63 protein-coding genes and 4 pseudogenes are annotated in these 108,005 nt (G+C 73.1%); 27 read left to right on the forward strand and 40 right to left on the reverse strand.

What is annotated here, in order from left to right:
- A pseudogene (locus B207_RS42850) lies at positions 1-566 on the reverse strand (RNA-guided endonuclease InsQ/TnpB family protein); the annotation flags it as partial.
- Between the two features lie 128 nt (positions 567-694).
- On the opposite strand from B207_RS42850, the gene B207_RS0114200 reads away from it, so the two are divergent.
- The 4 genes from B207_RS0114200 (at position 695) to B207_RS0114215 (ending at position 3,266) form a co-directional block, all read left to right on the forward strand.
- Positions 695-946, forward strand: coding sequence for a hypothetical protein (locus tag B207_RS0114200; RefSeq protein WP_018637213.1), 252 nt, complete (start codon positions 695-697; stop codon positions 944-946).
- 131 nt (positions 947-1,077) lie between these two features.
- Positions 1,078-1,632, forward strand: a complete 555-nt coding sequence (locus B207_RS0114205; RefSeq protein ID WP_018637214.1) for a Uma2 family endonuclease — start codon at positions 1,078-1,080, stop codon at positions 1,630-1,632.
- A gap of 80 nt (positions 1,633-1,712) precedes the next feature.
- The gene (locus B207_RS0114210) at positions 1,713-2,621 is read left to right on the forward strand and encodes a carbon-nitrogen family hydrolase (protein WP_018637215.1); all 909 of its coding nucleotides are present in this window, start codon (positions 1,713-1,715) and stop codon (positions 2,619-2,621) included.
- A 102-nt stretch (positions 2,622-2,723) separates the two neighbouring features.
- Positions 2,724-3,266, forward strand: a complete 543-nt coding sequence (locus B207_RS0114215; protein ID WP_018637216.1) for a hypothetical protein — start codon at positions 2,724-2,726, stop codon at positions 3,264-3,266.
- Between the two features lie 127 nt (positions 3,267-3,393).
- Here B207_RS0114215 and B207_RS0114220 read toward each other — a convergent pair whose 3' ends face one another.
- Positions 3,394-4,284: an SDR family oxidoreductase gene (locus B207_RS0114220; RefSeq protein ID WP_018637217.1), complete on the reverse strand. Its 891-nt coding sequence runs from the start codon at positions 4,282-4,284 to the stop codon at positions 3,394-3,396.
- A 109-nt stretch (positions 4,285-4,393) separates the two neighbouring features.
- On the opposite strand from B207_RS0114220, the gene B207_RS0114225 reads away from it, so the two are divergent.
- Entirely contained in the window at positions 4,394-4,804 is a 411-nt protein-coding gene (locus B207_RS0114225; protein WP_018637218.1) for a winged helix-turn-helix transcriptional regulator, read from the forward strand.
- Positions 4,805-4,812: 8 nt separating this feature from the next.
- Here the strand turns inward: B207_RS0114225 and B207_RS0114230 are convergent, their stop codons facing one another.
- Positions 4,813-5,298: a hypothetical protein gene (locus tag B207_RS0114230; RefSeq protein ID WP_018637219.1), complete on the reverse strand. Its 486-nt coding sequence runs from the start codon at positions 5,296-5,298 to the stop codon at positions 4,813-4,815.
- On the reverse strand, positions 5,295-5,435 hold the full coding sequence (locus tag B207_RS39740) for a hypothetical protein (RefSeq protein ID WP_018637220.1): 141 nt from the start codon (positions 5,433-5,435) through the stop codon (positions 5,295-5,297). The genes B207_RS0114230 and B207_RS39740 overlap by 4 nt, the downstream gene beginning before the upstream one ends.
- Before the next feature lie 103 nt (positions 5,436-5,538).
- On the opposite strand from B207_RS39740, the gene B207_RS33895 reads away from it, so the two are divergent.
- The 3 genes from B207_RS33895 (at position 5,539) to B207_RS33905 (ending at position 9,467) form a co-directional block, all read left to right on the forward strand.
- Entirely contained in the window at positions 5,539-6,570 is a 1,032-nt protein-coding gene (locus tag B207_RS33895; protein WP_018637221.1) for a GlxA family transcriptional regulator, read from the forward strand.
- Positions 6,571-6,640: 70 nt separating this feature from the next.
- Positions 6,641-8,620, forward strand: a complete 1,980-nt coding sequence (locus B207_RS36920; protein WP_051102529.1) for an Hsp70 family protein — start codon at positions 6,641-6,643, stop codon at positions 8,618-8,620.
- Positions 8,621-8,723: 103 nt separating this feature from the next.
- Positions 8,724-9,467: a sigma-70 family RNA polymerase sigma factor gene (locus tag B207_RS33905; protein ID WP_018637222.1), complete on the forward strand. Its 744-nt coding sequence runs from the start codon at positions 8,724-8,726 to the stop codon at positions 9,465-9,467.
- On the opposite strand, the gene B207_RS0114255 is transcribed toward B207_RS33905, so the two are convergent.
- The 10 genes from B207_RS0114255 to eccD all read right to left on the reverse strand — a co-directional run bounded on the left by B207_RS0114255 (position 9,460) and on the right by eccD (position 40,114).
- On the reverse strand, positions 9,460-9,699 hold the full coding sequence (locus B207_RS0114255; RefSeq protein ID WP_154675344.1) for a hypothetical protein: 240 nt from the start codon (positions 9,697-9,699) through the stop codon (positions 9,460-9,462). The two genes, B207_RS33905 and B207_RS0114255, sit on opposite strands and share 8 nt — an antisense overlap.
- Positions 9,700-10,274: 575 nt before the next feature.
- Positions 10,275-32,432, reverse strand: coding sequence for a hypothetical protein (locus B207_RS0114260; RefSeq protein WP_026311050.1), 22,158 nt, complete (start codon positions 32,430-32,432; stop codon positions 10,275-10,277).
- Positions 32,433-32,515: 83 nt separating this feature from the next.
- The gene (locus B207_RS0114265) at positions 32,516-32,860 is read right to left on the reverse strand and encodes a hypothetical protein (protein WP_018637224.1); all 345 of its coding nucleotides are present in this window, start codon (positions 32,858-32,860) and stop codon (positions 32,516-32,518) included.
- Positions 32,857-33,309, reverse strand: a complete 453-nt coding sequence (locus tag B207_RS0114270; protein ID WP_018637225.1) for a YbaB/EbfC family nucleoid-associated protein — start codon at positions 33,307-33,309, stop codon at positions 32,857-32,859. Before B207_RS0114270 ends, B207_RS0114265 begins: the two co-directional genes overlap by 4 nt.
- A 45-nt stretch (positions 33,310-33,354) precedes the next feature.
- Positions 33,355-35,835 (reverse strand): hypothetical protein, encoded by a 2,481-nt coding sequence (locus tag B207_RS39745; RefSeq protein WP_026311051.1) that lies wholly within the window; start codon positions 35,833-35,835, stop codon positions 33,355-33,357.
- Positions 35,836-35,837: 2 nt separating this feature from the next.
- Positions 35,838-36,266 (reverse strand): hypothetical protein, encoded by a 429-nt coding sequence (locus tag B207_RS39750; protein ID WP_154675345.1) that lies wholly within the window; start codon positions 36,264-36,266, stop codon positions 35,838-35,840.
- Between the two features lie 205 nt (positions 36,267-36,471).
- On the reverse strand, positions 36,472-36,774 hold the full coding sequence (locus B207_RS0114285; RefSeq protein ID WP_018637227.1) for a hypothetical protein: 303 nt from the start codon (positions 36,772-36,774) through the stop codon (positions 36,472-36,474).
- 7 nt (positions 36,775-36,781) lie between these two features.
- The gene (locus B207_RS0114290) at positions 36,782-37,141 is read right to left on the reverse strand and encodes a WXG100 family type VII secretion target (protein WP_018637228.1); all 360 of its coding nucleotides are present in this window, start codon (positions 37,139-37,141) and stop codon (positions 36,782-36,784) included.
- A gap of 77 nt (positions 37,142-37,218) precedes the next feature.
- Positions 37,219-38,691, reverse strand: coding sequence for a type VII secretion protein EccB (eccB, locus tag B207_RS33915; RefSeq protein ID WP_018637229.1), 1,473 nt, complete (start codon positions 38,689-38,691; stop codon positions 37,219-37,221).
- A gap of 1 nt (position 38,692) precedes the next feature.
- Complete coding sequence (gene eccD, locus B207_RS0114300) at positions 38,693-40,114, reverse strand: type VII secretion integral membrane protein EccD (RefSeq protein ID WP_018637230.1); 1,422 nt, start codon at positions 40,112-40,114, stop codon at positions 38,693-38,695.
- Positions 40,115-40,212: 98 nt separating this feature from the next.
- Here eccD and B207_RS0114305 point away from each other — a divergent pair, with 98 nt between their 5' ends.
- The 3 genes from B207_RS0114305 to B207_RS0114320 all read left to right on the forward strand — a co-directional run bounded on the left by B207_RS0114305 (position 40,213) and on the right by B207_RS0114320 (position 47,775).
- Entirely contained in the window at positions 40,213-44,175 is a 3,963-nt protein-coding gene (locus B207_RS0114305; RefSeq protein ID WP_018637231.1) for a type VII secretion protein EccC, read from the forward strand.
- A 169-nt stretch (positions 44,176-44,344) separates the two neighbouring features.
- Entirely contained in the window at positions 44,345-45,682 is a 1,338-nt protein-coding gene (locus tag B207_RS33920; protein ID WP_018637232.1) for a hypothetical protein, read from the forward strand.
- Positions 45,683-46,119: 437 nt separating this feature from the next.
- Positions 46,120-47,775: a hypothetical protein gene (locus B207_RS0114320; RefSeq protein ID WP_154675347.1), complete on the forward strand. Its 1,656-nt coding sequence runs from the start codon at positions 46,120-46,122 to the stop codon at positions 47,773-47,775.
- A gap of 109 nt (positions 47,776-47,884) precedes the next feature.
- On the opposite strand, the pseudogene B207_RS33925 reads toward B207_RS0114320, so the two are convergent.
- Positions 47,885-49,081, reverse strand: a pseudogene (locus B207_RS33925) (RNA-guided endonuclease InsQ/TnpB family protein).
- A 253-nt stretch (positions 49,082-49,334) separates the two neighbouring features.
- Here B207_RS33925 and B207_RS0114330 point away from each other — a divergent pair.
- From B207_RS0114330 to B207_RS42575, 3 genes are all read left to right on the forward strand, one after another.
- Positions 49,335-52,877: a right-handed parallel beta-helix repeat-containing protein gene (locus tag B207_RS0114330; RefSeq protein ID WP_018637234.1), complete on the forward strand. Its 3,543-nt coding sequence runs from the start codon at positions 49,335-49,337 to the stop codon at positions 52,875-52,877.
- Between the two features lie 25 nt (positions 52,878-52,902).
- Entirely contained in the window at positions 52,903-56,466 is a 3,564-nt protein-coding gene (locus tag B207_RS33930) for a DUF4132 domain-containing protein (RefSeq protein WP_154675348.1), read from the forward strand.
- A gap of 146 nt (positions 56,467-56,612) precedes the next feature.
- A complete protein-coding gene (locus B207_RS42575) occupies positions 56,613-57,758 on the forward strand; it encodes a sensor histidine kinase (RefSeq protein WP_326828410.1) in 1,146 nt (381 codons plus the stop codon).
- Positions 57,759-59,093: 1,335 nt separating this feature from the next.
- Here B207_RS42575 and B207_RS0114355 read toward each other — a convergent pair.
- Together B207_RS0114355 and B207_RS0114360 are read right to left on the reverse strand one after the other, a co-directional pair.
- Positions 59,094-59,750: a response regulator transcription factor gene (locus B207_RS0114355; RefSeq protein ID WP_018637239.1), complete on the reverse strand. Its 657-nt coding sequence runs from the start codon at positions 59,748-59,750 to the stop codon at positions 59,094-59,096.
- Entirely contained in the window at positions 59,741-60,772 is a 1,032-nt protein-coding gene (locus B207_RS0114360; protein WP_154675349.1) for a hypothetical protein, read from the reverse strand. The genes B207_RS0114355 and B207_RS0114360 overlap by 10 nt, the downstream gene beginning before the upstream one ends.
- Positions 60,773-61,127: 355 nt before the next feature.
- Here B207_RS0114360 and B207_RS36935 point away from each other — a divergent pair, with 355 nt between their 5' ends.
- A complete protein-coding gene (locus B207_RS36935; RefSeq protein ID WP_195905293.1) occupies positions 61,128-62,039 on the forward strand; it encodes an RICIN domain-containing protein in 912 nt (303 codons plus the stop codon).
- Between the two features lie 5 nt (positions 62,040-62,044).
- On the opposite strand, the gene B207_RS0114370 is transcribed toward B207_RS36935, so the two are convergent.
- Positions 62,045-62,908 carry an alpha/beta fold hydrolase gene (locus tag B207_RS0114370; RefSeq protein WP_026311054.1) on the reverse strand — a complete coding sequence of 288 codons (864 nt, stop codon included), beginning with the start codon at positions 62,906-62,908 and terminating at the stop codon, positions 62,045-62,047.
- Between the two features lie 99 nt (positions 62,909-63,007).
- Between B207_RS0114370 and B207_RS0114375 the strand changes: the two genes are divergently transcribed.
- Complete coding sequence (locus B207_RS0114375) at positions 63,008-64,498, forward strand: CoA-acylating methylmalonate-semialdehyde dehydrogenase (protein WP_018637242.1); 1,491 nt, start codon at positions 63,008-63,010, stop codon at positions 64,496-64,498.
- Between the two features lie 644 nt (positions 64,499-65,142).
- Here B207_RS0114375 and B207_RS0114380 read toward each other — a convergent pair.
- From B207_RS0114380 to B207_RS0114420, 9 genes are all read right to left on the reverse strand, one after another.
- Positions 65,143-66,297 (reverse strand): thiolase family protein, encoded by a 1,155-nt coding sequence (locus B207_RS0114380; RefSeq protein WP_026311055.1) that lies wholly within the window; start codon positions 66,295-66,297, stop codon positions 65,143-65,145.
- Positions 66,298-66,499: 202 nt separating this feature from the next.
- A complete protein-coding gene (locus B207_RS0114385) occupies positions 66,500-67,246 on the reverse strand; it encodes an EthD domain-containing protein (RefSeq protein ID WP_035740706.1) in 747 nt (248 codons plus the stop codon).
- Positions 67,243-71,115, reverse strand: coding sequence for an indolepyruvate ferredoxin oxidoreductase family protein (locus B207_RS0114390; RefSeq protein ID WP_018637245.1), 3,873 nt, complete (start codon positions 71,113-71,115; stop codon positions 67,243-67,245). The genes B207_RS0114385 and B207_RS0114390 overlap by 4 nt, the downstream gene beginning before the upstream one ends.
- The gene (locus B207_RS0114395; RefSeq protein WP_018637246.1) at positions 71,112-72,362 is read right to left on the reverse strand and encodes an amidohydrolase family protein; all 1,251 of its coding nucleotides are present in this window, start codon (positions 72,360-72,362) and stop codon (positions 71,112-71,114) included. Before B207_RS0114395 ends, B207_RS0114390 begins: the two co-directional genes overlap by 4 nt.
- Before the next feature lie 53 nt (positions 72,363-72,415).
- The gene (locus tag B207_RS0114400; RefSeq protein ID WP_018637247.1) at positions 72,416-73,492 is read right to left on the reverse strand and encodes a zinc-binding dehydrogenase; all 1,077 of its coding nucleotides are present in this window, start codon (positions 73,490-73,492) and stop codon (positions 72,416-72,418) included.
- Positions 73,489-73,986, reverse strand: a complete 498-nt coding sequence (locus B207_RS0114405) for a nuclear transport factor 2 family protein (RefSeq protein WP_018637248.1) — start codon at positions 73,984-73,986, stop codon at positions 73,489-73,491. Before B207_RS0114405 ends, B207_RS0114400 begins: the two co-directional genes overlap by 4 nt.
- Positions 73,983-75,260 (reverse strand): aromatic ring-hydroxylating oxygenase subunit alpha, encoded by a 1,278-nt coding sequence (locus B207_RS0114410; RefSeq protein WP_018637249.1) that lies wholly within the window; start codon positions 75,258-75,260, stop codon positions 73,983-73,985. Before B207_RS0114410 ends, B207_RS0114405 begins: the two co-directional genes overlap by 4 nt.
- Before the next feature lie 20 nt (positions 75,261-75,280).
- Positions 75,281-76,489, reverse strand: a complete 1,209-nt coding sequence (locus B207_RS0114415; RefSeq protein ID WP_026311057.1) for an amidohydrolase family protein — start codon at positions 76,487-76,489, stop codon at positions 75,281-75,283.
- A gap of 199 nt (positions 76,490-76,688) precedes the next feature.
- Positions 76,689-78,392 (reverse strand): N-acyl-D-amino-acid deacylase family protein, encoded by a 1,704-nt coding sequence (locus B207_RS0114420; RefSeq protein ID WP_018637251.1) that lies wholly within the window; start codon positions 78,390-78,392, stop codon positions 76,689-76,691.
- A 510-nt stretch (positions 78,393-78,902) separates the two neighbouring features.
- On the opposite strand from B207_RS0114420, the gene B207_RS0114425 reads away from it, so the two are divergent.
- Positions 78,903-79,577, forward strand: a complete 675-nt coding sequence (locus tag B207_RS0114425; RefSeq protein WP_018637252.1) for a TetR/AcrR family transcriptional regulator — start codon at positions 78,903-78,905, stop codon at positions 79,575-79,577.
- 54 nt (positions 79,578-79,631) lie between these two features.
- Here B207_RS0114425 and B207_RS0114430 read toward each other — a convergent pair whose 3' ends face one another.
- The 3 genes from B207_RS0114430 to B207_RS0114440 all read right to left on the reverse strand — a co-directional run bounded on the left by B207_RS0114430 (position 79,632) and on the right by B207_RS0114440 (position 82,278).
- The gene (locus B207_RS0114430; RefSeq protein WP_018637253.1) at positions 79,632-80,519 is read right to left on the reverse strand and encodes an SDR family NAD(P)-dependent oxidoreductase; all 888 of its coding nucleotides are present in this window, start codon (positions 80,517-80,519) and stop codon (positions 79,632-79,634) included.
- Positions 80,520-80,611: 92 nt separating this feature from the next.
- Positions 80,612-81,799, reverse strand: coding sequence for a thiolase family protein (locus B207_RS0114435; RefSeq protein ID WP_018637254.1), 1,188 nt, complete (start codon positions 81,797-81,799; stop codon positions 80,612-80,614).
- Positions 81,799-82,278 (reverse strand): Zn-ribbon domain-containing OB-fold protein, encoded by a 480-nt coding sequence (locus tag B207_RS0114440; protein ID WP_084692147.1) that lies wholly within the window; start codon positions 82,276-82,278, stop codon positions 81,799-81,801. Before B207_RS0114440 ends, B207_RS0114435 begins: the two co-directional genes overlap by 1 nt.
- 254 nt (positions 82,279-82,532) lie before the next feature.
- Between B207_RS0114440 and B207_RS33940 the strand changes: the two genes are divergently transcribed.
- Both B207_RS33940 and B207_RS0114450 read left to right on the forward strand, forming a co-directional pair.
- On the forward strand, positions 82,533-83,567 hold the full coding sequence (locus B207_RS33940) for an LLM class flavin-dependent oxidoreductase (RefSeq protein ID WP_018637256.1): 1,035 nt from the start codon (positions 82,533-82,535) through the stop codon (positions 83,565-83,567).
- The gene (locus B207_RS0114450; protein ID WP_018637257.1) at positions 83,564-85,963 is read left to right on the forward strand and encodes a CaiB/BaiF CoA-transferase family protein; all 2,400 of its coding nucleotides are present in this window, start codon (positions 83,564-83,566) and stop codon (positions 85,961-85,963) included. Before B207_RS33940 ends, B207_RS0114450 begins: the two co-directional genes overlap by 4 nt.
- A gap of 54 nt (positions 85,964-86,017) precedes the next feature.
- Here B207_RS0114450 and B207_RS0114455 read toward each other — a convergent pair whose 3' ends face one another.
- The 3 genes from B207_RS0114455 to B207_RS0114465 all read right to left on the reverse strand — a co-directional run bounded on the left by B207_RS0114455 (position 86,018) and on the right by B207_RS0114465 (position 90,846).
- The gene (locus tag B207_RS0114455) at positions 86,018-87,496 is read right to left on the reverse strand and encodes a carboxylesterase/lipase family protein (RefSeq protein ID WP_018637258.1); all 1,479 of its coding nucleotides are present in this window, start codon (positions 87,494-87,496) and stop codon (positions 86,018-86,020) included.
- Between the two features lie 112 nt (positions 87,497-87,608).
- On the reverse strand, positions 87,609-88,811 hold the full coding sequence (locus B207_RS0114460) for an amidohydrolase family protein (protein ID WP_018637259.1): 1,203 nt from the start codon (positions 88,809-88,811) through the stop codon (positions 87,609-87,611).
- Positions 88,812-89,205: 394 nt separating this feature from the next.
- Entirely contained in the window at positions 89,206-90,846 is a 1,641-nt protein-coding gene (locus B207_RS0114465) for an N-acyl-D-amino-acid deacylase family protein (protein ID WP_018637260.1), read from the reverse strand.
- 429 nt (positions 90,847-91,275) lie between these two features.
- Between B207_RS0114465 and B207_RS0114470 the strand changes: the two genes are divergently transcribed.
- The 5 genes from B207_RS0114470 to B207_RS0114490 all read left to right on the forward strand — a co-directional run bounded on the left by B207_RS0114470 (position 91,276) and on the right by B207_RS0114490 (position 97,227).
- On the forward strand, positions 91,276-92,091 hold the full coding sequence (locus tag B207_RS0114470; protein WP_018637261.1) for an SDR family NAD(P)-dependent oxidoreductase: 816 nt from the start codon (positions 91,276-91,278) through the stop codon (positions 92,089-92,091).
- Between the two features lie 228 nt (positions 92,092-92,319).
- Positions 92,320-93,798, forward strand: coding sequence for an aldehyde dehydrogenase (locus tag B207_RS0114475; RefSeq protein WP_018637262.1), 1,479 nt, complete (start codon positions 92,320-92,322; stop codon positions 93,796-93,798).
- A 171-nt stretch (positions 93,799-93,969) separates the two neighbouring features.
- Complete coding sequence (locus B207_RS0114480; RefSeq protein ID WP_018637263.1) at positions 93,970-94,302, forward strand: DUF4286 family protein; 333 nt, start codon at positions 93,970-93,972, stop codon at positions 94,300-94,302.
- Between the two features lie 20 nt (positions 94,303-94,322).
- On the forward strand, positions 94,323-95,834 hold the full coding sequence (locus B207_RS0114485; protein ID WP_018637264.1) for an aldehyde dehydrogenase family protein: 1,512 nt from the start codon (positions 94,323-94,325) through the stop codon (positions 95,832-95,834).
- A 175-nt stretch (positions 95,835-96,009) separates the two neighbouring features.
- On the forward strand, positions 96,010-97,227 hold the full coding sequence (locus B207_RS0114490) for a cytochrome P450 (protein ID WP_018637265.1): 1,218 nt from the start codon (positions 96,010-96,012) through the stop codon (positions 97,225-97,227).
- A gap of 33 nt (positions 97,228-97,260) precedes the next feature.
- Here B207_RS0114490 and B207_RS42855 read toward each other — a convergent pair.
- A pseudogene (locus tag B207_RS42855) lies at positions 97,261-97,521 on the reverse strand (helix-turn-helix domain-containing protein); the annotation flags it as partial.
- Between the two features lie 441 nt (positions 97,522-97,962).
- Here B207_RS42855 and B207_RS0114495 point away from each other — a divergent pair.
- Together B207_RS0114495 and B207_RS0114500 are read left to right on the forward strand one after the other, a co-directional pair.
- Positions 97,963-98,814: an alpha/beta hydrolase gene (locus B207_RS0114495; protein ID WP_035740683.1), complete on the forward strand. Its 852-nt coding sequence runs from the start codon at positions 97,963-97,965 to the stop codon at positions 98,812-98,814.
- Between the two features lie 387 nt (positions 98,815-99,201).
- Entirely contained in the window at positions 99,202-101,127 is a 1,926-nt protein-coding gene (locus B207_RS0114500) for a metallophosphoesterase family protein (RefSeq protein WP_018637267.1), read from the forward strand.
- Positions 101,128-101,297: 170 nt separating this feature from the next.
- Here the strand turns inward: B207_RS0114500 and B207_RS0114505 are convergent, their stop codons facing one another.
- Positions 101,298-102,113 (reverse strand): enoyl-CoA hydratase, encoded by an 816-nt coding sequence (locus tag B207_RS0114505; protein ID WP_018637268.1) that lies wholly within the window; start codon positions 102,111-102,113, stop codon positions 101,298-101,300.
- Between the two features lie 61 nt (positions 102,114-102,174).
- On the opposite strand from B207_RS0114505, the gene B207_RS0114510 reads away from it, so the two are divergent.
- Positions 102,175-103,182 carry a TIGR03617 family F420-dependent LLM class oxidoreductase gene (locus B207_RS0114510; RefSeq protein WP_018637269.1) on the forward strand — a complete coding sequence of 336 codons (1,008 nt, stop codon included), beginning with the start codon at positions 102,175-102,177 and terminating at the stop codon, positions 103,180-103,182.
- A gap of 1,010 nt (positions 103,183-104,192) precedes the next feature.
- Here the strand turns inward: B207_RS0114510 and B207_RS33945 are convergent.
- From B207_RS33945 to B207_RS0114535, 5 genes and pseudogenes are all read right to left on the reverse strand, one after another.
- Positions 104,193-104,948 (reverse strand): annotated as a pseudogene (locus B207_RS33945) (AMP-binding protein); the annotation flags it as partial.
- Positions 104,941-106,083, reverse strand: a complete 1,143-nt coding sequence (locus B207_RS0114520; RefSeq protein WP_051102533.1) for a hypothetical protein — start codon at positions 106,081-106,083, stop codon at positions 104,941-104,943. The pseudogene B207_RS33945 and the gene B207_RS0114520, both read right to left, overlap by 8 nt.
- A 501-nt stretch (positions 106,084-106,584) precedes the next feature.
- Positions 106,585-106,782 carry a hypothetical protein gene (locus B207_RS39755; RefSeq protein WP_018637272.1) on the reverse strand — a complete coding sequence of 66 codons (198 nt, stop codon included), beginning with the start codon at positions 106,780-106,782 and terminating at the stop codon, positions 106,585-106,587.
- A gap of 186 nt (positions 106,783-106,968) precedes the next feature.
- A complete protein-coding gene (locus B207_RS0114530; protein ID WP_018637273.1) occupies positions 106,969-107,316 on the reverse strand; it encodes a HepT-like ribonuclease domain-containing protein in 348 nt (115 codons plus the stop codon).
- Positions 107,306-107,608, reverse strand: a complete 303-nt coding sequence (locus B207_RS0114535) for a nucleotidyltransferase family protein (RefSeq protein WP_035740686.1) — start codon at positions 107,606-107,608, stop codon at positions 107,306-107,308. Before B207_RS0114535 ends, B207_RS0114530 begins: the two co-directional genes overlap by 11 nt.
- Positions 107,609-108,005 lie beyond the last annotated feature (397 nt).

The raw sequence follows: 108,005 nt of genomic DNA on the forward strand, positions 1-108,005 counted from the left end.
GACGTGATCCCCGCGTCGATCCCGACCCGCCTCGACGACACCGGCAGGCCGGTGACGGTCTCCTCGACCAGGATCGAGACGTGGTACTGGCCGCGGGCGTTGCGCGACACCGTCACCTGCGACGGCACGGCCCCCTCCGGCAGGGGACGCGACCAGACGATGTCCAACGGCTGGTCCTGCTTAGCCAGCCTTATCCGCCCGTCGCGGAAGGTGAAGCAGTTACGAAAATAGGTCGCCGCGTCGAGCGTCCTGCCTTTCTTCTTGAACGACGGGAAACCGGCCCGTTTCTCCCAGAAGTTCACGAACGCCCTCTGCAGATGCCGCAACGCCGCCTACAACGGGCCCTTCGACGGCTCGGCGAGCCACGCCGTCCCGGGATCGCGTTTCCACCCGGTGAGCATCCTGTCCGTCTCGGCATGGGTGATCCGACGCCGTTCCCCCACCCACGCCCGGCGCCGTTCGGACAACGCCCGGTTGTACACGTAGCGCACACAACCAAACGTTTTCGCTAACTGTTCCACCTGATGGGGGGTCGGGTAGAACCGGTACCGGTACGCCCGCTTCACCACCCGACTCCCCACGACCGGCAGAATACACCTATCCACCGCCACCCTGATATCGGAGTTGACGCGCTATCCCCGCTCTGAAGGACGGGGCCTGCGCGCTACATTTCACGGTCAATCTGTCCCTGACGGTGCTGACAGCGCTCAAGGGAAAGCCCTGGCTGGCGCTGTTCAGCGTGTTCGCGACCGTCATCGGAGTCTGGGGCGTGACGCGGCTCGCCGCCCCGCGCAGCCCGTGGGCCCGGCGCACCTATGACGAGCGGAAGCTGGCCCGTGCCGGAGAACGGGCCGCCCGCTGGAGCCGGCGGCGCGACCGCGTGTTCACCCTCATCGCCGGAGCCGACAGCCCGGACCCGCCCGACTCTCGGGACTCCCCCACCTAGGCGCGCGCAGGCCTGCGGAGGCACATCGGGGCACGCCTGAGGCGGCCGCCGGGCGGGCCCGGGCGCGTTACCCTGGCTAGGACGGCTGACGCTGGCCGGGCCGCGGAAGGAGGCGCGTCATCACCACGGAGATGATCGCTCCCGCCTGGATGCACCAGCAGATCACGGCGCAGCAGTACGACTCCTGGTCCGACGAGCAGTGCGCGGGCATCGAGATCGTCGACGGGATGGTCGTCGTGAGCCCGAGCGCGTCGAAGCGTCACAACCGGCTGGTCAAGTTTCTCGCGGTCGCCCTGGAGGCCGCCGCCGGGCCGGGCTGGAACGCCGACTTCGACTTCGACGTCCGCCTGCAGGACGTCCCGCTGACGAACCGCCGCCCCGACGTGGTCGTCTACCGCGCCGACACCATCGACGTCACGCCGACCCGCCCCGAGCACATCCTGCTCGTCGCCGAGGTCGTCTCCCCCGGTTCGGAGACGACGGACCGCATCGTCAAGGCCGAGCAGTACGCGAAGGTCGGCATCTCCTACTACTGGCGGGTCGAGCAGCCCCCCGCCGGCGTCCCGGTCGTCCACACCCACGTGCTCGATCCGGCCACCAGGGCCTACCACCACGGTGAGGTCTTCACCGGTCTCGTCGACACGGTCGCCCCCTTCCCGGTCAGGATCGACCTCACCCGGCTGTAGCGAACCGACGCCGGGCCCGCGTTCCCGGTGGAACAAGGCCGGCGGAACAGAGATGCCGCCCTGGGCGGAGTGAGGCGCTGATGACGACCACACCGCAGGCACCTGTCCACGACCCCACCGCCCCGGTGCGGGTGACTCTGCTGCAGCTCGCCTGCCCCGACGACGAGGACCACGACAGCAGGGTGGCCCGGGTCCTCGACCAGCTGCGCGCGCTCGACCGGCGGGAGACGGACCTCGTCGTCCTGCCCGAGCTGTGGGCCACCGGCTACTTCAACTTCGACCGGTACGAGGAGCAGGCGCAGCCGCTGGACGGCCCGATGATCGGCGCGCTGCGCGAGGTGGCCGCCGAGCGCGGGCTGCACCTCGTCGCCGGCAGCTTCGTCGAACGCACGCCCGACGGCGCGCTGTGCAACACCACCGCCCTGCTGGGCCCCGACGGCGCGGTCCTCGGCACCTACCGGAAGATCCACCTGTTCGGCTACGAGTCGGCGGAGGCGAAGCTGCTGACCGCCGGCGACGAGGTCCGCGTCGTGCCCACCGGGCTCGGCACCACCGGGCTCGGCGCCGTAGGCCTCGCCACCTGTTACGACCTGCGGTTCCCCGAGCTGTTCCGGCTCCTGGTCGACGGCGGCGCCCAGCTGGTCGTCGTGGTCTCCGCGTGGCCGCTGGCGCGGCTGGAGCACTGGGAGCTGCTGGTGCGGGCGCGGGCGGTGGAGAACCAGGTCTTTCTCGTCGCCTGCAACGTCGCGGGCAGCCAGGCTGGCACCGCCATGGCGGGCACGAGCATCGTGGTCGGCCCGTGGGGCGAGGTCCTCACCCGGGGCGGCACCGAGCCCGCGGTCCTGCGGGCCGCGCTCGACCCCGCCCGGCTGTCCGCCGTACGTGCCGAGTTCCCGGTGCTCACCCACCGCCGGCTCGGCACCGTCCCGGAACGCGAGGCAGACAGCATTGACCGCACTTCCCGAGGCGGCCTCCCGCCTGGGCCCTGAGATTCTCCCACCGGCCGGCGCATCAGCGACGAGCTCGCCGCCGAGGGCGTCGCACCGCGCCCGGCCGCGGCACCGGCTGGTCGCTGGCCGAGGCCAGCGACCATGGCCTCCATCGGAGAGCGGGATCTGGCCTCGATCTTCAGTGGCGCCGTGCTGAAGACCGAGATCGACTTCGACGCCGTCCTCGTGAAGGCGGACGGCGGAAGCTGGACTGTCTCGAGCTCACCTGGCAGTTCGCGCCGGGCGCCGGCCCTCCACAGAAGTCGTGTGAAACTGTCTCCCACAGCAGCGGGAGATGAGACGAAAGATGTCATGCGCGCAGAATCGCGGCACCGGCGGAGGGGACAGGGCCTGCTGCCGTGGGCGGTCATCGCCTTCCTGGCGACCGGATGCGCGTTGACCTCGGCGGAGGAGCAGGGCGCCCTCGTGGGAGAAGTCTCAAGCCTCTCCGAGGAGCGCCTCTGCGTCGCCGCCGAGGAAGCGGCCGGCGACTGCTACGCGGCCGACCTGGTCGTTCTGAGGTCGCTGAGTGTCGGAGACTGCGTGGCCGTCGGCTGGGTCGAGCCCGCGGGCGTTGATCCCGGGACCGGAAGGGAGCTTGACGTCAGGAAGCTGGCGAGGGAGGCGGGGGAACGGTGCGGCTAACCGGGCTGCCCACGGGGCGCCCACTCGGTGTCCGGCCGCCGCGGCTGCCGAGCTTCGATACTCGGAGATCGCAGGGTGCTCGCCGAGGAGTGGTCGCGTGCCGCCCCGACCGACCAGCCCGGCCCGGTTACCGGGCCGATACTCCTGCCGCACCGGGCGCGCTGGCGGCGGCCACCGCGACGGCGTCCGACAGTGAGGTGGTTGGACGGCCGGTGAGCCGGCTCAGGTCACCGGTGTCGATCAGGAGTCGTCCCGCGGCGATCGCCCGGTCCGTGTCGGCGAGGACATGCGCGACCGGCCCGGGCAGACCCGCGCCGGTCAGGACCGCCTCCAGCTCGGGCTGGGTGACGTCGCGGTACCCGACCGGCTGCCCGGTGTGCTTCGTGATCTGCTCGGCCAGCTCCGACAGGGTGAAGGAGGTGTCGCCACCCAGCTCGTACACGGCGCCCTCGTGCCCGTCACTGCTCAGGACGGCGGCGGCCGCCTCGGCGTAGTCGGACCGGGCGGCCCCGCTGACACGGCCCTCGCCGGCGGATCCCACGACCGCGCCCACCTGGAGGTAGACCGGGAGCTGCTGGGTGTAGTTCTCGAAGTACCAGCCGTTGCGCAGAAAGGTGAACGGGACGTCGAGCGCCCGGATGCCCGCTTCGGTCGCCCGGTGGTCCTCGGCGAGCAGCAGGTCGGTGGTGTCGGCGTAGGGAGCGCTGGTGTAGGCGACGAGCGACGCACCGGCGTCACGCGCTGCCCGGGCCGCGCCGACGTGCTGCTCGACCCGACGGCCGAAGTCCGTCCCCGACACGATCAGCGCCTTCTCGGCTCCGGTGAACGCGGCCGCGAGCGAGTCCGGGTCGTCGAAGTCCAACCGGCGGACGTCGACACCCCGCTCGGCCAGCGACGACAGGGCGCCCACGTCGCGGGTGCCCGCGACGATCCGCCCCGCGGGGACGCCGCGGGCCAGCAGGTTCTCGACGACGAGCCGGCCGAGGTGACCGCCGGCTCCGGTGACGACGATGGACATGGGTCCTCCGATGACAGGTGTGGTGAACAGCGCTGTCGGCGCCTGTCAGGACCTTCTCGCTAACACTTTCCTACGCCTAGTACCCACCTTCAGGTAAGGTACTGTCTCCATGGTTAGTGACCAGGGTGACGCCCAGCCCCTCGACCAGATCACCGAGCTGCGAGCCCTCTTCGCGGGCGGTTTCTTCCCCCGCGACTGCCCGACCCGCACGGTCCTCGACCACGTCACGAGCCGGTGGGGCATCCTCGTCCTGCTGACGCTGGCCGGGCGGACCCTGCGCTGGGGCGAGCTGCGCAGGGCCGTCGAGGGCGTGAGCGAGAAGATGCTCGCGCAGACGCTGCGGACCCTCGAGAAGGACGGGCTCGTGCACCGCGCGGCGTTCCCGGTCATCCCGCCGCACGTGGAGTACAGCCTGACCGGCCTCGGGGGCGATCTGGTCACCCACCTGAGTCCTCTGGTGGCCTGGATCGCCCGGCACGCCGACGACATCGTCACCCGCCCGGCGCCGTCCGCAGCTTGAACTGAGGCTCAGGCTCCGGTGGTCGAGCCGGGGCGCACGATCATCAGCACCGTCACGGTGGCCCACAGCAGGTTGAACACACCAGTGGTCATGGCCAGCCGCGCGGGCAGCTTCCCGTCCAGCGGTTCGGCCCTGGTCGCCGCAGTGAGGATGTCGTCCTGGCGGGGCAGGATCACGACGGCGAGCAGGACCGCGGCCACCGCGGTGAGCACCGCGGAGACGATCAGCCAGGCGTCACCGAGTATCCCGAGGCTGGCTCCGGTCGCCACGCCGAAGGCCGGCACCGCGAGGCCGATCGCCGCGTAGACCCGGCAGACGCGGTGCAGGGTGCGCAGCACGGTGACGTCGGGCGCCTCCCCGGGCGCGGCCAACGCCGGCGCCGGCGCGGCGAGCACCCGCCGGGTCACGGCGGGGAACATGCTCGCCGCCACGGTGACCGGGCCGATCGCCAGGATGACGGCAAGCACGTGAGCCGAAAGCAGCACCTTCGTCACGGTGCACACACCCGGGGGTGGCGGGCCGCGTGGAGGGCGGCGAGCACGTCGCGGGAGGCAGGGCCGTCCCAGGGGTTGAACGGGTTGAACGGGTCAGACCCGTCGGATCCGTGGAACAGCACGATGTGTGCGGGCATGGCCGCGACGCTAATCAGCGGGAGCGGCGTCCAGGAGTGGCTGGATCGCCAGGTTCCCACGGGTTCCGGCCAACCATCCGGCGCCGGTTCCTAGGCTCGTGCCATGCACACCGTGGCCGTTCTCGCGCTGGACAGGGTCGTCGCGTTCGACCTCGCCACCCCGATCGAGGTGTTCGGCCGCACCCGGCTGCCTGATGGCAGCGCGCCGTACCGCGTGCGGGTGTGCGGCGCCACCCCGACCGTGGAGACAGCCGCGTTCGCCCTCACGCCGCACTGGGATCTGGCCGCGCTGGCGGCGGCGGACACGATCATCCTGCCCGGTCGGGAGGCTCCCCTGCCCACGCCCGGGGCGGTGCTCGACGCGCTGCGCCGCGCCGCGGCCGCCGGCACCCGCATCGCCACGATCTGCTCCGGCGCGTTCATCCTGGCCGAGACCGGGCTGCTGGACGGGCTGCGGGCGACCACGCACTGGCTGGCCGCGGAGGCGCTCGCCGCCCTCCATCCCGCGGTCAAGGTGGATCCGGATGTCCTGTACGTGGACAACGGTCAGTTCCTCACGTCCGCGGGTGCCTCCGCGGGGCTGGACCTGTGCCTGCACATGATCCGCAACGACCATGGTTCCGCGGTGGCCGCGAGCGCCGCGCGGCTGTCGGTGATGGCGCTGGAACGCGAGGGCGGGCAGGCCCAGTTCATCGCGCACGACCGGGCGCCCACCCCCCGCGGGTCGGAGCTGGAGCCGCTGCTGCGGTGGCTGGACGAGAACTGCGCGAACGACCTGACCCTGCGGGACATCGCCGCGCGCGCCGGCATGAGCGTCCGCACGCTGAACCGGCGCTTCCGCGAGCAGGCCGGGACGACCCCGCTGCAGTGGCTGCTGCGGGCCCGTATCCGCCGGGCCCAGCACCTGCTGGAGGCCACCGGGCATCCGGTGGACCGCATCGCCGCGCAGGTCGGGTTCGGCTCACCCACCGCCTTCCGCGAGCGGTTCCGGCGGGTGGTCGGAACCACGCCGCGGTCCTACCGCAACAGCTTCGCCAGCCCCGCGACCCACGGCAGGACCGCAGGACCGCAGGACGACCTGAGCCAGGCCGGTTGGACACACTTTGTCGACGATGCGCGGGTCGGCAGGTTCTGAGTGTTCTGCCGCTGGTTTCTCCGCATTAGGCCGAGAGCGGTAGCCTCGGATCGCCCTAGTGTCGTGGAGGATGCATGCAGTCACGGACCGCGCTCCCCCGGAGCCGGACGCGGTGATCTACGGGCTGGGTGTCGATCTCGGGACGACGTTCACCGCGGTGGCGACCGGCCGCCCCGGCCGCCCCGGTCGCCTGGAGATGGTGAGCCTCGGCAGCCGGAGCACCGCCGTCCCCTCCGTGGCGTTCGCGACCGCCGAGGGGCAGCTGCTGACCGGTGACGCGGCGGAGCGCCGGGCCGGCCAGGAGCCGGAGCGGGCCGCGCGTGAGTTCAAGCGCCGACTCGGCGACCCGACCCCGATGCTGCTGGGCGGCACGCCGTTCTCACCGGCCGCGCTCCTCGCGGCGGCACTGCGCGACGCGGTCGCCGCAGCCGTCCGGCTGGAGGGTGCGCCGCCAGCGCGCGTCGTGCTGAGCCGGCCCGCGGTGTGGGGCCCATACCGCCTGGAGCAGTTCGAGCAGGTGCCCCAGCTGGCCGGGCTGACCGAGGTGGCGCTCGTCACCGAGCCGGTGGCCGCCGCGACCGCCTACGCCGAGCGGCGGAACCTGTCCGACGGGGACGTCCTCGCCGTCTACGACCTCGGCGGCGGCACCTTCGACAGCGCGATCCTCCTGCGGGAGGGCGGCGGGCTGCGGCTGCTCGGCACCCCGGAGGGTGTCGAGTGGCTGGGCGGCGTGGACTTCGACGAGGCGGTGCTGCGGCACGTCGACGAGGAGCTGGGCGGCGCGGTCACCGCCGCCGACCCCGACACGGACGCGCTGGCGCTCACCCGCCTGCGGCACGAGTGCGTGCTGGCGAAGGAGGCCCTCACCTTCGACGAGGAGACGGCCATCCCCGTGTTCCTCAGTGGCGTCCGCCGGCAGGTGCCGCTCACCCGGGCCCGGTTCGAGGAGCTGGCCGCGCCGGCGGTCACGGCGACGGTCGAGGGGCTGCGGCGGGCACTGGAGTCCGCCGACGTGACGCCCGGCGATCTCACCGCGGTGCTGCTGGCCGGCGGCTCGTCGCAGATCCCGCTGGTCGCCCGCACCGTCGAGAAGGAGTTCGGCCGCCCCGTCCTGATCGACATCCACCCCAAGCATGTGGTGGCCCTGGGAGCCGCGCAGATCGCCGCCTCGCTGCTCCCCCCGGCCGAAGCACCGTGGGACGCCGCACCCCCGGCACCCCCGGCACCCGCGGCACCGGTCGCCCCCGCGGAACCGGTCGCACCCGCGCAGCCGGTCGCACCCGCGGAACCGATCGCACCCGCGCAGCCGCCTGCCGGGCCCGGCAGCACCGCCACCGTCCCATACCCGGCTGGAACGGAGGCGCAGCGGCCCGCCGCCGATCCGGACGCACCACCGTCCCAGCCGGGCACGCCTCCTTGGCCGGGAGCGCCGACTCAGGAGGGAGCGTCGCCTCAGCCGGGTGCGACGTCCGAGTCGGAGACACCGCCCGCTGCCGGCAGCGACGTCCAACCGGACACCGACAACAGCCGGCGACCGACGGACGGCCCCGCCACCTCCCCGGCGGACGGCAGCTGGGCTCCCCCGTCAGCGGGCAGCCCGGCGGAGACAGCCACGCGGACCGCCGCCGAGGACGGGACCGAGGCTCCCCCTGCCGGAAGCTCGCCGGCCGGAAGCTCGCCCGCCGGCCGGAAGGCCCCTGGCCCGTCCCAGGGCAACGACTCGCCCCCCGCCGGAGAGACACCGAAGCCCCCCTCCCCCGCACGCGGGCATCGACGGCTGACCGGAGGGCGCTCGACGGGCGCCGCACGGCGGCCACCCGAGGACGCCCGTCCGCCTGGCATCAGCCGCCGCGAGGTGATGATCGCGCTGGCGATCGCCGTCGTCGTCCTCGCCCTCGCCACCGTCGTCGGCACCGTGTACGGCTACGCCACCCGGACCAAGGCCCCGGAAAGCGACTCCGCACCTCCACCACGGGCCACGACAACCGCGATCATGGCCGCTACCTCGCCGCTGGACGTCGGTCTGCCGCCGGTAGGGGTTCGCTGGTAGGGGTTCGCTGGTAGGGAGGTCCCTACCGGGGCCGTGGGGACCGCCCCGCAGGTCGGGGGCGCGCTCCCTGGGACGACGGGCGCCGTTCCGAAATCGTCGAAGCATGTCGACGATCGCGGTACACGGCAGCGCGGCACGGCCCGTCGAGCACTATTTCGACCAGGTCGTGCAGGAGCACCGGCCGGCACTTCTCGCCTATGTCACCCGCCTCTGCGACGGCGACCGCGGGCGGGCCGAGGACGTCGTCCAGGAGACGTTCCTGCGGGCCTGGAACCACCTCGACCGCCTGGTGCCCGAGAAGGGCTCGGTGAACGGGTGGCTGCGCCGGGTCGCCCACAACATCGTCGTCGACGGCCACCGCATGCGCCGCGCCCGGCCGATCGAACTCGAACTGACGCCGGAGCACGCCGACACGGCCACCCAGCCCGACCTCAGCGAGTCGCTGCTCGACACGATGATGCTCGCCACGCTGCTGGAGCGGATCGGTAAGGCGCACCGCGCCGCCCTCGTCGAGACCTACCTGCTGGGCCGCACCACCGGTCAGGCCGCCGCCATCCTGGGTGTGCCGGCGGGCACCGTGAAGAGCCGGGCCCACCACGGCCTGCGCGCGCTGCGGGCCGAGGCCTGCCGCCTCGGTCTGCACAGCTGCAGCCCGCTCGACAGCTGCCACCCGCTCGACAGCCGCAGCCCGCTCGGTGCCGGTTCCCGGACGACCTGTTCCGTCTCGCCCTCCGGCAGCCGCCACGCCGCCTCGGCCGCCGCGCGGCCGGCCGGCCCGGCCGCCTCATCTCGAGGCCGGGCCAGGGCCCACCACGGACGTCGATGCCAGGCTGATCGCCTCACGTAGCGAGAGCGGGAGCCGGGTAGGCGGTGTCGGTGAGGCTGTCCCTCAGGAGCGCGGCGAGGATCCGGTGCGCGGCGACCTCGTCGAGCCGGCCGGGCATCCCGCCGCGCGCCGCGTGGTCGAGCAGGTCCGGGTCGGCGGCGGCCCGGCGCGCGACGTCCACCGCGACCGGCGGGGCCGGCGGGCCGGCGGGATCGAAGCGCGGCCGCCGCAACCGCCGCCGCATCGCTGCCACCGGCCACCGGGCCCGCATCGCTGCCGGTCAGGTCGAGCGGCAGGCAGCTCCAGCGATCTTCCGCGCAGGAGAAGCGCCAGGGCACGGGTCCCCGTTCGTCGCGTGGAAGCATCGCCACCATGGCGCTGAGATCGGCGTCGGCCCCGCGAAGGCCCCCGCGGACCGTCGACGCGAGCTCCGCGGGAATCGGCTCACCCGCCGCGACCAGTGCCACGGCGACCGCGCGCGCCATCTCCGCACACCGCCCGTCAGCCAGCCAGCGGCGGGCACGGCTGAGCAGGGGATCCGGCAGCACCCCGGCCAGGGCGAGCAGAGCTCGATGCCAGACCTCCGTGCTTTCGGACCCCTCCGACTCGCTGGTGTCCCCCGAAGTGGGCGCAGTCCCCTGCGGGATGACACTCATCCGGTTCCTTCCGCCGACCGGCCCGAGCCCCGGCGGACGCGGGCTGTCCGCCGGGGCCGGAGAGCGGCGGACGCCGCCCCACTGCCCAGGGACACGTACGGAACGTCCCGACCGGTTCACCGTCCGCGTCCCGGGGTCATCCGGCGTGGTCGCCGGGGTCTGCGGCGCGTGCTCAGAAGCGGGCGGGTGACGCGGCGGTTGGCGGCGGCTGCACGTTCTGCTGCGGGAGCAGGTTCAACGCGCGCAGGGTCAGGTAGGTGCCCAGGGCTCGTTCAAACCCTCGTTCGATGAACGAAATGATGATGTCGGAGAGCCCACCTCGGTGGAAGACCCGCCCGGAGCCGGCCGAGTGCAGCAGGGTCCGCGCCAGGCCGAACGCGAGGGCCACTCCGACGGCCCCGGCGCCGCCCCAGGCGCCGGCACGTGCCGCTCTGGCGCCGGAGAGCGGGATGAAGTCCTTGGGCAGGCCGAACGCGGCGGCATTCACCGTCGTGGCGACGAAGGCGGCGACGAATCCCATGAGAAGGGTCGTCTGGAGGTAGTCGTAGCCGATCGTCCGCCACCGGGGCGGGTTCTCCGTGCCGGCCCACTCGTTGTCCCAGTGCTTGTCCTGGTTGTACGGGTTGCGGTTGTAGTCCTTCCCGCCGTCGACATTGGCGAGGCCGTCCTTGAAGCCCTTGAGCCCACCGCCCTGCCAGTCGTGGTAGGCGCTGTTCGCGGTCTTCAGGAAGCTGCCGATCGCCGCCCCGACCAGCGCTCGCAGGTAGTCGGGCTCGGTGAGCTTTCCCCGGTTGAACATGGCGGCCACCATCACCTGCGCGGCGAAGTCGATGACGAGTTCCTGGGCGAAGTCCAGCGACGCCTTCTGCGCGATCTTCCGGACGGAGCCGACGAACTCGCCGACGAGCCCGTCGACCGCCTTGTACTGGAGCCGGTTCGTCTCCCGCCACATGCGGTTCTTGCCGCGGAGCTCGCTCATCCGGCCGCGGTACTCGAACTCGCGGCCGACCAGGGTGAAGTTCGAGTGCTGGATGGACCAGCGGTTCAGCGGGCTGCGTTCCCACACGGTTCCGGACAGGGAGCGGTAACGCAGCAGCCGGCCGTCGACGTCGGTCTCCCGCCACTGCTTGTGGAAACTCTCGGACTCGCGGAAGACCCCGTCGCCCAGGTCCCTGCGCTGACGGAAGACGGCTCCGTAGTCGAACTCCTTCCAGGTGCCCCAGCCGACCGGCCGGTCCGGCGGACGCGGCGGGTCGTACTGACGCACGCGGCCGTGGGCAAGCTCGCGCAGGATGTTCCCGTCCCCGTCCCGGTCCTCCCAGCGTTGCGGGCGGACGCCTCGCGGCACGGTGGGCAGCCACTGTGCGTCCGGATGCAGCCAGAAGCGCCGGGCAGCGGAGCCCGGTACCGGAGAGCCCTCGGTGTCGCGGATCTCGGAGTGCCACGTCCCGTCGGACATCCGCTGCGCCGCGAGAGAACGGCCCTTGTCCAGCGACCGGAAGTCACGGATCCGCTCGACCGACCCGTCGTCCCCGGTCCGCAGATCGTGGAAGGAGTCGTCCCAGGCACCGGTCCAACGCTCGTTGCGCCCGCTGATCCGCGTGCCGCTCCCGCCGATGCTGTCGGTCCAGGACCACTCGCCGGTCTGTGGATCGCCGTGGGCCGAGACCTCGATCATGCCCGGCTGCACCGGGTTCGGCGCGGCGGGTGCCCACAGATCCGCGCGGCCGACGATCTGCCCCATGGTGTTGCGGGTGACGATCCTGATCACCCGCGGGTCGTACGGTTGCTCCGGTTCCGGCCGCGCATGGGGACGGTGCACGGTGATGACGTTCCCCTGCCGGTCGGCCCACCGGACAATCCTGAAGCCCCGCGGGACATATATCCTGTTCTCCCCGATGTCGGAAACCGTGTCGACTATCCTGTTCTCCCCGATGTCGGAAACCGTGTCGACTATCCTGTTCTCCCCGATGTCGGAAACCGTGTCGACCCAGCGTTTCCCATCCGCGGCAAAGGTCCGCCGACCGGACCGGACCATCAATTTTTCCTTGTCCAGCTCGCGCCAGTCGAGGGTGCGCGCCCCCGGATTCGGTTCAGCGCCTTCGAGTGCGGCCCATCCACGGTCCGCCGCTCGGCCGATCTCGACGGTGTTGCCGTTTTCCAGCCTGATCATGCCGCGAACGAACAGGCCGCCACGGGTGAAGTCGGAGAAGGCACCGTCCGGGGTCACTGTTCGCACCCCGGTAGACACCTCGACACCATCGGCACCGGTCTCGGTCCATTTGAAGACCTGGAAGCGCGAGTCTCCCATAATCCATCCAGGATTGGGGAAGTCAACCGCTCCGAGGGAGCTCTCGAACAGCCAGCTGAACGGCCACAACCCGAACAGCCGCGCCGCTGTCCTGTCAAAAAAACCGGGAATGCTCTCCGGGGTTTTCCACAGCACGTCCGGGGGGCGTTGCTCGGCCCACCGCCTGGTCTTCAGCCGGTGCCCGTCCTCGATAACCTCGAGGCTGCCGACGTCCTTGAGCTGGGGCGAGAACTTCTGGTAGTTCTCGTCGAGGCGGTAGCCGCCGGACTCCTCGTCCAGGACGATCCTGTTCTCCTGGTAGTGCAGCGCCCTGGAGAGCAAGTTGAGTGCCGAGCTGTACCGGTGCGGCACCAGCCGGTCGCCGTCCGGGGTGACGAGGACGTCCTCCCAGTTCCGGTTCCACGTCTTCTCACGGACCCCTTCGTGCGTGAGAGTGCCGTGCCGGTTGAACCGGTACCAGCGCCAGGACTCGTCCGCGAGACGATCGGCGCGGATCAGGCCGCCGTCCGCTGTCTGCCGGTACTCCCGCACCTTGCCGAAGAGGCCCTGTTCGTCCCACCACAGCCTGCCCTCGGCCAGGTCGGAGTAGACCCGCGCACCTTCGCGAGCATGCCTGCCGAGGAGGCCGCCACCGTGCCCGTCCCACTCGATCCAGTGCCGTCTCCCATCGGCCCGCTGGAAGGTCTCGACGGTCCTGACCGGGTAGGTCCGGCTGTTCAACGGCTCGCGCGAGTAGACCGCGGCGCCGGCAGCGCCGAAAAGCCGTAGCGTGCCGTCCCACTCGACCACCACGATGCCCCTTCCGCCGTACCTCCGCAACGGTGCGTCCGGTGCCGCCGCGGGCGCGGCCTCAGGCTGCCCGCCCCCCGGGCCGGGGCCGACAGCCACCCGGACCCACGTGTCCGCCTCGTAGTCGACGACATACGCGTCGCCGAGCGGGGCGGAGTCGCGGGGTCCACCATCGACGATTCGAATTGACTCGGACCAGAGATCACCGGCGTGATCGATGATCTGGAAGTCTCCCCGGTGACCGCTGAAGCCCGTATCGGTGATCCGGAAGCCGACGCCCGGCTCCCGGGACACCTGCACGTTCGGGACTTCCTCCAGATTGCCCGCGATCCAGTGAGTCAGGATGAGAACGTCGTTGCCGTCGTCGTCCCTACGGACGAAGAGGCTCCTCCGGAGATTTCTGCCGGCCAGGTCCAGCAGGAAGATGTTCTCCTCCTGGAGAACGCCGTCGGCGGTGAATCGGTGCAGGCTCCCGTCCGGGCTGGTCAGACTTAGACTTTCGCCGTCAGTGACCTGCATATCCCATCTACGGTCGGGGCCGCCGAGGTCGGTGTGAAAGCCTCCGCGGGTGACGTGGTCGACCACCAGGTACCCGAAGTCATCACCATGTGCGTCCTGCGTGCCGAGTCGTTCGGCGATAAGCGCTCCGGAGTCGTCGAAGTCGCGCCAGGACCGGTCCAGCGGATCGGTGATCCGGTGACCGCCCTCCAACCGCCGGTAGGCGAACTCTTCGACGATGCCGTCCCTGGTCAGGATGGCCGTGCTGGCCGGTAGGTCGATCTCCAGGAATCCGGCGGGGGCACCGCCGCGGGTGTCGACGTCGAGACGCAGTCCGATCAGATCACCGCCCACGTCGAACCGGCGCCATGATCCGTCCAGCCGATCGGTGATCTGGTGACCCCCACCCTCCAACGGCCGGTAGGCGAACTCTTCGACGATGCCGTCCCTGGTCAGGATGGCCGTGCTGGCCGGTAGGTCGATCTCCAGGAATCCGGCGGGGGCACCGCCGCGGGTGTCGACGTCGAGACGCAGTCCGATCAGATCACCGCCCACGTCGAACCGGCGCCATGATCCGTCCAGCCGATCGGTGATCTGGTGACCCCCACCCTCCAACGGCCGGTAGGCGAACTCCTCGACGATGCCGTCCGGCCGGGTGAGGGTCGCCGTCCCGGCGGACACGTCGATCTCCAGGGCACCGAGCCGCACACCGTGCGGCCCCCGCACGGGCAGGCCTTCCTCGGTCTGATCTCCGGCGGTGACCGGGCCGGCCGCGCCGGGCTCGCGGGTGTCCGTCGGCCGGGCGCCGCCGGGCAGGCGCGGGCGTTCCAGCAGAGACAGCCGCAGCGCATTCTGATCCGCTGCCCGCAGCGCCTCGGCATCGAGACCGAGCCGGTCGAGGCCGTCCTGCGCCTCCCGCAGCCGGGCCGCCGCACCGTCCAGATCGAGACCGGCCTGGAGCTGGGCGGGCGTGGCGGGCGCCTTGCCCCCGCCGGCACCGGTCGCGGACGTTCCTTCTCCCCGGTCGCCCCGCGAGTCGGGATGCAGCTGGTGGTAGCGCGCCTGCGCCAGGGAGAAGTCCCGCTCGGCCACCCGGTAGGCGAGCCAGGCCGCGTCCGCGGCGGCGCCCGCGTTCAGGCCGACGAACAGCCCGTCGTCGTCGATCAGTGACGGGACCGCGGCGCCGCTCTCCTCCGTCCCGTCCGGGCGGATGACCACGAGGTCGTCGCGCGGGGCGGGGAGCGGGCCGCGCCCGCCGCTCGCGCTGTTGTTCACCGGGGACGGTTCGACGCCGCGGCCGACCTGGATCACCGGCGCGCCGAACTCTGTAGCGAGCCGGCGTACGTCGTCCTGGAAGACCGCGTACCGTCCCTCGTCGGCCGGTGGTTGCGACCACAGCACCACCGTCGCGATCTCGTCCGGCCTCTCCGCCTCGGACCGCTCGACGACCTCCGCCGGATCGAACGGGCGGGTGCCGCCGTCGCCGAGCCCCACCCCGAGCCGCCCGTCGTCGAGCACGGCGAGTTCGAGGCCGAGCGCGGACGACTCCGGGGCGTAGGGGCGGAAGAACGCCTCGGGACGGCCTCCCCGCCGCCGCACCACCTCGGCGGACGGTGCCCCGAGGCCGCCCGGCCCCGCGCGCAGCCACATCACCTCACCCGGCGGCCACAGCCGCCCGGCCGCGTCCGTGCCCAGGGGTGGCTGCCGTCCCTCGGGCCCGGCGACCAGCTCCCAGCGGCCGGCGTCCCCGAAGGCACCGCGCAGCGCCGGATGGTCGGAGAGATCCACCTCGGTGGTGCCCGGCTCCGGCGCGAACACGGACATGTCCCCGTCGGCGCTGCCCGCCTCCGCCCACGCCCGCGCCTCCAGGACCGGGTCCCACTCCAGCGAGGAGTCACCGAACAGGAACCGGCGGGGGATCACCGCGATCGGCTGCCGGTTCCAGCCGTGGGCGCGCAGGAAGGCGGGCATCCGCTCCGGCGGCAGCACGTGCGGCGGCCCGTCCGGCCGGTCGACGACGAACTCCACGCCACCGTGGTCGTCGCCCCGCACCAGCAGGCCACCGACCTCGAAGACGTCATCCCTCCGGCGGCCGTCGCCCGCCCACTCGGAGCGCATGCGGTCAGGCTGCCGGCGGTCGACGGCATACAGACCCGAGCCGGTGACGAGGACGTCGGCCGCGGACGGAGCCGGCGTGATGGCGTCCGCGTCTAGGTCCATGAGGTCCGAGATGTCCGGGGACTCATAGGCGGGCTCCGGAGACAGCGGGGACGGTGTCCCGGCCGCCGGCCACGGCCACGTCCCCGCGGAGACACCGTCCAGGACGTCTCCGTCGATGTCCATGGCGTCCGGCGAGGACTCCGCGGACAGCGAGGTCGGTGTTCCGGCCGGGCCGCCCGCCGGCCACGTCCCCGCGGAGATACCGCTCAGGATGTCGAAGGCCCGCGACACGGTCTCGTCCGTCTCGTCGGCGGGCGGCCGCGGTTCGCCGGGAAGCGGCGCGGGGAACGGGGTTCCCCGGGGCCAGTGACCGAGGCCGCGCGACGGCCACAGCGCGAGGTGGCGGCCGACCACCGACTCCGGTCCGGCGTCGTGGACGGCGACGGTCGGGTCGCCGAGGCGGCCACTCGCGCTGACACTGTCCGACCCCAGCCAGAGCAGATGCAGCCTGAGTGCGTCGGCGATCGCCGCCCGGTCCGCCGTCAGCCGGTCGACGCCGGTGATGTCGAGCCCCGCCGGGGCGCGAGGGCCATCCAGAAAGAACCGCACCGCCGCGGCCACCGGGCCCGGCGCCTGGACCAGCAGCCCGTAGAGGTCCGCGGGGGCGGACCCGGGATGCTGCAGTGCCGCGCTGTGCAGCACCGCCGTGACCAGACCGTCCCCGTCGTAGGGAACCCACTGCGGGACAGGCATCACCCGCGCAGGACCGACGGGCCACGCGTCGATGACGCCGCCCGGGCCGGGATAGCGCGGCGCTGCGGGGCCGGCCGCGACCGCCAGGTAGGTCGGGGGCGGCGTAACGGGCTGGTCCGGGTAGGTGAACACCAGCTCGGCGGCGGCCGGACGCTCGGCCGGTTCCCGGCCCGAGGGCCCCAGTGCGCTGCCCGGCGCGAAGCGGGTCGCGAGCGGGTCGGTGTGCCGGCGGACATGGGCGACGGGGCGCCGCCACCTGTTGGCCAGTTCGGCGACGTGCGCGGTGAACACCGCGTGGGCGTCCGCGTCCGCGGGGGGTACCGACCACAGCACCACCTCCGTGATCGTCCCCCGGGCGCGGCGGTGGGCGGCCGTCACGATCTCGTCGAGCGGGGCCTCCACGACCGTTCCGTCGCCCAGCGTGACTCCAAGCCGGCCGCCGGCGCGAACAGGAAGATCGAGCGCGAACACTCCCGCGCCGCTCGGGTAGCCGAGATCGTCGCTGGTGTACCGCGTCCAGTGTCGCGCCGCCATCGCGCCGGTGGGCGCGGCGAGGCCGTTGTCCGCCATCCGCAGCCAGGCGGCCTCCCGGGGCGGCCTCAGTCCTCCGACCGGGTCCGTCACCAGCGGGACGGCGAGCCTCCCGGGCGCGAACACCACCTTCCATCGCCCGGGGGCCGACCCGCCGTCGCCGGTCTCCACCCGGAGGGTCAGGGAGTCGACCTCGTGCGGCGAGCCGCCGTCGGCGGCCGGCGCGAACACGAACGCACCGGCCGCCGCGCCCACCTCCGCCCAGGCGCGCAGCTCCAGGTTCCGGTCCCGCACCTGGGCGGACTGGCCGAGCGGAGTCACCGCGAGCGGCACCTCGTGGTCCCGCCAGCCGTGTCGGTACAGCAGATCCGGCATCCGGTCGGGGGGGATGGTCCGGGTCGTGCCGTCGAAGGCGCTCACCTCGAACGCGGGCCTGCCGCCCTGGTCGGTCCGGACCCGCGCTCCCCGCACCTCGAACACATCGTCACGCCGGACCGGCTGCCGGTGGCCGGGAGCGAACAACCCGGGTGCCTGGGCAGCGAAGGTAGACGGGTCGGTGAAGGTGACCCGCCCGGGCTGTTCGATCACGGCGTCGCCCGGCCGGGGCCGCACCGCCCCCTGGGCGTCGGAGACCCACCTGCTCAGACCCAGATCCGCCAGCGGCCCGAGCGCGCTCCAGCGGCCCGGCCGACCGGCCCTGTCACGTGCCCGGACCTGCCCGTCGGAGAGGACCCCGCCGTCCCCGCCGACGGCGACCTCGCTGCCCGCCGCGAGAACGATCACCTCGACCCCGAGCCCGCGGGCGAGATCCGCCACCGTGGACCGTGAACGGCCTGGTCCGTCCGGCGTCCAGATCCTGACGTCCTGGCCCGGCCGCCAGCCGTGCGCGGAGAGGAACGCCTCGAGGTCCCTCTGGTCGGCAGGCGGCCGGGCCGAGGCCTGGCCCGAACTCCAGTCGGCTGGACTCCTGTCGGCTGGACTCCTGTCCGCCGCGGGCCCGGCCTCCGGGCTCACGACGCCCAGACCCCCCTGGCTTCGCGGCAGAAGCACGTCGAACAGCCCGGTGTCAACCGCGGCGAGCTGGTGGAACGCCGGCCGCCAGCGCAGGAACTCGGGCAGCGTCACGGACGCCAGACCGCTGTGCCATCGCACCGGCGCACCGCCCCGGGCCGACACGAGCGTGCCGTCGGGCGCAGGGGCCAGCCACCTCGGCGCGACGACGGCACCACGCGGGATCCCCGCCGACAGCCCACCCGCCTGAGCGCGCGGAGCCACCACCTCCCAGGTGACGCCGCTGTCCGAGACGACCCGGAGACGACCGTCCGTCATCTCCTGGCGGCCGTTCCTCGCCGGCAGCCAGATCTCGGTGCCGAGGTGCTCGGCGAAGGCCCGCGCCTGCGCGCGCAGCGCGTCCCACCGCGTCCCGGCCTCCGCAGGCGATCCGGGCTGAGGCGGCGCCCAGAGCTGGACCGGACCGCCCTGCCAGCCGGCCGCACGCAGCAGCTGCGCGAACGCGTCGTCCGACAGCGGGGCCGGGCCCGCGGCTTCGGCGGGACCGGCTGCGGCCAGCTCCCCGCCGGCAAGGCGCGGCCAGAGCACAGTGGTCACATTCGGGACCGGGTCCAGCTGGCCGGCGATCTCGGCGAGCTCGCCGGCGAAGACCACGCCGTGCCCGGGCGGCAGGCCGGGCGCAGAAGGCAGGCCGGGAACGGAAGGCAGGCCGGCAGCGGGGCCGGGAGCGGGAGCCGGGCCGGGAACGGAAGGCAGGCGCGGCGACGGGCCGGAGGCCCGCGGCAGGTAGGGATCCCGGGGCGCCTCGGTTCGCCCGGGTGCACTGTCGGGTTCCGGCAGGGCAGCCGTGGCCGGCTGGCCGCCGACGAAGACCGGGTCCCCGCGCAGCGCCAGCCGGACGTCCCGCAGCGCGTCGCGGGTCCACCGCAGCGCCTCGGCCTCCTCCGGCAGCAGCTCGGCCCGCGCGAACGGGAGCGACCGGACCAGCGCGGTCGTCTCCTCGACGAACCGCGCGACCCGCTCCTCGTAGCCACCCGCCCGCGGGTCACCCGGAAGGAACCCGACGAGCGGGAACGTGACCACGTCCACGGTCCAGGTACCTGACAGCGCGGTCCCGGGCCGTGCCGCCTGACCGCCGGGGTGGCGCCTGTCCGCGTCCGCGGCCAGCGCGAGGACGATCTGGCGGGCCACGTCGTGGGGCGTCGCGGCGAGGGAGACGGCTGCGCCGTCCGAGAGGACGACCAGCCCCAGCCGGCCGTCCGGATGGCTCTCGACGACCACCGGCAGCCGGAAACGCGCGGCTGCCGCCTCGATCCGGCGGCGGGTGGCTTCGTCCACCACCAGGGAGGCCAGGTTCAGCCCTCCGCGTACGGCGGAGCCGGCCAGCACCTCCGGCACCCGCCACGCGCCGTCTCCGCCGGTGGACTCGGCCGCCAGTGTGGTGGCGAGCACCGGCACATCCGGCAGCTCGGCGCCCACCCGGACCGCGTAGTGAACCCCGTGGTACGGACCACCGTCGGCGTCCGACCGGGTCAGTACCAGCCGTACGTCCCCGAATGTCTCGCCCGAGCCGGCCCACAGGAAGTCGAGCATCGCCGCCAGCTGCTCGGCGGGCAGCGCGACCGGCCGGGCAGCCGGCCGATACCCGACCGCGCCGGCGGGGCCGCCCTCCACCAGCACCGTGAACTGACCCGGCCGCCGCGGCGGTGACACCTCGGCGTGCCCCCCGGTCAGGTCGATCCCGTAGAGCCCCTCGCCGTCGACCAGCGGCCAGATCCGCAGGTCGGAGATCCTGGTGCCGGACGTGTACCAGCCGGCCGGATCCGCCTCCCGCGGGGCCACCGCGGCCGGCTCCGGCGGGTGGAGGGCGGGGGGACCGCCCTCGGCCGACCAGTGGCCGGCAATCGTCACCAGGTCGCGGTGCATCTCCTGGACGAACCACTCCAGGCGCCTGCCGTACTCGGCGGGTGGCGGCGTGCCCCCCTCGGGCACCGACGGTCGTACCACGATGAGCCACGGCGGGGTGGCCAGCGGGTCCCGCGCCCGTTCGGTCATCCCGCGCGCGATCGACCAGGCGACCACGTAGGGAGTCGCCGGACGGGGGCCGTCCGACGTGGTGAGCCCCAGCCTGCCGTCGGGATAGCTCTCGACGACCACCGGGAACCCGCCGCCGGCCAGCACCGCCTGGGCCCGCCCGGCCGCGGAGGCGTCCCACCTGTCGGCTCCGGCCAGGTCAAGACCGGGGCCACCCGAGGAGGTCAGGGACGCCGGTAGATCCCGCCGCAGAACGCGGGGCGCCGGCCGCCAGCTGGCGGTCGCCGACCCGTCGTCCGCACGTGCCCACACCGGTGTGAACACCGGGAGCGGCAGAACGTCGCTGACCAGCGACGCGTGCTCGATCCCCCGGTAGGGCGGCCGTGGCGGACCGTCCGGGTCCACGACCAGGACGATGGCAATGGCGTCACTGTCACCCCACTGCTGCTCCACCAGCCTGGCGAGCAGCTCGGGGGCGAGGGGAACCTGCTGGAATACGCCCTGCTCGTCAGGGCGATAGCCGACGACGCCCTCAGGCCCACCATCGGCCAGCACCACGAACCAGCGGCCGTCCCGGGGGGGCGCGGGCATCCGCTCCTCCTCCGAGTCGCCCGTCCGCAGGTCGATCCCGTACCGCCCCCGGCCGTCGGCCAACACGGCCACCCGCAGGTCGCGGATCTCCACCCCGTCCGTGTACGACGTCGAAAGATCCAGTTCGGCGAACGCGGAACTGTCATCCGCCGCCCGCCCGGTCACGCTGTCCTCGACGAGCCCGGCTCCGGGCGGAAGACCCCACCGCAGGCCCACCGGACCAGGCGCGCCGGGCGCGGGAGCGGGCTGCGCGGATGCGGGCTGCGCGGATGCGGGCTGCGCGGATGCGGGCTGCCCCGCGGGGCGGCTCTGAGCGGGCGGCATCGTCCGGAACCAGCGGTCGGTCTCCTCGACGAACCGCGCGAGCCGGACCGCGTAGTCGGCCGACCGCGGCCCGTGGTCGGCGAACTCCTCCGGCCCGACCACGACCAGCCACGGCTGCGTGGCGGCCGGGTCCACCCCCCGGCTCGCCAGCTGGAGGGAGATCTGTCGAGCGATGCCGTGGGGAGTCGACGCGACGGTGACGTCACCCGCCTCCAGGCCCAGCCTGCCGTCCGGGAGGCTACCGACGATCACCGGGAAGCCGCCCGCGGCCAGGACCGCCCACCGATGGTCGTCCGTGGCGCCGTCGGGTGCGCCAGCCGCGGCCAGGTTGATCCCCCCGTCTCCGGGCAGGGTGCTCACCTGGATGTCGTTCACGGTGCCCGCCGTGCGCACCTCTCCGCCGAGCTCGGCGGCCAGCCGCTCCTCGTAGGTGAGGCCACGCCGGCCCTCCTCCGTCACAAGTTCCGGATGGGCGATCAGCCGGACCGGCAGTCCTGCCGCGGCCGGCCGGGCACGGACCAGCGCGGCGAGCTGCTCGGGCGGGACGAAGACCGGAGTGCTCAGGCGCCCGCCCGAGGGGGTCGCCAGCCGGCCTCCCACCCAGCCGCCGAGGACGCCGTCCCAGCTGGCGCGCGCCGCGACGACGTACTCGCCCGGGATCCTCGGGGGCGGCGTCTCACCTCCCCCGGTCAGGTCGACGCCGTACTCCCCGGTGCCGTCCCGCAGCTCCCGGACGTCCAGGCCGGCAGGGCTCATCCCGGCCGCGTACCACTCCGACGGGTCGTGGCCGGGCAGCTCGAAGGGATGGCCGGCCGGTACCAGCTGCCTGGTCAGGCTGTCCCCGACGAACCCCACCGGCCCGCCGACCCGTCCGCCGGCGGGACCGCGGACCAGAACCCACTCACTGGCGACGAAACCTCCGAGATCATGGTCGAACAGGACCCCGCGGGCGACGAACACCGGCTGGTTCTCGTTGAGCTCCGCGATCCGGGCGGCAAGCCCCAGGAACGCGGCCGCGGGCTCCCCGCCGCTCGCCGCGAACAGCCGGACCGGTGTGGCCGGCCGTCCCTCCGTCCGTGCCGCGCGCAGCCAGGACACCACCTGCTCCGCGCTCAACGGCACCAGCCGGTCCGGGCGCCAGGACGGTGCCCCGTCCACGGCGTGCACGCCCACCAGGGGAAGGCCGCTCGGATCACGCGCCAGGGACGTCGCCATCCACTCGTCGACGGTCACCGGGGGCTGACCGCCGGCGTACCTCCCGAACAGCAGCGACCCGTACGAGTAGACCCCCACTCCCAGGCCCTCGGGATCGAGGTCGGGGTTGTCCCACCGCTGGACGAGCTGGCCGTCGCGCGCGATCTGGTACCCTGGCGGCCGCCCGCCCCGGCGCGCGGCGCTCTCGGTGGATGCCCCGGCCGGGTACGCGACGAGCAGATCCTCCGCGCGGGCCGGGGCCGTCCTGGGCGGGCCGCCCGTCCCGTCGTCGGACATGAGCGGGACCGCGCCTCGGCGCAGGTACATCACCGGCCGCCCGAGCACGTCGGCCAGCCGCTGGACGTCCTGCCGGAAGACGTCGTACGCGGACTCGTCCGCCGGCGGCCGCGACCAGAGCACCACCGTCCCGACCGCGTCCCGCGTGCCGAGATCCTCCCCCTCGACGACCTCCGCGACGGCGTCCCGCTCGGTGGTCTCCGCGGCGCCATCCAGGAAGTCCCGCACCCGCCGCGCCTCGATCTCCCGCGCGATCTCCGACCGGCGCGCGGCCTCGCGGATCCGGGCCGCCACCTCCTCCAGATCCGCGCGCCGCTCGCTCCCGTCCCCCAGCCCGACAGCCAGTTCCCCGGCGGGGAGAACGGAAAGTTCCAGAGAGAAGGCCCCCGCCCCCGCCGGGTGGCCGGGATCGAAGGCTGTCAGCAGGCCGCCCCGGCCGGTGACGAGCCTCGCGGACGGGGCCGCGAGCCCGCCGCCCGCCGCCTCCAGCCAGGCCGGGCGGTCCGACCGCCACAGCCGGCCGGCGAGGTCGGTGGCCAGCGGAACCATCGGCTCCCCCGGCACGGTGTGCACCGTCTCCCACCGGCTGGGACGGCCGCCCGGTCCCGTCACGGTCGGCACACCGCGCAGGTCCACCGCCGCGGTGTCGGTGGATGGCAGGAACACCGGCACCCCCAGGGCCGCGCCCACCGCCCGCCACGCCGCACGCTCGAGGGGCCAGTCGACCGCCTCCCCGGGAAAAGCCGCGGTCGACAGGGCACGAGGTGTCACCGCGAGGGCCCGGCGCTGCCAGGAACCCCCGACCCGCAGGCGTTCCGCCATCTGGTCGACGGAGAGTTCGCTCAAGGCACCATCGAGCAGGTCCACGACGAACTGCGGGGAGCCGGCGCCGGTGCGCCGGACCCGCACACCCACCATCTCGTAGACCTCGGGCTGGGTCTGGCGCCGGGTCAACAGGCCCGCCACCCCGGCGGCGTACCGCCGAGGATCCACCGCGTGCGTTCCCCAGCCGAACCTGGCGAACGCCGAGTCCGGCCGGAGCACGGACGCGCCGTCGACCGACATCCACCTGCTGGAGCCCGCGGCCGTCAGCGCGTCCCAGCGGCCGGCCCCGCCCTGCACGCCGACTGCCGTCACCCGGCCCTGGAACACCGGGCCGCCCGCGGTGGCGACGCTGCCCACCGCCGGCACCAGGATCTCGACGCCGGTGAGGCGGGAGTACTGGGTCAGGTGCCCGCGCCAGGGAGCAAGAACGTGCCCGTTCCCGAGGATCCGGATGTCCCGGATGTCCCGGCCCCCCCGGTAGCCGAGCCAGGTGAGGAACTCGGTGAAGCCCTCGACGAACTGGTCCGGGGGCACCTCGTCGGCCGGGATCGCGAAGATTCCGCCGGCGGGCCATGCGACATCGACGAACTCGCGGCCGGCGGCGACGGACGCCGGTGACGGAGCCGGCGGGGGGAGGACGGGCACCGTGGGCGGCGCGGCTGACGCCGCGGCTCCCTCGTTCCGGGATGTCTGCCCCGGCCCGGTCGACGGCGCGGGGCCGGCGGCCGGCGGCAGCGGCGGGGCCGGCGGTCGAGGTCGAGGTGGAGAGACGTCCTCCCACGTGCCCGGGCTGCCGTCGGCGAGGTGGACGGTTGGCCGGCCGCTCAGGGAGACGTCGTCGGCCCGCGCCTCCGGCAGGAACACCGCCACCCCCAGGATGCTGCTCACCTCCCGCCACGCCGCCACCTCGGTGTCCCGGTCCCACACCGGCGGCCGACCGGTCCGGCCGTAGAACCGACGGGGGATCACGACGATCGGCCGGTGCTGCCAGGCGGGCAGTGCCCGCAGCTGGCCGGCGAGCTGCGCCGGCGAGAAGGACGCCGCCGTCCCGTCGAGCCGATCGGACCGGAACTCCACGCGGCCGTCGGGAGCCCGAGCGGTCAGCAGGCCACCCGCTTCGAAGAAGGTCGGCTGCGGCGCGCCCCGCCGCTGCAACTCGACCACGCCGCGGACGTACCCGGCGGAGGAGAATCCCCACATTCCCGACGGCAGGACGGCCACCGTGTTCTGCTGCCGGGGCCGCACCACGCCGCCTTCCGGCTGCCATCTGCTGTGCTGGGCGGCCAACGGCCCGAGCACCGTCCAGTCGCCGCCATCCCCGTTGCGGGCAATGGCGCGGACCTCACCCGCAGGCGTCGCGGCATCGCCGCCGCCAGCTCTGAGGAACGGAACCGAGCTGCCCGCCGCCGGGATCACGATCTCTATGCTGAAGCGCTCGGCGAACTGGGTCAGGAGCGGTCGCCACTCGGCTATCCGGTCGCCGTCGAAGTGGATCCTGATGTCCTGGCCCTGTTGGTACCCGAATCCGTTCAGGATACGCTCGAACTTACCGACGAAACCCTGCACCGTCCCGGCGTTCGGCGGACGGGAGAAGATTCCCTGGACCGACGGCGCGACCTCGAAGAAGCCGGTGTCGGCCGCTGCCAGCCGACGCAGCCGCGGTCGCAGGTTCAGGTACGACTGCAGGTCGGTTTCCAGCACACCACCGCGCCACCGGACAGGGCGGTACTGGTCGGCAACCGCCAGCGCCCCGTCGTCGTTCTCGTCGAGCCAGTGCGGCGTAACGACGGTGCCCGCCGGTGGCGGGAGGCTCACCGGTGGTCTGACGACCTCCCAGAGTCGGCCGCCGGCGGGTCGGGACGCTCCCGCGCCGGGCGTCACCCGCAGCCGGCCGTCGCCCGTGACGTCCTGGCGAGCTCCCCGGGCGGGGAACCAGATCTCCGTCCCGAGCTCCGCCGCCATGGGCCGCAGCTGGTTCGCCAGCGCCTCCCACCGCCGGGCCTCCGAAGGACGGCCCTGCGCAGGCGCCCACACCACGAGCGGCCCACCTCGCCAGCCCCTCGCTGCCACCCGCTCGGTCAGCTCCTGGGCCGTCGGCGCGCGCGGCCCGCCGTCCTCACCCGGCACAGCACCCGGCACAGCCAGCTCACCGCTGTCCAGCCGCGGCAGGAACACCCCGGTCACCCCCGCCGGCAGGCGCACCCGGTCGGCCACCGCCTCCAGGTCGGCAGCCGGTTCGTTCCGCGCCTGGGAGGAGGATCCGCCGGCGGGTTGCTCGTCGGGTCGCGTGCCGCCCGGCAGCCCGGGCACGCGTCCGGTCAGCAGCAGGTGGGCGGTGCGCTCGACCAGCTGGCTGATCGTCCGCTGGGAGCCGCCGGGGGCCACGGCCTGGCCTTCGATCTCCTCCCGGATCCGCGCGTCGCCGAAGCCGGTGAACAGGTCCGGGTCCCCGAAATGCCGGAAATGGTTGCGCACATCCTGCAGCACCCCACGCCAGTCGGCGTCCGACAGCGAGCGGAGCCGCTCAGGCAGCACGGACGGCCCCGCGGCCAGCGACGCAGGCGCCTCGGCCGGCGACGCGACCGAAGGCCGGTCGAGACCGCCGGGCGGGCCGCCGCGCCGGGGCAGTCCCAACGTGCCCTGCGCATCGCGCGGCAGGACAACCGTGGTCACGTCCGGCGACGCCGAGCCGGAACCGTCCGCCTCCGTGGGTGGGTTACCGGCGTCCGGCTGGGGCGTCTCCGGGGCAGGCGGAGGAGCATCGCGGGTGAACTCCGCGTAGGCCGGCGGGTCCTGCCCCAGGGCATCGGCCGACACGGCCGCCGACGAGGTCACCGCGGGTGCGGGTTCCGGTGCGGGTTCCGGTTCCGCGTACGCCGGCGGAGCCTGCCCCAGGACGTCGGCCGACCCCACCGGCAGCATGGTGATCAGGGTGAGGGTCTCCTCGGCGAAACGCCGTTTGCGCGTCGCGTACGTTCCTGCCAGGGCGCCAGGCGCGGCCGCCCATCCGGGGACGATCAGTTCCACCGGGGTGACGGCCGGGTCGAGGCCGTGTGCCGCCATCGCCGCGGCGATCAGCCGGGCGAGGGCGTGCGGCGAGGTCGGCCGCGGACCGGTGGCCGTCGCCAGCGTCAGCCGGCCGTCCTGGTCGCTCCCGACGAGCACCGGGTATCTCCCCGCCCCCACCGCCTGGCGGACCTGCTCGCTGGTGTCGGGCTCCCACGCGGTCCCCTGTGTCAGGTCCAGCCCGGCGCCGAGCCCCTCGGGCAGTGTCCGCGCCCGGATCGCGGGTGCCTCCCGCCAGGTGACGGACGCCGCGTGCGGCTCGGGGTCGCTCGTGGCGAACACCGGCTGCCCGAGCTCGGCGCCGAGCAGCGCCGGATAGCCGGGGTCGAACAGGGCGCTGCCGGCCGGGCGCGTCAGCCCGCCCACGGCCAGATGGACCGGGTCGATCGCACCCACACCCACACCCGCAGCCGCGCCCGCTGGCCGGTGGGCGGCGATCACGGCCGCGAGCTGCTCGGCCGGGATCCGGATCGGCAGGCCACCACGGTGCCCGGAGACGACTCCGAGACCGCCGTCGGCCACCACCAGGAACGCACCCGGCCGCCGCAGGGGCACCGTCTCCCGTTCGGAGGGTGGCCGCAGGTCAAGGCCGTAGACGCCGTCGCCGTCGGCGAGCGGCCGCACCGACAGCTCGGAGACCTGTGCCCCCCGCACATACCATTCCCAGGCACTCGTCTCCGCCGGCTCGAACGGATGTCCCGTCGGCACCAGCTGCCCGGTCGCGCTGTCCCGCGTGTACTCCCCCGGCCGCCGCACAGCCGATGGGAGGAGGTGGGGAAGCCACCGCGCCGCGACGAAATCCGCGAGAACCGGATCGAACCGGGCGCCACGGCCGAGGAAGACCGGCTGCTCCTCGTAGCCCCGCGACATCCACAGGGCGAACGTGTCGAGGGTGTTCTCTTCCGCCGGCTCCGCCGACGCGACCAGCCGGACCGGCGTGGCAGGCGCACGCCGGGTCCGCAGCGGTCTCAGCACCTCGTCCGCGGTGAGCGGCACGAGCCGGTCCGGACGCCACGACGGATATCCCCGCACGGTGTGCACGGCCACCAGCGGAAGACGGCCGGGCCCGGCGCGCATCGTCCGCATGACACTGTCCAGGTGGGAAGGCAGCGTGCTTTCGCCCTGGTCACGTGCCCCGAACAGCAGGAGCCCGTCCCCGTAGACCCCCAGCTCGGGGCCGAGGTCGCGCCGGCGGACGAGCGCACCACCCGGACCGATCCTCACCACGAGCGGCGGGGGATCGTCCGCCGTGCGGTCGGGATAGGCGAAAGCGAGGCCTGCCCGGGGCCCGGGCAGCGGCCCCAGCCCCGGTGACGAATCGCTGTCGTGGACCGGAGACATACCGGCACCCCGGATGAGGTGGATCACCGGTGTGTCGAACTCGGTGGCCAGGGCGCCGACGTCGTTCAGGAACCTGCCGTACTCCGCCGCGCCCGCGGGCGGCTGCGCCCAGAGCACGACCAGCTCGACACCGCGCGACGCGAGGAGCCGAGCCGCGCCGGCGACCTCCGCCGGGTCGAACGTTCGCGCGTCTCCGTTCCCGAGCCCCACCCCCAGGCGCCCGTCCGCCAGCACCGGAAGCTCGACTCCGAGGACACCTCCCAGGTAGGGGCGGGAGTAGGGCGACAGACTGCCGCCCCGGGCACGGACCAGCTCCGGGGTCGGAGCGCCGAGGCCGGTCGGGTTCGTCGACACCCAGGCGACGGCGCCCGCCGGCCAGCGCCGGCCCGCCGCGTCGGTGACCGGCGGAACCGGACCACCCGCCGGACCACCCGCCGGGTCGGCCGCGAAGCGGGCGTCGAACCGGCGGGGAGCCGAGCTCCCGCCAGCGGCGGCCCGCGCACCGCGGGCCCGCGCCAACCCGCCCCGCGGGCCCCGCCCGGCCTGGTCCAGCTGCCCCCCCGAGCCCCGCCCGCCCAGGTCCAGCCGCCCGAGCGGGCCCGTCACCTGCCAGGAGCCCACGGTGCCGTCCGGGCCGACCGGCCGCGGCTCACCGCTCCACGCCACGCCGCCGTCCGCCTCGACCGCGACAGTGTCCTCGGCCGGTACGACGATCTCGATGTTCTCTGCGCGGGCGAGGCGGTCCAGGAGCGGCTGCCAGTCGCCGATCCCGTGCCGCGTCCAGATCCGCAGGTCCTGGCCTGGCCGGTAGCCCACCCCCCGCAGCACCCGCCGGACGGCCTCCACCGAATCCGGCCGCATCCCGCCGAAGGGACCGTCGCCCGCGCTGTCGACGATCTCGAAGAAGCCGGTGCGCGCCTCGCCCGGGCGGGAGGGGTGGGACCGCAGGTCGAGGTACTCCGGCAGCGTCATCCACGCGGCACCGCCCTGCCAGCGGACCGGCCGGCGGCCGGCGGCCGGCGCCAACACGCCCTCGGCGGCCGACTCAAGCCAGACCGGTGGACGGACGGCCCCGCCGGGAACCGGGCCCGGCAACGCGTGTGCGCCGAGAACGCGCCACCCCCGGCCGGCGCTGACCCGCATGCTGCCCGAGGCGAACTGCTGGCCGCTGCCGTGCTCCGGCAGCCAGATCTCGGTGTTCAGCGCCTCCCCGAAGATCTGCATCTGGGCCGCCAGCAGTGGCCAGCCCTGGCCGGGCCCCGACACGGGCGGGGCCCAGAGCTGGACCGGGCCGCCCCGCCAGCCCGCCTCCGCCAGCAGCTCCCGGAACACCGCGACCGACAGTCGGTCGGGCGCCCCGTCGACGGTGCCGCGCCGGGGCAGGCCCAGCTCGCCGCGGGCGTTGCGCGGCAGCACGACCGTGACCACACCAGGCGGCGAGACAACGGTGCCGGCGACCACGGCCGACTCCGGCGCCCCGGGGGCATGGACGACCCCACGCCGCGGATCCGCCTCGACGGTGTACCTGCCCCGCCACGCGCCGGCCGGCCCGGCCCCGACCGATCCGCCCGCGACGGCGCTCCCGCCGCCGGCCTCGCCCGCGCTGTCGGCCGTGGTCAGCCGGCCGGAGATCTGCCGGGGGTTCCGCGACGCCGGCCGCGCCGAGGCGCGGACCTCGATCTCCACGACCTCCACCGGCAGACCGACCTGGCTCCAGCCACGGCCGAGGAACGACCGCAGCTGAGACCGGACCAGATCGGCCAGCTCCGTCGCCGCGCTGTCCGGACCGGACTGGAACCACCCGCCGCCCTGGGCGATCTCCAGGATCACCCGCACCGGAGAACGACCGTCACGGAGGCGCGCCACCACCTCGTGGTGGACCTGGTCGGCGAACCGACCCAGCAGCAGGAACTCCGGATCCCGTCCGCCGAACGACCGCCTGCCCTCCGGCACGACCATCGTGAACCTGACGGCGTCAAGCCCGCCACGCGAAACGGACGGACCGGTCCGCACTGCGGAGGACGGTTCGCCCGTCGGTTCGTTCTGCCCCTGCGTGGATGATCCACCGGCGGGTTGCTCGCCGGGCCGCGCCCCGCCCGGCAGCCCCGGGGGGCGCCCGGTCGCGAGCACCCAGGCGGTCCGCTCGACGAGATGCCGTTCCGTCCTCTTGGCGCCGCCCGGCGCCGCGACCTGGCGCTGGTACTCCGCCCGGATCTGGTCGTCGGTGAAGCGGCCGAACAGATCCGGGTCCCCGAAGTGGTTCCGCACCGACCTCACGAGGTTGATCCAGTAGGCAGCGGTCGTCGGCTCCCCGCGGCCCGGCGCGTCGCCGCGCAGCATCGCCGTCATCTCAGGGGCGAGATCCTCGGGTGGGCGCGGCTCCAGTACCTCACCCTCCCTGGGGGCCATCGCCAGGACAGCGGTCCCGTCAGGTTCCGCGGCGGACGCTCCCAACGACGCCGGTGCCTCGATCGCCGGCGTGGCCCACTGCCCGAGCGGCTGCGGGCCGCTGGCGGACGGGCCGCTGGGAGCCGACGCCGCGGGGAGCGACGCCGCAGGTAGCGATGTCACGGGAGGCAACGTCACGGGAGGGGACGTCACGGGAGGGGACGCCGCTGGAAGCGAGGCCTGAAGACCCGCCGCCTGGGGAAGTGCGGGTGCGGAGGCGGTGAGCGGAACAACCGGTGCCAGCACGGGCGGGACGGGCGGGACGGGCGGGGTCGGCGTGGGCTGGCCTGCCAGCGGCGACGGTGTGGGCGTGGCGGCGGATGCATCCGGGATCACGCCGTCCGGGCCGGCCGACTCGTTGACCGCCAGACTGCCCGCCGGGTCGACGGTGCCCGGGTGTCCCGGATCCGGGCCGGCCGGATCACCCGGGAGAACCAGCCCGTCCCCACCGGCGCCAGCCACCGTGCCGGTCGGGGTTGAAGGCTCGATGGCGGCCCGGCCCTCGGGTGATGGTGCCCATCCCGTACCTGGGTCGGGTGGGTCCGGCGGGTCACTGGGCGGGCCGGAGGGCAGGTCGCCGGCGGGCGGACCGGAAAGGGTGTTCGGATCGGGGGGCGGCACGCCGGCTCCCGCGTCCGGGTCCCCGGACGGCGGAAGTGGGGCAGGCGAACCCGGGTTGTCCGGGACCGGCCCCGGGCTGCCGTCGCGCCCGGTGTCGGGAACCACCGCGACGAGACCTGCCCCGTCGGGTGGGGACGCGTCGCCGCGGACGCCGCTTCCCGCCTCCGGCCCGCCGACGGCAGGCCGGTCACCATCCGGCAGGACGGACGGATCACCCGTCCCGCCTTTCAGCTCCGCGTTCCCGCCCGTCCCGGCCGGGAGCACCGCGGGATCCGGAACCTCGTCGCCGAACAGGCCGGTCACGCTCCGCGCAGCGGGATCCGACGTCACCGACCGCCCGTCGGGCTCCCCGATACTCGACGCATTCGCATCCGACGGAATCAACCCGTTCGGATCTGGAACCCCCGCTCGCTCCGGGCCCGGGGCTGGACCCGAAGCTGTTCCCGCAGATGGACCCGCAGATGGACCCGGGTCCGGGCCCACGGCTGGGCCCGGACCCGGATTGACGCCCAGCCCCGTACCGACACCGACACCGGCGCCGAGGCCCGTGCCGACGCCCGTGCCGAGGCCCGTGCCGACGCCCAGGCCGGCTCCTCCCGCCGATGTGGGGTCCGCGGTGTTCGGGTTGACGTTCGGTCCGCCGAGCAGACCGCGCCCGGCCCGACCAGCCCGGTTGCCGAGGAACTCCCCGGCGGCCTCGGCGACGGCCGACCACACGGCGGACACGTTGACCTGCCACTTGCCGTCCACCAGGCCGGAACCGAGGAACTCGGCGCTGGTCTCCTGAATGATCGACCACAGGCTGGCGTTGGTCAGGCCGGCCGCGAAGTTGTCGACGCCGCCGGCTACCCCCACTTTCTTGAGAAAATCGTCGAACGCTGTGGTCGCCTTCGACATGAACGGCAGGCTGACGAGCGTGGTCGCCGTTCCGACCAGCGCATGCAGGGTCATGCGGCCGAGTTCCTTGGTGTCCACCCCCTTCCGCCTGCCATCCACGATCTGGTCGATCATGGCGATGAGGGAGGAACCCGGCATGAAGAGCATCTGCATCAGCAGAACGCGGAGCTCCACCCGCGACGCGAGAAAGATCAGGACAGTGCGGAGGTACCACCGGTAGTACTCCGCGAGGGCGATCGCGATTCCGATGCCGAAGAATCCCTCGGCCAGTGCCTCCAGGATCTGGGCCATCATGAAGGCGAACATCGTGATGCCCTGCGTGCGCATGTAGTCCATTTCCAGCGCCGTGCTGTCCAGCCCTTTCGCGCCGGACTTGAGCAGGAGCCCGCCCTGCGGCAGCAGATGCGGGGGGTCGATGACGAACCTGGAGGTCTGGTCCACGAACTTCCGCCCCGGGCTGCCGCCGACGGACGCCTGCACCGAGCGGACGAGCTCCCTCAGGTCCTGGGAGAGACCGTTGATGACCTGGTCACCGTAGGCATCGAGAATCGAGGCCAGCGCCCACATCATCCTCGTGTCGGCCTGGGGCAGCCGCATGCCGGTGAACGCGAGCACCGCGTTGTCCAACGAATCGGCCACCCGCTGCCCCTCCCTCCGTCACCCGTGGGCACCGCCTCCCCGGGGCGCGGCCCAGCCTGACCAACGCCCCGGGTAGTGGGACCTCAGCCGCGGGACCCGCCGCCGGACCCGCCCCAGCTGCCGCCGAGCGCCGTCGCGTCGCCCTCGGTCTGCTCACCGATGGCACGCACGACCTGCAGCCGGTCGCCCTGAAGACCGACCGCCTCGCCGAGCGCACCGAAGATCTTCTCGAACGAGTCGATCAGCCTTTTGAAGGTCTTCCCCGCGGTTTCCGACATCTCGTCCTCCACACCCGCGGCGAACGGGTGCTCGGCGAGCGTCTCCGTGAGCTTCAGTCCGAAGAGGACGAGGGCGCTCTGGAAGGAGAACAGCGCCGGTACCTTCTCCCCGATCGCGTCGCCGTCGTGCCACAGCGGCTCGCCGCTCACGTCCAGTTTCCCTTCCTGTCGGGAACACCCGGCCCGTCCGGCCGGCCTGCGGCGTCCGGAACGTTCCTCGTGAACATGTCGAAGAGTTCCGACATGAACTCGTCGGCGGTCTCGGGCCGCGGGAGGTCACGCCCGACGACCGGCACGTCGCTCAGGAGGTCCCGGACCATGGCCACCGCCCGGTCCCGCGCCTTCTGACGGGCCCGCTCGATGGTCTTCACCAGAATGTCGGCGAGTTCGGCCGGCGGCAGATCCCGGTACCCGTCACCACGGAAAGAGATATTCTTGAGGGTGCCGTGACCGCCCACTGTGACGGTCACCATCTTGTTCTTGTCGCTGGCGCGCGAGGTGACATCGTCACCTTCCCGCATCATGCGCTGCGCGACCTCGCCGGTGCGGGCCAGGCTGGTGAGCGCGGTCTCCATCATGTCGTCGTCGATCTGACTCATCGGGTCTTCTCCTGTGTCGTCCGGATCGCAGGCCGGCCGGGCTGGTCAGCGCCGACGGACCCGGCCGCCCCGGCCGGGTGCCGGGGTGGGCAGAGCCGGGTCGCGGTACGGGGAGTCGTCCTGCGTCGGGGTGTCCTCGCGGCCGACGACGGCCGGGCCGCACACGGGATCGGTGCCCCAGACCTCCTCGTCCTCGGTCAGCCAGGTGTTGCGCTGGCGTTCCCGTGACTGGCCCCCGCCCCCCATCGGTGCCCCGCCGCCCATGCCCATCGGCATGGGCATGAATGGCATCCCGCCCGCCTGGCCGGCGGCCGCGGCGCCGGTTCCGCCCGCGGCCGGTCCCGTGCCCACACCGGGGATGATGAGGCCCTCCGTGCCGGGCAGGTTGACGCCGGCCGTGCCGAACCCACCGCCGGCGCTGCCGACGGACCGGGCCATCGGCTGGCGGATGTCCCCGACCGCCGTCCCCGAGCCTGCGCCGCCGGGCGACACCGGAGTCACGTCCAGACCGTCGATCCTGGTGGGGAACTGCGTGCTCGGCGTGGGTCCGGGCAGCCCGCCCAGGCCTCCGCCACCGAACCGCGGAACCTCCGGTCCTCCGCCCAGCCCTGAGGTGCCCGGGGGGAGCAGGCCCGCGTCACGAAGGGCCTCCAGATCCGCGCCGCCGAGCGGGAGGCCGTCCAGCAGGCCGGCCCGTTGCAGGGTCCCGAGCTGCTCGGGGGTGAGGTCGCCGAGATTGCGCAGGCCGTCGGTGTCGAAGCCAGCCTCGCGCAGCGCCTCGGCCTGGGCGGGGGTCAGCGGGTGGGAGTCGAGCAGCCCCGCGTCCGCCAGCTCGCCGAGCTGGGCCGGGGTCAGGTCACCCAGACTGCTCGGCCTCCCCAGGGACCCACCGCCCAGGCCACCGAAACCAGTGCCAGTTCCCGACTGGCCGCCGGTGCCGCCGCCGAGGCCGCCAAGCCCACCGACGCCACCGCCGCCGAGGACGGGCCCGAGAGCACCACCGACACCACCGCCCCCGAGACCACCCTCCAGACCCCCGAGGCCGCCGCCACCCCCGAGACCACCCTCCAGACCACCGAGGCCACCACCACCCCCGAGACCACCAAGGCCACCACCCGCGCCGAGGCCGCCGAGGCTTCCGAAGCCATCCCCCAGGTTGTCGTTCAGACCGCCGAGACCCTTGCCGATCCCGCTTGCGAGGTCGCCCAGCCCCAAACCCATGTTCTCATTGAGGCCCTTGAAACCGGCACCCATGTTCTCGTTCAGATCCTCGAGGAAGTCGCCGAGGTCACCGGAGCCCGGTGCACCGCTTCCCGGCGGGCCGGCCGGCCGGCTGGGGGGCATCGCCGGCAGCCTGATGAGGGACGCCGTCCGGGCGAACTCGGCCCGCATTTTCTTCGCTTTTTCCAATGTCGGCGCGAAGCTGTTCTGCACCCGGTTCGCCCAGTTCGTCCGGACAGCCTGGTCGATGGCCACCCACGACGGCTCGCGCAGCACCGGAAAATCTCCGACGACACCGCTCCACTCCGGGAAGCGGATGTACATCTCGCCCCAGATATCATCAAAGCCAACATTGCCCTCGTGCAGACCCCGCGCGCCGCGGATGTGTTTGGCCTCCCACAGGCCACCGGAGGCGTTCCGGTTGGTGGGGTCGTAGGTGTCGAACACATTGGCACCGTTGAACATCGCGGCGAGCAGGAGGTAGGGCTGGACCCAGACCCCTTTCGGCTCGCCGGCCGGCAGCGGCCGCGCGTCGACCTGCTCGCCCTGCCAGTAGCGGAGGTCGAGGTCGAGCTGGGTCAGGAACGCCCGTGCGGAGGCGAGCGAGTCCTGGAGCGGAAGCTCCCACTTCTTGATCTCACGCGCCAGGTCGACAACGCCACGGCGGGCCTCCCACACCCGGTTCCGGAAGGCCTGCGCGGCGGAACCGGAGAACTCCACCGACTTCGTATCGATGCCGGTGATGTCGACGCTCAGGCCGTCATAGACGGTCTGAGCGAAAGCGGCGATACCCTGGAGCGCGAGGCTGACGCCCTCCAGGGTCCGCACGTCGAACACGGATTCCGGACCACCACCGGCCAGCGCCTGCAGCATGACCCGGAGGTTCTCCCAGGCGCTGCCGATCTTCTGGAGCGGGTTGGTTCCGTCGGCCTGCGGCGGGTTCGATGAACTCCCTGTGGACCCGCCGTCCTTCGCGCCGAACCACACCCGGACCCATTCGATGTTCGAGGACCAGTCATTGGTCATCCACCGCCAGAAGACGATCGAGTTCTCGATGAGGGCCGGCTTGCTGCTGCCGCTGACCTTGTATTCCTCGTCGTGTGGCTCGGCGATCAGCCAGGGCGGACCCGCCGACCGGATGGTGTCCGGGCGCAGCTGAGTGTCGAGAACGCCACCCGGGCCCGCCTGCTGGCCCCCACCGCCGGGCGTAGCCGCGCCCTGGCCGCCCGTGCTTCCCGCACCGAGGGTGTGACCGAAGACCTCCCTGACGACGTCCTCGATCTTCCCCTCGTCACCGACCGCCATCGTCAGGCGCCCGTTCCCGCTCCGGGCGGTGTGCCCGCGCCGGAACCACCTCCCGGAGCGGGAAGGCCGCCACCGCCCGCACCACCGCCGACGCCACCGCCCCCGCCGCCGGAGCCGCCGCCGGAGCCGCCGCCTGTGGGGAAGTACGAGCCGAACTCGCTGGCGGTCATGGCGTTCCGCTCCTCCACCGAGTCCGTCTCCTCGAGGAGGTACTGCGTGCCCCAGGTGATGCCATACGCACCGGAATGGACGACACCCATCCGTTCGACGATCTTCTGCCGGGTGGTGTCCAGCGCCTTCAGGAGGGCCACGCCCTGCACGAAACCGCCACTGCCGATCTTCAGCGGGAAGGGCTCACCCAGGGAGAGGAAGGCCCGCTCGTGGGGATCCCACTGGTAGCCGACCGACCGGGTGTCGATCTCGGCCACCATATCGCCGTACTTTTTGTTCCAGGCTGTGAGCCTCTGGTCGCTGAATTCCAGCTGCATGTCGGCGCCTACCGTCTGTTTCGGTCACTGGGCGAGAGAGTTGCCCGGTCGGGCCCGCGGTCGGGAGGGGTGCGCGGGCCCGCCGGGCGGTCCGTGCACGGCGGCGGAACAGCCGTGCGAGAAGCAGCCGTATACGGTCGGCCGGCTGTCAGATGGAGATGCCGTCGCCGAAGGCGACAGCTCCCTTGAGGTCACCGAGCAGGTAGTTGTCGTGGATCCAGCCCAGGCGTTTCGTGCCGTCGGCGATCGAGGCGCTCATCTGCGCCTGGCCCTCGTTCCAGAGGCTCTGCGCCTGCAGGTAGACCTCCGGTGCCTTTCCTTCGTTGGCGGTCAGGAAGGTGGCGATCTTCACCTCCAGGTCGTCCAGCGAGGCCATCAGCAGGGTGTGGACCTTGGCGAGCTCGTCGGCGGTGTCGAGAGCACCGTTCGGGTTGAAGTTGTACGTGGCCATGACCGCGTCACCGACCCGTGGTGAACGTGGTCGCGCCGACCCTCGGCTGGCCGGCCACCGGCGGGAGAGCCCAGCCGGAGCCGGCCTGCAGCGCCTCGTCGTCGGCGATGTCAGTGATCTTGGCGTATTCGGCCATCGACGCGTTGAGCATGTTGAGCCCCTGCTGCACCTTGGTGAAACCGTCCATCCAGTTCCGCATGGCATTGCGGTACTCGTTCGCCGCCACACCGCCCCAGTGGATGCCGATCTCGACCTCCGCGGTGGCGACCGTCTGGGCGATGACGGCACACTCGTCCTGGCATTTGTCGAACGCGACGATCATCGCGTTGGTGGTTACCTCGTCTTTGACGAGAATGGGCACCGCCATGCGTCAGCCTCCTGTTTCCGTCCGGTGGTCTCCGGCACCGTTCTGCGCCGGGGAGGAAGGTGAGTGCCCGGGGAACATCACCGCGCCTGGATCAGGCCGAGTGTGGGTCCCCTGGGCAGGAGCAGCGGCAGCTGGCGGGGGACGGCCACCGCCTGCTCGATCCGGTAGCCGAGTGCCTCGACGGCGTCGGGGGCGAGCGGGAAGGCCGTCCCACTGCCGTCGATCAGCAGGCTCTGCTGGTCCTCGGCGGGCACGTCCGCGTCGGGGACGAGCAGAGCACCCCGCCCGGCGCGTACCTGGACGGCGGCCGGCACCCGGCCGGCACCGGCACCGGCACCGTCCGGGCCCGCCGCGCCGGCTGCCGCGGGCGGCGGCGCCAGTACGAGGTCCAGCACGGTGTCGTCCGTGGCGGCGGACGGCGGGAGACCGCCGGCGCCCGCCTCCGGCGTCTCGCCCCCGCCGGAGCCCCGCGCGGGTGCCGCACCGGCCCCGGTGCCCGCGCGGGGCTCCGGCGGGACGGCCCGCACACCGGGGGACTCGGCGCACGCCGCCTCGCCGGCGAGCGGCTCGACGAGGGCGGGCGGACGCGCCGGCAGCAGACGCTGTGCCTCGGGCAGCTCGACGAGCGGGACGGACACCAGGTCCGCGGCCGTGGCGGGTCGGGTGGCGGAGCTGCCCGCCTCCGCCTGGGCGAGCCGGAGCTGGATGGTGGTGAGCGGCGCGAGGCCGTCCGCGAGCAGGATGTAGTACGCCGTGCTCTCCTCGGAGCCGAAGATCGAGAAGATCTCGCCGACGGGGACCTCGCGGCCGCCGACGACGCGACCGGGCGATCCTCGCCCCTCGACCGCGACCGGCGCGAGGTCGGGCCCGGCCGCGAGCAGCTCCAGCCAGGCCGCGGGCACCTCGATCGGAGTGGCGGCGCCGTAGCCCAGCACGTCGGCGACCCACGGGCGGGTCATGGCCAGCCGCTGGCCGCGCCACAGCAGGTACTCCCGGCCTTCGGAGGAGACGAACAGGCTCTCGTCGGGCCCGATCCCGGCCGGCGCCCGCGGGCCGCCGATGTCGACGACGATCGGAGCACCCGTGCCGTCGCCGGCGCAGGCCCGCCACACGCCCGTGTTCAGCGCGTCGGCCGGGGGGAGCACCTCCGGGCCGTCCGGTATCCCGATCGGAGCCCCGCGGGGCACGCCGGCCAGCCGGGACCCGGCCACGACCACGGGGCTGACGGCCCCGTCGACGAACAGGCGCGCCGACGCGGCGTTGCGCACCGGACGCAGCACACCGCCGACGAACAGGTACTGGGCTCCGCTCGATTTGTCGACGACGAGGGAGCCGGGCTCTCGCCAGGCCGTCGACCCGCCGGGAGACAGGTACGCCCAGCCGGCCACGCCGGCGAGCATCAGGGCGGCCAGCACGAGGCCGCCGAGCAGACCGCGGGTGTCACGCCGGGTCGGCGACTCGAGCGCGTCGGGATCGGCGCGGACGAGCGCGCTGGTGAGACGGGCCGTCAGGCAGCTCTGCGCGTCGACCTGGTCACGGCGGGACTGCATGTCAGGTCACCACCGAGCGCACCAGCGTGATGCCGCCGAGGATGGACACGACCAGCGGCACGGCCAGCACCAGGGCGCCGGTGTGCGCCCAGTCGCCGAGCCGGCCCCAGATCGGCGTGAGCCGGCGCCGGCCGAGAACGTGGGTGACGCCGGCACAGACCAGGGCCAGGGCCAGCGTCAGCCAGAGGGCCACCTGGTCACCGGTCCGTCCCGGCCCCAGCGCCAGCGAGGCGAGCACGGCGAGCAGCCCGGCCCCGGCCGGGACTCCCAGCGCCACCCGGTGCCAGACGCTGATCATCGGGCGCAGGACCAGCAGCTGCGCGAGCGCGGCGAGGACGACGAGCGTGGCCGGCACCCAGCCGGGTGAGAACGCGAGCCGGACCAGCGCGGCGCCCGACAGCGCCCCGCAGGCCGCGTGCAGGGCGGTCATGTACCGGTCGGCCAGCGCGGTGCGGGCCAGCACCTCCTCGCCGGGCTCCGGGTCCAGGTCGTCCTGCAGCTCGTCCGGCTCGACGGGCAGCGGTGGCAGCTCCATCCCGGCGAGCTTGAACCCGGCCATCGGCACCATCGGCCGCGCCGCGGCGGCGACGACCAGCCACAGCGCCGCCGAGCGGGTCCACGACAGGTCCACCGCCGATCTGAGCCAGCCGGCCAGGACCGCGGCGAGGGCCAGGAGGAACACCGCGACGCCGACCTGCAGCAGGGCTTCCAGCCCGGAGGCCGCGATCAGCAGGCACAGTGCGACGAGGCCGCCGACGAGCGCGGCGGTCATGACCGTGCCCGCCGTCGACGGGGGGTCGACACGTGGCCCGGCGTCGGCCAGGGCCAGGACGGCCGCCTCGACCGCGGCGGCGACGGCCGCGCAGCCGACGATGGCGGCCATCGCCCCGTCCCGCAGCACCCGGCCGGCCACCACCGTCCCGGCGAAGAGCACCGCGGCCACGACCGCCAGAGCGGCGCTCCGGCCCGCGCCCGCGACGCCGACCCCCGCGGGCCCGCCGAGCAGCGGGACGGCGAGCACCGTCGCCAGCAGTGTGGCGAGGGTCGCCAGCGAGGCGACCCTGGTGGCACCGGGCCGCCACCGGCCGGAACGGGTGCGCATCCCGGTGGCGACACCGTCGATCAGGTCGTCGAAGTCGAGCGGCGGCAGCTGGTCGGAGCGGGGCCGGAGGAACACCATGTCGCCGTCGAGCAGGCCGAGGTCGGAGACGGTGAGGTCATCGTCGAGCGGGGCCTCGCCGAGCCGCTGGACGACCCAGCCGCTGTGTTCCAGCCCGCGGTCGGCCAGGTCCTCGCCGAGGCTGCGCAGCAGCGCCGGCGCCAGGTCGGAGAGCGGGATGTGCGCGGGCACGGACAGGTCGACCTGGCTGGTCGGGCCGACGACGAGGAGGCGGCACACCTCCGTCGTGCTGGTCTGTCCCATGCTCTCCGCACGGCCACCGCGGCGAGGCCGGTTCAAATATGTGATGCGCATCACTCACACGGCAGCGCCGTGAGACGTGGGGCAGCCGTGTAGGAGGTATGTCCACGGTTGCCTTCCGCCGGCCCACCCGCCGCACCGGGCCGGAGATGCCGCACGGGGAGATCGCGCTCCAGGAGCCGCCGGCCGTTCCGGAGGTGCAGACCGGCGGCATGCGCATGCTCATCATGATCGTTCCGATGGCGCTGATGTCGGGCGCCATGATGTTCATGTTCATGGGCCGGGCGCTGTCGGGCCCCATGGGCATGGCGATGATGGGCGTGATGGTCCTCGGCATGGCCGGCATGGGGGCCGGCCAGTTCGTGATGCAGTCCGGCGACCGCCGGCAGAAGATCGGCGGCGAGCGCCGGGACTACCTGCGCTACCTCTCCCGGACCCGGCGGCAGGTCCGCGGCCACGCGGAGAAGCAGCGCCAGGCGCTCGCCTGGCGCCACCCGGAGCCGGAGTCGCTGTGGTCGGTGGCGATGACCAGCCGGCTGTGGGAACGCCGGCCGGCGCACCCCGACTTCTGCGAGGTGCGCCTCGGCACCGGCGACCAGCGCCTCGCCGTCGCGATCGCGCCGTTGCAGACCAGCCCGGTGGAGGATCTCGAACCGGTGGCGGCGAAGGCGCTGCGCCGGTTCACCCGGGCGTACACGATGGTGCCGCGCCAACCGGTCGCCCTCTACATCCGCGGCTTCGCGCGGATCCGGATGGACGGGGAGCGCGCGGCCGCCCTCGGTCTCGCCCGCGCCGTGCTCGCCCAGCTCGCCGCCTTCCACGCCCCCGACGAGCTGCAGATCGCCGTCTCCGCCTCGGCGGAGCACACCGACGAGTGGAGCTGGGTCAAATGGCTCCCGCACGCCCAGCACCCGTCCGACCACGACGCCGCCGGCCCGGTCAGGCTGTTCGGCACCTCGCTGGAGGACGTCGAGCGTCTCCTCGGCCAGCCCTTCGGTGAACGGGACCGCTACGACGCGGGCGCCACGCCGTCGTCGACGGAGCCGTTCGTGGTCGTGGTCAGCGACGGGGGACGGATCTCACCCGGCTCCCGGTTCCTCGTCTCCGGCTACCGCAACGCGATCCTGGTGGACTTCGACGGACTGCCCCCCGGTGACAACAGCCGCCGTCTGCTCCACCTGGACGTCACCGCCGAGGACGTCCACACCGTCGAACGCGACCGGGTGGGCCGCGAGGTGCGCCGGCGGCTCGCGGCGCCGGACCGCCTCTCCCGCACCAGGATGACGACGCTCGCCCGGCTGATGGCCCGGCACGGCGCGGGCGAGAACGCCGAGCCGACCAGCGACGGGCTGACCCGCGACCTCGACCTGCCGGATCTGCTCGGTCTCGGCGACCTGGAGCGGTTCGACCCCAAGACCCGCTGGCGGGCCGCCCAGGGCGCCGCCCGCCTGCGGGTGCCGATCGGAGTGGCGGCCGACGGCTCCCCGATCGAGCTGGACATCAAGGAGTCCGCCGAGAACGGCATGGGGCCGCACGGGATGCTGATCGGCGCCACCGGCTCGGGCAAGAGCGAGCTGCTGCGCACCCTCGTGCTCGCGCTGGCCGTCACCCACTCGTCCGAGACGCTGAACTTCGTGCTCGTCGACTTCAAGGGCGGCGCGACCTTCGCCGGGCTGGACCGGCTGCCGCACGTGTCGGCGACCATCACCAACCTGGCGGACGAGGCCGCGATGGTCGACCGGATGCGGGCCGCGGTGCACGGCGAGCTCGTCCGCCGGCAGGAGCTGCTGCGCGCCGCCGGCAACTTCAGCTCGGTGCGCGACTACGAGCAGGCCCGTGCCCAGGGCCGGCCGCTGGCGCCACTGGCGACGCTGTTCGTCGTCATCGACGAGTTCAGCGAGCTGATCGCGGCGCACCCGGACTTCGTCGAGCTCTTCGTCATGATCGGCCGGCTCGGGCGGTCGCTGGCCGTCCACCTGCTGCTCGCCTCGCAGCGGCTGGAGGAGGGCCGGATCCACCAGGTCGAAGGCCACCTCTCCTACCGCGTGGTGCTGCGGACGTTCTCGGCGATGGAGTCGCGGGCGGTGGTCGGCGTGCCCGACGCCTACGAGCTGCCGCCCGCCCCGGGCAACGGCTACCTGCGCTCCGACGTCGCGACGATCACCCGGTTCAAGGCCGCCTACGTCTCGGGCCCCTACCGGCTGCGCTCCACCCGTGTCCGCCAGGACGTCATCGAGAGCCAGGTGCTGCGCTACGACACCCGGCACGCGCCGGTCGTCGTCCGCGAGTCGACGCCCGACGAGCCCGAGCCGGCCGCCGGCGCCAGCACGGTGATGGAGGTGCTGGTCGACCGGCTGGTCGGCCAGGGCCCGCCGGCGCACCCGGTGTGGCTGCCGCCGCTGGAACAGCCGCCGACGCTGGACCAGGTGCTCCCCCCGCTGCTGCCCGACCCCGAGCACGGACTGCGACCGGTCGCCACTACCGAACGGCTGAAGGTACCCATCGGGATGATCGACAAGCCGTTCGAGCAGATCCGGGACCTGCTGGTGATCGACCTCGGCGGGGTCGGCGGGCATCTCGGCATCGCGGGCGGCCCGCAGAGCGGCAAGAGCACCCTGCTGCGGTCGCTGGTCTGCTGCCTGGCGCTCACCCACTCCCCCGCCGAGGTCCAGTTCTTCTGCCTGGACTTCGGCGGGGGCGCCCTCGCCGGCCTCGCCGACCTGCCGCACGTCGGCAGCGTCACCGGCCGGCACGACCCCGACCGGGTCAACCGGACGGTGGCCGAGGCCGTCGCCGTGCTCACCGACCGGGAACGCCGGTTCGCCGCGCTCGGCATCTCCGGCATGCCCGCCTACCGGGAGGCGGTGGCCGCCGGCCGGGTGCCCGAGGAGGAGTTCGGCGACCTGTTCCTCGTCGTCGACGGCTGGTTCACCCTGCGGCAGGAGTTCGAGCAGGCGGAGGAGGCCGTCCGCGACCTCGCCGGCCGCGGGCTGAACTACGGCGTGCACCTCGTGCTCACGGCGGGCCGCTGGTCGGAGGTCCACCACGGGATGCGGGACAAGATCGGTTCCCGGCTGGAGCTGCGGCTCGGCGACCCGGTCGAGTCGGGCATCGACCTGCGGGCCGCCGCCGCGGTCCCTCGCGCACCGGGGCACGGGCTCACCGACCGCAAGCTGCACTTCCTCGCCGCCCTGCCGCGGATCGACGGCTCCGCCACGGTGGACGACCTGGCCCACGGCACCCGCAACCTGGTCTCCGCCGTCGAGGACTCCTGGCCCGGGCCGCGGGCCCGCGGGGTCCGCACGCTGCCGGCCCGCCTGCCGGTGGCGCAGCTGCCCGACCCGCAGGGGGCGCGGGTCGCGTTGGGCGTCGACGAGAGCCGCCTCGAACCCGTCTGGCACGACTTCGACGCGAACCCGCACCTCACCGCGCTCGGCGACAACGAGAGCGGCAAGTCGAACCTGCTGCGCCTGATCGCGCGGGCGATCACCGAGGCCTACACCCCCGCCGAGGCCAGGATCATGGCGGTCGACTACCGCCGCCGGATCTTCGACGACATCCCGGACGACTACCGGCTCGGCTACTCCGTCTCCCCGGACAGCACCACCGCGACGGTCAGGGACGCCGTCGCCGGGCTCACCCCGCGCATGCCCGGCCCGGACGTCTCCCCCGAGCAGCTGCGGCGCCGCGACTGGTGGAGCGGACCGCGGCTGTTCCTGCTCATCGACGACTACGACCTGCTGGCCGGACCGGAGAACCCGCTGGCCAGCCTGGTGCGGCTGCTGCCGCAGGGCGGCGACATCGGGCTGCACGTCGTCCTGACCCGGGCGGCCGCCGGCCTGATGCGCATGTCGATGGACCCGGTGCTGCGCCGCCTGCAGGAACTCAACACTCCCGACATCGCCTTCTCCTGCCCGCGCTCGGAGGGCCCCCTGCTCGGCGGCACCAGACCGCGGAGCCTGCCGGCGGGCCGGGCACTCGTCTGCACCCGGCGCGGCAGCCAGCTGATCCAGACCGGCTTCGTCCCCGCCGCCGACGCGGACGTCTCCCCGGCCTCCGGCTGACGCCGCCCTCGCCCGTGGCGGCTCGGTGCGCGCCCGGGGTGAACCGTTCGCCGGCAGGGCCCGTGTTCACAGGCAGAGGGATCCGACCCGCACCGGGCCCGTGACGGTCCGCCGTCAGGGGCCCGGTACGCGGAGCGGCACCCCGACCGGTCCAGCGGAGGAGCGCAGCGTGAGGGACGCCGACACCGAGCCCGCATCCGCCGGGGCTGATCCTGTCGAGCCGAAGCCGGTCGAACCGAAGCCGGTCGAACCGGAGCCGGTCGACGCCGGGCTCGTGGAGGGCTGGCACCGGGCGCTGCTCGCACTGGCCGGCGTCCTGCCGGACGAACTGGTCACCCGGGCGCGCGGCTGGCTGGCCGAGGGACGTCTCCTCGACCTCACCCGCGCGGTCACGTTCGCCCTCGTCGCCGGCCGGTTCGCCGCGCCCGGCGAGGTGGTGGAGCTGCTCGGTCGGGAGTCCGGCGCCGCGGGCGCGGACAACGCGCTGCTCGGCCTGCTCGGCCTGCTGGAAACCGCGCCGGCGGACCCCGCCGCGGCGACACCCTGGCGGTTCTGTGCCACTGAGCCGGGCCCGGCCGCACCGTGGGCTTTCCTGCCGCTGGACCTGACCGCCGGGCAGCGGATGCCCCTCGGACGATCCGGGGCGATCGACCGCGCGATGATCGAGGCGGTTCGCGCCGAGCCGGGCGCCGCCGGGCTCTGGCGGGCCTGGCGCCTGGCAGCCGCGGACTCCCCCTGGCCACGGCCACGCCGGGTGTTCGTCGTGACCGCCCGGCCCGCGGACGAACCGAGCCCGCCCCGCCACGGCGGCGAACCCGCACGGCCCGTGGGCGGGCTCGCCGCCGTGGCGGGGCGGCTGCAGGCCGCGCTGGCAGCCGTCGGCGAGCCCGACCCGCAGGTCGAGGTCTGCCCAGCCGGCGGCGAGGCGCCCGCCTACCAGGTGCTCGCCCGCACCGGCGGCGCTCTGCTGTGGGCCCGCGAACCCGCGGTGCCGATCTCGGTGGCCCGGGTGTTCGACGAGGTCGACCCGCAGGGCGGACCCCGCTTCGCCGTGGACCGCCCCCGGGTCGACGGCGCCGACCGGGCACGGATCGCCGCCTACCTGGACGCCGGTGTACCGGTGCTCGGGACGTCCGCCACCATGATCGATGTCGTCGAGCCGGCGCGCGGCGTGGTGGTACCGCTGACGTTCCGGACCGACGGCAGCTGGGTGTGGACGGACACGGTCAGCTACTACCTGACGACCTACGGCCTCACCCCCGATCCGGATCTGCTCCGGCACGCCCTGCGGCCCGGCCCGCCCGATCCCGTCGACGAGGTCGCCCTGCACCGGGTGCTCGCCGACCTCCTCCGGCCGGAGGAGCCCCCGGCCGCGGACGCGCCTCCCGCGCCGGCCGACCCGGTCTGGTACGTGCCGGGGATGAGCGGCGGCGCCGGTGCCGACACGGCCACCGGGCTCGGAACGGCCACCGGAGTCGGAGCGGTCGCCGAGGTCCGCCGCGCATGAGCCGGGCGACCATCATGGCCCCTCCGCCCTCGGTGACTGCGTCGGCGCCGGCGCCGACGCTGGCGCTGGCGCAGTCGTCGCCACCACCGCCATCGCGACCGCCATCGCCATCGCCATCGCCATCGCCACAGCGACCGTCATCGCCGCGGTTCCCGAGACGGCCGCCGCAGCCGGCGCCCCCGGCCACACCGACAGCGCCTGCGCTCGCCGGCCGCGTCGGCTGGCGGGCCGACGGACGGCCCGTTCCCATCGCCGCACCCCCACCACCGCCCGCGTCTCCCTCCGAGCGTGTTCCGGCGCCGCCGCGCGGGCGCTCCCGGCCGGAGCCGGCCGCCGTACCTGCCAGGAGGGCCGCGGAGGTCGCAGACCCGCTGGTCAGACGGTTCGTCGACGACAGCCTGGCGACCGCGGCCGGCCGCTTCTTCCGGGTGGGCTGGGTGGAGCCCCGACGGCTCCCGGCAGCGCCGGCGGACGTCTTCGTCGTGCATCTCGAGGCGGGCGCCACCACGTTCCGGCTCCTCGGCCATGCGGTGCCGGTCTCGTTCCTGGCCAGCGTGATCCGGGCGTGCCCCGAATGGCACGGGCGGCCGGTCGTCCTGGTCCCGCATCCGCTGCCGGACTTCGGTCCGTTCGCGAAGCTGGTCGACGCGCTCGTGGCCCGGCTGGGGGTTCCGGTGCACGCGGCGGACGCGGGCGTCTGGCAGCTTCCCGGCGCGATGATCACGGGCGGGACGATCCGGCGCTGGCCCGTTCGCGCGCAGGGCCTGGCCGGCGCGCCCGCCGCGGCGGGCGAACCGACGTCCGTGGGGTCCTGGCTGCCCGCGGGTGCCGAGATCGCGGCCTGCGACCGGCCCAGGCCCGCGCACCTGCCGGAACCGCTGTGTCTGCCGGAACCGCTGTGTCTACCGGAACCGCTGTGTCTGCCGGAACCGCTGCGGCTGCCCACCCCCGTCCCGACCCGGTTGCCCGCACCGGCGGCCGGGCTGGTTCCCGGCGCGGATCTGCTGCCACCGGCAGTGCGGCGCGAGCCGCCCGCCCTCGCCGCCTGGGCTCCCCTACCCTCCCGGACCGACCCGGCGCATCCCACTGAGGGTCCGATCGCCGGGCCTGGCACGCTGACCGGCCCGGACACAGCCGAGCTGACCAGCCCGGCCACCGAGCGGCCCGCCGGCGGCCCGGCTGCCGGCGACCCCACTGCCAGACGATCATGGTGGCAGGTGCACCCGCGGGCGGCGGTCGAGGACCGCGAGCCGCTGCGTGCCCTGCTCGGCTGGCAGTTCGAGGCGCATGCCCGCGCCGTCTCCAGCACCCTCGCCCTGCAGCCGGGTCTGCGCCTCGGGGTCACCGCCGACGACCCGCTGGCCAGCCTGGTCGCCCTGCGCGGCTACCTCTCCGGTGGGGAGCCGCCCACGACCGCTGCGCTGATCGACGCCGCGCTGCGTGACAGCGCCGAACCGAAGGCCGTGCCGAAGGGCGAACCAGGCGGCACCGCGATGCTGGCGCTGATGGCCCGCTGCGCCTGCGCCGGCCTGGGCAGGCTCCCGGCCGCCGTGGGCCCGGTGTTCAGGCCCGCGGCGATCGACCCCGCCGTGCTGGCGTCTTACCAGCCCGGCCGCCAGATCACCGAGCCCGGCTTCCTGGTGGTCTCCACCGCACCGTGGCGGGTGCCGACGCAGACCGCCGAGTACGTGATCTGGGCGTCGACGGCCCGCCGCACCGACGCCCTGAACGCGGAGCGGGCACCGGGCGCGGCCCATCCGCCGGGGCGGGCGCTCTTCCCGGCCGGGACCCGGTTCGTCGTCCTCGCCGTCGACAGCGCAACGAGCACCGCCGGTGCCGACAGTGGCGCCGCGCCGGTGCGGGTGCTGCTGCGTGAGGTGGTCAACGGGCGTACCGACGCCGCGACCGAGCAGCGCGTGCTGGGACGGCTGCGGGAGGCCCTCACAGGCCGCCCCGGCGAGGCGCTGAAGGCCTCCCACGCGGACACGCCGCAGCACCTGGGGCTGGCTGTCGGGCTGGACGACGAGAACCGCCCCTACGCGCTCGACGGCGGCCGACCCGTCGACGACCGGGAACTGGCCGAGACGTCGTGACCGGACCGCGAACCGGTCTGGCACGGGAGCCGTGGGCGCGGGTGTCGGTGTCACCAGGAGGTGGAGACGTTGACGTCCTCCCCCGCGTGAACGCGGGAGATTCCAACTCCTACACGCCCACCGAAGAAGGGGGTGCGGAAGGTTGAGGTTCGCGGTTCACCGGCACGGCCAACACCGTGCCTCCCCGCGCAGTCACGGCCCGTCCGGCCGCGATGTTCACCGCTGCGTTGAGGTCGGCGTTGGCTGCGTGTCCGCAGGCGACGCACCGGAACACCGCTTGGCTCTCGCGGTTTCCCGATGCCGTGTGCCAGCAGGTCGAGCAACGCTGAGAGGTGTGGGCGGCGGGGATCTTCTCGACCCGGCCGGGGGCCTTGTGTTCCAGCCGCTGGACCAGCAGCCTTCAGCCGGCTCCGAGGATGCCCCGGTTCAGCCCGGCTTTCTGCCGCACCTGCCGGCCGGGCGCCTCGACGGTGCCGCGGGCGGAGCGGGTCATGCCCCGGATGTTCAGGTCCTCGACCCGGATCAGGTCGAACCGGCGGGCGAGATCGGTGCTGGTCTTCTCGACCCAGTCCTTCCGCCGGTCGGCCTCCCGGGCCTTCAGCCGGGCGATCTGGCCCCTGAGCCGGTCGCGCCGGTGCGACCCGCGCTTCGCCTTCGCCTGGCGCCGCTGCAGCCGCCGCAGCCGCTCGGCTTCTTTCGACCGCAGACCGGGGCAGACCAGCAACGCGCCGGTGGACAGCGCGGCCGAGACGGCAACACCCCGATCCACCCCCACCACCCCACCCGTGCCCGGGGCCTCGATCGGTTCGGGTACCACGGCGAAAGAGATATGCCAGCGGCCCGTCCGATCCCGGGTGACCCGGTACGACTTCGCCGCCGCCGGAACCGGGCGGCTGCGACGGAACCTGACCCAGCCCACCTTCGGGACCAGCACCGACGACCATCTCCGGCTCTCGACGCGGACCCGCCCGGCGGCCTGGCCCACGATCCGGAACCCCTCATGCACCCCCTGGCGGCGGAACCCGGGCCGCCGGTGGGTGCCGGCGAAGAAGTTCCGCCACGCCTGATCCAGATCACGCAAAGCCTGCTGTTGCACGGTCTGCGCCCCGGCCGCCAGCCAGCCGAACGTGCGCCGGGCCTCGGTCAACTGCCGTGCCTGCTCGTGGTAGCCGGGTGTAGGCCCACGCCCGGCCCGGTACGCGGCCCGCTGCTCCTGCCCCAGGTTCCACACGAACCGGGCATACCCACACTGGGCAAGCAGGGCCTCGGCCTGCGTCGCGTCGGGAGACAACCGGAAACGGGACACCCGACCAGCCTAGATCGCCACCAGGCCGACACTGGTGAACCTTCCGTAGCCGGACGACCCGTCCACCCACGTCACGGAGGCCGCGACCCGCGATGAACGATCGAGACAAGCCGAGATCCCGTGGCTGGTCAAGCGCGCCTTGGCCTCGACGAACGGCGGTCCGCCTGACGGCGAATCGCCTACCCCTGACCCGCTCCGCGGGAAACCGGATTCCTCTCCGACCTGAAGGCCGGCGTCTCCTCCGGAGGCAGAGATGACCGGAGCGGTCCGCACCGTGTCCGAAGCCGATCTCGGCGGGGTGAGCGGGATCGGGCGGGCGCTCGCGGAGGCGGCCCCCGGGGACACCGTCGCCGTGCGGCCGGGCGTCTACCGCGAGTGGTTCGTGTTCGACCGGGACGTCGTCGTGGTCGCCGAGGACGGGCCGGGCAGCGTCGTCATCGAGGTGCCGCCGGACGCAGCGCTGCTGTTCGCCCGGGGCCAGGTCCGGCTGCGGGATCTGGTGGTCCGCGGCGGGGGCGGCGACGTCCCGCTGCTCCAGGTCGCCGGCGGGCGGGTGCGGCTGGACAACTGCGACCTCCACGCCTCGGGGACGACCGCCCTGCACCTTCGCGGCGGGCGGACCTGGATCCACGGCGGGCGGATCACCGGCACGGGCGGCACGGGCGGCACGGGCGGCACCGGCATCGTGGTCGAGGCCGGCACCGCGGAGATCGTCGGGGTGGCCGTGGTGGACGTCCCCGGCTGCGGCCTGCTGATAGCGGGCGAGGCGGCACCGGTCGTGCGCGACTGCACGTTCACCGGCACCGCGGACGTCGCCGTGCTCGCCACCGGCACAGGTGCCCCGCGGCTGGAGGACTGCCGGATCAGCGCCGGCGACGGCGTCGGTGTCGTGGTGCGCGAACAGAGCCGGCTGACGATGGCCGGCACCCGCGTGGAAGGTGGACGCGCCGGGCTGTTCGTCTCCGACCGGGCCCGTCCGGAGCTCACCGGCTGCACGTTCCAGGGCGCCCGGGGGCACGCGGTCATCACCCGGGACAGCGCGGCGCCGAGCCTCACCGAGTGCCTCGTCGAGCGCCCGGCCGGGCACGGCCTGCACGCCTCGGGCCGCTCCGCCGCCGAGCTGCGGAACTGCGTCGTGCGCGGTGGTGGCGCGGCCGGGGTGGTGACGGTCGAGCAGGCCGCCCCGGTCCTCGTCGGCGGCGAGATCTCCGGCTGCGAGCAGGCGGGCGTCCTCGCCACCGCCGACTCGACGCCGCGCCTGGACGGGGTGCGGGTGAACGGCAGCCCGGTCGGCGTGACGATCGAGGGGAACGCCGCTCCCACCCTGCGCGACCTGGGCGTCGAGCGCGTCGACCACGCGCTGCACGCCGGCGGCGGTGCCGGCCTGCTGGAGGACAGCCACCTCGACGGTGCCCGGCGCACCGGCGTGGTGCTGGCCGGGACCAGCACCACCGAACTGCGCAACCTCCGGGTGACGGGCGGGCGGATCGGCGTCGAGATCCGCGATCAGGCCCGGCCCACCCTGCGCGCGGTGGAGGTGGCCGCGGCGAGAACCACCGGCATTCTGGTCAGCGGCTCCGCGCATCCCCGGATCACCGGCTGCCGGGTCCACGGCACCGCCGGGCCGGCGATCGTGCTCGCCCCCGGCAGCGAGGCGACCCTCGCGGACGTCGAGCTGACCGGCAACCAGGGGCCGGGCGTCCTGCTGGAGACCACCCGGGCGGTGTCGATCGACGGCGGGGTGATGCGGGGGAACCAGGGCGACGCGGTCCAGACCGCCGCGGCGACGTCCAACCTGCGGCTGAACGGCGTGGACACCGGCCACAACAACGTTCATGTCGGAGCTGGCCGTCTCCCCGCCGACTCCGACTTCCCCGCCGACTCCGACCTCCCGGCCGGCTCCGACCTCCCGGCCAACTCCGACAGCGGCGCTGTTCAGGGCCGTGGCGGCATCACCGCGGGTGTTGCCGCCGGCGGTGGCGACGGCCCGGCCTGCGGTCCGCCGACGCCCGCGGTGCCGAGCATTCCCGAGCAGGCCGGTCCCCCGGCGGACGCGGAGACCTCGTCCGACCCGGTGGCCATGCTGCTGGCGGAGCTGCACTCGCTGGTCGGCCTGGAGGGTGTCAAGCACGAGGTGGCGACGCTCGTCGGGCTGCACCAGATCGCGAGGCGGCGGGCGGAGGCGCGGCTGCACGCACCGCCGTCGATGTCGCGCCACCTGGTCTTCGCCGGGCCGCCGGGAACCGGGAAGACCACGGTCGCCCGATTGTTCGGCCGGATCCTGGCCGCCCTCGGGGTGATCCCGGGCGGGCAGATCGTCGAGGTCGCCCGGGCGGACCTCGTCGCCGAGCACGTCGGCGGGACGGCGGTGAAGACCACCGCGAAGTTCGAGGAGGCGATCGGCGGGATCCTGTTCGTCGACGAGGCGTACACCCTGGCGCCGGCGGACGGCAGCGCGAGCGACTTCGGCCGGGAGGCCATCGACACGCTGGTGAAGCTGATGGAGGACCACCGGGACGAGATCGTCGTGGTGGTGGCCGGCTACGCCCCGCAGATGCGGACCTTCCTCGCCGCCAACCCGGGGCTGGCGTCCCGCTTCTCCCGGACCATCGAGTTCGACAGCTACACCAGCGCCGAGCTCGTCACGATCGTCGAGCGCCTCTGCCGGACGCACAGCTACGCCCTCGAGTACGAGACGCAGGAATCGCTGCGCCGGCACTTCGACACGATGGGGCGCACCGAGACGTTCGGCAACGCCCGCGTCGCCCGCCAGGTCTTCGAGGACATGCTGGGCCGGCAGGCGTACCGGCTGGCGCGGACGCCCGACGCGCCCGAGCTGGAGCTGGCCCGGCTGCTGCCGGCGGACCTCGGTGACGACGCGCCGACGCGCCACGGCGCGAACGGCGGCGGTGCCGGCAACGGCGGCGGTGCCGGCAACGGCAGCGGCAGCGGCAGCGGCAGCGACCCGAAGGACCAGCGCCAGCGGGTCGACGCGCTGATGCGGCGCCTCGACGCCATGATCGGCCTGGACGAGGTGAAGCGGGAGGTCGCCGACCTCGTCGACCTGATGGCCTCGGCGCGGGTGCGGGCCGAGGCGGGCCTGCCCGTCCCGTCGATGTCCCGGCACCTGGTCTTCGCCGGGCCGCCCGGCACGGGCAAGACCACGGTGGCCCGGCTGTACGGCGAGCTGCTGGCGGCGATGGGCGTCCTGCGGACCGGGCAGATGGTCGAGGTCGCCCGGGCGGACCTGGTCGGCCAGTACGTCGGCCACACCGCGGTGAAGACGACGGAGGCGTTCAACCGGGCCCGCGGCGGGGTGCTGTTCATCGACGAGGCGTACGCGCTGTCCTCCGGCGGGGAGGGCAACGACTTCGGGCGCGAGGCGATCGACACCCTGGTGAAACTGATGGAGGACCACCGGGACGAGATCGTCGTGATCGCGGCCGGCTACACCGGCGACATGCGGCGCTTCCTGGCCAGCAACGCGGGCCTGGCCTCCCGCTTCAGCCACCGGATCCGTTTCCCGTCCTACTCGGCGGACGAGCTGGTGGCGATCTTCGAGGAGCTCGCCCGCGGCGGTGGCTACGAGGTCGACGGCACCTCGATGCAGGTGCTGCGCAGGCATTTCGACGGCATCGACCGCGGCGAGACGTTCGGCAACGGCCGCTACGCGCGCCAGCTGCTGGAGCGGTCCATCACCCGGCAGGCGAGCCGGCTGCGCGGGCTTTCCGACCTGACGACGGACGACCTGCGCCAGCTGCTGGCGCTCGACATCACGGCCGCTCTCGGCCGATGAGACCAGGCTCGATGAGACCAGGCCGATGAGACCAGGAGGAACGGCGTTGGAAGCGGTGCGGGAACCCACCCGGGAGGCCGACGAGCGCAGCCCTGCGGACGAGCTCGGGCTCGTCGTCCCGGCGCCGTGGCGAAAGGTGCTGCATCCGCGCCGCGGCGGCACGCCCGTCCCGGTGGAGTTCGCCGCGGCGCAGGTCGCGGCCGCGGTCCAGGAGTGCCTCGCGGCCCACGACTGGCCGCTCCGCGAGATCATCGGCAATCCGGTCAGCGAGCCGAGCCTGGCCGTGGCCGCACTGCCCTGGCTGGACAGCGCGCGGCGGCGGGACTGGATCCGCCTCGGCGACGAGATCACCCCGGCCGGGGCCGCGGCGGTGGTCACGGCCGTGTGTCATCTGCTCGGCGACCGCCGGCGGCTGGACGCCCGGACGGTGGCGTTCGCCGACCTGTGGGTGGCGGTGCACGGCCTCGGGTTCGCCGCGTGCGCGGCCGCCGAGCTCTTCTCCATGGACGTCGGTTTCCGCGGTGACCAGCCGCACTGGTACCCGCTCGTCCGGCTGGGGCCCAACACGCAGGCGGCACCGCGGTTCCTGCCCTGGCTGCTGGTCGCCCGGCGGGTACGGGCCCACCTCGCGGCCGCGGGTGACGACGAGTACGCGCGCGTCACCACGCTGCTGGCCTCCTACCGGGAACATGGTCCGGGCCCGCGGGCGATGACGTCCTACCTGCTGCCCACCCAGGCCGACTGGGTGGCTGACGACTGCCACGCCGCCGCGGCGGCATCGGCCGAGACAACGGCCCTGCTGCTGCTGATGGCGGTCGGGTCGACAGCCCAGGTCGACCAGATCGGCCACCTGGTCCTGGCCCAGCGCGCGTTCGACCTCAGCGGCGTCATCGAGTCCCTGGTGGAGGGCGTCGGCCCAGGTGTGTCGACGTTCCTCGACCGCTGGATCGACGGCCCGCTGGACACGGACCAGCGCCGGCGGCTGCTGTCCGTCCTCGCCACGCTGCCGACCGACGACGCGTTCACCGGGCTGCTCCGCCGCCTTGAAGACAAGCAGACCCAGCCCGCGGTGCTCGCCGCGATGAAACGCTTCCCGGTGCGTGCCCTGCGGCTGCTGCCGGCCGCCGCCGGCGGCAGCGGCCCGGCCGCCCGCCTCGCCGACGAGCTGCTGCGCACCCATCTCAGCGCGAACGCGGAGCTGGTCGCCGCCGCGCTGCCGCTGCTGCCACCCGCCGCCGCCGCGCGCGTCGCCGCGAGGACCGCCGAACCGCCGGGCACCGCGGCGCCGGACGCCGCACCCGGGATGCTGCCGAAGGTCCTGGTCACCCCACCGTGGACGGGGCCGCGGCGCCGACCGAAGCAGGTACCGAAGCAGGTGGTGACCGACGGCCTGACGGTGCCGGCCGAGGTGGCCATCGTCTGGCGGCCCGGCGAGCGGGAGGCGTGGTTCGCCGCCACCGAGCGTTACACGATCGCCTGGGGGAACGCCGGCGACTGGTCCTGGCCCCGGCGGCTGCAGGCGCTGCGCGACGGCACACTGCACGGGTACCAGCAGCTGGCGGTCTTCACCGAGGGCCCCGAGGATCTCGTCCGGCCCGAGCTGCGCCGGTGGCGGCCGGCTGACAGGGGGGTCGAGGCTCGCCTCGCCTGGCTGATCGCCAGGTTCGGGCTGGACGCGCTGCCGCTGGCGCTGCACCTCGGCGCGCAGCGGCCGGCGGCGAACGCGGCCCGGCTGCTGCCCTACGCCGCCGCCGAGGTCGCCGCCATGATGGCGGACTGGCTGCTACGGCTGCGGTCGGTGCGCGCGGACGCCCTCGCCTGGTTCGCCCGTCACCCGGCCACGGCCGCGGCCGCGCTGGTCCCGGCCGCCCTCGGCCCGGCCGGCGCCCGGCGGCGGGCGGCGGAGAACGCCCTGCGCGCCATCGCCCGCGGCGGCCACGCCGCCGAGGTCGCCACCGCCGCCCGCCGCCACGGCGGCGAGGTGGCCGAGGCGATCGAGGCACTGCTGTCCGCGGACCCGCTCGACCTGCTGCCGAGCCGCATCCCGGTGGTACCGGACTGGGCGGACCCCGTGCTCCTCCCCCAGGTGATGCTGCGCGACCGCATCCACGCGCTGCCCGCGACCGCCGTCCGGCACCTGTGCACGATGCTCGCGCTGTCGAAGCCGGGCGAGCCGTACGCCGGGATCACGGCGGTGCGCGAGGCGGCCGACCCGGAGTCGCTGGCGGCGTTCGGCTGGGCGCTGTTCGAACGCTGGCGATCGGTCGGCGCACCGGCGAAGGACGCCTGGGCCCTCGACGCGCTCGGCTGTGTCGGCGACGACGGGACCGTGCGCCGGCTGGCCCCGCTCGTCCGCGCCTGGCCGGGCGAGGGCGGGCACACCCGGGCCACGCGGGCGCTGGACGTCTTCACCGGCATCGGCACCGAGGTGGCGCTGACGCACCTGCACGGCATCTCGCAGCGGGCGGCGTTCCGGGCCCTGCGCGCACGCGCCGCCGAGAAGATCGCACAGCTCGCCGCCGATCTGGACCTGAGCACGGAGCAGCTCGCCGACCGCCTCGTCCCCGACCTGGGGCTGGACGCGGCGGGCGGCATGACCTTCGACTACGGGCGGCGCCGGTTCACCGTCGGTTTCGACGAGCGCCTGCGCCCCCATGTCGACGACGACGACGGCGTGCGCCGCCGGGATCTCCCGAAACCCGGCCGGCGGGACGACGCGGAACAGGCCCTGGCCGCCTACAAGCGGTTCGCCACGCTGAAGAAGGACGCCCGGACGCTCGGTGCCGCCCAGCTCCGCCGCCTCGAGGACGCCCTCGTCGCCCAGCGCCGGTGGACGGTGGACGAGTTCAGAACCCTGTTCGTGGCGCACCCGCTGCTCGGGCACCTGGCCCGCCGCCTGGTCTGGCTCGTGGACACGCCGCACGACCCGGATGCCTCGGGTACCTCGGGTACCTCGGGTACCTCGGACGGCGGCCCGGGGCGGGCGTTCCGGATCGCCGGAGACGGCACCTGCACCGACGTCGAGGACAACCCCTTCTCCCTGCCGGCCCCGCCCGGGACCCGCGCCGCCGGCGTCATCCGCCTCGCGCACCCGCTGCATCTCGGTGAGACGGTGGCCGCCTGGTCCGCCCTGTTCGCCGGTCTCCGGATCCTGCAGCCGTTCCCACAGCTGAGCCGCGAGGTCTTCACGCTCACCGACGCCGAGCGCGACGCGACCGCACTGCTGCGGCTCGACGGGCTGCCCGTCCCGACACTGGACCTGCTACGGCTGGAGCACCGCGGCTGGCGGCGGGGCGTGCCGATCGAGGGCGGCGTCCAGGGCTGGCTGGAGCGCGATCTGCCCGGGGGCCGCTCCGCCCTCCTCCACCTCGACCCGGGAATCGTCGTCGGCAACCTGCAGGAGTTTCCCCTCCAGCAGGTGGAGGAGATCCGGCTGAGCAACGCGCCGACCGGTGGCTGGCCGACCAGCGCCGAGATCAGGTTCGGCGTGCTCGACCCGGTCGTCGCTTCGGAGATCCTGCGCGACCTGCACGACCTGCCCACCCTGGCGCCCCTACCGCCCCCGCCCCAGGAAGGACAGGGCCGGTGAGGGACGTCCGCGGGTCACGACACGCGGCGCTAGAGTCGGCAGCGCCGGCGACCCGGGGCCGTCCCGCCCGTCGGAGGGGAGGGCGCGTGCCGGAGCCAGCCGGTCCTCCGCCGGCCACCGCCCCTTCAGCCACAGATCCTTCCTGCGTGGATCCCTCTCCTTCCTGCGTGGGTCCCTCCTCCGCGGACCCTTCCGTCGCGGACCTGCCGGCCCAGGTGCTGGCGCTGGCGGCGGCGACGCCGCCGGGCACCAGATCCGGAGGCGACGCCCTGAGCCGGATCACGGCCCTGGTCGGACAGGCGTCACAGGCCCGCCAGGTGATCATCCGTCGGATCGGCACGACGGACCCGGCGACGGGTCCGTCGGAGTACGTCTGGTCCGCGCCCGACGCCGGGGCTCCGCAGCCGGACGGCACCCCGGCCGCGAACCCGCCCGGGGACGGGGCCGGGCCGGCGTCCGCGGTGCGCGTGAGCCGGGTCGTCCGCCACCGCGGTGCGCAGCTGGCCGAGCTGTCGGTCGAACTCCCCGCCGGTATGCCCGACCAGATTGCGCGCACGGCGGCGTCCGTCGAGGCGGTGGCGGCCGTGCTGGGCGGAGTGCTCGCGGCGGAGGCGCTGGCCACCGAACTCAGAGCCGCCCGGAACCGGAGTCGCGCGGCGTCCGAGCGGATCGCGGACGAGCGGCACCGGGCGGCGTCCCAGCTGGAGCAGCAGCGCCAGGATCTCGAACGCGACCTGCACGACGGCGCGCAGCTGCACCTGGTCTCGCTGCAGATGGCCTGCGCCGTGCTCGACCACCAGGTGGCGACCGGCACGGCCGACCCGCGGTCCCGGGCAGAGGCCGTCGCCGACCTCGGCACCCGGCTGCGGCACACCCGGCGGCTCCTCGCCGAGACGGCGGCCGGCGTCGCGCCCGCGCCGCTACGCACGGCCGGCCTCGCCGCCGCCCTGGCCGCCGGGCTGCGCGGGACACGGGACGTCACCCTGGACGTCGCCGCGGCCGTACAGGCCCGCCGCTACCCGCACGAGGTCGAGAACGCCCTCTACCTCGCCTGCATGGAGGCGGTGAGCAACGCGCAGAAGCACGCGCCGGGGACACCGGTCCGGGTCGAGGTGCGGGACACCTACCACGGACTGTCGTTCATCGTGGCGGACGAGGGCCCCGGCGTGGGCGGCTCCGCCGGCGCCACGCTCGGCGCCCTGCGCTCCCGGCTGGCCTCGGTCGGGGGGACGCTGACGGTGCGGTCCGAGCCCGGCCGCGGCACCGCCGTCACCGGCACGGTGCCGATCTGATGCCCGGCCACGGCCGGGACGTCCAGCTCGGGGACGAGCTTCTCCGGCAGCCAGATCTCGACGACGCCGGCCCCGTCGGCGCCGGTCTCGTGGCGCAGCCCGCCGCCCAGCGCCACCAGCCGTCGCGCGTCCTCGGCCAGACCCACCCAGATCCGGTCCGGTGGGCCGGGGGTGGGATCCGTCAGCCGGACGACGAGCCGGCCCCCGGCCCGCGCGAACGACAGCACGAGATCGGCCGGCCCGTCCGACGGGCTGTCGGGTGCCGCCAGCACGGTGAGCGCCGCCGCGGCCGCGTGGTAGATCCCGGCCTCGATCTCCCATCCGACGCGCCGGCCGAGGTCACCGACGATCCGCACCCTCCTCGGCAGCTGGCCGGCGAGTTCGGCCAGCGCCGCCACCGGCCCCTGGGCGCGCAGGGTCCGCGGCGCCACCGCCCGCACGACCAGCCGGAAGTCGTCGACGAGCTGGTCGAGCGCGGACCTCATCCGGCGCAGCGCCGTGAGCGTGCCGGTAGGCGCTGCACCGACGGGCGATGCCCCGGCGGGCGCCGGGCCAGCGGGCACCGGGCTGGGCGAGACGTCCCGCGGCGGTGCCGGGACGAGGTCGTCCGCGCGGGTGGCCGCCACGAGCTCCTGCCAGCGCAGCCGCACCTCGGTGAGCTCGTCGGCCGGCCCGGCGAGGATCGCCGCCGCGAGCCGGCGGCGCTCCGCCTCCACCACCCGGGCGAGCTCACCGCCCAGGAACGCGAGCCTGGCCTCGAGCCGCTCGGCCCTGGCCAGCTCGGACCGCACCGCCTGCTCCAGCCGCAGCTCGCGCAGCACCAGGACGAGGCAGTCCCCGGTGGCGGACAGCAGCGCGGGGCCGACGGCCCCAGGGCCACCGCCGCCGTGCGGGTCGCCGCCGTGCGGATCGCCGCCGTGCAGAGTGACGGCCGCGAGCGTCTCGGTGCCGTCCGTGAGCTGGAGGAGCAGCCGGCTGCCCGGTACCGCGGCGGGGTCGGGCGCCGCCGTCCCCTCCCACGGGCCGGTGGCGTTCCACCCGGTCGGCCCTCCCTGGCAGTGCAGGAGGCAGACCCAGCCGCCTCCATCGCCTCCGGCCTGTGTGGCGGCAGGCGGCGAGCAGGTGACGAGCGGCGAGCGGCCCGGCACCCACAGCGCCAGCTCGCCGGTGCCCGCCGCACAGCCCAGGTTCGCGAGCAGGGGTCGCAGCCTCCGGGCCGGTGGGGTGCCGGGCGGCAGCGGCGAGACCTCCGCGGCGAGCACGCGCCACGGTTCCCGGGTGCGCCGTATGCCGGGGTGGTGCCCGGTCACGGGGCACCACCCGTCCTGTCCGCGGTCACGGTGTGCCGACGCCGAGATAGGTCAGTACGGCGAGGACGCGTCGATGATGCGCGGTGGAATCCTGCGGAAGGCCGAGTTTCAGGAAGATGTTCGCGATGTGCTTTTCCACTGCTTTACCGGACAGAACAAGCGCGGCGGCGATTCCGGTGTTGGAACGGCCTTCTGCCATGAGGCGGAGAACGTCCAGTTCCCGTTCGGTCAGAGCGGCGAGCGGGCGGGCGCGCGGGGTCTGCCGGTCGACCAGCTGCCGGGCCAGGACCGGCTCGAGCACCAGCTCACCAGCGGCGATTCTGGTGATCGTGTCGGTCAGCACCTGCACGCCGGCGATGCGGTCCTTCAGCCGGTACCCGACGCGCTCGGTGCCCACCGTCAGCAGGCGGGTCAGGTAGTGGCTCTCGGCGTAGTGGGAAAGCAGGAGCAGCCCGACCTCGGGGTACGACTGCCTGATCCGGCGGGCGGTGGTCAGCCCGCCCTCGCTTCCCGGCGGCATCCGGATGTCGAGGATCGCCACGTCGACCGTCTCCGCCGCGAGCAGCGCCAGCAGACCGTCGCCGTCCACGGCGCAGCCGACCACCTCGTGGCCGGCGGTGGTCAGCAGCAGCACGAGGCCCTCGCGGAAGAGGGCGGCGTCCTCCGCGACAGCTACCCGCACGGACCGTGGGGGGCCGGGCTGACGAGACGCATCCGGCCGGAGGCCGTCACCGCGAGCGCCGTGCCCGGCGCGGCGGTACGACCGGCCGTGGCGTCCGCACCGCCGTTCGCGGCGTCACCGCCGTTCGCGTCCGCACCGCCGTTCGCGGCGTCGTCCACGCCGCGGGGGACGCCGCGGGAGACGTCCGGCACCGGGAGACGGATGTGCTGAGGTGCCGGCACCGCCCACCGGACGCGCTGTGCCTCGGCCGGCCCGGTGCCCGGCGGCAGGACCACCCGCAGCCGGCGGCGGGCCGGGCCGGGGAGCGCGTCGGCGAGACGGCCGAGGGCGGCGAGCACCCCGTCCGGCAACCCGCCGGGCGGGTGATCGACGGCGAGATCGAGGCGGGCGGGGTGGAAGGGCGCGGCGTCCAGCACGGTGTCCGGCGGCTCCCCTTCGCGGCGGAGCACGAACCCGGCGGGCACCAGGCGGACGAACCAGCCGTCCGCCACCCGGTAGTCGCCCGCGCCGAGCGCGGCGAAACCCGGTGCCGGCTCGGACCACCGGGTCACGGTGGGGCCGGTACCCGGCACATGCAGGCAGTGCCGGACGAGTGGGCGCCACGCCGGCTCGGCCGTCCCGTCGAACGCGACCACGTGAGCGGCACCGGACGCGTCACCGCCGGGGCCGGGCAGCAGCAGCCCGTGCTGGGCGAGCACCGGCCGGCCGATCAGGTCCGCCACCTGGCCGGGCAGGCCCGGCGTGCCGGCCGGCGCGTCCGTCGGCTCGCAGCCGTGGACCGCGACGACCACGTCATCCTGGTGGGCGACAGGCAGCGCGAGCAGCAGCGCGGCGACGGTGGAGGCGGACGGCAGCGCGCCGCCGGACGCGCCGGCGATCACTGTCACCGCGCCGTCCGGGTCCGGCAGCGCGGCGAAGGCCGGGTCCGCCGGGTCGGCGGGGCCGCTTCCCGCCGGTCTCATCCACCAGCCGGCCGGGACCGCCGTGATGTCGGGCTGCGCCGCGGCTGCGGGCCTGGTCATGGTCGGCTCGCCGTCAATGCGGCACCCGGTCGGCGAACCGGCGAGTACGGGACGTGTCTGGTGTGAGAACACGCGGATCTCGTTGCGTTTTCATCCGGCAACCGGACGAGAACGCAACCGTCTTTGCACTCTGTTTGCCACACGTTAACCCGTCTCCAAAGAGCCGCCGAATAGCATCAGACCGTATCAATCGGAACAATATAAGATTCTCGGGACCGCCCGGCGACGGACGAGGAGACGCGTGATGCCCGCCCTGGGACACGGCAGAGGTCTTCGGGGCCGAGACCTTCGGGGGCAAGGCCGTCAGAGACAGGACCGTCAGAGACAGGGCCTTCGGCGCTGGCAGCTGGCGGCGTTGTTCGCGTGCGTGCTCGCCGGCACGTCGGTTCTGGTCGGCACGATCGCGGCCCACAGCGCGCAGTCCTACTACTCCTGGGACGGCCCGCCACGGCTCGTCTCCCAGACCTCACCGACCTCGCCGAACGGGCCCGGACGCGGCTCGACACCGCTGGACTCCTGGCCGGACGGCATCGTCATCGCGCCGCTCACTCCGGGGCCCGCCGGCTCCGCGGCCGAGGGGCAGCTCCCGCCGGCCCCGGGCGACCCGATCGCCGGCGGCACCTTCGGCACCGAGTCGACCGGGCGGACAGGAAACACCGCGGTGCCCGCCCCACCCGCTGCGCCCGGCGGGTCGGGCACGCTCCCCCGAGGCGCCACCGGTGCTCCGGCGGGCAGCGGGGCACGGCCGGCCAGCGCCGCGCCGCGCGCCGCGAACACACCCGCGCCCGCGCCGGCCACGACCTCCGCGCCCCGGGCCGCACCGGCACCCGCACCGGCACCCGCACCCGCCCCGGCACCGGCTCCCGCGCAGACGCGGGCCCCGGCCGCCGCGCCCGCACCGAGCCGCTTCACCTTCGTCAACCAGTCCGACGGCCGGTGCCTGGACAGCGACGCACAGTACAACGCGTTCTCGCACAGCTGCAGCAACGGCCCCGACCAGCAGTGGACCCTGTACCTGGGCACCACCACCTGGGTGGTCAACAGGGCCACCGGGATGTGCCTGGACAGCAACAACGCCGGCCACGTGTACGTCCTGCCCTGTTCGAGCAGCCGGGCCTACCAGAACTGGCGCCTGGTCGATCTCGGCGGTGGCCTGTTCAGCTTCGTCAACCAGCCGACCGGCTGGTGCCTGGGGGCCGACGCGGGCTACCCCTACACCCGTGCCTGCGTGTCCGTCCCCCAGATGAAGTGGAAGCGGGTCGCCTGACGCCGTCAGGCGAGTGCCTCCCGGGACCACTTCAGCAGCACGGGGGCGAGCAGCGGCCACCGCGCGAACAGGCCCTCCTTCGCCGCCTCGGGGGTGTGCCGGTCCGCCCACTCCGTGTCCGGCCACGGTGGCTCGCGCAGCACCGCGTTCGGCAGCAGCGCGGCGAGCGTCTCGGACGTCTCGCGCCGGTGGTGGATGTCGCTCGCCCCGCTGCGCAGCACCAGCGCGGGCACCGCCAGCTCGCGGGCCACCGCGTCCGGCAGCCCCGGGACGAGCTCGCCCTCCCGCGGGCAGTACACGGCCATCCAGCGCTCCATGGTGGCCAGGAACCCGCCCCGGTCCTGGGCGAGGATGCGCCCGCGGTTGCCCGGGTTGCGCTCGATCGACTCCCGCCACTCGGGCAGCTCCGCCACCGCGGCCATGCCGTCCTTCCAGGCAGCCTGGAACGACCCGCTGGCATAGTGGACGCCGATGCTCATCATCCCGTAGACCCCGCCGCTGACCCACCAGACGGCCAGGCCGGCCGCGACCCGCGGGTGCCGGGCGGCGGTGAGCAGCGAGACCCGGGAGCCGCCCGACCCGCCGGCGATGACCGCGGGGGCCATGCCCAGGTGTTCGAGCAGGCCGGCGAGGGCGTCGGCCTGCAGCTCCGACTCCGACACACCATCGAAGGACACATCCGACGCGCCCGTGTTCGGCCGGTCCCAGATGAGTACCTGCTCACCTTCGCCCGCCAGCGCCACCGCGAGCTCACGTATGCCGGCGGCATCCTTGCCATACCTGCCACCTGGCGTGATCACCCAGGGCCGGCCCCGCGCGCCAATGATCTCATAGGAGATCGACAGCCCGTTCACCGTTGCAGTCGCCATGTCATCGCACGCTAGCACCGCCACCAGGACAAAGTAGGTGCTCACTTCTATACTGAGGCGCAACCTAGACCGAGAACCTCCAGGCGGGAGCAGGACGGCGTGAGGACGATCGGACACTGGATCGACGGCAGGGCCGTCAACGAGCCCGGCCGCACGGGGCCCGTCCATGACCCGGCGCGCGGCGAGCGGACCGCACAGGTCTCACTCGCCTCCGCGGCCGTGGTCGACAGCGCGGTCAAGGCAGCGGTGACGGCGGCCGGCACCTGGTCGCAGTCATCGCTGAGCCGGCGCGCCACACTGCTGTTCGGGCTGCGCGAGCTGCTGCACACCCATCGCGACGACCTCGCCGCCGCTGTCAGCCGTGAACACGGCAAGGTCCACGAGGACGCCCTCGGCGAGGTCGCTCGGGGCCTGGAGTGCGTCGAGTTCGCCTGCGGCATCCCGCAGCTGCTGAAGGGGTCGCACAGCGCCGAGGTCTCCCGGGGGGTGGATGTCCACACCGTGCTGCGCCCGGTGGGGGTCGTCGCCGGCATCACCCCGTTCAACTTCCCGGTGATGGTGCCGCTGTGGATGATGGCGAACGCCATCGCCTGCGGCAACACGTTCGTGCTCAAGCCGTCGGAGAAGGACCCGTCCGCCTCGCTGCTGCTGGCCGAGCTGGTGCACCGGGCCGGCTTCCCCGACGGCGTGGTCAACGTGGTCCAGGGCGACGCCGAGGCGGTCAACACCCTGCTGACGCACCCGGACATCGCCGCCGTCTCCTTCGTCGGCAGCACTCCGGTGGCCCGGCACGTGTACGAGACCGGCACCGCCGCGGGCAAGCGTGTGCAGGCGCTCGGCGGCGCGAAGAACCACATGGTCGTCCTCCCCGACGCCGACGTCGAGGCGGCTGCCGACGCCGCGATCTCGGCCGGGTACGGGTCGGCCGGCGAGCGCTGCATGGCGATCTCGGTCGTGGTGGCCGTCGGCCCGGTCGCGGATCCACTGGTCGACGCCATCGCCGCCCGTATCCCGGGCATCGTCGTCGGCCCGGCCGCCGAGGCGTCCTCGATGATGGGTCCGCTGATCAGCAGCGCGCACCGCGACCGGGTCCGTTCCTATGTGGAGCGGGCCACCGACGACGGCGCCCGGGTCGTCGTCGACGGCTCCGCCGCACCCGCCGGCGTGGACCCCGCCGGGTTCTTCCTCGGCTGTTCGCTGGTCGACGGCGTCCGGCCGGGCATGGCAGTCTACGACGACGAGATCTTCGGGCCGGTACTGTCGGTGGTGCGGGTCGACACCTACGCCGAGGCGGTGGCGTTGATCAACGCCAATCCGTACGGCAACGGGGTCGCCCTGTTCACCCGGGACGGCGGCGCCGCCCGGCGGTTCGGCGGCGACGTCGAGGTCGGCATGGTCGGCATCAACGTGCCGATCCCGGTGCCCGTCGCCTGGCACTCCTTCGGCGGTTGGAAGGCCTCGCTGTTCGGGGATGCGCCGATCTACGGCCCGGAGGGGATCCGCTTCTACACCCGGCCGCAGGTCGTCACGACCCGCTGGCCCGACGCGACGCCGAGCGCCATCAACCTCGGTTTCCCCACCAACGGCTGACCTCTCCGCTCCGCGCACCGCCTGCGCGGGCGGTGCGCGGGCGCGACGGACGACGGACGACGGACGACGGACGATCTGACACTGCTGACCGCCTTTCGACGCGAGCCCAGGCGTCGCGTTCGCGCGACTAAAGAGCTTCTTGTGTCCCTCTCCGGAAACCTCTTGCCGAAGCCATGAACGGTGCTTCGCAAGCCGTCTTCGACAGGAGACACAAGAAGCTCTTTAGTCGTCGCAGTCGACACTCACCGCCTCGGGCAGATTCGAGGAAATCGCTGGTCAGCGACCTTTCGACGTCCTGAGACCTGTCTGCGCGACGGTAAGCCTCGCGCGGCGAACCACCGCCCCGGCCGGCGGCCGGCGGGCGGACCGCCCGAACCCGAGGGCTTTCCGGGGCCGACGGCCGTGCCGGTCACTCATCCACCGACGCGCAGCAGGCGCCCTCGATCTGACAGGTCCGTCAGTCAGATCGAAGGACCCGAAGGTGCACCAGGGCACCAGGGCACCGGCGGACCGTCCGGTCCGCGGGCGCGTCACCGGCCGTTCGCGGATGGCCGTCGGAGGTCTGCCGGCCGGCCCGCGCCGTGCGGGCCGGCGACGTCGCGGTCGTCACGTGCCACGGTGATGCCGGAGCTACTCGGAGCAGCTCAGAGCAGCTCGATGATGGTCGTGTTGGCCTGGCCGCCGCCCTCGCACATGGTCTGCAGGCCGTACCGGATCCCGTTGTCACGCATGTGGTGCACCAGGGTGGTCATCAGCCGGGCGCCGGAGCCGCCGAGCGGGTGGCCGAGCGCGATCGCGCCACCGTTCGGATTCATCGCCTTCGGGTCGGCACCGATGTCTGCGAGCCAGGCCAGCGGCACCGAGGCGAACGCCTCGTTGACCTCGAACACACCGATGTCGTCGATCCGCAGGCCGGCCTTCGTCAGCGCCTTCTGCGTGGCCGGGATCGGCGCGGTCAACATGATCACCGGGTCGGTGCCGGCGAGCACCGCGGTGTGCACCCGCGCGATCGGGGTGAGGCCCAGCTCGGCGGCCTTCTCACTGGTCGTCATCAGCAGCGCGGCGGAGCCGTCGGAGATCTGCGAGGAGTTCGCCGCGGTGATCACACCGCCCTCCTCGACCGGCTTGAACACCGTCTTGAGCCCACCGAGGCCCTCCACGGTGCCACCGCGGCGCACGCCCTCGTCCCGGACGACCGCCGTGCCGTCGGGCAGGGTGACCGGCTCGATCTGCGCGTCGAAGCGGCCCTCGTCCTGCGCGACGGCGGCCTTCTCGTGCGAGGTCAGAGCGAACTCGTCGAGCTGCGCGCGGGACAGGCCCCACCGCTGCGCGATCATCTCCGCGCCGACGCCCTGGTTCGGGAACACGCCGTTGTAGCGGGCGAGGTAACGCTCCCCGAACGGGACCTTGTCCAGCAGGGAGGAGCCCATCGGCACCCGGGACATCGACTCGACGCCACCGGCGATCACGACGTCGTAATGCCCGGCGATCAGCCCGGCGGCGGCGAAGTGCACCGCCTGCTGGGAGGACCCGCACTGCCGGTCGACGGTCACGCCGGCGACGGTCTCCGGGAAGCCGGCGCCGAGCGCGGCGTTGCGCGCGATGTCGAACGTCTGCTCACCGACCTGCCCGACGCACCCCCACACCACGTCGTCGACCAGGGCCGGATCAACCCCGGCGCGCTGGACGACGGTGCTCAGCACATGGGCCGACAGGTCCGTCGGATGCACTCCCGACAGGCCGCCGTTACGCTTGCCGACCGGTGTCCGGACGGCCTCCACGATCACTGCATCACGCATGCCAGGTACTCCTCCGCCGCTACGGGCCTCGCTCCTTCGCGGCGGCGGCACGCCCTGGCCGCCGTCACGTCACCACACGGTGTGGTCATCACGCAGTGTGGTCACCACGCGCTGTGGGGGACAGAGCATCCGGCCGCATCCATACAAAGTAAACGTACACTTTCTTGCGGTGCGGGGCCACCCGTCCGCCGATACCGCGCGGCTATCCGGGCGGCTGTCCGGGCGGCGCGGCGAGCAGGAGCTCCTCCCGGACGGCGAGGAACTCCGACGGGCCGAACAGGTCCCCGCCGGCGTCCGGCGGGTTCTCCCGGAACCAGGCGACCCGCTCGGCGAGGCCGTCCTGGTCGGTGAAGTAGACCTCGTTGACGGCGTCGTACGGCCACTCCTCGCCCGCCGGGCGTGGGCAGGGGTGGTTCTGCACGTAGGCACTGCCACGCACCCGCTCCGGGATGACGGCCGGCGCCGTCGCCGCGGCCACGGGCAGCTGGCCGGCATGCGCCGCCCACAGGTCGGAGAACGCGGCGGGAGTGAGCCCCGCGGCCCGCCGGGCGAGCGCCAAATGCTTGAACCTGATGCCGCCGCCGCGCCAGCGCGCGGCGAGCCAGTCCGCACCGCGCGGGACCCGCTCCCGGGCGACCACGATCAGGGTTGCCCCGGGGGCGGTCGCCTCGTCGACCAGGGACCTCGCCGCCAGGCCCGCGGGACTGTCCAGCCAGACCTGATGGGCCGCGAACCTGGCGGCATCCGGGAACCACTCGATACCGACGAGGTCGTGCCGCGGGGACCCGAACCGGGGATCGTCCAGTGCGGTGCACACCACGGCCCGCAGCGGGCGCGCCGCGGCCGGCGCCTCTGCGACGGCGTCAGCGGCCTGCCGCCAGGCGCTCGCCACCGCTTCGGCGGGCACGGTGGCCTCGCGGCGGGTGGCGAACAGGATCCTCTTGATCACTGCCGCCGGTCCCCCGCCGCCCCGGCCGTCCCTGCTGCTCCGGCCGTCCCTGCTGCTCCGGCCGCCACCGCCTCGGACCACGCGGGCCGGGTGAGGTCGGCGATCTGCTCCCGCCAGCGGGCCACGGCGGCCTCCTTGATCGGCCCGTAGCCCTTGATGGACGTCGCCGACGCCGCAAGGCGCACCAGGTCCTCATAAGGCCGGCCGGCCCAGCCGTCGGTGACGCCGTCAGCACCGCCGTCGCCGCGGGAGACAGCCCCGGTGACCAGGCGTTCGTACTCCGTGATGACGGCGCGTTCGGTACGCCGGTCCGGGTCCTGGCCGAACAGGTCGAACGGGGTTCCCCGCAGGCCCCGCATCGCCCGCAGCACGTGGAACGCCGCTGCGTACGGCCGGCCCATCGGCAGCTTCTTCGACAGGCCGAGACGCCGCAGGGCAGGCGGGTGCAGGTGGTAGGTCAGGGTGTACGGACCGTCGATGCCCAGGCCGCGCGCGATCTGGTCGTTGTCGGCCAGCAGATGCAGTCGGGCGACCTCGTACTCGTCCTTGTAGGTGAGGAGCCGGAACCAGGACTCGGCGACCGCCCGGGTGAAGGCCCACCCGCGCGCCGCCTCGTGGTGGCCCGCTGCCGCGTCGTGGCCCGCTGCCGCGTCGTGGCCCGCTGCCGCGTCGTGGCCCGCTGCCGCGTCGTGGCCCGCTGCCGCGTCGTGGCCCGCTGCCGCGTCGTGTTCGGCGGCCGTCGCCACCAGGCCCAGGTAGCGCTCGGCGCGCGCGGCGTTCTGGTAGTCGACCGCCTGGGCGGCGCGGCGCACGATCAGGGCACGGAGCTCATCCGGCAGTCCGGCGGGCAGGACGCGGGCGGCGACGAGGCGGGTGGCCAGGGCGAACGCCGTCGGCGACGGATCGGTGAGGCCGGTCGAGGCGCCGGCCGCGCTGCCTGCTGCCGCACCGCCGGTGCCAGCCGCACTGGTCGCACCGGGCTGGTCAGCGGCGGCCAGCGCGGCCTCGACCGCGGCCGGGTCGTGGGCGGCCCAGCGGCCCCAGTCGAACGCCGCCCGGTTGTCGGCGGCGGCCCGGCCCTGGCGGCGCATGGCCACCTCGACATCGGTGAGGGAGACCGGGAGTCCGCCCAGCTGGAAGGCCGCGCCGAGCAGGACGATGTTGGCGAGCAGGTGGTTGGCGAAGACGACCTCGGCGATCCGCTTCGTGTCGAGGAAGGCGGCCCGGTCCTCGCCGACCCGCTCGGCGATCGCCTGCCGCAGCAGCGCCGGGTCGGGTGCGGTGAGGTCGCTCTGCAGCATCGCCGCGGTCGGGGTGACGTCGACGTCCACCACGGCGAGGGTGCGCCCGGGGCTCGTCCGGTCGAGATGCCTGGGTGCCGCGGCCTGCAGGATGTCACCGGAGAGGTACAGGTCGGCGCCGCCGGAGCCGACTGTCGACGAGCCCAGCGCGGTACGGTCCGCCGCGAGCTGGAGGTGGGAGACGACCGCGCCCGCCTTCTGGGAGAGGCCGGTCTGGTCCACCCCACTGACGACGAAGCCGGCCGACTCGGCCGCGGCGGCGATGATCCGGTTCGCCGTGATCACACCGGTGCCGCCGACGCCGGTGAAGTAGATGCCGAACCGGCCCTCGACCGTCACCGCGGGCGGCGCGGGCAGGGTTCCCGCCGGGATGACCGGCCGGCCCGCAGGGGCTCCGCCGGCCTTCGCCCGGGCCCCGTCCTTCCCGTCCGCCCCGTGCTTCCCGTCCGCCCCGTGCTTCGCCCGGGCGCCGTCCTTCGCCCGGGCCGCGGCGCGTCGCCGTGCCCGGCGGTTCGGCGTGCGCGGGGTGACGGTCACGAACGACGGGCAGTCGCCCTCCAGGCAGGTGTAGTCCCGGTTGCAGGAGAGGTCGTCGATCTGGCGCTTCTCGCCGAACTCGGTCTGCCGCGGCAGCACGGACAGGCAGTTGCTCTTGGTGCCGCAGTCACCGCACCCCTCGCAGACCGCCTCGTTGATGACCACCCGCCGCGGCGGTTCCGGGAGCAGGCCCTTGCGCCGCAGGCGGCGCGCCTCGGCGGCACACCGCTGGTCGTAGATGACCACGGTCACGCCGGGCACCGCCCGCAGCTCCTCCTGCACCCGCGGCAGCTCGTCGCGCCCGAGGACCCGGGTGCCCGGCGCCCAGCGCGCCCGGCGGCCGTAGTGCTTCGGGTCCTCGGCGCAGACCACGACCCGTCGGACGCCCTCGGCCTCCAGCGCCCTGGTCATCGCCGGGACGTCCATCAGGCCGACGACGTCCTGGCCGCCCGTCATGGCGACCGCGGCGTTGTAGAGGATCTTGAAGGTGACGTTGACGCCGGCGGCGACGCTGGCCCGGATCGCGAGGATGCCCGAGTGGCTCAGGGTCCCGTCACCCAGGTTCTGGATGAGGTGCGGCTCGTCGACGAACGGTGACAGCCCGATCCACGGCACGCCCTCGGCGCCCATCGGGGTCGGGGGCATGGTCTTCAGGTCCGCGTGGCGGGCCTCGAAGTACATGATCCCGTGGCAGCCGACGCCGCCGCCGACCAGTGCTCCGTCCGGGGCGACGGTAGAGCGGTTGTGCGGGCAGCCGCTGCAGAAGCCCGGCGGCCGGGCCGGGATGTCCAGCAGCGGCAGCAGCCGCAGCGCCGGCCGCGCCACGGGGCCGGTCGTTGCCACCGGGCCGCCGGCCGGCCCCGCCCGGTCGGCGAGGTCGGGCAGCACCCGGGTGAGGATCGCGGCCACGGCGGCCGCGTCCAGCTCGCCGGAGGAGGACGACAGCCTGCGCCCGTCCCGGTCCCGCTTGCCGGCGACGCGGACGTCCACCCCTGCCTCGTGCAGGATGGCGCGCAGCTGCGTCTCGACGAACGGCCGCTTCTCCTCGACCACCACGATCGTGTCGACGGACCGGGCGAACTCGAGGGCCGTCTCAGCCACCAGCGGGTAGGTCATCCCGAGCCGGAGCACCCGCACACCGGCGTGGGCGAGCCCGTCCACCGTGAGGCCGAGGTCGGTGAAGGCCTGGACGACGTCGAAGTACGTCTTGCCGGCGCACACGACGCCGAGGCGCGCGCCGGGGCCGGCGCCGACGACACGGTCGAGCCCGTTGTGGCGGGCGTACGCCTGCGCGGCGAGCAGGCGGTGGTCGGCGACGAGCTCCTCCTGGCCGGGGACGGCATGCGCACCGACCCGCGCGATCGGAACATGCCGCCAGGGCACCCCGGCGACGATCGCGTCGGCGGCGGCGGGGTCGCTCGGGGTGTGCCGGTCGACCTCCGCGTCGACGGTGCCGATGCCGTCGGCGACGGCGGTGACGATCTTCAGCCCGACCCAGGAGCCGCTGTACCGCGACATCCGGAAGGCATGCACCCCCAGGTCGAGGATGTCCTGCTGGTCACCGGGGTACAGCACGGGCACACAGGCGTCCTCGAATGTGTACTGGCTGTCGCAGGCGAGCGTCGACGACTTGGCGGACGGATCGTCACCGCAGAACAGGACGGCCCCGCCGTGCGGGCCGGTGCCCATCGCGTTCGCGTGCCGCAGGACGTCGCCGCAGCGGTCCAGGCCCGGTGTCTTGCCGTACCAGGCGCCGACGACGCCGTCGACCTCGGCGAGGCTCTCGGCGGAGCCCATCTGGCTGCCCCAGACGGTGGCCGCGGCGAGCTCCTCGTTGAGGCCGGGGCGGTGCAGGACCCGGTGGCTGGTGAGCAGGTCGGCGAACCGCTCCAGGGTCAGGTCGAAGGTGCCCAGGGGCGAACCCGGGTAGCCGGAGACCATGGTCGCCGTGGTCAGGCCCTCCCGGGCGTCGAGCTGTGCCCGCACGACGAGCAGGCGGGCCAGCGCCTCGACCCCGGACAGCAGGATCACGGGTACACCTCGGCGTTGACGTAGGCGAACGCCCCGTCCTTGAGGACCGCGCGGCGGCGGGCCGGATCCTGGAGCACCGTGATGTCCTCGGTCGGGTCGCCGTCGACGACCAGCAGGTCGGCGAGGTAGCCGGCCCGGATCTGGCCGACGTCCAGGCCGACGAGCGGGCCCATCGACCGGCTCGCGGCGAGGATCGCCTCGGTCGGCGTCATGCCCACCAGCTCGACGTAGCGCGCGAGCTCGGCGGCGTAGGTGCCGTGGCGGGTCCACTGGTGGCCGAAGTCGCCGCCGGCGACGATGCGGATCCCGGCCTCGCGGAGCCGCCGCAGGCCCTCGACCTGCGAGGCGAACTCCTGCCGGTACCCGGAGGCGTCGATCTTCTCGGGGGTCACGCCCCACGGCTCGGCGTGGCCGCTGACCATCGCGTACAGGTAGTGCAGGCCCGGGCACACCCACACGTCGTCGCGGCGTGCCTCCAGCGCGCGGACCGCCTCCTCGTCGAGGAAGCAGGCGTGGTGGATGAGCCGGACCCCGGTGCGGGCCGCCATCGCCACGGCCGCCGACCCGCGGGCGTGCACCGTGATGAACGCGCCGTGGCGGTCCGCCTCGTCGACGGCGGCGGTGAGCATCTCGTCGTTCATGTACACGTCGTCGGACGGGAACTCGGGCACGATGCCGTCGCCGGAGATGAACAGCTTCAGCGCGCGCACCCCGGAGTCGCACTGCCGCGCGACGATCTCACGTAACTCGCGGGCGTCGGCGGCGACGTCCGACATCCCGCTGCCGTCGCTGATCGCGCCCGGTGAGGTGACCAGCAGGCCGCTGGCCACGATCCGCGGGCCGGGGATCAGGCCGGCGTCGATCGCGTCGCGGGCCAGCACGTCGTCGAGGGGCTGCAGGACGCCGGCCCCGACGACGAGGGTGTAGCCGCTCTCGACGAAGGTCCGGGCGACCGCGGCGACGTCCAGCGCGTGCCTGGCGGGTGCCTCGGCGGCCACACCGGAGTGGTCGAACACGAAGTCCAGCGGCCAGCTGATGTGCGTGTGCGCGTCACCGAGCCCCGGCAGGACGGTGGCACCGTGGACGTCGACGACCCGGGTCGAGGACGTGTCGAGGTCGAGCCGCCCCCGGCTGACCTGGGCGATCCGGTTCCCGTCGACGAAGATGTCGCCGTCGGCGGGCCGCTCGCCGGGATCACCGTCGCAGGCGAGCACACGCGCGTTTCTGATCAGTGTGCGCTGGGACATCTCTTCGCACTCCTCCCCGAGGGAACCGGTCGCCCGCCAGAGCCGCGACGGCGCTAGACGATCACGGTGCGGATGCCGTCGGCGCTGCCGAGCAGCGAGATGCCCTCGTTGACCTCGTCGAGGCTGATCCGCCGGGACACCATCGAGCTCAGGTCCAGCTGACCGGTCTCGGCCAGCCGGATGAAACGGGGGAAGTCGCGCAGCACCTGGGCACCGCCGACCGGCGAGCCGACCAGCTTCCGGCCGGAGAACACGGCCGCGATCGCGGGCAGGGTCACGGTGGCGCCGGTCGCCGGCATGCCGACCAGTGTCACCGTCCCCTCCGCCCGGGTCATGTCGAACGCCTGGCGCATCAGCGCGGGCTGGCCGACGACCTCGAAGGCGAAGTCGGCGCCGCGGCCCGCGGTGAGGGCCCGGACCTGTTCCACCGGGTCACCCTCGGCCGGGTCGACGGTGTGCGTCGCGCCGATCTTCAGCGTCGACCCGCGCCGGGCCTCGGACAGGTCGATGGCGATGATCGTGGCGGCGCCGGCGATCCGCGCCCCCTGGACGGCGGCCTGGCCGACGCCCCCGCAGCCGATCACCACGACGGAGGACCCGGGGGTCACGCCCGCCGTGTTCAGCGCGGCCCCGACCCCGGTGGTCACCCCGCAGCCGATCAGGGCCAGCTGCTCGTCGGGCAGGTCGGTCTCCACCGCCACCACGGTGGACTCGTCCACGACCATGGCCTCGGCGAACGACCCGCAGCCGCAGACGGCCCGCGCGGTCCGGCCGTCCGCGAGGTGGTAGCGCACCGCCGCCTGCACCGCGGGCCCGCGCTCGCAGTGGTTGGACATCCCGTTCAGGCACCACCAGCAGCCGCCGCACGCGGGCGACACGGACGCGAGCACCCGCTGGCCGACCCGCACCCGCCGGACCTCGGCGCCGACCTCCTCGACCACGCCGCACGCCTCGTGGCCCGGCACGATCGGCAGCGTCAGCGCGGACAGCCCGTTGATGACGTTGAGGTCGGAGTGGCAGATCCCGCTGGCCGCGACCCGCACCAGGACGTCCCGCGGCCCCACCGCCGGAACGGGCAGGTCCTCCAGGACCAGCGGCTCGGTGGCCTCGTACGCCACGGCGACCTTCATCGGTGCTCTCCCCCGCCTGTCGTGCCCTGGCCTGTCGCGCCCTGGCCTGTCATGCCCTGACCTGCCGTGCTCTGGCCTGGTGTGCCCCGGCCCCCGGCCGCCGCGTCCGCGAGGGTCGCGAGCAGCAGCCGGGTGTCCTGCTGGAACACCCTGATCTCGACGATCGCGCCGTCGGCGACGGCGAACAGCTCGACCACGTCGACGGTGGCCGAGCGGCCGGTCGCCTTCGCGGTCCAGGTCTGGGTCGTGACCTGCACGGCGTTCCCGCCGTCGCCGAAGACGCGCGGGTCGGTGATCGTGCGGTCCCAGTGACGCGCGAAGGCGACGCCCATCGCCGCCAGGCCGTCATGGCCCTCGTACCAGCCGCCGTGCGGCAGCGAGGCCGGCTGCTGGACCCGGATCGCCGGGTGCATCAGAGCGCGTGCCCCGTCCGCGTCGCCCGCCTGGAAGCGGCGGGCCATCTCCTCGACCAGCCGCGGCGCCTCCGCGGTCACCGTGCGCCCTGAGCGGCCTGCCCGGCCTGCGAGCCCTGGCCGGCCTGCGAGCCCTGGCCGGCCTGCGAGCCCTGGCCGGCCTGCGAGCCCTGGTCGGCCTGCGAGCCCTCGGCGGCCCGGGCCGCGCGGGCGGCCTCGAGAACCTCGTTGAAACCCTGGTGCAGGTGCTGGGGTGCCGGTTCGTTGCGGCCGAAGATGACCGTGTCGAGCATTCCCAGCCGAACCCCGGGCTCGGAACGGGCGGCGACCCAGAAGTCCTCCCCGTCGACGACCGTCTCGCAGATCCACGGTGCCATGTCGACGGCCTTGGACCGCTCCTCGTCGCTCAGCCCCGGCCGCAGATAGGCCGTGTGCACGACCTCCGAGGTCGCCGCGTCGATCGGCACGATCTGCCACAGCTCGATGTGCCGGGTGTCGAAGGTGAGGCTGGTGTTGGGGAACAGCGCGTACTGGTAGCTGAAGTGCTGCGCGACGTCAGCCCACTCGGATTCCGGGCGGTCCTTCAGTTCCACGATGGAGCGCAGGGCCGAGGCGTTGCGCAGGTGCCGGCCGAAGGCGTCGAAGGTGAGAACCCCACCGACGGCGTAGGTCGACAGCGTCTTCTTGTGCAGGTAGTTGAAATGGTAGTTCTCGCGGAAGGTGTCGAGCGTGACCTTCCAGTTCGCGGCGACCCGGTGAACGTGCGGCTCGCCGTACGGTAACCAGCCGGCGAAGTCCAGCAGGGAGAGCTCGCCGGCCAGCTCCGGGCCGAGATACTCGTCGATGTCGATCGGCGGCCCCGGCCGCAGCCGGCCGACCACCAGCCCGTAGCCCTCGGTGACCTCGAGCTGGATCAGGCCCTTGTCGTTCTTGTCCATTCCCTCGAAGCCCGCGGGGAACGGGTAGCGCACCAGGCCACCGCACAGGTCGTAGGTCCAGGCGTGGAACGGGCAGGTGAAGCGGATGGCCTCACCGGCGCCGTCCGCGAGCCGGACACCGCGGTGCCGGCAGGCGTTGACCATCGCATGCACCCGGCCGTCGTCGTCCCGGGTCAGCAGCAGCGGCGTGCCGCAGATCTCGACGGTGCGGTAGGTGCCCGGCTCGGGCAGGGCACCGGAAAGACAGAGCACCATCGGCTGGTCGTGGAAGAGCGCCTGCATCTCCTCGTCGTGGTGCGCCGCGGAGTAGATGTCGGTCGGCAGTTCGAGAACGCCGTCCGCCAGGTCCGTCGTGCGGTGCTCGATGTGGTCGAGCAGCCGGCGCGCCAGGCTGTGTTCCAACGCTTCCCGGTCCATACGTCGCTTTCCTCCCTCCGTCAGGAGGAGCTGATGGTGGCCGGGTCCGCGGGCGTGAAGTTGTAGACGCGTGCCGCGTTGCCGACCGTGATCTTGTGCTGGACGTCCTCCGGCAGATGCCCCAGCCACTTGTTGGCCATCCGGACGGTGTCCGGCCAGGTCGAGTCCGAGTGCGGGTAGTCGCACTCGAGCATCACGTTGTCCTCACCGATGATGTCCAGGAGCCGGACACCGGCCTGGTCCTCGATGAAGGTGCCGTAGACATGGTCACGGAACAGCGCCCGGATGTCGGTGTCGAGGTCGAAGGACGCCGCGCCCTTCTCCTCGCCGCGATCGTGGGCGGCGTTCATGTCGATGTCAAACCGTGATGCCCAGAACCGCTGCTTGTCGACCACCTGCTCGGCGCGCTCCAGGAAGTACGGGATCCAGCCGATCGAGCCCTCGGACAGGGCGATCCTCAGGTTCGGGTACTTCGGGAAGATGCCGCTGAACAGCCAGTCCAGCAGGGTGCCGGCCTGGTTCGCCGCGGCCGAGTACGCCATGAACGCGAGCGTCGGCATGTCCGGCGAGGTCCGGATGAGGTTGGACGACGACCCCACGTGCATCGAGATCACGTAGCCGGTGTCGTTGCAGGCCTGGAACACCGGGTCCCAGTAGCCGTTGTGGATCGAGGGCAGCCCCAGCTTCGTCGGGTTCTCCGAGAAGGCGATCGACTTCCCGCCGAGGCCCGCCGTCCGCTCGATCTCGGCGGCCGCGGCCACCGGGTCCCACAGCGGAATGATCATCATCGGGATGAAGCGGCCCGGGTAGGCCGCGCCGAACTCCTCCAGGATGAAGTCGTTCCAGGCCTGCACGCAGAGCAGGGCGAGTTCCTTGTCCCGGGCCTCGTGGAAGACCTGCCCGCAGTACCGCGGGAACGACGGGAACAGGATCGAGGACAGCACGTTGCCCTGGTTCATGTCCGCCACCCGGGCCGCCGGGTCGTAACAGCCGAGCCGCATCTCCTCATAGGTGATCGGCTCCGGCGAGAACTCCTCGCGGGTCTTGCCGGCCACGGCGTTCAGGCCGGTGGTGACGATCTGCCTGTCCTCGTAGACCCAGAACTCCGAGCTCCCGTCGCGGACAATGCGCGGACCGGTGTCCCGCCACTGCGCGGGCAACCGCTCCCACCACAGCCGAGCCGGCTCGATGAGATGGTCGTCGACCGACACGAACCAGTTGAACGACACACCGACCTCCAACAGTGCGTGGGCTTCGGACGGCGCCTCGCGCGTCCTGATCCACACAATAAAGCGAACGCTCACATATTAACGGGCATATCCGTTGATCGCCAGTGCCGCCGAAGCGCCGCCGGCCGCCGGCCGCCATCCGGCCACCGGCGCACCCGCGCACCCGCGCACCGGCGCACCGGCGCACCGGCGCCTGGCATCACCCGGTCACCACGCACCCGGCCCGCTCGTCGGTCAGCTGGTCGTGGTCGATGAGCACCGCGCCGTTGACGAGGGTGTAGTCGTAGCCGCGCGCCCGCTGGACGTACCGGTTCGCACCCAGCGGGAAGTCGGACAGCATCTCCGGGGTGTCCAGGTCGAGACGCTCGAGATCGATGATGTTGACGTCGGCGAACATGCCGGGTGCGAGCACGCCGCGGTCGGCGATGCCGAACAGCTCGGCACCCTCCAGGGTCAGCTTGCGCACCGCCAGGCCGATGTCGAGCAGGCCCCGCTCCCGGACCCAGTGCCGCAGCAGGTAGGTGGGCTGGCCGGCGTCCATCGTGAGGGCGACGTGCGCTCCGGCGTCGCCGACCCCGACGACCACGTCCGCGTTGGTCAGCATGGCGGCGACCGCGTCTAGATCCTGGTTGAGCACCGGGTAGTAGAGGAGCCCCTGGCCCGCGGTCTCGACCGTGTAGTCGAGGAAGGCGGCGGCCGGGCTGACACCGCGGCGGGCGGCCTCGGCCGCGAGGCTGTTGTCCGCCCCCACCTCGTAGCCGGCCGAGCCGGGCGGCAGCAGGTACAGCTTGGCCGGGTCCTTCGGCGCGAGCGGGCCGGAGAGGTTGGTGGGCGCGGCGGCCTCCTCCACCAGCCGGTCGCGCAGCGCCGGGTCGGCCAGCGCCGCCAGGCGGTCCGGCCACGGCCTCGCCATCAGCTCGGCCCAGGACGGCACGCTGTCGTACGGGGTCCGGCCCATCAGCCCGTAGAGGATGCCGCTGCCGCGGGCAGCTGTCTGCGGGCGCAGGTCGGCGCCGCGGGCGCGGGCCCCGGCCACCTGCTCCATGACCCAGGCCCACAGGCCCGGGCGGCGGTCGCTCTGCATGATCGCGAAGGTGAGCGGCCGGCCCGAGGCCCGGCTGACCTCCTCCATCCAGGCGAGCTCGGCGACCGAGTTCGCCCGGGTGGGACCGTCACGCTCCCCGATCCGGGCCACGACCTCGATCGTGCCCCGGCCGCGGTCGGCGAGGGCACCGGCGATCGCGGCGAGCTCGGGTGTGCCGGCGAACGTGCCCGGCACCGGCCGGCCGTCCGGGACGGTGTGCATGAGGCTGCGGGACGTGGAGAAGCCGAGCGCGCCCGCGTCGATCGCCTCGCCCACGACCTGGGCCATCCGGGCGATGTCGTCGTCGGTCGCGGGGGACTCGTCCAGGCTGCGCTCCCCCATGACGTAGTACCGCAGGGCGCAGTGCCCGATCATGCCGCCGACGTTCACCCCGAGCCGCAGGCCCCTCAGCGCACGCAGGTAGTCGCCGTAGGACTCCCAGCCCCAGCCGAGCCCGTCCATGATGGTCGCGGTCGGGATGTCCTCGACCGACTCCATCATCTCGGCGAGATAGAGGTGCGCGTCCGGGCGGACCGGCGCGAAGGTCACTCCGCAGTTGCCGAGCACCACCGTCGTCACACCGTGCCAGCAGGACGGGCTCGCCACCGGGTCCCAGAACAGCTGGGCGTCGAGGTGGGTGTGGATGTCGACGAAGCCGGGAGTGACGAGCCTCCCGGTGGCGTCGAGCTCGCGGCGCCCCCGCTCCGGAACAGCTCCGACGGCGGTGACGCGGTCGCCGTCGATGGCGACGTCCGCGCGGCGCGGCGGTGCGCCGGTCCCGTCGGCGACCTCTCCGCCGCGGATCACGATGTCATGCATGGGGTACCCGCACCTCCGACCGGGAGGCCGCCCACGGCCCGGACGTCGTCAGATCGGCAACTCGCTCCTCGGCGGAGGCGCCGGCCGACGGTGCCGGGCGGGCCCGTCCTCGGGACGGGGCGCACACGTCGGCAGCGAGTTCACCCAGGATCGGGTCCCGCGAGGACCAGCAGATACGAGGAACTCTGCTGGCAGATGAAGCACTGCTGGCAGCTGGAGCATGCCAGTAAATGAGCACTCATTTTCAGAAAATCCTAGGATGACAGCTCGAACCCTGTCAAGGTCACGCGCCACGGCCCTCGGACTCCGGGCACGGCGCCGCGCCGCGCCGCGTTCTGCGCCGCCCTGCAGCGTCCTGTCGCCCAGGCGGACCGGGGCCGGCTCCGACAACGCGCCGGCGGACCGGTACGAAGGCGCACATCACAGCGCGGGAGGACCCTCAAGATCTGGAACGTAAGATAGCGTACGTTCATTCACCGAGGGGCGGGCTCGGAGACGCAGGGAGGACCGATGGCAGAGAAAACCACCGAATCGTCGGGTACGGACGGTCCCCCGCGGCCACGGCGCCTCACCGCCGAAGCCCGCAAGAGCTCCATCCTCAAGGCAGCTCGCGCCGCTTTCGTCGAGACCGGTGACATGAATGGCACCACAATCAAGCTGATTGCCGAGCGCGGCGGGATCAGCGAAGGCGTGATCTACCGCCACTTCGAGGGCAAGGACCAGCTCTTCTACGAGGCCGTCTTCGAGCCGCTGCGAGAGGCGATCGACGAGCTGGTCGCCGCCTCCCAGGTCGTCGACCTGGAGGAGCCCCTCACCCCCGAGCGCCAGCTGCAGACGATGAACGGCCTCTACCGCCAGCTCATCTCGACTCTGGGGGAGATTCTCCCGCTGCTGGGGCTCGTGCTCTTCGGCGACCCGAAAGTCGCGCGGAAGTTCTACCGAAAGCACTTCACGGTCGCCATGGACCGGCTCGCCGAGGCCTGGCGGGAGGTCGAGGACCGCTACGGATTCGAGTTCGAGTCGCCTGACGTCTCGGCCCGCGCCGTCATGGGAACGGCGCTGATCATGGCCCTCGAAAGCCAGCACAACGACCTTTTCAACCGGGACCGTGCCGTCACTCTGGTGAGCGAGGGCACCATCAAGGGTTTCTTTCCCACCTTGGAACCGACCCGCCGCCGCCGCTGACACCGCCAGTGCCGCCGGTGCCTTGTGCCGGCGCCGGCCCGCACGCGGTGGCCGTCACTCCGGGATGGCGCGGATGTGCCTGGCCATCGCCAGCGGGGTCACGGAGAGGACACCGGAGTCGACCGGGAGGGTGACGCCGGTGATCCACCGGGCGTCGTCGCTGGCGAGGAAGGCGACCGCCGCGCCGACGTCCCAGCCGGTTCCCGGGGTCCCCAGCAGGCCGGCCTCCTCCCGCAGCCTGTTGACGTAGTCGGTGGTCTGCCCGGGGATCGACATGACCATCGGGGTCGTGATGTGGCCCGGGGCGATGGCGTTGACCCGGATGCCCTGCCGGCCGTGGGCGTAGGCCATCTCGACGGTCATCGCGAGCATCCCGCCCTTGGCGGCCGAGTAGGCGATGGTGCCGTCGCCCCGCAGCGCCGAGATCGACGCGATGTTGACGATCGAGCCGGCTCCCCGGGCCGCCATCACCGGCACGGTGTACTTGCAGGCCAGGAAGACCGTCCGCAGGTTGATGTCGAGCGCTTTGTCCCACGCCTCCTCGGAGAGGTCGACGACGGTGCCCACCGAGGCCAGCCCGATGTTGTTGACCAGGACGTCGACGGTTCCGAAGGTGTCGACCGCGGCCTTCACCATCGCCTCGCAGCCGGCCGCCTTCGTGCAGTCGGCGGCGAACACCTCCGCCGTCCCGCCCTCGACCTCGATCATCTTCCGGGTCTCCTCGGCGCGCTCGGCGTGGAGATCCACCAGCAGCACGCTGGCCCCCTCCCGCGCCAGCACCGCCGCGCTGGCCTTTCCCGTCCCGACCCCCGGGCCGGGGGTCGAGCCGGCGCCCGTGACGATCGCGACCTTCCCGTCGAGGCGCCCGCCCCGCCCGCCGCCACCACCGGCGCCACCGCCAGCACTGCTACCGCTACCGTTGTCGCCTGCGCTCCCGGTCATGGTGGCACTCCCTCTGGCATCGTTTCGTGATCCCTGTTCCTGCCCCGGTCCCGGCCATGCCCCGGCCGGCCGCCCTCCGCCGGCCGGCGCCGTCATCCGGGCCAGGTGGTCAGCAGCGCCGCGCCGGCCTCGTAGCCGCCGACGTTCGTGACGGCCGCGACCCGCGCGCCCGGCACCTGCCGGGCCCCGGCCTCCCCGCGCACCTGCCGGACCGCCTCGGCCACGTGCCCGAACGCCGCGTGCAGCCGCCCGCCGGAGAGCTGACCGCCCCAGGTGTTGAGGGGCAGCTCCCCGCCGAGGGCGATCCGGCTGCCGCCCTCGACGAACGCACCCGCCTCGCCGGGCTTGCAGAACCCCATCGCCTCCAGCCACCAGACGCACTCGATGGTGAAGCCGTCGTAGAGCTGGGCGACGTCGACGTCCGCCGGCCGCAGGTCGGTGCGCTCCCACAGCGCCGCCGCGGTCGCGTGGCCGACCCGGCCCATGTCCTCCCACTGCTCCCACGACGGCCGGCCGTCGACCACACCGGCCATCGCCTCGATCGCCACCGGCGCGCGCAGGTCGGGGGCGGTCTGGGCGGCCGACACCACGATCGCGGTGGCCCCGTCGGCCGGCACGTCGCAGTCGTACAGGCAGATCGGGGTCGAGATCATCCGGGCGCTCAGGTAGTCGTCGACGGACAGCGGGGTCCGGTACACCGCGTCCGGGTTCAGGGCGGCGTGGGCCCGCTGGGTGACCGGGATCCAGGCGAGCTGCTCCCGGGTGACCCCGTACTCGTGCATGTACCGGGCGGCGTACGGGGCGACCTGGCACACCGGCGAGAGTGCCCCGACCGGCAGCAGCCAGGCGAGCGGCCCCTCCGCCACCGGGTTCGTCGATCCGTAGGCCGGGCGGCCACCGGCGTTGCGGGCGGCGCTGCCCTCCTTGACGGTCCGCCAGATGACGGCGTGGCGGGCCTGGCCGGTCGCCACCGCCATCGCCGGCCCGTAAAACGGCAGGCACATCCCCTCGACGATGCCCTGGCGCCACCGGGTCGTGATCCGCAGCGCGTCCTGGACCTCGTACAGGTTGCCGTTCGCGTACCCGGGAAGGTTGGCCTTCCCGCCGCCGGGAAACATCGCCAGGCCGTCGATGTCGTCGACGGTCAGGCCGGCGTCGGCGATGGCCGCGAGCACGGCGTCCAGCGTGAGCTGGAAGCCGGACCGGTCGACCTGGCGGCCGATCGCGGACTGGCCGACGCCGGAGATCACCGCCCGCCGCTCGAACAGATCGGCGCTCATCATGCCGCTCCGGGCCCGGCCGTGGCCGTGGCCACGGCCGGGCCGACGCCCGGGGAACGGCCGGGGCTGGCGGCGACCGCCACGAAACTCGGAATCGCGCAGCCTCCCGGGCCGGGTTCGAAACCGACGTCCACCGCCATGCCGATGGCGGCCTCCTCGGGCTCGCAGCCCCGCAGCCGGCCGAAGACCCGCACGCCCGGATGGTCCGGGAACTCGACGAGGACGAGCGCGTACGGCACCTCGAGGCCGGGCATCCAGCGCTGGTGGTTGACCGTGAGGCTGTAGACGACACCCCGGCCGGTCACCTCGACGGGCGCGGTGGCCCTGCCCCGGCAGGAGCGGCAGATCCCGTAGGGGGGAAACGACTCGGCCCCGCAGGCTCCGCAGTGTTCGACCAGCAGGCGGCCCTCGGCCGCAGCGGCCCAGTACGCCGCGGACTCGTCGGTCACGGCAGGCGGTATGCCCACGTTTGCGGCCATGTGTCCCCTTCACGCCGGTAGCCAGGATGACTCACGGAGTGTACGTTCACTTATCAGGTCGGCGCCAGACAGACAGCAGGTCAGACAGACAGCAGGTCAGACGCTGGACGTCAGACGACTGCACGTCAGACGACTGCACGTCGCGCCGGCCGGGCCGGCCGCGCAGCGCTGGCCCGGGCCGCGGCGGATCCGGCGGCCCGGCACGTCGCTGTCCGCGGGTTGTACGCGTCACCCGTTCACGAAGGAGCCACCGGTTGCCTGGCGATCGCGTCATCTTCGGAGCGGCGGCACTCCCGGAACCGGATCGGGACTGGCTCGCCGCCGTGGAACGCCTCCCGATCGACTCCGTCTGGCAGGGCGGCCACATCCTGCCCCGCCATCCGACGGGCGAGGCGATCACCCGGCTGGCGCTGATGACCGCGTGGACCGAGCGGGTCCGGGTGGGCAGCGCCATTCTGGTGCTGCCGCTCTACCATCCTGTGATCATCGCCAAGCAGGTCGCCGACCTGGACTCCCGCTCCGGCGGCCGGATCTCGCTCGGGGTCGGGGTCGGCGGCGAGTTCCCGCACGAGTTCGAGGCGGTCGGGGTGCCCGTCAACCAGCGCGGCGCCCGGACGAACGAGGCGATGACGGTGCTGCGCGCCCTCTGGCGCGGCGGGCCGGTCACCCACCATGGCGCCCACTTCACCCTCGACGACGTGGAGCTGCTCCCGGCCGCGGAGCCGGGCCTCGGGGCGTCCCGGATGCGCGCCGGCGGGCCGCCGCTGCTGGTCTCCGGGCGCAGGGAGGCCGCGATGCGCCGTGCCGCCCGTCTTGGCGACGGCTGGCTGCCCTACCTGGTCTCCCCGGACGCGTACGCCCGTTCGCTGGAGACAGTGCGGGCCGAGGCCGCCGCCGCCGGCCGGGATCTCGACGGCTTCGAGTGGATGCTGTACCTCTACTGTTCCGTCCGGGCCGACGGCGACCGCGCCCGCGCCGACGTGCGGAACTTCCTCGGCCGCGCCTACGGCGACAAGCCCGACGCCATGCTCGACCGGATCGCACCCGCCGGCACCCCGGCGGAGGTGGCCGCCCGCATCCAGCACTACGTGGACGCCGGCGCCCGCCACATCGTCATCTCTCCCGCGGCGCACCAGGACACCCTCGAGGTGGTCCGGCTCGCCGCCGAGGAGGTCCTGCCCCGGCTGACCATCCCGGCACCCGCCCGGGAGGCGGAGCGCGCCTCCGCGGCGACGGCAACGGCGACGGCGACGGCGACGGCGACGGCGACGGCGACGGCGACGTCATGAGCGCCCGCTCAGGTCTCGGTCCCTGCGCGGGGCTGCGGGTCGTCGAGGTCGTGGTCGGGACGAGTGAGCTCGGCCTCGACCTCGCCGGCGCGGCCCCCGGCATGATCTTCGCCGATCTGGGCGCCGAGGTGGTCCGGGTGGTCGGCACATCCCCCGCCGCGATCGACGCGGACGTGACCTGGGGCCGCGCCTGGCACCGGGACAAGCGGACCGTCGCGACCGACGACGCGGGCGAGGTGCGCGCCCTGCTCGCAGACGCCGACGCGGTGCTCGTCTACGGCCCGGAGGAGCTGGTCGAACAGCGGGGGCTCGGCTTCCACGATCTCAGTCGGCGCAACCCCCGGCTGGTGTACGCGCGCTGCCGGCCAAGCCGGACGTCGGCCGGTGACACGGCCGACTTCGGCCTGCTGGTGGAGGCCCGTGCCGGGTTCTGCAGCCAGCTCGCCGGCCACCGGCCGGGCCCGATCTTCGTCGACGCGCGGGCCTCCGGCAGCGGCGCGTCCTTCCTGCTGACCACCTCCGTTCTCGCGCTGCTGCGCCGCCGCGCCATGACCGGGACCGGAGGCTGGGCTGAGACGTCGCTCTACGACGGCCTGCTCGCCACGCTCGGCTGCATGATCGGCCGGTCGGAGCACGCGGCACCGGAGATCGAGGGCTACTGGCGGTCGGGGTCGACGTTCCCGAACTTCCTCTACCGCTGTGCCGACGACCAGCTGATCCAGGTCTGGTTCGGCGGCAAGGGGATGTACGCGAAGCTCATCGACGTGCTCGGCGACGAGCCGAGCACCGAGGGCTACTACCACGACCAGATGACCGGTCAGCTCAACGCTCGTGCCCTCCGGTGGCGCGCGCCGTTCGCGCTGCAGCCCCGGGACATGTGGATCCAGCGGCTCCGCGCGGCCGGCGTGGCCTGCGAACCGGTGCTCAGCCCCGGGGAGGCTCTCTCCGACCCACACCTGGCCGAGACCGGCCTGGCGCTCACCCGAGTGGAGAGCGGCCACCGCGACGTCCTGCTCGCCACCCCGATCGCGGTCGAGCCGCTCCCGGCACCGGCCGGCGCGAGCCCTTCGGCAGCGGGCATCAGCCCTTCGCCGGACGGCCCGGCGACCGGCGGGCCATCAGGCGGGCCGGTCGACGGGCCCTCGGGCGGACCAGTCTCCGGGTCGTCGGGCGGGCTGCTCGCCGGTGTCCGGGTGGTCGACTTCTCCGCGTTCGTGGCCGGGCCCCTGGCCGCCCAGGTCCTCGCCGACCTCGGCGCCGACGTGATCAAGGTCGAGCCGCCGGAGGGTGAGGCCATGCGTGCCGCCGCCTACGCGGTGGCGGCCTGCCAGCGCGGCAAGCGCAGCATCGCGATCGACATCGGTGCGCCCGAGGCCCGCCCGGTCGTCGAGGCGCTCCTCGGCTGGGCGGACGTCGTCGTCCACAACTTCCGGGTCGGCGTGGCCGAGCGGCTCCGGATCGACGCGGCGACCGTCGCGCACCTGAACCCGGACGTCGTCCACTGCCACGCCAGCGCCTTCGGCCCGACCGGCCCCCGGGCGAAGCAACCCGGCAACGACGCGCTGATGCAGGCCCTCACCGGGCTGGAACGGGCCGTCGGCGGCGAGGGCAACAACCCGGTCGCGCTGACCTGGATCCCGCTCGACATGTCCGGCGGCTGGGTCGCCGCCATCGGGATCCTGGCCGGTCTGTACGCCCGCGCGACCACGGGCCGGGGCCAGCGGGTGGACACCAGCCTGCTCGGCGCGGGGCTGCTCCTGCAGAGCGGGGCGTTCCTCCGCGACGGCGCCCTGGTCCGCGGGCCGGCGCTGGACGGCCGCCAGACCGGGTACGGTCCCGGCTACCGCCTCTACGAGGCCGCCGACGGCGCCTGGTTCGCTCTCGTCATCCCCGACGAAGCCGGCTGGTCACGGCTGCGCGCCCTGCCCCGGACGGGCGACCTGCCCGGGACGGGCGACCTGCCCGCGGCCTACGTGCCCCTGCGGGGTGGAGCCGACGGCCGTGACGCCCTGGCCCGGCAGGCGGAGGCCGTCCTCGAACAGGCCTTCGCGACCGCGCCGGGCGCCGAGTGGGTCAGCCGGCTGCGGGCAGCCGGTCTGCTGGCCGAGCCGGTCGAGCCGATGGACCGCGACGTCTTCCGCCGCCGGATCCTCGACGACCCGGTCAACCGCCAGCTCGGCCGGGTGGCGTCCTACCAGGTCACGGACTGGGGCCACTTCGAGCAGATCGGCCCGCTCCCCCGCTGCGGTCCCGCCGGCGCCGGCAGCGCCGGCAGCGGTCCGGCACTGATGCTGCCCGGCATCGGCGAGCACAGCGTCGGCGTCCTCACCGAGCTGGGGATGAGCCCGCCCGAGATCGACGCTCTGCTGGCAGGCAAGGTCGTCCGCCAGCTCTAGTCGAGGACATGTGTGTCGAGCGGCGGCGTCGCCCCGGTCCGGCGAGGTGTCCACTCATGTTGTGGAGGTTCTCGGCAGGTATTCGGCGCCGGTGTCGTCGGGAGCTGTGTCCTCGCGGAGATGGGGGCTGGCATCGAACCTCATCGCTTTTCTGGCGTCGTCGTAGGTGGGCCAGCCGGGATCTCCGTGGGTTGCGAAGTCGAGCCAGGTTCTGTGCATCGCGCGGGTGAGGGCGTCGGGTGCGGCGTCGCCGATGAGGCCGCGGCAGGCCTGTGTGGTGTCGAAGACGAAGGGGACGTCGAGGCCGTGTGCGGCGCCGTGCAGTGGTGATCGCCATGCGAACTCGTAGACGTAGGCGGGGCCTGGGTGGCGGAGCGCGGTGCGGCGGCTCGGTGATCGGAACATCAGGTCCGTGTAGGCGGCTGTGAGTGCCTGCGCGGGGGTGACGGCCGGGTCGTGGAGCCCGTGTCGTTCGAGGAGCGCCTCGGCATCGGGGTAGGTGGCGGCCAGCTCGGCTACGGCGTCCTGCGCGTCGAAGGCGGCGAACGCCTCGGCGCCCAGGCCGAGGTTGGCTTCCTCGAGTGTTGTGCCGATCAGCAGTTCGACCCCGCGCGAGCGTGTGCTCGGGATTCCGACCGGGTCGGGGAGGACCTCGTCACCCGTGGTGGGGAGGAAGAGCGCACGACGGTGGCCCGGGTCGACACCGTCGTCGTCGCGCAGGTCCGGGCGGGGTCCGTTTCTGAGCAGAGCTGCCTGCGCGCGCAGCAGGTCGGGGGCGGAGAACGCGCGGAACGCCTCTGTTGTCGGGGAGGTTCCGAGCCGGGTGGCGAGTGCCTTCGTGAGTTCTTCGGTGAGCTCGAGCCGGCGGGCCATCTCGTCGTGTCCGCTCTGGACGATCGCCCGCTGGAACAGTCCGGCGGCCAGCGGGGAGTGCAGCAGGAACGCGACCGAGGTACCGCCGGCCGATTCACCGAAGACGGTGATGTTGTCCGGGTTCCCGCCGAACCCGACGATGTTGTCGCGAACCCAGTGCAGCGCCGCGATCTGATCGCGCAGTCCGAGGTTCGTGACCTCACCGGGCAGCGCGAGGAAGCCCTCCGCCCCGAGTCGGTAGTTGACGGTGACCAGGACGACGCCGTCGCGTGCGAACGAGGTGCCGTCGAAGGCGGGGGCGGCGCCCGAGCCGATCACGAACCCGCCGCCGTGGAGGTAGACCATCACCGGAAGCCCGCTCGCGCCCGGGTCGGGTGTCCAGACGTTGAGATTGAGATAGTCGCCGTCTCCGGTGACCCATCCGGGCCCGACCAGGGGGCCCAGATACGCGTGAGCGGGGTGCAGTGCCGGCTGGGGTGCGGTGGCGCCGTAACCGGTGGCGTTCCTGCTCCCTGCCCATCGTTCGGCAGGGCCTGGGGGCGCGAACCGGCGTTCGCCCGCCGGAGCTGCCGCGAAGGGGATTCCCAGGAACCGCGCTACCCCGCCCGCGTGGTCACCGGAAAGGCGCCCTGCCTCTGTGTGCACGGTACGGACGGTCATCGACGACCTCCCCCTTCGTACGTGCGCATCACGCTGGATGGCCGGACTGAGGGTGGTCGTCTGACTCGGTGCCCCGCCCCGTGGCCAAGCATGCCACGGGGCTTCGACTCGTCTACGCGGGCCGGACCGCGGGCCGCCGGTCGGGGATGCCGAGGAGCTCGGCGATGTTTCCCCGCAGCACCCGGCGGGTGGTCACCTCGTCGCAGCCCTCGAGCAGGCCGACGAAGTCAGCAGGCTGGCGAAGGCCCTCGGGGTGCGGATAGTCCGAGCCGAACAGCACCCGCTCCGGGCCGAGAACCGTGATGAGGTCGCGGACGTCGTCCTCCGGGAACGGGCACACCCACAGGTGTTCGGCGAGCACCTCGCTGGGCCGGGCCGGCAGACTGCCGCCGAGCACGGGACCACGGCGGCCGAGCGCGGCGGCCTTGTCCACGTTCTTCAGCAGAGGCCTGACCCAGTTGCTCCCGTTCTCGATGGAGACGACCCTGACGTTCGGGTGCCGGCCGAAAAGGTTGTGCAGGGTGAGCGCGGTCAGCGTGTCCACGATCGGCCGCTCGGTGTTGCACAGCGCCCACTGCAGCGGCGACTGCAGGTGGGACGGATTGGCCGGATCCTCCGACCACAGCGCCCCGTAGGCCAGGTTGTAGCCGCTGTTCGACACGTGGAACACGACCGGCACGCCGGCCTCGGCCACCGTGGCCCAGAACGGATCCAGGTCTGGGTGCGCCGGTGAGCGGCCGCCCACGGGACCGGGCCGCAGGTGGACGAGCCGGGCACCGGCGTCGAGCACCCGGCGCAGCTCGGCCATGGCCTGGTCGAGGTCGAGCAGGGACAACATGGGCACGGCGAAGATGCGGTTCTGGGCCGAGTAGCCCCAGTCCTCCTCCAGCCAGCGGTTGAACGCGCGCAGGCTGGCGTAGGTCAGCTCGACGTCACCGACCATGTCCTGCTCCACCGCCACCGCCAGCGTCGGCAGCATGAGGGTCGCCTCGACACCCTGGGTGTCCATCAGCGCCAGCCGGGCGGCACGGTGCGTGAACTCCGGGTGGTCCTTGGCGTTGATCACCTCCCGGTGGGTGAAGCCGTCCGCGACCTCGCCCATGAACAGCCCCTGCAGGGCGCCGGGAGCCGACGCGTAGTCACCGGGCATGACGCTCATGAAGGTGCGCCGGCCGCCGAGGAACACCCGCCCCAGGCCGTCCGCCCCCCGCCGCACCTGCACCGTCGCGTCCCGATACCGGGCCTCGATGTGGCGCGAGAAGCAGTCGTCCGGCTCGTAGTAGTGCCCGTCGGCGTCGATCAGGCTGTAGTCCACCGCGCGCCACCTCCGATCAGCCCTGAATAGTGAACACCTATTTATCGAGGACGGCGCTCTCAGCGGCCCCGTAGACGCACCGCCCAGCGACACGACTCACCCGACCGACGACGCGACGTGAAGCAGTCCCGACAGCAGTGCGACCGTGATCCACATGCTTTCGCCCATGGACCGACGGGGCGAGCGAGCCGCCACGGGCCAGCATCGGCACAACCTCCACCCGATTGTAAGTGAGCATACACTTTTCAAGCCCAGTCCAGGAAGACCCGGCCGGCAGGATCACTTTCGGTCGGCCCTCGCCGGACCCCACCGCGGAAAGGGCCCTCGGTGGTTACCGAGGGCCCTTTTCCTTCCTTCTGTTCTGCTGGCCTCGCGCTGTTCTGCTGGCCTCGCGTCAGGCGCGCAGGAGCCGGCCCGGGGCGACGCCCGCGACCTCCGCACCGGCACGGCGGGTCGCCACGCCGTTCACCCACACGTGCTCGACCCCGATGCTGCGCACCACGAGCCGGTCCGCGCCGCCCGGCTGGTCGTGTACCCGCTCGACCGGGGCGGCACCGACCGTCTCCGGGTCGAAGGCAACCAGGTCTGCGTGGAACCCGGGCCGCACGAGCCCGCGGTCGGCGACCCGGAACGCCTGGTGCGGGTGCCCGGTCAGCCGCCAGACGGCGTCCTCCAGCGTCAGCGCCTTACGCTCGCGCACCCAGTGGCCGAGCAGGTGGGTCGAATAGCAGGCGTCGCAGAGCTGACTGGCGTGCGCGCCCGCGTCCGAGAGCCCCAGCAGCGTGCGCCGGTCGGCGAGCAGCTCACCGATCTCCGCGTCGCCGTCGTTCTCCAGCACCACCCGGAAGCGGGTCGTGGCGGTGTCGGAGAGCGCCAGGTCGAGCATCAGGTCGAACGGGGTGGTCCCCCGCCGGCGGGCCAGCTCGTCGAGCGGAACACCGACGGCGTCCTGGTGGGCGCCCGTCTCCTCGACATCGATCTTGTGCCACCGGTGCTCCCAGGCCGTGAGGGTGGCCGGCCGGGCCCGGTCGCGCCAGGACGCGTCCTGGTAGAGGGCCGGGCGCTCCTCCCGCGGGATCGCGAGCGCTTCCTTCCACTCGTCGATCTGGGCGAGCGGGACGGGGTCGGCCATGGTGATCTGCATGACGATCGGCCGGCACGCGATCTGCGGGTACACCTCGCCCGGCAGCGCCGCCCCGCGCGCGACAGTCCGCAGCGCGGCGCCCGGCTTCTCCGACCGGGTGACCAGCGCCGTCCACGTCACCGGTATGCCGTGGCGCACCGCCAGGTCGGAGAACTGGTCGACGAACAGCCCGGGCCCGATCGAGACCTGCAGGACCCCGCGGCCGGCCTCGCCGAGGACCGAGGCGAGCGAGTCGATCTCGTCGATCTCGGCGAACCGGCTCGGCACGGGACGCCCGTAGGCCCCCTGGTGGGCGGGCTGCCGCGAGGTCGAGAAGCCGATCGCACCCGCGTCCAGCGCCTCGCGCAGCAGCCCGCGCATCGTGTCGAGCTCGTCCGCCGTCGCCGGGCGCTCCTCGCCGCCGACCGCGAACAGCCGCAGCGGGGAGTGGCCGATGAAGGCGCCGACATTGAGCCGCTTGGGGCGTGCGTCCAGGGCCGCGAGGTACTCGGGGAACGAATGGAAGCACCAGTCGATGCCGGCGTCGAGCGCATCCCTGGACATCCCCTCGACGTTCTCGAGGAGGCGCACGATGAGGTCGCGGTGCTCCGGCCGGGTCGGGGCGACACCGAAGCCGCAGTTGCCCATGATCACGCTGGTCACGCCATGCCAGCTGGACGGGGTGAGGTCGCCGTCCCAGAGAATCTGGGCGTCGTAGTGCGTGTGGACGTCGATGAAACCCGGGGCGAGCACCAGGCCGTCGAGGTCGACGACCTCGGTGCCCGCCGCCGGGACGAGCTCACCCGGCTCGGCGACGGCGGCCACCCGGCCCTCGGCCACGGCGACCTCCGCCGGCCGGGCGGGCGCGCCGGTCCCGTCGATCAGCGTGGCGTGACGCAACAGCAGATCCATCAGGACTCCGATCAGTGACCCACACCGTAGGGGCACAATTTTAGCAAGCGCTCACTCACTTATCTCGGGATCCGCCCGTCCACCAGCTCTGGCCGACTCGCCGGCGGAGACCCCTGCCCAGCCCTGCCTCGTGGCTTACGGCGACGGCGACCCTCCGCCTGCGGCCACCTCCGCCGGCGGCGGACCGTCGGCCTGACAGGCGCGCGAACTCCGCCCAGCAGCGACGGTAGCTCAGCGACTGCTCACCTCACAAGATTCGGCGCCTGGCGCGGGCGCGCGAGAAGATGGCGCTCCCACAGGCGCTCTGTGGTCGCCCGGTGGACGTCCTGCGAGCAGCCCGAACAGCACAGAGTGTTTGCTCACTCTGTTAGCATGACCAGCGCCCGTCTCGGCCACGCCGGCTCGGAGCGTTCAAGCCTCGGAGGACTCGTGGGATCACTGGATGGCCGCGTAGCAATCATCACCGGTGCGAGCCGGGGGATCGGAGCGAACATCGCGCGCAGGCTCGCGGCCGAGGGCGCGGCGGTCGCCCTGGTCGCCAGAACCCTGGAGCCGGACACCTCCCCGCTGCCCGGCTCGATCTCCGAGATGGTGCGGCGCATCCAGGCGGACGGCGGCCGGGCGGCAGCCGTCCAGGCGGACATCACCGTGCCCCAGGATGTCGAGACCATCGTCGAACGCGCCGAGGCGTTGTTCGGGCCGGTCGACACCCTGGTCAACAACGCGGGCGTCAACTTCTACGGGCCGGCACTGGAGATCACCCCGAAACGCTACGGGCTGATGTTCCAGATGATGGTCCACGCCCCGTTCCGACTGTGCCAGCTGGCCGTTCCGGGGATGGTCGAGCACGGCCGCGGCTGGATCGTGAACATCACGTCCAAACAGGCCCGTCACCCCATCGGCCCGCCGTACCCGGACTGGGCCAGCGACGGCTGCACCCCGTACGGCATGTGCAAGAGCGCCCTGGACCGCCTCACCACCGGCCTCGCGGCCGAGCTCGAGGGCACCGGCGTCGGCGTCAACTCCCTCGGCACCTCCGGCCTGGTGATGACCCCGGGCGTCGCCGTGGTCTCCCCGCACACCCCGGACAACGCACCGGTCGAGCCGGACAGCGCCATGGCCGACGCCACGCTGGCGCTCTGCGCCACCCCCCCGGGATCCGTCACCGGCCGCATCACCTACAGCATGGATCTGCTCGGCCAGCCGTTCCCCGACGGCCCCTGGGCACTCTCCGCCACCTTCTGACCTGACCTGAACCTGACCCCGGCCCGACCGGCCCGACCGGCCCGGCCTCCGGTCTCCCGGTCGACAGCCACCCGCGCCCATGATTACGTTAATTTCGATAGAGAAGTAAGTACTCACCTATTCTTGATCACCCCGGACCAACACCCGGAGCTGGGAAGATCTTGCTCTGCTAGCGAGCGCTCGCTCCCGATGCTAAAGTCCGCCGGAGAACGACCCAGGGAGACGACGATGAGCGATCAGCTGATGTACCGGCGGACGTTCTACATCGACGGCACGTGGGCCAAACCGAGCGCCAGCGAGCCCTCCACGGTCATCTCGCCCTCGACGGAGGAACCCGTCGGCGAGGTCCCGTTCGCCACCGCCGAGGACATGGACCGCGCGGTGGCCGCGGCCCGCGCCGCTTTCGACCACGGCCCGTGGCCGCGGCTGAGCCCCGCCGAACGTGCCGACGCGCTCGACCGGCTCGCCGTCGCGCTGCGCAAGCACGAGGACGACATCGCCCGGGTCACGGTCGACGAGATGGGCTGCGCCGTCAGCCAGTCGAAGCAGGCCCAGACAGGTCTCGTCGCCCCCGTCTTCGAGTACTACGCCGAGCTGATCCGCACCTACGAGTTCGAGCGGCTCGTCCGGGCCGGCGCCCGCGGCGGTCTGGTGACCTCCGAGCCGGTCGGGGTCGTGGCCGCGATCGTGCCGTGGAACGCCCCGGTGACCCTGTCCGCGTGGAAGGTCGCACCGGCGCTGGCCGCCGGGTGCACCGTCGTGGTCAAGCCGCCGGTCGAGGCCCCGCTGAGCAACTACCTCCTCGCCGAGGCGGCCATCGAGGCCGGCATCCCGGCGGGCGTGGTGAACGTCCTGCCCGGCGGCCGCGAGGCCGGGGAGCATCTCGTGACGCATCCGGGCGTCGACAAGATCGCCTTCACCGGCTCGACCGCCGCCGGAAAGCGGATCATGTCCCTGTGCGGGGAGCAGGTGAAGCGCGTCTCCCTCGAGCTCGGCGGGAAGTCGGCCGCGGTCATCCTCGACGACGCCGACCTGGCGGTCGCCGTCGCGGCGGTGGTGAAGGGCGGCATGCACCTGTCCGGCCAGGTCTGCGGCGCGCACACCCGGGTGCTGGTGGCGCGCTCGCGCTACCGGGAGGCGCTGGAGATCGCCGGCCCGACGGCGGACGCGGTGCCGGTCGGTGACCCGCACGACCCGTCGATCGTGGTGGGGCCGCTGGTCGCCGAGCGGCAGCGAACCCGGGTCGAGGGCTACATCCAGGGCGCCGTCTCGGACGGCGCGCGGGTTGTCGCCGGCGGCGGGCGGCCGGCCCACCTGCCGAAGGGCTGGTACGTGGCACCGACCGTCCTCGCCGACGTCGACAACGGCATGCGGGTCGCGCAGGAGGAGATCTTCGGCCCGGTCCTGAGCTTCATCCCCTACGACGACACCGAGGACGCCGAGGACGCCGTCCGGATCGCCAACGACTCCCAGTACGGCCTGTCCGGCGGCGTGTGGACCACGGACCCGTCCCGCGGGCTCGCCGTCGCGAAACGGCTCCGCACCGGGTCCGTCGCGATCAACGGCGCCTACCCGCCCTTCCCCCTGGTGCCGTTCGGCGGGTTCAGGCAGTCCGGGCTCGGCCGGGAGCTCGGTCCCGAAGGGCTGCGGAGCTTCCTGGAGACCCGCAGCATCGGGCTGCCCCCCGCCCTGCTGCCCGACGCCTGACCAGGACTGCCAGGACTGCCAGGACGACCGAGACCGACCGAGACCGACCGAGACCGCCCGCGCTTCCGCGCCGACGACCCCCCGCAGCCACGTCGATCGGGATTCCCCACGGGCCAGGCCCGCACAGGACGGGGCCTCCCGGCCCGCCACACCGCCCATCCGGAGGTGGCCATGCCCCGCGGTGTCCTCATCGCACAGTCGAGCCCCGTCAGCGCGGAGCTCGAGGAGGAGTACAACCGGTGGTACGACGAGGACCACATCCCGGGCATTCTCCAGGTGCCAGGGTTCCTCGCCGCCCGTCGCTATCACGTCCGCGAGGCGGGCCACCTTCAGGTGCCCCCGGGGTCGTTCCGGTATCTCACCGTCTACGAGATCGAGACCGACGACGTGGACGCGATGCTCCGCGAGCTGAGGGCGCGTTCCGCCGACGGCCGGGTCCCACGCAGCAGGACGGTGGCGATGCAGCCACCGCCGACTCTCACCTTCTACGAGCTGCGCGGGTAGCCGCGCGGGCAGGAGTTCCGATGACGACAGGCGCCGTCCTGCCTGAATCGCCGGTGCTTCCCTTTCTGGAGGCGGGCCCGAAGAAGCTGCTGATCGGCGGCGCCTGGGTCGACGCGGTCAGCGGGAGGACGTTCCCCAGCATCAACCCGTCCACCGGCCGGGTGATCGCCGAGCTGGCCGAGGGCGGAGCCGAGGACGCCGACCTCGCGGTGGCCGCCGCCCGCGCCGCGTTCGAGACCGGCCCGTGGCGGGCGATGAAGCCGGGGCAGCGCCAGGACCTGCTGTGGGCGTGCGCCGAGAAGCTCCAGGAGCACTACGAGGAGCTCCGCCTCCTCGAGGCGCTGGACATGGGCCTGCCGATCGGCAGGCAGCGGCCGGGTCACACGCGCGTGTCGTGGGAGGCCAGCGTGCTGCGCTACTTCGCCGGCTGGGCCACGAAGATCCACGGCGAGACCATCCCGAACTCGCTCCCCGGCTCCTTCTTCACCTACACGCTGCGGGAACCGGTCGGCGTGGTGGCGGCGATCGTGCCGTGGAACCGGCCGGTCAGCAACGCCGTCTGGAAGATCGCACCGGTGCTGGCCACCGGCTGCACCATGGTGCTCAAGCCCGCCGAGGAGGCCGGCCTCGCCGCCGTCCGGATCGGTGAGCTGCTGCTGGAGGCCGGGGTGCCGGCCGGCGTCGTGAACATCGTGACCGGGTTCGGCGAGACCGTGGGCGCGGCGCTCACCGAGCACGCGGGCGTCGACAAGGTCGCCTTCACCGGTTCGACCGCCGTCGGCCAGCACATCGTCCGGGCGTCCGCCGGCAACCTCAAGCGGCTCACGCTGGAACTCGGCGGCAAGTCACCGGACGTCGTCTTCGCCGACGCCGACCTCGCGAAGGCGATCCCCGGCGCGGCGATGGCCGTGTTCTCGAACTCGGGCCAGATCTGCTGCGCCGGCACCCGCATCTACGTGGAGCGCCCGATCTACGACGAGTTCGCCGACGGAGTCGCGGCCTTCGCGCGGAACCTGCGGGTCGGGCGGAGCCTGGAACCGGGGACGAAGATCGGCCCGGTAGTGTCGGCCGAGCAGCTCGACCGCGTCACGGGCTACCTCGACCTGGGCCGCGACGAGGGCGCCCGGGTCATCGCCGGCGGCAGCCGGCTGACGGACGACGGCCTCGCCGACGGCTACTTCGTCGCGCCCACCGTCTTCACCGACGTCGAGGACGGGATGCGGATCGCCCGCGAGGAGATCTTCGGCCCGGTGGCATGCCTGCTGCCGTTCGACTCCGACGACGAGGTGGCCGCCCGGGCGAACGACACCCCGTTCGGCCTCTCCGGCGGAATGTGGACCCGCGACGTCGGCCGGGCGCACCGGCTGGCCGCCGAGATGCGGGTCGGCACCGTGTGGGTGAACACCTTCCTGCAGCTGGACCCGGCGGTGCCGTTCGGCGGCCACAAGGCGAGCGGCTGGGGCAGCGAGATGGGCCAGCAGTCACTCCAGGGCTATCTCAACGTCAAGTCCGTCTGGATCAACACGGACTGAGCGACTGACCGACCGCCGTCTCTCCCCTCCCCGGCCGAATCGGGCGCTGCCCTCCCTTTCAGGAGCGACCATGGACACGAACTTATCCACCTCGAACGGGTCACCCACGTCACCCACGTCACCCACGTCGAACGGGTCAACGACGTCGAGCGCGTCGAGCGCGTCGCCAGCCGCGATGCCCGACGCCTGGCTTCTCCGCGAGTTCGACCACGTCTCGCCGCAGCTGGCTCCCGTGCTGCACGAATCCCTGGCCCGGATGCGGTCGCTGTGCCCGGTGGCCCACAGCGACCTGCACGGCGGATTCTGGGTCATCACGAAATACGAGGACGTGTTGAAGGTCGCCCAGGACTGGGCGACCTTCACCTCGACCGACGGTCTGAACATCCCGCCGAGCCGGACGCATGTCCGCAACATTCCGGTCGAGGTCGACCCGCCCGAGCAGCGCGCCTACAAGAAACTGATCAACGCCCACTTCACACCGCAGATGATCGCCCCGTGGGAGGATGCCACCCGGGCGCTGGTCTCCCGCCTCATCGATGATTTCATCGAGAGCGGGCGCTGCGAGTTCATGGACGACTTCGCCCGGCCGCTGCCGAGCCTGACGTTCTTCGAGTTCGGGCTCGGGGCCCCTCCGGAGGACCTCGACGAGGTGTCCCGGCTGGCCTCGACATCGTCGATTCCCAACGACCCCGACGCCGCGGCGTCCTGGGCGGGCCTCGCCGCGTGGATCACCGCCCTCGTCGAGCGCCGGCGCGGCGAGCCACCGCGCGGCGACGTCGTCGACGCCGTCCTGACGGCCGAGTTCGACGGCCGGCCGCTGGCCCAGCAGGAGATCATCGGCATCGTCCAGCTCCTCGTTCTCGGTGGCCTGGAGACCACCGCGGGGGCGCTGGGCCTGATGATGCACCGGTTCTGCCTCTCCCCCGAGATCCCGGCGCGGCTGCGCGCCCAGCCGGACCTGATCCCGAAGGCGGTCGAGGAACTGCTGCGGCTCGACGGGCCGTTCGTCGCCATCGCCCGCACGGCCACCCGGGACGTCGAGCTCGGCGGCCAGCAGATCAGGAAGGGCGACAAGGTTCTCCTCTACTGGGCCTCAGCCGGCTACGACGAGGACGAGTTCCCCTCCCCCGAGGCCTTCGACCTCGACCGGGCCACGAACCGTCATCTGGCCTTCGGCGCCGGCCCACACCGCTGCATCGGCTCCAACCTCGCCCGGCAGAACCTCCGGATCGCCCTGGAGGAACTGCTCCGCCGACTCCACGACCTCCGCGTCGCGGACGGCGCCGAGATCCACTTCCACAACACCCTCACCCGCGCCCCGAACTCCCTGCCCATCGCCTTCACCCCCGGCCGCCGCGAGGCGGGCGCCAGCCCGCTGGCAGTCCAGCCGTAGGCGCGGCGCTCCAGGAGTCGGAACGCCTGACGCCTACCCGGAGCCTGGCTCCCGCGGGTCGGGCACGCCGATCGGATTCGGCCACCGCAGGAGAGCCGCGGCGCCCCTGGCGACAGGGGCCAGCAGCGCGACGCACCGTTCGACCTCGTCGGGGCCGAGCGGCTCCCAGACCGAGGCGGCGGTGCGGTCCGTCGTCCCCTCGATCGCGTGCAGGGCGGACCAGGACGCCTCCGTCGGCCGGCCGGTGTCGTCGAGCCAGCTGCGGGCTCGCAGCCGGCCGGTTGCGTCGGCCCACGCGGCGTCGGACCCGGGTCAACCAGCCGCCTGCGCGCCGCCACCACCCACCGCTGGACGTCCGCTACGTCGAGATCCCCTCATGCGGACCGGGCTGGAACAGGTCACTGCCCACCTCTTCCCACTCCTCTGGCCGTCTCCAGCGACCTGTCAGGAGTTGCGCGCGCCGGCCGCCGACATTCTTCCCGGCTGCGAAAAACGTACGACAGGAAGGCCACGGCAGTTTCCGGCCGCTACGACGGTCGAGTAGCCCGGATTGGAGCCAACCACGAAAAGGGAGGGATGGTTTTCGTTTTCCCGCCCGGCTCCCTCACCTGGCCCAACTCCACCTTCGGGCCGAAAGACCGATCCAGAAACACGCCCTGCGTTGACTCCAGGCGCTCATCAACCTAGCTTCGACCGCAAATTCGGCGACACTCGCCGATGCATCGGAGGAAATACATGAGACCTTTTGTTCGGCGCACCTGCGTTGTGGTGACCAGCCTGGCACTCGCGCTCGCGGGAGTGTTCGTCGCCGTTCCCGCGGTGAACGCCCAGGTGTCGGCCGGGAGTGGGACCGGGCCGTATCCCGCGATGTACGAGACCGACCTCCGGTTATCCAACCACACCGTCTACCGACCGCGCACCCTGCCCACCAACACGACCCTGCCGATCGTCGTCTGGGGCAACGGCGCCTGCCGGGCGGACGGGACCTGGTTCGATGACTTCCTGCTGGAAATCGCGTCACATGGATTCCTGGTCATCGCCAACGGCCGCCCTGGCGGCACCGGCCAGACCCAGGCATCCTGGCTGACCGACAGCATCGACTGGGCCATCCGGGAGAACAGCCGGCTCTTCAGCAAATACCGCGGGAAACTCAACACCACGAAGATCGCGGCGATGGGGCAGTCCTGCGGCGGGCTCGAGGCCATCGAGGTCAGCGCCGATCCGCGGATCACCACCAGCGTGATCTGGAACAGCGGCCTGTTCGGGACGGGTCCCAAGCCCGGGCTGCGTGAGCTGCACGCACCCGTCGCCTACATCACCGGCGGGGAGAGCGACATCGCCCACGCCAACGCGCTCGACGACTGGAGCAAGCTGCCGTCGACCCTGCCCGCCTTCCTGGGCAGCCTCGACGTCGGCCACTTCGGCACCTACGGCCAGACCAACGGCGGCGAGTTCGCCCAGGTCGGCAAGGACTGGCTGAAGTGGCAGCTCAGGGGCGACCAGACGGCGGGGCAGCGCTTCACCGGCCCGTCCTGCGGCCTGTGCACCGATCCCGACTGGGAGGTCCAGCAGCGCAACCTCGGCTGACCTGACCGGTAGGCCCCGGCCGCCGCGAAACAGCGGCCCCGAGGGTCCGGACTCGGGCTCGGACTCGGGTGCGGGCAGCGGGAGGCTGCCCGCACCCGACAGTCGGCGCGCACGGTCACCGTGGCATGGCCGGTGGCTACGGACCCGCAGGTCAGGTAAGCCTTCGCCTGAGATCGCGTGATCAGTCAACTGCGAGGCACCTGTTTGCTCCGAAGACATCCGGCGGTGGTGGAGGCGCAAGGCCGAGGCCATGCGGGGCCCGCATGCTCGGTAGCCGTCCGAAGTTCTACAGCCGAATAGAGGTTCTCCGTGTCTGCGTCTCCTCCAGCTGTCCCGCCCCGGCCCAGGCCGAGATGGTCCTGGCGGCGCCGGGCAGCGTCGTCCGTCGTGGTGGCCGGAGCACTCTGCGGGGTACTGGGCGCGGCGGTGCTGCCCACGTCCGCGACACCCCCGCGGGTCTCACCCCCAGCTGAGGGTGCCTTCTCCACCGATCCGGTCGGGTCGTTGCCGCTGTTGACAGACCCGTTCCTGCAGGCGCCCTCGGAGCGCGGCGTGCACGTCGTGTGGTTCACCGAGTTCGCCGGCAGCAGGCACGTCGCGCTGGTCGGCAGGGGCGTCGACCAGCTCGACACCGAGATGCTCGGCGCGGTCGCCACGGGCCGGACCCGTATCCCGGGCATCACCCAGGTGACCGCGTCCACGACGAAACTGTCGAGATCCGCCGAGGACTCCGCCTCGAACGTGCCGGCGGACCGCAGGCCCGCAGCCGGTGCCGGCATCGTCGCGCGTGACGTGTGGCGGCACGAGGCGTCCGTCAACGGGCTGCGGGCCGGGGAACGCGTGCCCTACCGCGTCGTGAGCCTGGACGGCTCCCGTCCGGACAGCGCCCGCCCGAACAGCCCCCGCCCGGGCAGTTCCCGCCTGGCCGGTTCGGGTACCTTCCAGCTACAGCCCCTTCCGCGCGCCGGCCAGCCGACGAAGATCCTGCTGACCAGTGACCACCAGGCGATGGTGAACACACCGGCGAACCTGCAGAAGGCGCTGGAGACCCTCGGCCGGATGGACGCGGTGTTCGTCGCCGGTGACCTGGTCAACGTCCCGGACCGGGCCTCGGAGTGGTTCGACGACACCCGCGGCAGCGCGTTCTTCCCCGTCCTGCAGGGCAACGGCGGCCGCAACGGCACCAACGGCGTTCCCTACGTCGGCGGGGAGATCATCCAGAACACGCCGCTCTTCCCGGCGATCGGCAACCACGAGGTCCAGGGCCGGCGGGCCGGTGCCACCACCCTGGGCGGATCGTTCAACGCGCCGGTCCCCCGCGAGGTCGCCGAGAGGGCGTACGAGGCCGTGGCCGCGCAGGTCAACCCGACCCGCAACCGGGCGGTCCGCGAGCAGTGGATCCGCGACAACTCCTTCTCGACCACCACCTACGAGGAGATCTTCACGCTACCGAAAAGCTCCCCGGGCGGCGAGACCTACTACGCGACCACCATCGGCGACGTCCGGATGATCTCGCTGTACTCGACCCGGATCTGGCGGGGCACCACCGCCAACGCGGACCCGGCGGCGCGCACGTCGACCAGCCGCTACCAGGAGGCCGGCGCCAACCTCGGCAACCCGCTCGCGCAGGGCTACGGCGAGCACATCTTCGAGGCCGTCGACGCCTCCAGCGAGCAGTTCCGGTGGCTGAAGAAGGAGCTGGCCAGCCGCGAGTTCACCAGGGCGAAGTACCGGGTGGTCATCCTGCACGAAGGCCCGCAGGGTCTCGGCGACAACATCATGCCGGTGTTCGCCGACCCGGAGCGGATCGAGGAGCGCAACGACGCCGGTGAACTCGTCGGGGTCCGGTACGAGTACCCACTGGCCGACAACCGCCTGCTCTACGACCTGCAGCCGCTGCTGGAGAACGCCGGGGTCGACCTGGTGCAGAACGGCCACAGCCACCTGTGGAACCGGTTCGTCAGCAGGAACGGGCGGACGAACTTCCTGGAGACCTCCAACACCGGCAACACCTACGGAGCCTTCCACCCCCTCAGCGGCCGGACCCGCCCGGTTCCGCCGGCACCGTGGGACCCGCGGAACTACTGGGCCATCGGCAACCCGGGCGGGCTCGCGCCGATCGTCCCGACGGTCAATCCGCACCGGGCAGCGGACGGCACACCACTGCCTTTCGTCCAGAGCAACGACCATGCCGTGTTCTCGGTGTTCGACACCGCGACGGCGCAGGTCGTCAGCTACTCCTTCGACCTGAGGACGCCGGACGTCGCCCCGGTTGTCCTCGACCGCTTCCGCCTCGGCCGCTCCCACCGCTGATCTGGCATGCCGACGGCCCGGGTCCTCACCTACGGGACCCGGGCCGAACCGCCTCCACGTCCGTGACGAGCTGGGCGCGTCGATTCCGCGCGACAGCCAGGGGTCAGTGGCCGGACCGCTGCTGTTCGACGGTGCGGGCGAGGATGCCGAGGGTCGCCCGCAGGCCGGCCTCAGGGATGGAGGGCCTGCGCCTTCCCGCGGGCGGTGACGGCGGCCCGGCGGGCGGCGACGTCGGCGGTGCCGCGCCGCCACGTCTCCGCCAGGACGCCCTCGACGAGATGCGCCTCGTCGAGGGTGGCGGTGTTCGCCAGCTGCCGGTAGTGCCGCAGCAGCCGGCGGACACTGCGCTGGTCGTTGCTGACGATGTCGGCGGCGAGCCCGCGGGCGGTGGGCAGCAGCTCGGCGTGCGGGACGACCCGGTTGACGAGGCCCAGGCGCAGTGCTTCGTCCGCGGTCAGGAAGTTTCCCGTCAGGGACATCTCGACGGCCGCCCGCCACCCGATGGACTGCGCGAGCAGAACGGTGACCCCACCACCCGGCATGACCCCGAGCCGGGCGTGGGTGTCGGCGAACCGCGCCCGTTCCGACGCCACCAGGAACGTGCACTGCAACGCCACCTCCAGGCCGCCGGTCACCGCGACACCGTTGATCGCGCCGATGACGGGTTTGGCGATGACGGGCAGGAACCGGTACAGGCCGTTGGTGTCACGTTCGGGGCCGGCGCCGGGCGGTCTCTCGACGTCGGTCGGTGGCACCTCGCCCGACACCTCCCGCAGATCGACCCCCGCGCAGAACGCCGGGTCGGCGCCGGTGAGGACGACGGCGTCGACGTCGGGATTGTCACCGGCAGCGGACATCTCGTCCCACAACGCATGAGTGAGCTGCCGGCTCAGCGCGTTGCGCGCCGCGGGCCGGTTGAGGGTGATGACGGCGACGCGGTCGCGAACGTCGGTCAGGATGACAGGTGCGGACTCGGATTCGGTCATCTGCGCGCCTCGGATGGTGAGAAGGGTGTCACGGACGGCGTGAGGAAGTATTCTTTGCGGGGTGAAAGTCGACGGTACGCTCAGTGGACTGTCCGGTGCAGCGGACCGCGCCCGCGCGTTGGAATCCCGCGGGTATGACGCGGTGTGGGCGGGGGAAGTCAACCAGGATCCGTTCCTGCCACTGGCCATCGCCGCCGAGGTGACCGAACACCTCACCGTGGGCACCTCCATCGCGGTGGCGTTCGCCCGCTCGCCGATGAGCCTGGCCTACACCGCCGACGACCTGCAGCGCCACTCCCGCGGCCGGTTCCTGCTCGGCCTCGGCTCCCAGGTGAAGCCGCACGTCACCCGCCGTTTCGGCATGCCGTGGGGGCGGCCCGCCGCACAGCTGCGCGAGTTCGTGGGCGCGCTGCGGGCGATCTGGTCGTCCTGGCATGACGGCAGCCCTCTGGATTTTCAGGGCACCTACTACCAGCACACACTCATGCCTCGGGATTTCGTGCCGCCCCGCCACGAATTCGGCCCACCCCGGGTACTTCTCGCCGGGGTCGGCGAGACGATGACCCGCCTCGCCGGCGAGGTGGCCGACGGTTTCATCTGCCACGGCTACACCACCGACCGGTGGATTCGTGAGCGTACCCTGCCCGCCCTGCGCGCCGGCCGCGAGAAAACGGGTGCGACAATGGACGGTTTCGAGGTCGCCAACACCCCGTTCATTGTGACCGGAACCGACGAGGAGATCGAGCGGAAGCTCCCGCAGGTCCGCGGCCAGATCGCCTTCTACGCCTCCACCCCTGCCTATCACGGTGTCTTCGACCTGCACGGCTGGGGGGCCGCGAACGAGGAGCTGACCGCCCTGTCGAAAGCCGGGCGCTGGTCCGACATGGCCCGACTGATCACCGACGAGATGGTCGAGGCGTTCGCGATCGTCGCCGCCCCCGGGGAGCTGCCCGGCCGTATCGCCGCGCGCTACTCCGGGCTGCTGACCCGCCTCTCGTTCACCCCGCCTGCCAGCCTCGACTCCGACGCCGTCGCCGACCTCGTGGTTCGGCTGCGGGCCTGCTGCTGAGAGATCAGGACCCGGCCTGCGCAGCCTCTCGGTGCGTGGGGCTCGATGCCGGATCCACCACGACGCGACGGGGCACCCGGGCTTGCTCCTCCGCAGGCGTACGCGCGTGGATCTGGCGGAGCAGGGCCTCTGGCGGACATCGTCCGGCCACCGTCAACTCGGCCCTGGCCCAGGCCACCGCCGCCCGTCGCGGACGGCGATGACGGGCGTCCGGGACAGGATCGGGGGCTGCCGCCCGCCGGTCAGCCGGGACTCGGGTGAGAGAGGCGTTGCCAGCGGAGTGCTCGCCGCCACGACGTGTGACATCGGTAGCAGTGCCTGGCTGTTCGGTGGTGGCTTCTGACGGGATTTCTGGTGTGTGGGGTAGTTGTAGTTACCGAAAGGGGCGTCATCGACGGATCCTCCAGGTACTCGACGTACCTGGACCAGGGACCCGGATGCCCGGGGTCTGGCGGGCTGTCCGGGACGCGCATCCGGACGTGCGGAGCGGCTGGGATGCCGGACCCAGCCGTGGGAAAAGGATCGGCGTTTCTCCCGGGCCCGTCCACAGTGGAACTACGTAGACGGCCTACGGGGATGTCTGACAGTTCTCCGATCGCTCCCACCGCGTCGCCGGGCGCCAGACAGCCCGCGGGTCGCGACTTGACGTGTTGTCTCGCACTCGGAAAAAATTGACCATGACCGCGTCCACGTCGCCGCGGCTCCCCGGAACGGGCCTGCCCACAGAGGTGACCAGCTTTGTCGGCCGGCGGCAGGAGCGTGCCGACCTCAGGCAGCTACTCGGGCGGTTTCGGCAGGTCACCCTCGTGGGCGCGGGCGGTGTGGGCAAGACCCGGCTGGCCTTGCGCACCGCCGCGGATGTCCGCGGCGAGTTTCCCGACGGGGTGTGGTTCGTCGAACTTGCGCAGTTGCGTGACCCAGACCTGCTGACACATCAGCTCGCGGCCACGCTCGGCTACTCGCCGCCAGCGGAACAGACGATTCTGACCATGCTGTTGGGGCACCTGCGCGTTCGAGACCGAGAACTTCCGGTAGACAGCCGCCCGCCCGCCGTACACCAGTGTTCCGACCACGGCCGTGACCAGAGCGTTGTAGTGGAACATCGGCAGCGGTGTCCACACCACGTCATCCGCGGTCCGGCCCCAGCTGTACCCGATCTGCCTGGACAGGGCCTCGTGGTAGTTGTGGCTGAGCATGCAGCCCTTGGACAGCCCGGTCGTCCCACCCGTGTAGATGAAGGTCGCCAGATCCGAGGGCCGACGTGCCACCGGCTCCGCCAACGGCGCACTGGCCAGCAGCTCCTCGAAGGAATGCCCGGTCGCACCGGGGAACGCCGGTACCTCCGGCCCCGTCACCAGGACGTGGGCCAGGGCGGGCAGGGCCGCGGTGACGGCGGCGGCACGGTCGGCGAGGTCGCCGGCGACCATCAGCACGGTCGACCCCGAGTCGCGCAGCTGATGGCGCAGGTACTCGCCCTTGTAGGCGGTGTTGATGGGCACCGCGACGGCACCTGCCCACTGCGCCGCCCACCAGGCGATCAGCATTTCCGGCGAGTTCTCCAGCAACATCGCCACCCGGTCACCGGGCCCGACCCCGAGTGCCTGCAGCCCGGTGGCAAGGCGCGCGGCGGCGTCCCCGACCTGAGCCGCCGTCAGCGTGCGGCCACCGATGTCCAGGTATTCGGTGTCAGGCTCCTTCTCGATCCGCCGCACCAGCAGCTCCGTGGTGGTGTGCTGCTGCGCACTGCCCCACACGCCGTCACTCACCTGACAGTTCCTCCCCGCCTTCTTCGTCGTGGACCCGCTCTCGTGCCCCGTCCAACAGGTCGAGAAATCCGCCGGGCCGGTACGGCCCGATGACCGCCTGTTCCAGCACACCGAGCCCTGTCCGTTGCCCCCAGGTCGCCCGCATCACCTGCTGTACGTGCACCGTGTCGAACGCCAGGACGTCCAGGTCGGCGGTCCTGTGTGCCTCGCCGCCGACCGCCAGCTCGCCGTGCCATCTGCCATGTGACCAGGTGGGATGCAGGTAGCCGACGCCCTTCATACGAAACGCCCGCAACGGCTCCAGCTCGACCGCCTCGCCGCCGGGAACAACGATGGAGGCGCGCTCGGAGCGCCGCAGCCCCGGCGCCCAGCGGATGTCGTGCCGCGCTCCATGGAGCTCACGGAACCCGAGATCCGGTCCTGCCACGGGCGCGCCCTCGCCCAGCACGGGCATGACCACGGCCGTCTCCGCCCACGGCCGCCCGAACTCGTTCTCGAACACCAGGTAGTGCACGCACTCGTCGGCGAAGTTCAGCGGAGCCCACAGGAAGAACAGCTGGGGACTCGAGGTACGCGGCGCCGCCGGCGCCGGATCGCCAACTCCTCGGACTCCCCAGGAGCGGTCCTTCGTACCGAAGGTCCCGGGGGCGATCCGGATCTCCTGGCCGCCGGTCGAGAACGCCCCGGACCAGCTCACCATCTGCGTCGCGCGGGTGACGTCCATGGCCAGCCGGGTGCCCTCGTGGCGGGTCTGACGCGGCTCCTCGTAGGCCGCGGTGCGCGCCGTCGCGACGAGGTCGGCGGTCAGCCCGTGCTCCGGGGAATCGACCAGGACTCGGCTGACCCGCATCGGCTCGACGATCTCGATCGAGATCGGGCCGATGGTCGTACTGGTCCGATCAAGCGGAATCCGCCCGGAGGCGAACACCGACCGCTGCACCCCGTCGTGGACCACGCTGAAGGCGGCATCGATCACGCCGCGGTTCGGATACAGCCCGAGCGCGACCGCGAAGTACATCTCCTCGTCGTAGCCGTTGAACCAGAACCGGTCATAGAAGTCAGCGTGTCCGTCACCCGCGTGCGCGACGGGCAGCGCCGTCTGGTGCAACGGATAGTCGTCAAAGGGGATGAGCAACGTCGGCTCCCTCTCCGAGCGGACCATGTTCTCGTGCCTCAGACCGACCACCGCTGCGACGCAGCGGCCAGCCAGCGACGTAACGCTGTGGCTCCTCCTGGACCGGGCTGCGCCTCTGCCCTCGCCACATCGAATACTAGCCGATATATCTAGATTTTTCCACGGACCGGCGACCGCGCCCGCCGGTGGGACCATCCCTGCACACGGTCGACCTGCACACAGTCGCCTCTTGGTCGCGACGTCGGGAGGGTGCCTCCACCCACCGGAAGCGTTAAATAGATATAGATATCTTTGCTGGCCGTCATGCCGACGCACCTCCACGAGTCCCTGTGACAGCGAAGGAGTGGCCTTACCCGCGGCGCTCGACGTCATCTCCGACGTGGCGCCGGAGCCGAGATCCTGGCGTAGGCGACCGCGCGCCGCTCCCACCACTGGATGCTGACCTTCGAGGACGTCACCGAGCTGCACGCCCTTGCCGACCGCTGCCAGCGGCGGCTGCGCCTACCCGCCCTCGACCCGGTACCACCTGACGGGCTGCACCTGACGCTCCAACGTCTCGCCTTCACCGACCAGATCAGCCAGGCTGACGTTCGCAGGGCCATCGAGCAGGCGCGCGACCGGCTGGCTGGCCGGCACCGAGCCGTTCTCGTTGGCCGTGGGGCCGCCGGCGGGGCCCTCCGGTGCCGTCCGCTTCAGCATCCTGCCCTGGGCACCGGTGGTCCCATCCGGGACGGGATCATCGAGGCGAGCGGGGCAGGCGGAGCATCACCCGGCAGGTGCCCCAGCTGGCAAAAGAGAGATGGCATCGTAGAACCGCTTCACCATCTGCCGCAGATCACCACCGAAGTCACCCCGGTGGTATTCGTTGCTGAGGCCCCAGTTGGTTCAGGTGACTTCGTCTACAGCGGCGAGAACCCGGCGTAGGTCGGCGGCGAACTGCGGCAGTTGCTCCCTGGCCGCGGTGTGCAGTATCTCGAGGTCGACGGACCAGTAGCCGTGGACGATCCGGTTGCGTAGCCGGACAGGCTGCTTCCAGGCGATGTCGGGGAAACGCCTGGTGATCTCGCCGGAGAGCTGACTGGCGGCCTCGCCAAGCACGGTGAAGTTCCACAGGAGTGCGTCGCGGCGCTGGCGGTCCGCCTCCAGACCGCTGATGGTGATCCCGTCGGTGAGTTTCTGCGCCTGATCGACTGCTTCGATCATCTCGCCGAGGAGGAGGATGTCACGCCGCATAAACGGGCCGCGCCTCAGCCAGGACGGACGAGCGGAGCAACGGGTGGAGCCCGCGGACGGAGACCAGGTCGACGGGCCGCCCGAACAGATCGGCGAGGTCATCGGCGAACTGCTCGATGTCCCAGCCCAGACGCCGGCCCGGCGCAAGAGTGTACAGGATGTCGATGTCACTGTCAGCGGTTGCGGTGCCACGCGCCTGCGAGCCGAACAACTGGAGCTCGGCAATCCCGTAACGACTGCAGATCGCCGCCAAGCGTGCACGGTCGATCTCTACTCCCGCGATGGACCTCACCGGGCAAGGGTAGCTGCAGGCGTCACGCGACGGCGGCACCACGACCCTCGGGCGGCCAGGACACGCCCACCGAGGCCGGGTTCACCCGGCTGGACGAATCCTAGAGGGAAAATGAGGTGACTGGTGGTCGTGACGGGCCCACGGCGCTGGTGACCACGCTGGAACGGGCAAGGCCAGGTGGTGACCGCGCTGGGACAGGGCGCGTCGGTGCCGGGGCCACGCCGAGTCACCCACTGCCTGGGGCGCGGGGCGTTGGCGGGCGGGCTGACGCCCGCCGTGGGCTGGGCCCGGGCATGGGTGACGCTGTGTTCAGTTCCTTGTCAGGCAGCTCTCGCGGGGCCGGTGGGCGGTGCCGGCCGTTTGGTGAGGACTACGTCGTAGCCGAGCGAGTTCATCT

The organism is Parafrankia elaeagni, assembly GCF_000374165.1.
In the GTDB taxonomy this organism is placed as follows: Bacteria; Actinomycetota; Actinomycetes; order Frankiales; family Frankiaceae; genus Parafrankia; species Parafrankia elaeagni.

What these genes read in the sequence shown, in the direction of transcription:
- B207_RS0114495 (WP_035740683.1), top strand. Translation starts at nt 97,963, where the DNA reads ATGAGACCTTTTGTTCGGCGCACCTGCGTTGTGGTGACCAGCCTGGCA.
- B207_RS0114205 (WP_018637214.1), top strand. Translation starts at nt 1,078, where the DNA reads ATGATCGCTCCCGCCTGGATGCACCAGCAGATCACGGCGCAGCAGTAC.
- B207_RS0114475 (WP_018637262.1), top strand. Translation starts at nt 92,320, where the DNA reads ATGAGCGATCAGCTGATGTACCGGCGGACGTTCTACATCGACGGCACG.
- B207_RS33930 (WP_154675348.1), top strand. Translation starts at nt 52,903, where the DNA reads ATGAGACCAGGAGGAACGGCGTTGGAAGCGGTGCGGGAACCCACCCGG.
- eccD (WP_018637230.1), bottom strand. Translation starts at nt 40,114, where the DNA reads ATGGGACAGACCAGCACGACGGAGGTGTGCCGCCTCCTCGTCGTCGGC.
- B207_RS0114505 (WP_018637268.1), bottom strand. Translation starts at nt 102,113, where the DNA reads ATGACCGAATCCGAGTCCGCACCTGTCATCCTGACCGACGTTCGCGAC.
- B207_RS0114270 (WP_018637225.1), bottom strand. Translation starts at nt 33,309, where the DNA reads ATGAGTCAGATCGACGACGACATGATGGAGACCGCGCTCACCAGCCTG.
- B207_RS0114410 (WP_018637249.1), bottom strand. Translation starts at nt 75,260, where the DNA reads ATGGACCGGGAAGCGTTGGAACACAGCCTGGCGCGCCGGCTGCTCGAC.
- B207_RS0114440 (WP_084692147.1), bottom strand. Translation starts at nt 82,278, where the DNA reads ATGGCCGCAAACGTGGGCATACCGCCTGCCGTGACCGACGAGTCCGCG.
- B207_RS0114485 (WP_018637264.1), top strand. Translation starts at nt 94,323, where the DNA reads ATGACGACAGGCGCCGTCCTGCCTGAATCGCCGGTGCTTCCCTTTCTG.
- B207_RS0114430 (WP_018637253.1), bottom strand. Translation starts at nt 80,519, where the DNA reads ATGACCGGGAGCGCAGGCGACAACGGTAGCGGTAGCAGTGCTGGCGGT.
- B207_RS39755 (WP_018637272.1), bottom strand. Translation starts at nt 106,782, where the DNA reads ATGCTGAAGCGGACGGCACCGGAGGGCCCCGCCGGCGGCCCCACGGCC.
- B207_RS0114215 (WP_018637216.1), top strand. Translation starts at nt 2,724, where the DNA reads ATGGCCTCCATCGGAGAGCGGGATCTGGCCTCGATCTTCAGTGGCGCC.
- B207_RS0114370 (WP_026311054.1), bottom strand. Translation starts at nt 62,908, where the DNA reads ATGGCGACTGCAACGGTGAACGGGCTGTCGATCTCCTATGAGATCATT.
- B207_RS0114455 (WP_018637258.1), bottom strand. Translation starts at nt 87,496, where the DNA reads ATGACCGTCCGTACCGTGCACACAGAGGCAGGGCGCCTTTCCGGTGAC.
- B207_RS39750 (WP_154675345.1), bottom strand. Translation starts at nt 36,266, where the DNA reads ATGGTGGCCGAGATCGACACCCGGTCGGTCGGCTACCAGTGGGATCCC.
- B207_RS0114220 (WP_018637217.1), bottom strand. Translation starts at nt 4,284, where the DNA reads ATGTCCATCGTCGTCACCGGAGCCGGCGGTCACCTCGGCCGGCTCGTC.
- B207_RS0114425 (WP_018637252.1), top strand. Translation starts at nt 78,903, where the DNA reads ATGGCAGAGAAAACCACCGAATCGTCGGGTACGGACGGTCCCCCGCGG.
- B207_RS0114420 (WP_018637251.1), bottom strand. Translation starts at nt 78,392, where the DNA reads ATGCATGACATCGTGATCCGCGGCGGAGAGGTCGCCGACGGGACCGGC.
- B207_RS0114305 (WP_018637231.1), top strand. Translation starts at nt 40,213, where the DNA reads ATGTCCACGGTTGCCTTCCGCCGGCCCACCCGCCGCACCGGGCCGGAG.
- B207_RS0114290 (WP_018637228.1), bottom strand. Translation starts at nt 37,141, where the DNA reads ATGGCGGTGCCCATTCTCGTCAAAGACGAGGTAACCACCAACGCGATG.
- eccB (WP_018637229.1), bottom strand. Translation starts at nt 38,691, where the DNA reads ATGCAGTCCCGCCGTGACCAGGTCGACGCGCAGAGCTGCCTGACGGCC.
- B207_RS36920 (WP_051102529.1), top strand. Translation starts at nt 6,641, where the DNA reads ATGCATGCAGTCACGGACCGCGCTCCCCCGGAGCCGGACGCGGTGATC.
- B207_RS0114225 (WP_018637218.1), top strand. Translation starts at nt 4,394, where the DNA reads ATGGTTAGTGACCAGGGTGACGCCCAGCCCCTCGACCAGATCACCGAG.
- B207_RS0114360 (WP_154675349.1), bottom strand. Translation starts at nt 60,772, where the DNA reads ATGACCAGGCCCGCAGCCGCGGCGCAGCCCGACATCACGGCGGTCCCG.
- B207_RS0114210 (WP_018637215.1), top strand. Translation starts at nt 1,713, where the DNA reads ATGACGACCACACCGCAGGCACCTGTCCACGACCCCACCGCCCCGGTG.
- B207_RS0114490 (WP_018637265.1), top strand. Translation starts at nt 96,010, where the DNA reads ATGCCCGACGCCTGGCTTCTCCGCGAGTTCGACCACGTCTCGCCGCAG.
- B207_RS0114465 (WP_018637260.1), bottom strand. Translation starts at nt 90,846, where the DNA reads ATGGATCTGCTGTTGCGTCACGCCACGCTGATCGACGGGACCGGCGCG.
- B207_RS0114330 (WP_018637234.1), top strand. Translation starts at nt 49,335, where the DNA reads ATGACCGGAGCGGTCCGCACCGTGTCCGAAGCCGATCTCGGCGGGGTG.
- B207_RS0114400 (WP_018637247.1), bottom strand. Translation starts at nt 73,492, where the DNA reads ATGAAGGTCGCCGTGGCGTACGAGGCCACCGAGCCGCTGGTCCTGGAG.
- B207_RS0114530 (WP_018637273.1), bottom strand. Translation starts at nt 107,316, where the DNA reads ATGCGGCGTGACATCCTCCTCCTCGGCGAGATGATCGAAGCAGTCGAT.
- B207_RS0114450 (WP_018637257.1), top strand. Translation starts at nt 83,564, where the DNA reads ATGAGCGCCCGCTCAGGTCTCGGTCCCTGCGCGGGGCTGCGGGTCGTC.
- B207_RS39740 (WP_018637220.1), bottom strand. Translation starts at nt 5,435, where the DNA reads ATGCCCGCACACATCGTGCTGTTCCACGGATCCGACGGGTCTGACCCG.
- B207_RS0114285 (WP_018637227.1), bottom strand. Translation starts at nt 36,774, where the DNA reads ATGGCCACGTACAACTTCAACCCGAACGGTGCTCTCGACACCGCCGAC.
- B207_RS39745 (WP_026311051.1), bottom strand. Translation starts at nt 35,835, where the DNA reads ATGGCGGTCGGTGACGAGGGGAAGATCGAGGACGTCGTCAGGGAGGTC.
- B207_RS33905 (WP_018637222.1), top strand. Translation starts at nt 8,724, where the DNA reads ATGTCGACGATCGCGGTACACGGCAGCGCGGCACGGCCCGTCGAGCAC.
- B207_RS0114395 (WP_018637246.1), bottom strand. Translation starts at nt 72,362, where the DNA reads ATGTCCCAGCGCACACTGATCAGAAACGCGCGTGTGCTCGCCTGCGAC.
- B207_RS0114480 (WP_018637263.1), top strand. Translation starts at nt 93,970, where the DNA reads ATGCCCCGCGGTGTCCTCATCGCACAGTCGAGCCCCGTCAGCGCGGAG.
- B207_RS0114435 (WP_018637254.1), bottom strand. Translation starts at nt 81,799, where the DNA reads ATGAGCGCCGATCTGTTCGAGCGGCGGGCGGTGATCTCCGGCGTCGGC.
- B207_RS0114380 (WP_026311055.1), bottom strand. Translation starts at nt 66,297, where the DNA reads ATGCGTGATGCAGTGATCGTGGAGGCCGTCCGGACACCGGTCGGCAAG.
- B207_RS33895 (WP_018637221.1), top strand. Translation starts at nt 5,539, where the DNA reads ATGCACACCGTGGCCGTTCTCGCGCTGGACAGGGTCGTCGCGTTCGAC.